We start from the raw sequence: 81802 nt of genomic DNA on the forward strand, positions 1-81802 counted from the left end.
ACCCTCCCCCGCAGAGGGGGGAGGGAAACGGCGGCGCGAATCTTCGAGGACTGTATCCATGACCCAGCCTGCGGCGGCGCCGACGGTGCGGACCACCTGCCCCTATTGCGGGGTCGGGTGCGGCGTGCTCGCGACCCCGGACGGGCAGGGCGGCGCCGCCATCGCGGGTGATTCCGAGCATCCGGCCAATTACGGCCGCCTGTGCTCGAAGGGCTCGGCGCTCGGCGAGACCCTGTCGCTGGAGAACCGCCTGCTCCACCCGCAGGTCGACGGCGGCCAGGTCTCGTGGGATGCGGCCCTCGACACGATCGTGGAAAAGCTCAGCGCGGTCGCCGAGGAGCACGGGCCGGAATCGATCGCCTTCTACCTCTCCGGGCAGCTCCTCACCGAGGATTATTACGTCGCCAACAAGCTCGCGAAGGGCTTCATCGGCACGCCGCACGTCGACACCAATTCGCGGCTGTGCATGTCGAGCGCGGTGGCGGCCCACCGCCGGGCCTTCGGCTCCGACACGGTGCCGGGCTGCTATGAGGATCTCGATGAGGCCGATTTGATCGTGCTGGTCGGCTCCAACACCGCGTGGTGCCACCCGATCCTGTTCCGCCGCATGGCCGATGCCAAGGAACGCCGCGGCACCAAGTTCGTCGTCATCGATCCGCGCCGGACCCAGACCGCGCAGGAATCCGACTTGTTCCTGGGCATCCGGCCGGGGACCGACACCGCGCTGTTCTCGGGCTTGCTGGTCTACCTCGCCGACAACGGATTCCGTGATCGCGCCTTCGTGGAGGCCCATACCGCCGGCCTCGATGCAGCCCTCGACCGCGCTCGCCAGATTGCGCCGGACGTCACCGCTGTGGCTGCCGCCACCGGCGTGGCGGAGGCCGAGATCGCGGCCTTCTACGCCCTGTTCGCCGGCACGCGCCGAGTGGTCACGGCCTTCTCGCAGGGGGTGAACCAATCGGCACAGGGGACCGACAAGGGCAACAGCATCATCAACTGCCACCTGATCACCGGCCGGATCGGGCAGCCCGGTGCCGGGCCGTTCTCGCTCACCGGCCAGCCCAACGCCATGGGTGGGCGCGAGGTCGGCGGACTCGCCAACATGCTGGCTGCCCACATGCACTTCGCCCCCGAGGAGGTCGACCGGGTGCGCCGCTATTGGGGCGCCCCGCGGATCATCACCGGCGAGGGCATGAAGGCGGTGGCGCTGTTCGAGGCGGTCGCGCGGGGCAAGATCAAGGCGCTGTGGGTGATGGGCACCAATCCGCTGGTCTCGATGCCGCGGGCCGACATGATCCGGGAAGCACTTCACGGCCTCGACCTGTACGTGGTCTCCGAGGCGGTGGCGGATTCGGACACTGCGCAGGGTCTCGGCAAGACCACCGTACTGCTCCCCGCACAGGCCTGGGGCGAGAAGGACGGCACGGTCACCAATTCCGAGCGCCGGATCTCGCGCCAGCGCCGGTTCCTGCAAAGCCCCGGCGAGGCCCGGCCCGACTGGGCGGTGCTGGCGCAGGTCGGCCGCCGGCTCGGCCACGGCCGGGCCTTCGCGTTCGACTCCGCTGCCGCGATCTTCCGCGAGCATGCCGGGCTCTCGGCCTACGAGAACAACGGCACCCGCGACTTCGACCTCGGCGCGCTCACAGACCTCAGCGACGCCGCCTACGACGTGAACCTGCCGGTGCAATGGCCGATCCCGAAGCGATCGGGACCGAGGGGCGCGCCGCAGGGCAAGGCGCGCCTGTTCGGTGACGGGCGGTTCTACACGTTCGACCAGCGCGCGCGCTTCGTCGCCGTGCAGCCTCCGGCCCTCGCGCTGGCGGTGTCGGAGGCATTCCCCTTCGTGCTCAACACCGGCCGGGTGCGCGATCACTGGCACACGATGACACGCACCGGGAAGAGCCAGCGCCTCTCTGCCCACCGCGCCGTCCCGTTCGTCGAGGTGCATCCGGACGACGCAGCCGCGTACGGGCTCACGGATGGCGGCATCGCGCGGCTCGCCAGCGAGCACGGCGAGGTTGAGCTGGAGGTGACGGTCACCGACACGGTGGTGCGGGGCAACCTATTTATGCCGATGCACTGGGGCGGCGCCTTCGCGTCGAAGGCCCGGGTCGGCGCCCTGGTACGCGGCATGCCGGATCCGGTTTCCGGCCAACCGGAGCTGAAGGCGACGCCGGCCCTGATTGCTCCGGTGGCCTATCGCGCCCGAGGCTTCCTGCTGTCCCGGGCGCAGGTGGCGCTGCCGGAGGGTTGGTGGTGGGCGCGGGCGGCGATCACCGGCGGCTGGGGTGTGCAGTTCGCCACCCAGGACAGCTCCCGGGCCGTCGCCATGATGGTGCGCGGGCTGATCCAGAGCGAAGCGCTGCGGGGCTGCGAGCTGGCTGAGTACGCCGACCACGCCCGCGACCGCTACCGCTGCGCGGTCTATGACGGCACGCGCCTCGTCGCCAGCCTTGCCTACGCGCCCGCCGGTGCGCGCCCCGACTGGGAGGCTGCCAAGGCCCTGTTCGCCGCAGAGGAGCCCGAGACGCCCGAGCGCCTCGCGCTGCTCTCGGGGCGTGCCGCCACCGCATCAGCGGGCCCGGTGGTCTGCGCCTGCCACGGCGTCGGCGCCGACGTGATCGCTGCCACCATCGCGGCGGGCGCCGGATCGGTGGAGGCGGTGGGTGCCGTCTGCAAGGCCGGAACGAATTGCGGGTCTTGCATACCGGAGATCCGCAAGATGCTGGCCGGGCAGACCGCCCGCGCGGCGTGATTGTCTGATACACTCCGGTGCGAGGACAGACCGGCCCGTCCAACCCGATCACCTCTTCCTGAGGTGTGGACGGGAGAGGCCGGTTCGAGACGATTCAGGACAGGCCCGTGACCGAGACCCCCCTGCGCGCGGCCCGCGCGCCCCGCGAGACCAAAGCCGCCGGTCTGGAGCCGCTGGCGGTGCTGCCCGTCTTCGTGCCCCTGCGCGGCAAGCGGGTCGTGCTCGCCGGCTCCTCCGGCGGCGCGCCCTGGAAGGTGAAGCTGCTCGCCGCCGCCGGCGCCCATGTCGACGTCTACGCCCCCGAGCCCAGCGAGGAGCTGCGCGCGGTCCCGGGTGAGATCGTCGACGGGCAGGTGGTGCTGCACGAACGTGCCTGGACCCCCGACGACCTGTGGGGCTCGGCCTTCTGCATCGGCGCGATGGAAGACGAGACAGAGTGCGTCGCCTTCGTGGCGGCCGCCCGCGGTACCGGCGCGATCGTGAATGCGGTCGACCGGCCGCATCTCTGTGACGTGAAGTTCGGCGCCATCGTCAATCGCTCACCGCTGGTGGTGGGCATCTCGACGGAGGGTGCCGCCCCGGTCTTCGGCCAGACCGTGCGCGCCCGAATCGAGGCGATGCTGCCCCGTGGATTCGCCCGCTGGATGGGCGCGGCCCGCGACTGGCGGGACGGCGTGACGGCGCGCTTCCATGGCTTTGCGGAGCGGCGCGTCTTCTGGGAGCGGTTCACCGACCGCGCCTTCGCAGAGCCCGACCGGGCGCCGACCGACGCGGACCTTACCGAGTTGCTCGGCGAAACCGAGGCCGCGCCGAAAGGCGGAGCGGTGACGCTGGTCGGCGCTGGCCCGGGTGACGCGGAGCTCCTGACCCTCAAGGCGCTGCGGGCCCTGCGCAACGCCGATGTGATCCTGTACGACGACCTCGTCGCCCCCGAGATCCTGGACTACGCCCGCCGCGAGGCCCGCACCATGCTGGTCGGCAAGACCGGCCACGGCCCGTCCTGCCGCCAGGACGACATCAACGCGCTGATGGTGCAGCTCGCCCGCTCGGGCAAGCAGGTGGTGCGTCTGAAATCCGGTGATCCGCTGGTCTTCGGCCGGGCCGGCGAGGAGATCGAGGCCTGCCGGGCTGCCGGCATTCCAGTCACGGTGGTGCCAGGCGTCTCGGCGGCGCAGGGCGCGGCGGCGGCTTTGGGCGTTTCGCTGACCCATCGCGACGCGGCCCGCCGCCTCCAGTTCGTGACCGGACACGACCGCCGCGGCGCCCTGCCGGACGACCTGAACTGGGGGGCGCTTGCCGATCCGAGCGTCACCACGGTGGTTTATATGCCCAAGCGCACGCTGCGGGCGCTGTTGGCCCGTGCGGTGGAGGAGGGGCTTGCTCCCGCAACTCCGGCGCTGCTGGTGTTCAACGCCACCCGCCCGAACCAGCAGGCCGTGCGCGGCACCGCCGCCGACCTCGCCGACCGGGTGGAGGCTTCGGGCGTCGATGGGCCGGCGCTGCTGATGGTGGGCGAGGCATTCTCCGAGATGCGGAGCGCGGTGTCGGCCAAGGCGGAGCAGAACCGCGTGGCGGTCTGAAACTGATTTCTCCGGCGGTACTACGCTCTGTTGTCTCGAGCGAAGCGATGTAACCCTGGGGGCATCGCGTCAGCCGTGCGCTTGGCGCTGGCAAACTGTGGGTCACGCTCGAAAATTCAGTATCACATTGAGTATCGTTCCTCGGGCCTGGATTCGATCCGATCGGCAGGCCGGAAGACATGCCCTATTCGTTATGGACCACCGCCGAGCCGATGAGACTGCAATCCAACGGCTCTGGGCCGTTCAGATTGAACTTTATCAACCCCGCGGACGATTCGAACCGGAGCGCTGGCCAGCCGGGTTGAGGCGCCTCTCAGGTCTTGCCGGCCACGAAGGCGCGCATCAGGTAGTGGGCGATCGCCATGGGCGGCGGGGCCTGAATGCCTTCCGGATGGGTACCGTCCAGCATGGCGGCGACATCGGAGCGGCTGAACCAGCGGGCGTCCTCCAGCTCGGCCGGATCGGTCACGATGGCCCCATCCAAGGCCTCTGCGGCGCAGCCCATCATCAGCGATGACGGGAACGGCCAGGGCTGCGAGGTCCGATAGGTCACCGCACCGACGCGGATATGCGTCTCCTCGAACACCTCGCGGCGTACGGCGTCCTCGATCGTCTCGCCGGGCTCCAGGAAACCCGCGAGGCAGGAATACATGTGCGGCCGGAAATGCGGGCCGCGGCCGAGCAGGCAGGCATCGCCCCGCCGCACCAGCATGATCACCACGGGATCGACCCGGGGGAAGTGATGGGCGGCGCAAGAGGGGCATTCCCGCCGGAAGCCGCCGGCCTTCGACTCCGTGGCGGTGCCGCAATTGGCGCAGAAACCGTGGCGGGCATGCCAGTCGAGCATCGACTTGGCGACCGCCAGCAGGCCCAGTTCCTCCGCCTCCACGGCGGAGTCGGTGGCAATGCTGCGCAAGTCGAGGGTGCGGGTGTCGTCCCCCGCGAAGCGCTCCGCGGCTTCTGCGGGCGCAGCCTGCGCGAAAACCGGCCGTCCGTCCCGATACCCGAGGAAGATCCGCGTGCCCGTGAGGAGGTCCGCTGCGATATCGGGTGCGATCAGCGTGGTGTCCCCGCGCAGCACGAACCGGTCGCCGCACAGCAGGACGAGGCGCGCATCGGGCGCATCGACGGCGGGCACCGCCTCTTCGGGCTGCTCGGCCGAATGACGGTCGAGGCGGTTCCGGACAAAGCCGAGGGTGTCGCGGGGATCGGTCATGCGCGAAGTCAGGCTGCGGAGAACAGGGCGCCGGCGCGCTCGATGAGCTGCGCGCGGGCATGGAGCGGGTAGGGCGTGCGCGTCCCGAACCCCCAGACCGGGCCGGGCCAGACTGGATCGGACCGGAAGCGGCCGACCACGTGAAAGTGGAGCTGCGCCACGACGTTGCCTAAAGCCGCGACATTCACCTTGTCGGGCTTGGCCAGGGCCTGCATCACACCCGTGGCGATGCGGATCTCCTGCCACAGGGTCGCGGCATCCGGCTCGGGCAGGTCGGTGATCTCTGTGAGGTCGGCGTGGCGCGGCACCAGGATCAGCCACGGGAACCGGGCATCGTCCATCAGCAACACCCGACACAGGGCGAGGTCACCGACCTCAACGGTGTCGGCGGCCAAGCGCGGATCGAGGGCGAAGGCGGAATCGGTCATCGCAAACCGATGTAGCGCAGCTTTGCATCCCGCGCGCGGTCCGAGCGCGGGAACGATGACGCGGCCCCTGCCGAAACTTCACAGGCCCGGGATGGCGCCCTGCCGGCCGACTGCGATCGTCCCGGCATCGAGGGCTCCGTCCGCGTCCGACCCGGCGAAGATCGTCACGGCCGCGCCGGGCTGGAGCAGGGCACGCTCGCCGGGTGAGAACTGGGTCACCGGCGTATCGTTCGGGATCTCGAACGCGGATTGCCCGCCTTCATAGGAGAGGGCCAGCCGCAGGGTCGAACCGCGCTGCAGGTCTGCGACCCTGCCGGCCGTCAGCGTCGCCCCGGGGGCCGTATCCCACGGCTGAGTCCCGGCCTCGAAACCGCGCTCGGAGGGCGAGTACAACGTCACAGCCGTGGCACGACGCGGGCCCGCGCCCGCGACGCCGATCACGCTGACATAGCTCTCGGGCTTGATCGCCCGCAGGTCCGACCCGTTCACCGCGTAGACCCGGGTTTTCGGATCCATGCGCAGGGTGAGGGTGCTGCCACTCGGCCGCCGGATCTGGATGCGGTCGGACTCGGCCCGCACCACCGTCCCCCGGAACCGGGCCACCATGGGCTCGGCCCGCGCGGCGGTGACGGACGCCGCCATCATCAGGGCGGCGAGGAGGCTGCGCTTTACGAGGCTCGTCACGGGTATCCTTGCGGGGTCTGGGCGGGCCGGAGCCGAACGCGAGGGGAATTGCCCCGGTTCCCGCCGGTGAATGTAGTCCGGCAGTTCAATGCGCCATCAGCACCGGCATGTCGGCATGGGCCAGCACGTGGCTGGTGACGCCGCCGAAGATCATCTGGCGCAGGCGGCTCTGGGTGTAGGCGCCCTTGATCAGCAGGTCGCAGCCGAAGGCCTTGGCCTCGGCCAGGAAGGTCTCGCCGGGCGCGCGCCGCCCCGCCGGCAGGGCGCGATGCCCGGCCTCGACCCCCTCGCAAGCCAGCGCCTGAGCGAGGTCCTGGGCGGTCGGGCCCGGGACCATGCCGCCCTCGACGCTCAGCACCAGCACCCGCTGGGCCTTGCGCAGAAGCGGCATCGCGAAGGCGACGGCGCGTGCGGTCTCGGTGGAGCCGTTCCAGGCGATCAGGATGGCGTCGCCCAGGCTCGCCGGTGGGGCGGGGGGCGCGAGCAGGATCGGCCGGCCGCTCTCGAATAGGGCGGTCTCGAAGGTGGTCATGCGCGGCGCGTTGTCGGTGGTGCCCGGGCGGCCCACCACCGTGGCGGAGAACAGCCGGGCGTACTGGCCGAGGAATGCATCGCCGGTCGGCACGTCCTGCCGCCAGCGGTAGCGCGGCCCGGCATCCGGCACCCGCTCCGGTATGCAGAGCCCGTCGCGGGCGTGGCGGGGGATGCCGGCTGCATCCATGAAGGCGACGAAGCGGCCACCCGCCTCCTCGGCCTCGGCCCGGTCGGCCTCCTCGTCCCGTAGCCACGTCATGCCGCCGACCATATCGACGGGGACGTATTCAGCGAGCGCCGGGCGCAGCGAAACCCCCTCGATCAGGCTGCCGAAGCGCGTCGCGGCGAGCCGCGTCGTCTCGAACACGGAGGGTAGGGCGTCGTGCATCGCGACGGGTACGAGCAGCGTCTTCATGGCTTCGTCCTCCTCGGGATCGAAGCTAATCCGGCAGGCGCCTGTGGGGAACCGGGTCCGCACCGGAGGGCACACCGATTTGCGCGGTCCCGGGGTCGAGGATCCGCCGAAACCGGCGGGTCAACGGCGTCTCGACGAACCGGTGGATCACGAGGGCGGCTGCGACGCTCGCCGCCAGCATCAGCACCATGCCGCCGTACGGGTGCAGCGCCTGCGCCGGGCCGATCCGCACCAGGATCTCGCGCACGAGGCGCAGGGCGAACGGATGCACGAGGTAGAGGGCGTAGGAGGCATCGCCGAGCGTCACCAGGGCGCGGATCGGGGCCGGCAGACGCGCAACCTGCGCCGCGTCGCGCCCCGGCCCCAGGGCGGATGTCACCAGCAGGGCGGCCGGCACGCCGACGAGGAGCGGGCGCACGAAGCCGTCGGCCTCGCCGAGATCGGCGAGCAGCCTGGCCGCCAGGATCAGGCCGAGGAGGCCGAGCCCCGCCAGGCCGGCACGAAGCGGAACGGGGGGTCGCACGCCGCTCCGATAGGCGAGGGCGAGCCCGGCCCCGGCAGCGAATTCGAGTACGATCGGGTTCGCCCAGAAGCGCAGCGGCAGGGGCAGGTCCGGCCGAACGGTCCCGGCGGTGACGAGGAGCACCAGGGCCGCGACGAGCCAGACCATCGCGCCGCGCCGCCCCAGGCCGAGCCCGGCGGCGAACAGCCCGTAGAAGAAGGCCTCGTAGTTCAGGGTCCAGCCGAGGCCGTAGAGCGGTTGGATCGTGCCGTCCGGTCGGGCAGCCGGCCAGAACAGGAAGCTCGCCAGCAGGGCGGCCGGATCGTGGACGAGGGCGGCAGCCTCCCCGAGGACGTCCGGACGGGCCAGGGCGAGGGCGAGATAGACCAAGCTCAGCAGCCAGTAGAGCGGCACCACCCGGGCGATCCGGTGCGCCAGGAAGCGGGCCCGGCCGCCAGGCACTCCGAACAGGGCTCCGCTCGCCAGGACGATGACGAAGCCGGAGATCACGAAGAACAGGTCGACACCGCCCCACCAGGGCAGGAGAGTGCCCGGATCGAAAGCCGGGCCGCCGCGCTGCGCCAGGAGTTCCACTTCGTGCCGCGTGTGGTGCCAGACCACCATCAGGGCGGCGCAGCCGCGCAGGATCTGGATCGGGACGAGGATCATCCGGCGCTCAGCAATCGGCGCGGGCGAGTCCTAGGTCCCGCCACCCGGCTCCCGGGGCAGCCGAAATCCGGGACGCCGGCGCAGGCGCGCCTGGGCCAAACCTCAACCACGGGCCGGATCCGGGGTGAAACCGGCAGGAACCATAGGTCGTTGGTCCCGTTGACAGAGTATATCGCGAACGCGCCGCGTGAGGTCTTCGATCTCCGCCGGATATCCCATCCCCGTTTGCACATCCATCTCGTAGCGAGGTTTCTGATGCTGAAGAATTACGCCGCCGCCTCCGCACTTGTTCTGGCTCTGTCGACGCCAGCGCTGGCGCAGAGCGCCAACGATTTCCGTCTGCAGTCGATGCAGTCGAACGCGTTCGAGATCCAGTCCTCGCAGATCGCCTTGTCCAAGTCGCGCAATCCGCGGATCCGGTCCTATGCCCAGGAGGCGCTCCGCGATCATCAGGCTGCTAACGTGGCGCTGGCCGGCGGGCAGCCCGGAGCAATGGCGGGGGGCGATCCGGGCCTCGGCGGACTGATCACGGCTCCGATCGCGGTGGCAGGAAGCGCCGTGGGCGCCGGCGTCGGTGCGGCGACCGGCGTGGTCGGCGGCACCCTGTCGGGCGGCCCGGGCGGCGGTCTCCAGGGTGCGGGCACGGGCGCGGCGAACGGTGCTGCGGCCGGCGGTCGTCTCGGCGGCGGTGACATGATGGCGACGGGGGCCTCCACCCTGGTGCAGCCGAGCCCGCAGCAGCAGGCGATGCTGTCCGAGCTGTCGGCAACCCCGCCCGGCCCGCGCTTCGACCGGCTCTACGCAACGCAGCAGATCGAGGCCCACCAGATGGCCATCGCGATGACCCAGGCCTACGCTCAGGGTGGCCCAAACCCGGCCCTGCGCAACTACGCCCAGCAGGCCCTTCCGGCCCTGCAGATGCACTACGACCACGCGCAGCGTCTGGCTGGCGCCCGGTAAGGTCCACTGCAATCGTGTCGGCCTGGCATGAGCTGGGCCGGCAGGACAGGCGGCTCGCACAGGCGAGCCGCCTTTTTTAGGTGTGCGCGGCGAAAGTTGCTGCGCCGCCACGATGTCAGTCACACGTGACGGCGGCAGCCGAGCGGACCTGCAGGCCGGCCGTGTCGAGCGGTGGCTGGAACGCCCCCGTCTTCGGATCGCGCACGACCAGGGACCCGGTCGACACGCCGAAATGTGCACCGTGGAGCTGGAGCCGGCCGTCATCGACCCGTTCCTTGACGAACGGGAAGGTCATCAGATTCTCGAGGCCCTGCGCCACCACGGCGTATTCGAGGCGCGTCAGGTAGTTCGGCGCCTCGGGATCGCCGGCCTTCGCCACCGCGGGTTCCACGAGCGAGACCCACTTGCCGATGAAGTTCCCCTCGGAGAGGGGCTTCGCCTTCTGGGCGTAGGCCTTCACGCCACCGCAGGTGGCATGGCCGAGCACGACGATATGCTTCACCTCCAGGGCCTGGACGGCGAATTCCAGCGCCGCAGAGGTGCCGTGGTAATTCTCGTCTGGCTGATAGGGCGGCACGAGGTTGGCGACGTTGCGGATCGTGAACAGCTCGCCCGGTCCGGCATCGAAGATCGCGCTCGGGGAGACCCGGCTGTCGCAGCAGCTGATGACGAGGATCTCCGGCTTCTGCGATTCGGCCAGTTGCGCGAAGCGGCGGCGTTCGGCCGGAAAGCGCTGCTCAAGGAACGATCGATACCCTTCAGTCAAATAGACAGGAAACATCAAAGCAGCTCCGTTGCGTTATCGATCGTGATACAGCTGAAATCAGGATCTTTGCCAAGTCAGAACGCGGGACTGGGCCGGGATAATCCCGCGGGCGAGATCGGCCGCGAGATCGGCGAGGCCGGCCGGTTCGACGCGTTCGCCGCTCGCGCGCAGTTCGGCGATCGGCCACCAGCGCGTGCCGAGCACGGGGTTGTCCTCGGTCTCGGCGAGGCGGCTGGTGTCGACCCGGTCGTCGGGCAGGCGGACGAGGAAGTAGCGCTCGCGGGCATCCCGGGGCTGGCGGAACAGATGGAACGGCCCGTCGCACGCAGCGACCTGCGGGCCGATCGCCGCGTCGGTGCGGCCGATCTCCTCTCCGAGTTCCCGGCGGCAGGCAGTGACGTGATCCTCGCCGGGCTCAAGGCCGCCGCCAGGCATGAACCAGAACCGCAGCGGCGACCCGTCCGCCCCCTTGGCGTGCACGGAGGCGTAAGCGATCAACAGGATCCGGTCCTGCGGATCGAGCACGATCGCCCGGGCGACGTGGCGAATGGCGAGAGTGGGCGCAGCTTTCATGGGGTCAAAGCTAGGGCGCAAGGATCGCGCCGGACATGGATGTATTCCCGTTTGCTGTATCGCTTCGGCCTCAAAGCGCCGCCGCGCCATCCGACGATCATGACACGTGGCCAGAGACGTCAGCTCCGACCGGCCGCGATGCGGAGCGCGGCTCCGGCCTCAACAGGAGCCCCAACCAGCCCTTCGATAACGCCCCGGTCACCACCGTGGAGACGGTGACGATGGACCGGGGGCAGGGCACGGTGAAAGGCACGGGCACGTTCAAGGTCGGGAAGGCGACGGTCGCGTTCGCGGGCCTGAAGGGCACCGGAGCGTTCATCACGGTCTTCGCGTCACCGACGAATCAGACCACCACTTGGAGCGGCGCGTTCACGCCGCCGCCGGCCCAGGCGGCGCGGCGCTGACGCACGCTCGTTTCACGGGATCGGCGTCTCCCGCCGGGCCGGTGCCCAGATCACCACGGGCAGGCCGTGCCCATCCCGCGCCGGCGGGTCGGGGAGCGGCCGGGCTCGGCCCAAAGCGATATCCTGCGCCACCACCAGCGCGGCCAGCGCATCGAGATGGTCGTCCTGCGGGACTCCCTTGGCCCGGGCGTCAAGCAGCGCGGCCGGCAGCCCCGCCGTGGACAGGAGTTCCCGCCGGCGATCGAGCCCCAGGCGGGCGTTGCGCCCCTTCTTCGGGAGGCCGAGGGGCCGGTCGCCGTTGAGGGCGTGGAATGCCACCTCCGGGTGAACCTCGTGGATCCGGTCGCGCAAGTCTGGCCGAGCCCGCAGGAGCGTGTCCACCGCGCGGACATAGCGGAAGATGTTGTAGCCCTGGATCGAGGGCGCGAAGGGCGGGTCGCTCGCCGCCCGGGACAGGGCTTTAGCGGTGTCGTAGTCGGCAGCGTAAATGGCCGCCCGCGGCGGCATTGGGAAGACCGACGACCGCGCCGGGCCGAGCTTGGCGCGCGCCGCCAGATCGGCCGCCCGGCCGCCATCGACGATCCGGTCCGGCAGGCCGATCGGCACGTCGATCCCGATCACCAGAGGCCGCTCCGGCGCGTCGAGGATCGCGGCCACGTCCGGGAACAGGGCGCAGCGGTGCCGGTCGGGGTCGTCGAGATCGAGCAGGGCCCCGGCCCAGGCACCGCGGCAACCATCGAGTCCTGCGATCCACCGCGCCATCGCGATCCTCCTGTGGCCCGCGCCGGAACCTGGCCGGGGCTGCGTTCTTGTCCGGGCTGGCGCGGACCGCTATCCGCATCGCTTGGCCGCCGCCGAATCGGGAGAAGCGTGATGAGCGAGATCCGTCCCCGCCGCAGCGTGCTGGCGATGCCCGGCTCCAACGCACGGGCGCTGGAAAAGGCGCGCACGCTGCCCGCCGACGTGATCCTGATCGATCTGGAGGACGGGACAGCTCCGGGGGCCAAGGAGGCAGCCCGCGCGCAGGTTGCCGCTGCGGTAGCCGCCCGGGGCTTTGGCCGCCGCGAGGTCGTGGTGCGGATCAATTCGCCGGAGACCGAAGACGGCGAGGCCGATCTCGAGGCCCTCGGCCCCGCCGCCCCGGACGCCATCCTGGTGCCGAAGGTACGCACCTCCGACGCGCTGATCGCCGTCGGCTCACGCCTGCGCCGGCTCGGCGCGCCGGCGGCAACCCGGGTCTGGGCGATGATCGAGACGCCGATGGCAGTGGTGAACGCCGCCGAGATCGCCGGGGCGGCGCGGGACGTCGACGGGCGGCTCGCCGCTCTGGTGATCGGCCCGAACGACCTGCTGAAGGCGGCGCGGATCCCACCGCCGGGGCGGGCTGCGCTCACGCACTGGCTGATGACGGTGCTCGCCGCCGCGCGGGCCTACGAGATCGAGGCGATCGACGGCGTCTTCACCGATCTGAACGATGCGACCGGCTTCGAGGCCGAATGCGCGCAGGGCCGCGCCCTTGGCTTCGACGGCAAGATGCTCATCCATCCGAGCCAGATCGGCCCGGCCAATACCGCCTTCGGGCCGGATGCCGCAACCGTTACAGGCGCGCGACGGATGCTCGACGTCTTCGAAGCACCGGAGAACCGCGATCGCGGAGTGGTTGCCGTGGACGGGAAGATGGTCGAGCGCCTGCACGTGGAGTCGGCCCGGCGCATTCTGGCGCTCGCCAACGCGATCGAACGGCTCGGCGGGTGAGCGCGCTGCCCGAAGTCGGACTGCGGATCCTCGACCCGCGCCTGACCGGCTGGGGCTTTCCGCGCTGGGGCTCGGCTGCAGCCGCCGGCCTCGATCTGCATGCCTGCCTGGACACCCCGCTGGAGCTTCTGCCGCGGGGGGCACCGATTCTGATCCCGGCCGGGTTCAGCGTGCTGATTCGCGATCCGGCGTGGTGCGGGTTGATCTTCCCGCGTTCCGGCCGCGGCCACCGGGAGGGGCTGGTGCTGGGCAACGGCACGGGGGTGATCGACGCCGATTACGAGGGACCGCTGATGGTCTCCGCCTGGAACCGTGCCGAGGCCGCCCCGATCCGGATCGAGCCCGGCGAGCGGATCGCCCAACTGGTGTTCACGCGCATCGCCCGGCCGGTCCTGACCGTGCTGGAGGGCGAGGCGGGCCCGGGCTCGGAGCGCGGCGCGAGCGGATTCGGGTCGAGCGGGCGCTGACTCCGCACCCGGCGCCGCGCGATCCGTTCGTTCCACCACCGGGGGCTTGAACAGCCAAGATGGATCCTGTCGCCCTGCCTGTAACGCTCCAAATTCGATGTGAGCGTATCTGCGCGCTGCGAGTAGAGTTCACGGCGCCATAAGCTTGGCTGATAGCTTTTGCGGAAGTCTTCGGACATTCAGCGCTGTCATATTATTTTATCATCGCTCCGGCGAAACAGAGCGCAAATCTCGTTTAGAATTCATTCTAAAACATAGCGCTTGATCAAGGGTTTTTCGCCCGATAACGGCTCAATCGACAAGATTTCTAACATAACACGTCCGCCTGACCTGACTGTTTCGGCAGATCAGATCGTGTCGCCGTGCCAGAATTAGCCGATATGCTCTCATCTTCGTCCGAACTCAAAAGAGCCCGGCTCGCGCGGCGGCTCGTTTTACTGATAACCCTACTTCCGGTCGCAACCACCGCGGCACGCGCCGAGGATGCACCCGACGCGTCCGTCCAGCTCGATACGCTCTCCGTGGAGTCGCACGGCCCGGCAGGGGCGGGCGGCCTTCCGCCGTCCTTCGCGGGTGGGCAGGTGGCCCGCGGCGGCCGGCTCGGCCTGCTCGGCAACCGGGACTACAAGCAAACACCGTTCAGCACGGCGAGCTACACCGAGAAGTCGATCCGCGACAGCCAAGTGATCAGCGTCGGCGATCTCCTGACCCGGACCGATCCGTCGGTGCGCGCCGCGATCGGCAGCGGCAACCGCTACGACGCCGTCGCGATTCGCGGCTTCCGCATCGAGAACCGGGAATTCGCGCTGAACGGGCTCTACGGCCTCGTGCCGGATTACAGGATCGACCCGGCCCCGCTGGAGCGGGTCGAGATCCTGAAGGGTCCGGCGGCCTTCCTGTTCGGGGTGCCGCTGAACGGGGGCATCGCCGGCACCGTGAACGTCGTCACCAAGCGCGCGGGCGACGAGCCTCTGAACCGGGTCACCGTGGATTATGCCTCCTCGACGCGCGGTGGAGCCGAGATCGACGTGGCCCGGCACTACGGCGACGCGAAGCAGGTCGGGGTGCGGATCAACGCCGCGGGCCTCGGTGGCGACACGCCGATCGACCGCACCGGCCAGCGCAACGCCGCCGGCTCGCTCGGCCTCGACTACGCTGGCGACCGGCTCCGGCTCTCGGCTGACGTGATCTATCAGCACGACGCCTACGACAGCCAGACGCGGGGCGGCCTCCCGGCCCCGGGCCTGCTCCGCATCCCCCGGGCGCCCGACCCGCGCCGGAACATGTCCCAGGCTTACGATTTCTCCCGCTCCGACAGCCTAACCGGCCTGGCCCGCGCGGAATACGACCTGACCTCCGACATCACGCTGATCGGTGCTCTGGGCGTCAACAGCTTCACCTACGCCAAGCGGGAAAACCCTTCCTTCTCACTGCTCGACGTGACCGGCCTCACGAAGTCGAACTCCGTGTTCCAGACCGGGGATACCGCGACGATCTCAGGCGAGGCGGGGGCGCGAGCCCGGTTCGAGACCGGCGAAATCCGCCACGAGGCGGTGTTCACCGCGACCGTCCTCGACCAGTCCCTGTCGCTGGGTCAGATCACCTATCCCGACTACCTGACCAACATCTACGCGCCGGTGCGGCGGCTCTCACCCGGTCAGCCGGTCCTGAAAACCTCGTTCCCCCGCGGCCGGTCGAGCTACAACCGGCTGACCAGCGTCGGCCTCGCCGATACGATGACCTTCGCCGATGGGCTGATCGAGCTGCTGGTCGGGGTCCGGCGGCAGGAGATCGACGCCGGCAACTACGCACCGGTGACGGGTCAGGTCAGTTCCGCCTACGACCGCAGCGCGACGACCCCGGCCTTCGGCATCGTTCTGCGGCCGACGCAGGTCCTGTCGCTCTACGCCAATACGGTCGAGGGGCTGACCGCGTTGCGGGCGCCGGGCACCGCGGCCAACGTGAACCAAGTGTTCGCCCCGGCCCGGACCCGGCAATACGAGATCGGCTCAAAACTCGATTTCCAGACCTTCGGCGTGACGCTGGCGGCCTTCGAGATCACCAACCCAACCGGCACCACCGACCCCACGACCAACCGGTTCGGCCCCGGCGGCAGCCAGCGCAATCGCGGCTTCGAGGGGAGCGTCTTCGGTGAGGTGCGGCCGGATCTGCGCGTCATCGCGGGTGCGACGCTCCTGGACGCCCGCTGGGCGAAGTCGCCGGGCGGCGCCTACGACGGCAGCCCGGCCACGGGCGCGCCGCGCTTCCAGGCGACCACCGGGCTCGAATGGGACGTGCCGTTCCTGCGCGGCCTGACGGGCACCGCGACGCTCGTCTATACCGGCGCCTCCTATGCCGGCAGCGCCGCCACGGGCCTGAAGAAGATCCCGGACTGGACCTCGGTCGATCTCGGCTTACGCTATGCCACGGCGATCGGCGGCAAGCCCGTCACGCTGAGGGCGAGTGTCAGCAACATCGCCGACAGCCACTCCTGGATCGCCAACCCGAACGGCGCCCTGATCCTCGGGGCACCGCGCACGGTCTGGCTGTCGGCCTCGGTGGATTACTGATCAATCCAGCGTCCTGCCGAGCCGCCCGGCGAGATCCTGGATGAACTGGAACGCGGTGCGCCCCGAGCGGGAGCCGCGGGTGGTGGCCCATTCGAGGGCGTCCGCCCGCAGCGTCTCGGGCGGCACGGCGAGATTGTAGCGCTCCGTGTAGGCGGTGATCATCGCCAGATACTCGTCCTGGGTGCACTTATGGAAGCCGAGCCAAAGCCCGAACCGATCCGAGAGCGAGACCTTCTCCTCTACGGCCTCGCCGGGGTTGATCGCGGTGGAGCGCTCGTTCTCCATCATGTCGCGGGCGAGCAGGTGTCGGCGGTTGGAGGTCGCGTAGAACAGCACGTTCCCGGGCCGCCCCTCGATACCGCCGTCGAGCGCCGTCTTGAGGGACTTGTACGAGGTGTCGTCGGCATCGAACGAGAGGTCGTCGCAGTAGACCAGCCAACGGTGCGGATCCGGCCTCAACAGCGCCATCAGGTCGGGCAGGGCCTCGATGTCCTCGCGGTGGATCTCCACGAGCTTCATCGGTCGCGATCCGGCGGGCCGGCGGGCGTTGATCTCCGCATGGGCCGCCTTCACCAGCGACGACTTGCCCATGCCGCGGGCGCCCCACAGCAGGGCGTTGTTGGCCGGCAGGCCGCGCGCGAAGCGCTCGGTGTTCTCCACCAGGGTGTCGCGGGCGCGATCGATGCCGGTGAGCAGCCGCATCTCGACGCGGGCCACCTCGGGCACCGGAGTGAGCCGGCGCTCCGGTCCCCACAGAAAGGCGTCGGCGGCGTTCGGGTCGAAGGCCGGCGGGGTCGGTGGCGCGGCCCGCTCCAGCGCGGTGGCGATGCGCTCCAGGAGCGGCATCAGGGTGTCGAGGGTCGGGGCGCTCGTCATCGGATCGGGGGGTTCGGGTTCACGGCGGTCAGGGGCCGGTTCTACGGGGAAGATCGGCGGAAAGCATCCGGTTGCGGATGCATGGCGCAACCATCCGAACGCGAACCGCGATCGGGCGTTGGAGACTTCGCGAGGATCGGAACGATAGGCCTCCGACCGGCCCTCGCGATGGCTTGAGGAGATCGATCGCGGGCCCCCTCTCCCGCACGGGAGAGGGGGCCCGTCGCATCACTCAGATCGTCGCTCGACTTGCCTGAACCGATGACGAGGACAGCGATGGACGCGGGACCGACGATCCGAATCACCCAGGTCGACGCTTACGTCTTCACCGTGGATTTCGGCGCCGCTCTGCCGGCGCTCGTCACCGACGAGGCCCCCCCGATCGGCGGCGGGACCGGGCCGTTCCCCGAGCAGATCCTGATCTCCGGCGTCGCGAACTGCCTCTGCGCCAGCTTGGTCTTCGCGCTGGGAAAGTTCCGGCAGGACGCGCGGGGCGTCGTCGCCGAGGCGCAATGCCGGATGGACCGCAACGCCGAGGGCCGCCTGCGCATCGCCGGAATCGACGTGCGGATTGGCCTGGGTGCAGTCGCCGCCGAGATGCCGCGGATCGACCGGGTGCTGGAGCAGTTCGAGCGGTTCTGCACCGTCTCGGAGAGCGTGAAAGACGGGATCCCAGTCTCCGTCTCGGTGACGGATCGCGACGGAAAGAGCCTGAAATGAGCCCGCCGGCGGAAAGATCCGCCGCACGGCGCATTCCCGCAACGCGAACCGGTCGGCCGAACCGGATGAGGAGACGCCATGTCGGAGACCCGTGAGCCCGCCCGCGCCCCCGAAACGCTGGCCGCCCTGTTCAACCAGCGCGCCAATGCGGGCGACGTGGATGGGCTCGTAGCCCTCTATGAGACCGACGCGGTGCTGGCAGCCGGCCGCGTGGTCGCCACCGGACACGCCGAGATCCGCAGTTTCTACACCGACCTGCTGGCGCGGAAATCCGACTTCCCGAGCCCGGAGACCCTGCCGCCCCTGCGCACCGGGGCGCTGGCCCTGACCTTCGCCCGGCTGCCCAAGGGCGCCTTCTCGGTGGAGGTCGCCCGCGAGCAGGCGGACGGGACGTGGCTCTGGGTGATCGACCAGCTCAAGCTCGCACCGCCGAAGGACTGACCGGCGCGCGCTTGTCCGACCGGACGCGATGCGGCAAAGCGAGGCCCGCGCGCCGACGCCGCGCGACAGACCCGAGCCGACTCGATGCACGACATCCGCGCCATCCGGGACAACCCGGACGCCTTCGACCGCGACCTCGCCCGCCGGGGCCTCGCGCCGCTCTCGGCCGACCTGATCGCGCTCGATGAGGCGCGGAAGGCGTCGGTTTCGGCCGCGCAGGCCAACCAGGAGCGGCGCAACGCGCTCGCCAAGGAGATCGGCGGCGCCAAGAAGGCCAAGGACGAGGATCACGCCGCTGCGTTGATGGCAGAGGTCGCAGAGTTGAAAGCGGCCGAGCCGGAGTTGAAGGTTGCGCAGGAGACGGCCGACAAGGCTCTGTTCGACCGGCTCGCCGCGATCCCGAACCGGCCGAAGGCCGATGTGCCGGAAGGCGCCGACGAGCACGGCAACGTCCTCTACCGCAGCCACGCCTCGACCCGCGAGCGGCTGACCGAGGGCAAGGAGCATTTCGAACTCGGCGAGGCTGCCGGGCTGATGGATTTCGAGGCCGCGGCCAAGCTGTCGGGCTCGCGCTTCGTGGTGCTTAAGGGCCAGCTTGCGCGGCTGGAGCGGGCGCTCGGCCAGTTCATGCTCGACCTGCACACGCAGGAGCACGGATATCTGGAAGTGACGCCGCCGGTGCTGGTGCGTGACGAAGCCATGTTCGGGACGGCGCAGCTACCGAAATTCGAGGACGATCAGTTTTTCGCCGCCAATGTTGGTGAGATTGATAGCGGAGTTTCTGACGCTATCGCTTATCTTGACTCCGTTGATCCGGTCGCAAAGTCGGAGAGCGAGGCGGCGGCGGCTGCAAAACAGAATGAGCTGCGCGGTATCCGAGAGATAGTATTGAAGCATTCTCGCCGATGGCTCGTTCCCACCGCCGAGGTGCCGCTTACGAACCTCGTCCGCGAGTCGATCCTCCGCGAGGAGGAACTCCCCCTGCGCTTCACCGCGCTCACCCCGTGCTTCAGGGCCGAGGCCGGAGCGGCGGGGCGGGACACCCGCGGCATGCTGCGCCAGCACCAGTTCAACAAGGTCGAGCTGGTCTCGATCACGACGCCGGACGAATCCGCCAACGAGCACGAGCGGATGCTCACCTGCGCGGAAGCGGTGCTGAAGAAGCTGGATCTGCCCTACCGGGTGATGACCCTCTGCACCGGCGACATGGGCTTCGCGAGCCAGAAGACCTACGACATCGAGGTCTGGGTTCCGGGCCAGCGCACCCACCGCGAGATTTCCTCGTGCTCGGTCTGCGGCGAGTTCCAGGCGCGGCGGATGAACGCCCGCTACCGGGGCAAGGACGGGAAGCCCGCCTATGTCCACACCCTCAACGGCTCGGGCGTCGCGGTCGGCCGCGCGCTCATCGCCGTGATGGAGAACTACCAGAACCCGGACGGGAGCATCACGATCCCGTCGGTGCTCCACCCCTACATGGGCGGGCTCAACCGGATCGAGGGCACCCGCTGATGCGCATCCTGGTCACCAACGACGACGGCATCCACGCGCCGGGACTCAGTACCCTGGAGGAGATCGCCCGCGAGTTGTCGGACGACGTCTGGGTGGTGGCGCCGGAGAGCGACCAGTCGGGCGTCTCGCACTCGCTCTCGCTCAACGATCCGCTGCGCCTGCGGCAGGTCTCGGAGCAGCGCTTCGCAGTGAAGGGCACGCCGTCGGACTGCGTGATCCTGGGCGTGCGCCACATCCTGGCCGATCACGGGCCGGACCTCGTCCTGTCAGGGGTGAACCGCGGCCAGAACGTCGCCGAGGACGTGACCTATTCCGGCACGATCGCGGCCGCCATGGAGGGGACGATCCTGAGCATCCGCTCGATCGCCCTGAGCCAAGCCTACGGGGCGGGCGGGCGCGGCGCGCTCAAATGGGATTGCGCGCGGACGCACGGGCCGAAGGTCATTCAGAAAATCCTCGAGACCGGGATCGAGCCCGGCATCCTGGTCAACGTGAATTTTCCGGATTGCGAGCCGGCCGACGTGCAGGGCATCGCGGTGGCGGCGCAGGGTTTCCGCAATCAGGCGCTGCTATCGATCGACGCCCGGGTCGACGGGCGCGGCAACCCGTATTTCTGGCTGGCCTTCGCCAAGGCCCGGTTCGAGCCGGGTCACGGCTCGGATCTGAAGGCCATCGCCGAGAAGCGGATCTCGGTGACGCCCCTGCGCCTCGACCTCACCGACGAGCCGACCCTGACGCGCTTTGCGCAGGCGTTTGCCGAGTGATCGAAAGGACGTCGATCGATCTCGGCAGCCTGGAGGCGGCTGCCGGAAACGCGGCCTTCGTGATGGCGCTCCGGGGCCGGGGCCTGCGCGACACCGCGGTGCTCCGGGCGATGGAGCAGGTGCCGCGGGAGGCTTTCGCGCCCCAGCAGTACCGGGAGCATGCCAGGCGGGACATCGCCCTGCCGCTGCCCTGCGGCGCCTCCATGACGGCGCCGTCCACGGTGGCGGTGATGCTGGCCCTGCTGCGCGTCGAGCCGGGCCAGCGCATGCTCGAGATCGGCACCGGCTCGGGCTACGTGACGGCACTGCTCGCTCGGCTCGGGGCCGGCGCGGTGCTGAGCCTGGAGCGCTCCGTGACGCTCGCGGTCGAGGCGACGCGGCGGCTGGCTGCGCTGCCGGAGGCGCATGTCGTCCGGGCGGACGGGCTCGCACAGGAGCTGCCGGATGGCGGCTTCGACCGGATCCTCGTGCATGGCAGCGTGGAAGCGATCCCGCCGCATTGGCGCGCGGCGCTCGAACCCGGCGGCCGGCTCGTGACCGGCCTGAGCGGCAATGGGATCTGTCGGGTGGCGGTCCTGGCATCGCCGGAGGCCGAGCCGGAGCCGGGTGCGCTGGTCCGACTGCCGGCGCTGATGCCGGGGCTGGCGCGGGTGCTCTGACAGGGTGGGCCTTGCATCGCGAACGCAGACCCCTCATCCTACCGGCATGACGGTCGATGCGCTTTACATTGTAAGACGCAATGAGCTGGGGTCGGATCTCCGGGATCTTGACCGCGTCGTGCTGACGGCTGCCGCGACGACGGATTACTGCGTCGCGATGGAAGCGGGCACCGAAGGAACTATCGTCGGCATCTGGCGTGACGGCGAAGCCTACGAGGTCGAGTTCGCACAGCCCAGTGGCGCGCTTGCCACCGTCGAGGCGAGAGATCTGCGCCTCGTGAAACGCGCCGCCCCTTGAGCCTGCCGAACTGGTCGTAAAACTAATTGCTCGATCCGCGCAAGATCGACGGCTATCTGCTGGACGAAACTCACATTGAAGGCGGCTCGAAAGCACGGTTCTTCAAGCGCTTCGGCTTCGGAATCGGCGACCCGCTGATCCTTTCCACGTCGCTGCTCGCTCATCCATCCGAAGATACGTTTGTCGGCAAAACGGTTTCCGCACGCGGGGACGTCAAAGTCATCTTCGAGGGACCCATCACGACGCCGGACGGCCGCAATCCCCATGTGCGGACGGTGTGGCGCATCGATGCCCGATGGAACGCCCATTTCGTCACGGCTGTCCCGATGACCGGATGACGGCGCGTACGGTTCGTACCGTTGCGCTGGGTCTACCGACGCTCAACGGTAGCTCAACCCACCCGCCGCGCCGCCCGCCACAGCCGCCACAGCCGGCGCCAGCGCGGGAGCTCGACGGGTGTGTTGAGCGGATCGTAGGACGCCCGTTCCATGGCGGCGAGATACGGCTCCACCAGGGCGACCGGCAGGAAAGCGGCTCCGGCCGAGGGCGCGATGGTCGGGCGCGCCGCTTCGAAGGCCTTGAGGTGCTGCCGGGCGAGGGCGCGGAGGTCAGCGCAGGCCCGGAGCAGGCCGGGACCACCACGGCCCGTGACGATGTCCTCGCGGGTGACGCCGTAGCGATCGAGGATCTCGGTCGGCAGGTAGACCTGCCCCGAACGGGCGTGCCAGGGCATGGCGCGCAGCAGGCCGGCGATGCCGTAGGCGACCCCGGCATGCCCGGCCGCCCCCGCGCCGCCCGGCTCGGTGCCGTTGCCGATCACGAGGCTCGCCAGCCGGAACAGCGCCGAGGCGGTCTCGCCGCAATAGCCCTCCAGGTCGTTCACCCGGGGCATCGGATCCTCGTAGAGGTCGAACACCCGGGCATCGATCAGGTCGACGAAGGGCTGGCGGCCGAGGCTGTTCACCCGGATCGCCTCTTCCAATGCAGCAGCAACCGGGTTGGCGCGGACGTCGCCCCGCGCCTCGCCCTGCAGGGCGTCGCGCCACCATTGCAGGCGGATCTCCCCGGCCATCGGGGCCGAGACGGCCTCGCGCACCCGCGCGATGGTCAGCGAGAAGGCGTAAAGCGCGAAGAGGTGGGGGCGGGCGGCGGCCGGCGCGAACAGGGTCGCATAATAGCGGTCCGGATCGCCGTCCCGCACGAGGCCCTCGCAGTGGGACTGCGCAAAGGCGAGCCCGGTCTCGGCTGTCTGGCCCTCCACCTCCGGCATCAGGCCACCGCGATCAGGGCGGCGGCAACCTTACGGTTCTCGGCCACCAGGATGTTGTAGGTCCGGGCGGCGGCCCCGGTCTGCATCACGTCGAGCCCGACGCCGAAATCCTTGAGCCAGCCGCGCAGGACCGGATCGATCGCCGCGATATCGAGGCCGGTGCCGACCAGCAGCAGCTCGATCCCCGCGGACTCGGCCTGGACCGGGCGGAGCGCCGTCCGGTCGATGCCCCGCGGCTCCGTCACGTCCCAGGCGCGCACGCCGGAGGGGAGCATCAGGATCGAGCCGCGATGCGACATCCCGGCGAAGCGGAAGCCGCCATTGCCGTAGGTGTCGATGATGTGGCGCCCCGGCACGAAGCCGGAGTCGAAGGTCTTCGGATTTGGCTGATCGGCCATCGCGGAAAAAAGACTACTCCGCCGGTTGCGGGACGCCGGAGCGCTCTGACGCCGCGCGGGCACCCGAGAGCATCAGCCCCAAATAGATCAACACCGGAGTCGAGATGAAGATCGCCGAGTAGGTGCAGATCAGCACGCCGCAGAGCATCACGGTGGCGAAGCCCTTGATCGCCTCGCCGCCGAACAGCACCAGCGCCAGCAGCGACAGGCCGGACGAGATCGAGGTCATCACCGTGCGCGACATGGTCGAGTTGATCGACAGGTTGAGCAGGTCGACCGTCGGGATGGTCTTGTACCGGCGCATGAGCTCGCGGGTCCGGTCGAACACCACCACCGTCTCGTTGAGCGAGTAGCCCACGATGGTGAGGATCGCCGCGATCGAGGTCATGTTGAACTCGATCCGGGTGATGATGAACACGCCGACCGTCAGCACGATATCGTGGAGCGTGCCGACGATGGCGCCGAGCGCCAATTCCCGCTCGAACCGGAACCAGAGGTAGAGCAGCACCGCCACGACGGAGAGTACGACGCCGAGCGTGCCGGACTGCACCAGCTCGCCGGAGACGCGCGGGCCGACGGTCTCGGTGCGGCGGAAATCGTAATCCTGGTCGAAGGCGGCATGCGCCTTGTTCATCACCGCGGTCTGGCCCTGCTCGCCGGGCTGGAGCGGCAGGCGGACCAGCACGGTGCCCTGGTTGCCGAGTTCCTGCACCTCCGGCTCGCCGAAGCCGAAGCCGGCGGCCGTATGGCGGATCCCCGCGACATCGGCGGTACCGGACTTCGCCTGCAGCTCGACCAGGGTGCCGCCCTTGAAGTCGATGCCGAAATTCAGCCCGACGGTCAGGAACAGCACCACCGTGGCGAGCGAGAGCAGCGCCGAGAGCGGGAAGGTGAAGCGCCGGAATCGCATGAAGTCGAAATGCGATTCATCGGGCCAGAGGCGGAGCAGGCGCATGGTCGTGTCTCTGTTCGCGGACAGTCGCGACGAAAGGTCGGCGAGGCGCGGGTCCCCTCTCCCGTTCGGGAGAGGGACAGGGTGGGGGTCGAGAACTCTCAGAATGAAGCGCCTCGTGGGCGCATCGATCCTGTGGCTCGATCCCGAGACTTCCGGTCCCTCACCCCAACCCTCTCCCGCACGGGAGAGGGGGTCCGTCGCGCCGTCCGCGCTTCCTGCGTCGACCCTCCAAAAAAATCAGAACGGCAGGGCCTTCGGTCGGAAGGTCTTGTACCACACCGCGATCATCATCCGTGTCAGCGTCACCGCCGTGATGACCGTGGTCAGGATGCCGAGGATGAAGACCACGGCAAACCCCTTCACCGGGCCCGAGCCGAGGAAGAACAGGATCAGGGCGGCGATCGCCATGGTCGAGTTCGAGTCGATGATGGTGGCGAAGGCCCGGTCGAAGCCAGCCTGGAGCGCCGAGATCAGCGAGCGTCCGGCCCTCTGCTCCTCGCGCATGCGCTCGTAGATCAGCACGTTGGAATCCACCGCGGTGCCGATGGTCAGCACGATCCCGGCGATGCCGGGCAGTGTCATCGTGGCTTCGAGCACCGACATCAGGCCCAGGATCAACCCGACGTGGACCATCAGGGCGATGTTGGCGATGAAGCCGAAGGTGCCGTAGGTCGCGAACATGAAGGCGACCACGAGGGCTGCCGCCACCAGGGTCGCGAGCTTGCCGGCCTGGATGGAGTCGCGGCCAAGGCCGGGCCCGACGACGCGGCGCTCGACCACGGTGAACTTCGCCGGCAGCGCACCGGCCCGGAGCAGGACCGACAGGTCGTTGGCCTGCTGGACCGTGAAGTTGCCGGTGATCTGGCCCGAGCCGCCGGTGATCGCCGAGCGGATCACGGGGGCCGACACCACCTCGTTGTCGAGCACGATCGCCATGCGCCGCCCGACATTCTCCGAGGTCGCCTGACCGAAGCGCTGGGCGCCCCGCAGGTTGAACTTGAAGCTCACCATCGGCTCGTGGGACTGCTGGTCGAAGGACGGCTGCGCGTCGGTCAACTCGCCGCCATCGGCCATGACCCGGCGCTCGACCGGGACCTTGGCGCCCTTTTCGTCCTTGGAGGGCAGCATGTCGACGTCGCCGGACGGACTGTCGGCCAGCATGCGGAATTCGAGCTTGGCGGTAGAGCCGAGAAGCTTTTCCAGGCGCTCGGGATTCTGCTCGCCGGGCACCTGGATCAGGATCCGATCAGCGCCCTGCTGCTGGATCGACGGCTCGGTGGTGCCGGTCGAATCCAGGCGGCGCCGGATGACTTCGATGCCCTGGCTGACGGCCCGCCGGGTGCGGTCGGTGATGCCGGCATCGGTGAGCGTCAGGCGGATCAGGCCGCCGGGCTGCTCGGTGACGTCGAGGGTGCGCGCGGCGGTCTGGCCGATCGACGTGGTGATCGGCAGCGACAGGTCCTGAAGCTTCGGCAGCACCTTGGCGCGGGCCGCGTCATCCGCGATCTTCACCTGCACGCCGCGCTGGAGCAGGCCGATGCCGCCATCGGCGCGAACGTTCTCCTGCTGGAGGGTGCGGCGCACGTCGTCGCGCAGCGCCTTGGCCTGGGAGGCGATCAACTCGTTCTGATCGACTTCGAGCAGGAGTTGCGAGCCGCCCTGCAGGTCGAGACCGAGCACGATGGCGCGCGTCGGCACGATCCAGGTGGGGAACCATGGCGGCAGGCTGGCGACGAAGCCCTTGCGCTGCTCGGGGGAGAAGAAGCTCGGCACGGCGAGCATCAGCCCCACCAGGATCAGACCCAGCGTCGCGATGATCTTCGCACGGGAGAAGCGCAGCATCGGTCGTCTTTTTCTCTTTTGGGCCGGCGCGTTACGCCGGCCGTTTCAATCGGGAAATCAGGCAGCCTTCACGGTACCCTTGGCGCGGACTTCGGAGATCATCGAACGGACGACCCGCACGCGGACGTTCGGGGCGATCTCCACCTCGATCTCGGGCTGGTCGTCCGACGCCTTGGTCACGCGTCCGATTAGACCGCCATTGGTCACGACCGTGTCGTCCCGGCGCACGGCCTTCAGCAGGGTCTGGTGGTCCTTGACCCGCTTCTGCTGCGGTCGCAGAATCAGGAAGTACATGATCACGAAGATCAGGACGAACGGGATCACCTGAAAGGCGATCTCCGCTCCGCCAGCGGCCGTAGTGGCCCCTTGCGCGAAGGCGGGGGTGATCAACGAGCGTCTCCTGCAAATGGCGATCGGGCCTGCCGCCGGTTTTCGGCGCTGACAGACCTATCGAAAAGCGCGCGGACTATAGCCAGGGGCTTCCCGAAAGCAACGTCGAAGCGACGGACCCCTGTGAGGCCGTCAGAGAAGAGCGCGCACTGCCGCCACGAAGGCGTCCGGCGCCTCCTGCGGAAAATTGTGGCCGACCCCCGCGACGATCTCACGCCGATAGGGGCCGATGAAGTGACGCGCATCGATGTCGGTCGCGGACGGCGGCCCGACGCCATCATCGGCGCCAAGCAGCGCGATCGACGGCACCGCGATCTCCGGCTGCGCCGCAAGCTGCGCGTCGATCGCGACCAATCCCGGATCACCTGGCACGAGGCCGAAGCGGTGGTGGTAGGAATGGACCACCACGTCCACGAAATCGGGATTGTCGAAGGACCGGGCGGTCTGCGCGAAGGTCTCGGCGTCAAAGGCCCAGCTTGGCGACCAGAGCTGCCAGAGCAGGCGGCAGAACGCTTCGCGGTTAGCCGCCAGCCCGGCGCGGCCGCGCTCGCCGTGGAGGTAATACTGATACCAGAGCCGATGCTCGGCCTCCGGCGCGACGGGCCGCCCGGCGGCCGGGATGTTCTGGATGTTGTAGCCGACGCCGCAACTCACCAAGCCCTTCGCCCGGTCCGGCCAGAGGGCCGAGACCACGCAGGCCGCCCGGCCGCCCCAATCGTAGCCGGCGAGCACGGCGTGGTCGATGCGGAGGGCGTCGAGGAAGGCGAGGAGATCCGCTCCGAGCGCAGCCTGTTCGCCCGAACGCGGCGTAGCGAGATCGAGAAATCGCGTCGGGCCGTAGCCGCGCAGGTACGGGATCAGGCAGCGCACTCCGGCAGCGGCGAGTTGCTCGGCGGCGACGTCGTAGGCGTGGACGTCGTACGGGAAGCCATGGAGCAGAACGGCAGCCGGTCCGTCCGGCGGTCCGGCTTCCCGATAGGCGACCTCCAGCACGCCGGCGCGCACACTTTTCATGACGAATCTCGCTGCTTCGCGCCGCGCAGCTTACGTGATCCGCCGTGGATTCGCTGCATGCGCTTGCCGGCAGCGTTTTGCGCCCGACCTTTCGACACGCAACGCAAGCGTGACGGGGGACGATGATGGGCCTGCTGGATGGTGCGAAGAACCTGATCGGCGATGTCGTGGCCGCAATGGACCGCGCCCTGGAGGATACCGGCAGCGGCAAGCTGACCTTGGCGCTGGCGAAATTCTATCCCGGCGGCCTCGTGGCCTTCCTCGATCGCCTGCGCGAGACCGGCCACGGCGGGGCAGTGGACTCCTGGCTGTCGGCGGGGGCGCTGCCCGAGGAACGGCAGGCCGTTCCGACCTCCGCCGTCGCGGCCTGCCTGCCCGACGCGGTCACCACGCGTCTCGCCTACGACCTCAGCATCCCCGAGGGGCGGGTGGCCACCGCCCTCGCGGAGTTCCTGCCGGCCGCGGTGGCGGCGCAGAGCGAGAACGGTGCGCTGAAGCCGCAGCCGAACTTCAGCACGCAGATCCGCTGAGCTACGGGACGGCGCATCGCATCAGGGGCGGGGCGGTCGCGCAGCTCAGGTAGCAGCTCTGCTTCTGGAAACAGAACCAGGACAGCTCGCCTCTCTTGAGGCAGGCGCCCCCGCAATGCCGGTAGGTGCCGTAAAGCGGGCGGACGAACACCGCGTCCGCTAGGGCGCGGTCCTGCGTTGCCGGCCCGGCGGTCTCGGCCGGCAACGCCAAAGCCGCACTTGCCCAGAGCGCGAGCAGCAGGGATGGGGCGAGAAATCTCATGACCGGGCGACCAGGGAGCGGGAACCGGGTCGGCATTCCGGGCCAAGCTGGCGGCGCTGTCGACTAAATTGCGGTTCACGCGGGGCCGGCCTCCCCCGGTCGGCAAAGTGCCCTAGACTGAGATTGGACTGATTGATCGACGGGGGACCCGTATGAGCTTGCTCGACTCACTTGGCGGCGCGTTTGGCGGCTCGCTGGGCCAGATGGCGCTGAAGGCCTTGCCCGGCATCATCCAGCAGGTACTGCCTGGCGGCCTCAACACGCTGCTCGATCAGTTGCGCCGATCCGGCTACGAGAGCCAGGTGAATTCCTGGCTCGGCCGCGGCCCGAACGAGCCGATCACCGCGGACGATCTGCACAAGGTCCTGGACAACGAGCAGGTTCGCCAGATGGCGCAGAAGCTCGGCATCCCGATGGATCAGCTTTTCCCGGCCCTGGCCGAGGCATTGCCGCAGGCCGTGGATCACCACAGCCCCGACGGAACCTTGCAGGAACCGAAGGCCTGAGCCTCCGGAAACGAAAACGGCGGTCCCTCGGGACCGCCGCTCGCTTTGATCGGAATGGACCGCTCAGTTGCTGGCGAGCTGGGACATCGGGTCGACCGGCGCGCCGCCCTTGCGGATCTCGAAGTGCAGCTGCGGCGAGGTTACGTTGCCCGATGCGCCGGACTTGGCGATCACCTGGCCGCGCTTGACCTTCTCGCCCGGCTTCACGTCGAGCTCGCCGTTATGGGCGTAGGCCGAGACGTAGCCGTTGGCGTGACGCACCAGCACCAGCTTTCCGTAGCCCTTCACGTCCGAGCCGGCATAGGCGACGGTGCCCTCCTCGGCGGCCTTGACGGGCGTCCCCTCCGGCACCGCAATGTTGATGCCCTCGTTGCCGGAGGTACCGTAGCCCGAGATCACCCGGCCCTTGGCGGGCCAGCGGAAGCTCTCGGAGGCGTCGGCGACCGAGCCGGTGGCGGCAGGCTCGGGCTTCGCCGGAGCGACGGGCGCGGCAGCCTTCGGCGCCTCCTTGGCGGCAACCTTCTCGACCTTCTCGGCGGCGGCGGCCTTCTGCGCCGCCTCCTTGGCGGCCTTGGCCTCGGCGAGCTTCTGGGTCGCCTCGGCCTTCGCGGCGGCCTTGGCTTCGGCCTTGGCCTCCATTGCCTTCGCTTCGGCCTTGGCCTTCGCCTCGGCCTTCGGGTCCGGCTTCTTCTCGTCGGCCTTGGCGAGCTGCCCCGGTCGGACATGACGCGGCTTGTCGTCCGCCTTCGCATCCATCTTCGCGGCTTCCTTCACGGTCTCCTTGCGGGACTTGGTGTCGGCAACCTTGCGGGCGGCAGCATCGCGCGCCAGCGCTTCCTTGCGCTCTGTCTCCTTGTCGGCGACCCGCTTGGCCGCTTCCTTGGCCGCTTCCTTGGCGGCCTCCTTGGCCTCCTCGCGCTTGGCCTCGTCACGCTTGGCCTCTTCGCGCTTCGCCTCTCGAGCGGCATCCTCGCGCTTGGCGGCCAGCTTGCCCTCGACCTGCTTGGAATCCTCGCGCTTCTCCTCCGCCGCCCGGGCCGGGCGGGCGGTCATCGGAGCGGCGGCCGGGTTCATGCCCGAGGCGTTGTAGACCGGAATCACGATCTGCCGCCCGGGGGTGATCTGGTTGGCACTGGTCAGGCCGTTGGCCGACAGGATCGCCGAGGCGGGAACGCCGTAGCGGGTCGACATCTGGTTCAGGCTGTCGTTCTGCGACACGGTGATCTGGGTGCCGCCCTGGGCGTTCCAGCCGACCTGCCCGGTCGACGCGACGCGGGTCGCGGGCGCCGACGCATGGGGCTGGATTGGGGCCGCAACGCTGGCGGTGCGCGATGCTCCGGGGGCGCTTAGCGCCTCCGACTGGATCCGGCCGGTGCGGACCGGAGGCACGGACTTGAGGCCGCCGTCCGGCAGGCTGCCGGTGGCGGCCGGCTCCGAATCGAATGGATTCGAGAACGGGTTGCTCAGGCGCGACGCGTCCGAGGAACAAGCGGCTGCCGCCCCACCGATGATACCGATGAGGGCGACCCGCGACAGCGTCCGCAACATCCGACCCTTACCGCGCACCCGCATCGACGCACCCGTTTGCCTGACGCAACTTGATGCCCCAATGAAGACGGATTCAGGTTAAGCAACCGTTCCCGTTCCGCACGACTGTGCCCCCCTCACCGAGGGCGGCGCTGTATTCGCGACCCATTTCAGGATGATCGCGGGGGGCCTGACCGTGCCTTTTCTGCACCGTCCGGCACCCCATCTCGGAGAGATGTTTACCATCCGCGCCGCCCGCGCCACCCTCAGCGACCTGCCCGGAATCGACACCGCGCGCCTGTCGATCGTGGCGCTGCAGCCTGAGGATGCCGACGCCGTGCGCCGGCTCACGGACGACCCGGCGATCACCGCCGCGGTGGATTTTCTGCCGACACCCTTCACGCTGCAGGACGCCCAGGATCTGATCCTGAGCGGGCGGCGGGGACAGGACCGCTTCCTGGGCGCCTGGATCCGCGGGACAGGCCCGGCAACGGGGACCTTCGGGGGTGACCTTGTCGGCGTCGTCGGCACGCATCTGCGCGGCGCCGGCGTGATCGAGATCGGCTACTGGATCGGCGGCGCCGCGCGCGGACGCGGCTTCGCGTTCGAGGCGGTTTCGGCGATCATCGACCTTCTCGTGAGACGCTTCCCGAGCCGCACCATCGTGGCGGAATGCCGCCCCGCCAACGTCGCGTCCTGGGGGCTTCTGGCGAAACTCGGGTTCCGCGACACGGGTGAGGAGGGCCACCGGCCCGGCCGGCGGTTGCTCCGGCGGACTTAGAGCGCTCTGCAGCGAAGGGGACATTGGTCCGGCGGAGAAGCGCGTCACATCGCAAATTGAGAGCCGTATGCGATCAAGCTTTGCTCTCGCATCCGGTCATGAGACCGGGCGCCTCGATGTGCGGGCCGCTCAAGCCGCGGCAGCGGCCTCGGGGACGGCCGATTCGACGGCCTGGCGCTGCTTCTTCTTCCGCCGCTTGCCGATCGTCATGGGCGGCTCGTCGGACGGTATCCGCTCGGCCAGGGCGAACTGGTGGAGCGCGTCCACGGCCTGATTGTCCTGGGACCGCGCCTCGATCAGCGCGTAGAACGCCGCGCGCACGATATCCTTCTTCGAAGCCTCGGGATGCTTTTCGCGGACGGCCGCGCGCAGCGCCTTCGGCGTCATGCCCGGCACCGCCAAGCTCCAAAGGGTGGCGGACAAAGCCTCCATCACGAACATCTCCAAGTTTCCCGATCTGGCCGCAGCCCGATAGCGAGGAGAAGTACATGACATTGGCATGGACATTCAAGTGATCATCCAAACATTGTTTCACTTACTAAGCACAAAATTGTAATAACGGACTACTTACATCAAACAATATATGCTGATACGGATTAAATATTCCGCATATTGGTATCCACACGCAGAGGCCTAAAAGAAATCGAAATAAAAAAAGCCCCCGTCTCGTGGACGGGGGCTTCTAGCGGCCGCCGATGCGGCCGGTCTGAGTTGCGGATCAGAAGGTGATGCCGGTCTCGACCATGTAGCGGTCTTGGGAGGTGCGGTTGCCGGTCCGGCCGAAGCCGGTGCCCAGGCTCCCCTCCGCGAGGTTGCCGCGGGTGATGTTGCCGAGTTCGACATGCGCGTACTCGACCCGGAAGAAGTACCGGTCGAACGTGAAGGTTGGCGTCACGGTTACCGAGAAGGCGTTGCTGCCGGCGCCGAAGCCCAGGAGGTTCGGGGTCGATCCACCCCGCACGCCGGTCTGCTCCGTGTACTCGACGCGGCCCGCCAGAGAGAAGTTGTCGGTGAACGAGTAGGCCGCCAGCAGGGCGCCGCCGTAGGTCGACGCGGAGGCGTTGATGCCCACGCGCGGATCGCGTTCGACGTTGGTGAACTGGAAGTACGGCGAGATGATCCACGGACCATTCGCGTAGGTGTAGTTGATGTCGAAGATGCCGCTGTTCTGCTGGAAGCCCGGCGTCGCGAACTGGTAGCGCGCGCTCCGGGCGAAGGAGTTCGTCCGGCCGAGGTTGAGGCCCCCGTTCACGCCGATCGTGTTGTAGTCGTCGAGCTTGTAGGCGACGTTTCCGGTGAACCACGTGATCTCGTTGGAGAAGAACCCATCCGTGCCGGCCAGCGACACCGACAGCGGGCCGCTGCTGTAGTTCACCTGAACGCCCTGGTTGATGAAGTTCTCCTGCACGAACAGGAGGCCGCGGTTGATGTTCAGGTTCTGGTAGGTGAACAGCAGTTCGCTACCGATCAGGGTGAACAGGCGGCCGCCCTGGATCGACCACTCGTCGTTGATCTGGATCTTGCCGAAGGCGACTGGGACCGGGCCGAACAGCAGGTCGGTCTGCGTGAAGGTGCCGAGGGTCGGGAAGCCGAGCTGCGGGATCGAGTAGCCGCCGGCCTGGATGTAGAACTGGAACGCGCCCTCGGGCTTCTGGATGACGCCCTGGATGTTCGAGAAGTCGAACCGCGCGGAGCGATCCCGATCATCGGGCGCCGCCGGCGTCGCGAACGACTTGAACGGATTGGTCTGCGTGTAGCCGTAACCCGTCACAGCGCCACCGACATAGAGGTCGCCCAGCGGGCCTGCGGCGAAGCAGGTCGGGTTCGGGTTCGCCTTGATCACGCCGCCGTAGGTCGGGCCGAGAAGCGTCGCCTTGCACGGCTCGGCCGGGGGCGCCACGGGCACGGGGGCCGGCGCAGCCAGATCGGCCGCCAGAAGGCTGGTCGAAGACAGCAGGACAGCGGCAAGGCCGGACAGGGTGGATCGGGTCAGCATGATGTCGCCGCTCGTTATGGTTCGTCTACGGTCAAGCTGACATCGACCAGCAAATGACACAAAATCAAACAAACGGCAGTTGCTTATTTTTTGAGCATTTTAGCATCACGGCTGACCGATGCTGCTCAAATGTGTCTTTGACGCAACTAAAACTGGATCGGCGGGTCGCTTAGCCTGCGGGTCCGGATCAGCACGTCATGAAAGTTGCGCGAATTCTGTGGGTTCAGCTCTGCGCGCCGATCGAATCACAGCGAAACCCTCCGAAGTCCTGTCGAGCCAGACGTTCGGCAAGGGCCGGCAGGAACAGCAGAGCCTCTTCGGCGAGGCGCCAGGGCGGGTTGACGACGATCAAGCCGCTGCCGGTGAGTCGGGTCGAATCGTCCGGCCGGTCGATCAGCAGGTCGAGGCGGAGCGCCGGGCGGGGCAGGGCGGGATCGAGCTCCCCGACCATACGGTCGAGCGCCGCGGTATCCTTGATCGGGTACCACGCCAGGAACACGCCGGTCGGCCACTTCGCCACCGCCCGGGCGAGGTGGGCACCGAGCCGCTCGATCTCGCCGGGCACCTCGTAGGGCGGGTCAATCAGCACGAGGCCGCGCCGCTCGGGAGGCGGGATCTGGGATTTGACCGCGGTCCAGCCGTCGAGGCTCATCACCTTCGTGCGCGGATCGCGCTCGTAGCGCGCCCGCAGGGTCGCGGCATCGGCCGGATGCAGTTCGACGAACACACCCTTGTCACCGGGCCTCAGGGCCTCGCGGATCACGGCGGGCGAGCCGGGATAGGCGGTTGTGCCGTGGCGCGCCTGCACTGCCGCCACCGCCGCCCTGTAGGGCGCGAGCAGCGCCTCGACGGCGGGCGGAAAGGGCTCTTCCATGCGGCCCCAGCCGTCCCGCCACTCGCCGGTGCGGGACGCCTCGTCGGCCGTGAGGTCGTAGACGCCGAGCCCCGCGAAGGCGTCGAGCGCCCGGAACGGTTTGTCCTTGAGACGCAGATGTTCGAGCACCCGCGCCAGGACGAGATGCTTGAGCACATCGGCATGGTTGCCGGCGTGGAAGGTGTGCCGATAATTCATGGGGTTGCGGTGAAGCGGATCCGGCGACCCGGGTCCAGCGCCTGCGGTCGAAAAAAAATCAGCGCGCTGCGTCTAGGGAGATCTCAGGCGCGCGGCAATTGCTGCGAGCGACCACGGGGCAGGGGGTGAACCCCTTCAGGTCCTTGCCGAAGCAGATCCGCACCTCCTGCAGCTGCCCCCGGGTACAGGTGACCGCCATCATGTCGGGGCGCAGGCCGCGATTGGCGGCGACGAACTGGCGGGCGATCTCGATCGGCGCCAGCGTCTGCGACGGGCCGCCGCCCTTGAGGCCATCCGGGATCGTCACGGCCAGCCGGGCGTCCCGGGCGGCGGCGAAGTAAGTCGCCGGATCGAGGCCCGAGCAGGTACCGTGCTTACGCCACTCGTAGCGGGCGAGGCCCTCGCTCGGGTAGACCTGCCCGGCCACCTCGATTGCCTGCCGGGTCGGTGCACGCACCACGGCGGAACAGTTCTCGGGGTAGCCCCGGCTGTATTGCGGCCACAACCCGTGGACCACAAAGCCGAGCCCGCGGCCCGGCGCGCATTGGACGTCGTCCCGGCGCTCGCCCGTGCCCGCGCAGTAGGTCGGGGACCACGATAGGGCCAGCACGTAGAAGTCGAATTCGCCGGGGCTGCCGCGTCGGGCGAAGCCGCCGTAATCCTGAGCGGTGGCCGGCCCGGCGATCAGCAGGCCGGCGAGGCAGGCTGCGAGCCCCCGCATGATCAGGGACGCGCCATCCGGCAGGCGGTGGCGTAGGCGTAGGCGAGTTCACGGTCCAGCCCGTGGACGCAGAACTCGACGCCCCAGGTCGCGCCGATGATCCCGAGGCTCTCGCGTACGGAGTAGTCGACCTTGCGGCGCATCCCGTCGGATGTCGTCACGGTGGCGGTGCAGAATCGGCGCGGATAGGTGTCGAGCCCCCAGGGGCGCCACGCGGTGCGCTCGATCGTGTCGAACGACAGGATCGTCATCGACGAGTTCCAGAACTTCGCCTCCTTCTCGGCGAAGTTTGTCGAGACCCGCTCCAGCACCGAAGGATCCTGACAGGCTGGGATCTGCGCATCGAACGGGAAGACCCGCTCCTCGGCGGGCTCGATATCCTCGCGCGCCGAGCGGGCAAGCGCCGGCTGCGCCAGCGCGACGAGGGCCAGCCCGAGGGCGAGGCCGTGACGGATCGAACGCATGGCGCGAGCCTCGGCGGATGTACGGTCCTGCATCCCAGGACGATGACTCGGCAGGCCCGCCAGTCAAGCTCTGGCCGCGCCTGAAAAGCCCTTTTGACGGCGGGTGCGGCGTCGCCGCTACAGTGATCGCCGGCTACGTCGACGATTCCACGCGCAGCGCGAAGTCGCCTCAGTAGATCGGCCCGGTTCCGGCCGTCGGCGCGCCGAGCTGGAGCGGCTCGTCGTAGGCCCCAGCGGGCTCCTCCGGAGAGGCGGTTGCGACACGCGGGGCGGATCGGACCGGCGGCGCCGACGTGTAGGCCGTCGCCGCCGGCAGGCGTGCCGGAGCGCGAGCGACCTGGGTCGGGCTCGCCGCCTTCGACATCGGCGCGACGCTGTAGGGATCGTCCTCCTCGACATCCACCGGGGCCTGCGGGGCGGCGGGCTGGTGCGGCGGTGGCACCGGGCGCGACAGGGGCCGCTCGACTCCAGTGCCGAGCTGCGGCGTGAACTTGATCAGCGGCTGGCAGATCCGCCTCAGGCCCCGCGGGTCGTGCCGGGCGAGGTCCACATGGATGTGGTCGTAGTGGAACACGTTCGAGCCGGGCGCCAGCACCGTCGAGAAGCGCTGGCAGGCGCCCAGGAAAATCTCGCGCAGGAAGCCCTGCTCGGCCTCCGTGCCGCGCCACCCGCCCTTGACGGTGATCACGTGCCCATCGGCGAGCTTGACCGACATGACGTCGATGGCGTTGCCGAACCCGTGCTCGGAGAGCTTGGCGCCGGGCTGATTGTTGCGGCCCCGGCAGGAATAGGAGCCCGCGTTGATCTCGGCCACCGGCACGCCGAAATAGAGGTTGGCGGCGGGCTGGATCGTGTCGGCGAGCCAAGCCTCGGCCTCAGCGAGCGCCGGGCAGCCGAGGGTCATGCGCTGCTTCATCAGCACGGAGCCGCCGCCGAGCCGCGTCACCCGGAACGGCTGCTGCATGCCGCAGGGGCCCGGACCGTCCATCGCCGCCACCGGCGTGATGAACTCGGTGGGCTCAACCAGCTTCTTGGCCAGGCAGACCTGCTCCGCCTGGTCGCGCCACGGCTCGCGCCGCTCGAAATGATTGATCGAGCACGCGGTGAGCCCTGCGCCGAACAGCGCCAGGGCCGAAATCAGGGATACGCCACGCCACATGACACGGACGATGCGCATGGTCGCGTAAAGCGTTCGTCAACGCCGTTTCCCGAATGCCCGGACCTGTGGCTGAGTTGACAGAGACCCCGTCCGGAGCACTGAATACAAAATGCTCTCGCTCCTCGATCTCCGCGCCCGCATCGCTGCCGGCACCCTGACGCCCACGGGCGCGATCGATCTCTGCCGGGCGGCGATCTCTGCCAGGGAGCCGACGTTGCGCGCCTTCGTCACCCTCGACGCGGCACCCACGATCGCGGAGACGGGGCCGCTCGCAGGGATCGCGGTGGGCGTGAAAGACATCATCGACAGCGCCGGCCTGCCGACCCAGATGGGCTCGCCGATCTACCAAAGCTGGCACCCGCGGGGGGACGCTGCCGTCGTAGCCCGCCTGAAGCGCCTCGGCGCGGTGGCGCTGGCCAAGACCACCACCACGGCCTTCGCCAGCAGCGATCCGACCGAGACGGTCAACCCGCACGATCCCGGCCACACGCCCGGGGGATCCTCGGCGGGGTCTGCCGCGGCGGTCGGCGCCGGGATGCTGCCGCTGGCGTTGGGCACACAGACGGCGGGTTCGGTGATCCGGCCCGCGAGCTATTGCGGCTGCGCGGCGGTGAAGCCCTCGTTCCGGTTGATCCCGACGGTTGGGGTGAAGACCTATTCCTGGGCGCTCGATACCGTCGGCCTGTTCGCCGCCGGCGTCGCGGATGTCGCGCACGCCCTGGCGTTGGTGACCGGCCGGCCGCAGATCGAAGGGGCGGAGACAGGATCCGCGCCGCGCATCGGCCTCGTCCGGCAGGATTTCGCCGAGGCGCCGGAGCCGGAGGCCGAGACCGCCCTGGCGCGGACCCGACTGGCGGCCGAGCGCGCGGGCGCGCAGGTGACCGACCTCATGCTGCCGCCAGAGCTGGCCGAGGCCTGGGAGCGCCATCGGATCATCCAGAACTACGAAGGTCGGCTGGCGCTGGCCTGGGAGTACGACACGCAGGCCGAAGCCCTACCGCCGCTCGTCCGGGCGCATCTCGATTCCGGCGCCGCGATCGCGCCGGCCGCGTACGACGATGCCCGCCGCCATGCCCACCGGGCCCGAAGGGTGCTGAAGGACCTGTTCGCGAATTACGACGCGATCCTGACCTTCTCGGCCCCGGGACCGGCCCCCGCGACGCTCGCAGCGACCGGCGATCCGCGCTTCAACCAGCTCTGGACGCTGATGGGCGTGCCCTGCGTGAACGTACCGGTACCGGGCGACCGGCTTCCGATCGGCGTCCAGGTCATTGGCCGCTTCGGCGACGACGGGCGCGCCCTGGCCGTGGCCCGGATGCTCGAGGACGCCCTGCGCTAGCGCGGCCCAGTCAGGGGTTCCCGAAGGGCGAGCCCTTTGGCGGGGTGTCGGGGCAGGCCCCCGACGATCGGGCTTTGCCCGAGCCCAGCAGAGCTTTGCCTTGCACCCACGAAAGGTCTCGACCTTTCGAAACCGGGACCTTCACGTGCTCGGCTGCTCGTGGAGGGTGTCCTCGACGTAGAGCTGCTCCAACAGGACCTTGATCACCGCCATCAGCGGCAGTGCCAGGGCGATGCCCCAGAGGCCGAAGATCACGCCGAGGATCAGCTGCCCGGCGAAGATCGTGGCTGGCGGGATGTCGAGGGCGCGCTTCTGGATGAACGGCGTCAGGCCATAGCTCTCCAGGCACTGCACGGCGAGGTAGACGCCGATCGCGCCGATGACCGCCTTGGTGCCGGAAGCCAGGGCGGCGAGCACGATCACGAGGCCAGCCACCAGTGGGCCGACCGTGGGCACGAAGGCGAGCAGGCCGGCCTGGAGGCCGAGGATCAGCGCACCGCCGATCCCCAGGAAGGCCAGCCCCGCCCAGGTGCACAGAAAAATCACCGCCATGATGATGAGCTGGCCGAACAGCCAGTGCCGCAGGGTCTCACCCGCCCCGTCGAGAACTTGGCTCGCCCGCCAGCGCTTCTGCGGCGGGACGAAGCGTACGACGCCGTCCCGGTAGGCCTTCGGATCGGCCGCGAAGGCGAGCCCCAGGAAGGCGATCACCAGGAGATTGCCCAGCGCGTCGAACAGCCCGAGGATCACCGCGGCTGCCGGCCCCAGCACGCTGCCGGCATCCGAGACGATCGAGCCGCTGCCCTTCAGGAGGCCGTTGGCGAGGCCGCCGAGTCCGCCCTCCCGCTGGCCGGATTCGGTCGAGCCGTCCTTGCCGCCGCCCTGCGGCGCGAAGGACGGCACATCGATGCCGCGCGCGGAGAGCCAACCGGTCACCGTTCCGGCCTGATCCTTGATCGTGGTGCCCAGGTCGCGCCCCTGCTGCACGATCGTGGCGCCGCCATAGGATCCGAAGGCCAGAACTGCGATCGCGACGGCGAGGCTGGCGATGGTCAGCCGCAGGCCACGGGGCAGGGGCAGGACATGGCCGAGCCCGCGCGTCAGACCGTCGAGGAAGACGCCCAACAGCACGCCGGCGAAAATCAGCAGCAGCGTACCCACCGACATCCAGGCCAGCGCCAGCGCCGCCGCGAAGCAGACGACCGCAATGCCCGAGGCGGCGAGCGGCGCCGCACCGCGCCACGGCCTGACCGGGCCCTCGACGTCCTGAAGCTTCCTGTCCAACATCATCGCTCCCGCAGTGCGGCTCCACGAACGCCGCGGTGCCACCCGGGGTCAAGTGCGCGCGGCGCGGTAAGTGCGATTCACGGACGCGCGTTTCCGCGCGGATGACAGACACCCGTAATCCCCAGACCGGGGACCGAAAGGTCGTTCGCGCGTTGGTTGCGGCCGCCCGACCGATCCCGACGGGGCACAAGCAGGAGACACGCGATGAGCGACCATTACGGCGAGACGCCGATCCGTTCCCTCGGCCCTGGCCACACGGTCGATTCCGCCGATCAGCTCAGCAGTGTTGTCCTGATGGGCATCGCCATCGCTGGGGGCGTCCTGGCCGTGCTGCTCAACGCGCTGATCGTGTAGGCCGGCTCAGCCCCAGCGCCCGGCCGCGGCGTCGTCCTGCGCGGTCGCCTCGACCCAGGCGCCGGTCGTGCCGTCTGCAAGGTGCTCGCGCTTCCAGAACGGCGCCCGGGTCTTGAGATAATCCATCAAAAAGCTCGCCGCTTCGAAGGCGGCGACCCGGTGGCTCGAAACCGCGATCACCAGAACGATTCCATCGCCCGGGCTCACACGTCCGTAGCGGTGGATCATCCGCACGGCCTGGAGCGGCCAGCGCGACGACGCCTCGGTGGCGACGCGCGACAACTCCGCCTCGGCCATGCCGGGGTAATGTTCGAGTTCCAGCGCCGCCAAGCGGCCGTCCTCGTCCCGGCACAAGCCCGAGAAGGTGACGACGGCGCCGGCTCGACCCCCGAGATCGGCGGTGATGCGGGCGATCTCGGCCGCGGTGTCGAAGGGCTCGGCCTGGATGGCGATGCTCGGGACGGGCGCGCTCATGCTCCGGTCCATAGGCGTCGGCGACGGCTCCTGCCAGCCCCCTGCCTGTCACACCGGTCGATGCCTCTATATGACACGGTCTGCCGCACCCTGCCGGCCCCGGGGAGCTTTGCCCCGGGCCGGCGGTGGAGAAGGATATCCACGTGACCCCCGAGCTCATCCTGCCCTACGACGGCGTCGTGCCGGACTTCGCGAGCCGGCCCGTCTGGTGCGGCCGCGGCAGCACGGTGATCGGCGCGGCCCGCATCGGCGCCCAGTCCTGGATCGGCGACGACGCCGTCATCCGCGCGGACGGGCAGAGCGTCATTCTAGGTGAGCGATTCTGGCTCGGACCGCGCTCCACCGTCCACATCGCCACCCAGGCGCGGGGCACGCAGGTCGGCGACCGCGTGACCGTCGGGCGCAACAGCGTCGTGCATGCCTGTACGGTCGGCTCGGATGTGGTGATCGAGGACGACGTGGTGATCCTCGACGGGGCGGAGATCGGCGACGGCGCCGTGATCGAGGCGGGCTCGACCGTCTTCCCGCGGGCGCAGCTGCCCGGCGGCTTCGCCTATGCGGGCAGCCCGGCACGGCCGAAGCAGCCGGTGAATGCCGAAGACGTCGCCGAGCGCGCCGAACGTCTGCGCGAGCGGATGGGCGAGGGGCCCACGCCGCCCGCCGGGGATCCCCCCGAGGTCGAGGCCAGCGTGTTCGTGGCCCGCACCGCGACCGTGCGCGGGCGGGTGAGCTTGGGCGCGGGATCGAGCGTGCTGTTCTGCTGCGACCTCAACGCAGAAGCCGGGCCGATCGTGATCGGCGCCGACACCAACATTCAGGACAACACCCTCATCCGGACCCGCGGCGAAGGCGTGGTGATCGGGCGCGACACAACGATCGCCCACAACGTACGGATCGCCGATAGCCGGATCGGCGCCCGGGCGCTTATCGGGATCGGCGCGGCGATCGCGCCCGGCACCCTGATCGCCGATGACGTGATGCTGGCGGCCGGCGCCACCACGGATCCCGGCCAGATCCTGGAGGCCGGCTATCTCTGGGGCGGCCGCCCGGCGCGGATTCTCGCACCGCTGGACGCCGAGAAGCGCGCCACGATGATCCGCATCGTCGAGGGCTATTGCCGGCACGGGCGGGAGTACCGCGTGGCGCAGGAAGCGCTGGGTTAGCAACCGTGCTTCCTGAGCCACCCACAACCGCATCCTGAGATGCAAGAGCAGCGTCCCTGGAAGAGACCTACGCTTCGATCCAGTGGATCAGGATGGTGGAGCGTTCGGGATCCTTCGCGTCACGTGTCTCGATCAGTGCTGCAGGATCTTCGACAGGAAGGTCTGCGCCCGCTCCGAACGGGGGCTGCCGAAGAAGTCCTCCTTCTTGGCGTCCTCGACGATCTCGCCGCGATCCATGAAGATCACCCGGTCGGCGACCTTGCGGGCGAAGCCCATCTCGTGGGTCACGACCATCATGGTCATGCCCTCACGCGCGAGTTCCACCATCACGTCGAGCACCTCGCCGACCATCTCGGGGTCGAGCGCCGAGGTCGGCTCGTCGAACAGCATGACGACCGGGTTCATTGCGAGGGCCCGAGCGATGGCCACGCGCTGCTGCTGGCCGCCCGAGAGCTGGCCCGGGAACTTGGTGGCTTGGGCACCCAGCCCGACCCGGGCGAGCAGGTCGAGCCCGCGCTTCTTGGCGTCCTCGGCGCTGCGGCCGAGCACCTTGCGCTGGGCGATGGTCAGGTTGTCGGTGATCGACAGGTGCGGGAACAGCTCGAAATGCTGGAACACCATGCCGACCCGCGAGCGGAGCTTGGGCAGGTTGGTCGCCTTGTCGACGACCTTGGTGCCCGCCACCGTGACCTGGCCCTTCTGGAAGGGCTCCAGGGCGTTGACGCACTTGATCAGGGTCGACTTGCCCGAACCCGAGGGGCCGCAGACCACCACGACCTCGCCCTTGGCGACCTTGGTCGTGCAATTGGTCAGCACTTGGAAGTCGCCGTACCATTTGCTAATGTTGTCGATGGCGATCATCGTCTCGCCGGGCGCCGCCACGGGGGCACCGGAGATCAGGTGGCCGGGCTGCAGGCCCGCATCCGTCGGCGCGTAGGCCGCCTCGGCGGCGGGTTCGGTGGCGTGCGGGGCCGGCATCGGGGACGAGGTCATCGGCGGTCTCCAGTGTCGGTCAGCGGATGATGGCCACGCGGCGCTGCAGGCGGCGCACCAGGAACGAGGCCGAGAAGCAGATCGCAAAGTAGACGACCGCCGCGAAGATATACATCTCGACGAGGCGGCCGTCGCGCTGGGCCACCTTCGAGGCGGCGCCCATGAAATCCGTGAGCGACAGAACGTAGACCAGCGACGTGTCCTGGAACAGCACGATGGTCTGGGTCAGCAGCAGCGGCAGCATGTTGCGGAAGGCCTGGGGCAGGATGACGTTGCCCATGGTCTGCCAGTAATTCATTCCCAAAGCCTGCGCGGCAGCGGTCTGGCCCTTGGGGATCGACTGGATGCCCGCCCGCATGATCTCCGAGAAATAGGCCGCCTCGAAGGCCATGAAGGTGATCAGCGCCGACGGGAAAGCGCCGACCTGGATCGGGGTCGAGCCCCCGGTCAGGTAGGCGCCGATATACGGCACCAGGAAGTAAAACCAGAAGATCACCAGCACCAGCGGCAGCGAGCGGCACAGCTCGACATAGCCCTTGGCCACTTGGGTGAGCCCCGGCACGCCCGACAGCCGGGCCATGGCCAGCAAGGTGCCGATGATCACGCCACCGACGGCCGCCATGGCGGTGAGCGTCACGGTGAAGACCATGCCCTGCCCGAACAGGTAGGGCAGGGAGGAGACGATGACGGAGAAGTCGAAATTCGAGAGCATCGGCGCCTGTTCGCGGTGGCCGTCGGGCGGGTGGTCGGGGGCGGGCTATCCTCAGCGCTGACCGGGGATGGCGAGCGCCTTTTCCAGGAAGGTCGCCGCCGTGACGACCACGAGGTTGATGATCACGTAGAGGATCGTGGCCGCCGTGAATGCTTCGAACACCTGGAAGGAGAATTCCTGCATCGAGCGGGCCCGGGCGGTGAGCTCCAAGAGACCGATGGTCAGCGCCACCGACGTGTTCTTCAGATTGTTGAGGAATTCCGAGGTCATCGGCGGCAGGATGATCCGGTAGGCGTTGGGCAGCAGCACGTAGCGGTAGGTCTGATAGGTGGTGAAGCCCATGGCGGTGCCGGCCATGCGCTGGCCCCGCGGCAGCGCCTGGATGCCGGCCCGGACCTGCTCGGCCACCCGCGAGGCGGTGAAGAAGCCGAGGCACACCACCGCGGTGTAGAACGGCGCGTCGGGCAATTGCTTGATCGCGTCGCCGATCCGGGTCGGCACGACCTCCGGCATCACGAAGTACCAGAGGAACATCTGCACCAGCAGCGGGATGTTGCGGAACAACTCGACATAGGCCGTGCCGATCGCGTTGGCGGGCTTCGATGGCAGGGTGCGCAGCACGCCGATCAGGGAGCCTAGGAAGAACGCGATGATCCACGAGCAGAGCGCGGTCGCGATCGTCCACAGAAGCCCCGACAAGAGCATGTCGAGGTAGGTGCCATTGCCCTCCGGCGAGGCATCGAAGAAGATTCGCCAGTTCCAGTTGTAGTTCATCGCGCCGCTTCTACTGTGAACTTCCAGAGGCGCGCCGCAGGCCCTCGCCCGCGGTGCGCATCGTCGTGCCGACCGGGTCTCAGTAGGCTGCCGGATCAGGGCTGGAGATCGGGGTCGTGAACTGCTTCTTCATCTCCGCGCTCATCGGCAGGTTGAGGTTGATGTTGCGCGGCGGGATCGGCTTCGTGAACCACGTGTCGTAGAGCGCCTTGCCCTCGGGGCTCGTGTAGAGCTTGGCGGTGGCCTCGTCCGCGACCTTCTTGAACTCCGTGTCGTCCTTGCGGAGCATGATGCCGTAGGGCTCAGGCTTCGACAGGGCCTCGGTGGAGATCTCGTAGGCCGACGGGTCCTTGGAGGAAGCGGCGAGCGAGGCGAGCAGCACGTCGTCCATCACGAAGGCGGCGGCGCGGCCGGTCTCGACCATCAGGAACGCCTCGGCGTGGTCCTTGGCCGGCAGGATCGTCAGGCCGAGCTTCCGCTCGGTGTTGGCCTCGTTGATCTGCTTGATGTTCGTGGTGCCCGAGGTCGACACGACGGTCTTGCCCTTCAGGTCCTCGATCGTGTGCAGGTTGGCCGACTTCTTCGAGACGTAGCGGGTGGCGGTCAGGAAGTGCGAATTGGTGAACCACACCTGCTTCTCGCGCTCGGCATTGTTGGTGGTCGAGCCGCACTCCAGGTCGATCGTGCCGTTCGCCATCAGCGGGATGCGGGTGGCGGAGGTGACCGGGTTGAGCTTCACCTCGAGGTTCGGGAGGTTGAGCTTGGTCTTCACGGCGTCGGCGATCTTGTTGCAGATCTCGAGCGCGTAGCCGACCGGCTTCTGGTCGCCGCCGAGATACGAGAACGGCACGGACGCGTCGCGGTAGCCGATGACGATGGCGTTGGAATCCTTGACCTTCTTGAGGGTGCCGGTCAGCTCCTCGGCCCGGAGACTCACGGGGGCGAGGGCGAGGGTCAGACCCAGCGCCGCGGCAACGCCGCGGCGAGCGATATCAGACTGCATCGGTACGGAACTCCTGGATCGGGCCGAACGGTGTCGGCAGGCGGCTGAGCCTACAGGCTCGCCCGCTCGGGCGACGCCTTTGCAATGATGGTGCCGGGAGGAGGATCGAGGCGCCGCGCGCGAACGCGGCTGAATGCGGATAGGGCGCGGCCAAGCTCGTATGCATACGCGCAGACGCGATACCAGCCCCCCTCATGAACTCCTCCGAAGCGCCGAGCCGGCCTGCCGCTCGTGCCGGCGGCATCATGCACACTTCTTAGGCGTACGCACGGGGGCTCGACGGCGTATCCGCCAACAAGACTGACGAATGCACCGCATCTCAAACGACGACGCCGCCCCGCGGACAGGGTGCGGAACGGCGTCGGACTGACTCACGGGATCGGAGAACCGACCGGTCTTACTTGGTCAGCTCATTGCCCGTGTAGTCGATCTTGCCGTCAGCGCCCTTCTTCCACTCGTACATGACGTAGTCGGGCCGCGTGATGTCGCCTTTCTTGTCGTAAGCGATCGGGCCGACGACGGTCTCCACCGCCTTGCCCTGGTGCAGCCAATCGGCGAGCTTCTTGCCGTCGCTGGAGCCGGTCTCGGCCATGGCCTTGGCTAGCACCTGAACGGCTGCATACGAGTAGAGGGTGTAGCCTTCGGGATCGATGTTCTTGGCCTTGAAGGCGGCGAGCGCCGCCTTGGCGTTCGGGTTCTTGCGGGCATCCGGCGGGAACGTGGTCAGCGTGCCCTCGGCGGCCGGGCCGGCGATCGACACCAGCTCGCGGTCGACCATGCCGTCGCCGCCCATCATCGGCGCCTTCAGGCCCTGGTCGCGCATCTGGCGCAGGATCAGGCCGGCCTCGGTGTAATAGCCGCCGTAATAGACGACATCGACATTGGCCGACTTCAGCTTGGACACGAGCGCCGAATAATCTTTCTCGCCCGGGTTGATGCCCTCGTACATCACGTCCTTGCCGCCCTTGGCCTTGAGCGCCTTCAGGGTCTCGTCGGCCAGACCCTTGCCGTAGGGGGTCTTGTCGTGGACGAAGGCGATCTTCTTGCCCTTGAAGTGGTCGGCCAGATAGGTGCCGGCCACCGCGCCCTGCTGGTCGTCGCGGCCGCAGGTGCGGAACGTGTTCCACATCCCGCGCTCGGTGAACTTCACGTTCGTGGAGGCGGGGGTGACCTGGATGATGCCGGCGTCGAGATAGACGTCGGAGGCCGGGATCGACACGCCCGAGTTGTAGTCGCCGACCACCACCTTCACGCCGTCGCTGGCGAACTTGTTGGCCACCGAGACGCCCTGCTTCGGGTCGGAGGCGTCGTCGCCGACCGTCACGGTCAGCGTCGTGCCCTTCAGGGTGCCGGCCTTGTTCAGGTCCTCCACCGCTTGGCTCGCGCCGTTCTTGAGCTGCGCGCCGATGGCGGCACTGTTGCCGGTGATCGGCGCGGCGATGCCGAGCTTGACCTCGGCGGCCTGCGCTCCGGCCATCATGGCGCCGAGGGCGAGCCCGGCCAGCAGAATCGATCTCATCGCGTACTTCCCCTTGATCGTCAGGACCGCACGTGCGGATCCGGCCGCACTCATCGGACCCCGCCCGCCTCCGGCGCCCGTTCGCGCCATGTCAGCGGTGAGGTCTTCTCGTAGAGCCAGCGGTACTGGCTCGTCATCTGGCGCGTCCGCGTGTAGCGGAAGCCCGCCGCGCCGATGATCATGACCACCACGGCGTCGATCGCATAGTAGTGCGGCGACAGCAGCGTGCCCGAAAACAGGGCATAGTGGATGAAGCGCACGGCGGCCGCCACGAGGAGCAGCGCCAGGGCGCATTGCCAGAACGGCCGCCAGCCCCGGGCGATGCCGCGCGCGGCCATCCAGCCGGCCCAGCCGCCCATCACCACGGTGACGAGCAGGAACAGCCAGGCCGATTCTTCCTCGAACAGGATCCCCTGCAGCATGGTCATGCCCCGACCGGGCCGGCATGGCCCCCCTCCAGATAGGCGGCCTGCACGTTCGGATCGTCGAGCAGCGCGCGGCCCGTGCCGCTCATCGTGACCCGGCCGTTGACCAGCACATAGCCGCGATGGGCGAGCTTGAGCGCGTGATAGGCGTTCTGCTCCACGAGGAAGATCGTCATGCCCTCCGTCCGGTTCAGCTCCCGGATCGCGTCGAAGATGCCCTTCACGACGAGCGGCGCCAGGCCGAGCGACGGCTCGTCGAGCAGCAGCAGGCGCGGGCGGCTCATCAGGGCGCGGGCGATGGCCAGCATCTGCTGCTCGCCGCCCGACATGGTGCCGGCGCGCTGGGTCAGGCGCTCCTTCACCCGCGGGAACAGGGTGCAGACCTTCTCCAGATCCTCGGCGAAGAAGCGCCCGTCATGGAGCGCCGCGCCCATCTGGAGGTTCTCGTAGACGCTCATGCGCGGGAAGACCCGCCGGCCCTCCGGCGACTGGGCGATGCCAAGCCGGGCGATGGCGTGGGTCGGCATCCGGGTGATGTCGCGCCCGTCATACGTGATCGTGCCCGAGCGCGCCTGGGGGCTGCCGAAGATCGTCATCATGAGGGTCGACTTGCCGGCGCCGTTGGCCCCGATCAACGTCACGATCTCACCCTCGGCGACATCGAGATCGACGCCCCGCAGGGCGGCGACGCTGCCGTAATAGGTCGAGACATCCCGGACCGCGAGGAGCGGCGGCTTCTGTCCTGCCTGGATCGCCCGGGTCTCCTCGACCAAGACGTTGATGCCGGCGACGCTCATGCCGATTGCCCCGTCTGAACGTCGTGCCCGTGCGGCACGCTGATCCCGACCTCGGCCTCCACGGACTCCACCTCTTCGTCCTCGACGCCGAGATAGGCGGCGATCACCTTCGGGTCGGAGCGCACCTCGGCGGGGGTGCCGTCGGCGATCTTCTGGCCGTAATCGAGCACGACCACGTGGTCGGAGATCTCCATCACGACCGACATGTCGTGCTCGATCAGCAGCACCGAGGTGTCGTGCGCGTCCCGGATGTGGCGCAGCAGCGTGTTCAGCTCGGCCGATTCGCGCGGGTTGAGGCCCGCCGCCGGCTCGTCCAGGCAGAGCAGCACCGGATCGGTGCACATCGCCCGGGCGATCTCCAGCCGACGCTGCGCGCCGTACGGCAGGGCGCCGGCCGGGTCGTCGGCCCGGTCCATCAGGTCGATGCGGGTGAGCCACGCCTTGGCGCGCTCGATCGCGGCGGCTTGCGCGTCCCGGTAGGTCTTGAGGCCGAGCAGGCCCAAAATTGTGTAGCCCGAGGCGCGCATCAGCGGCGCGTGCTGGGCGACCAGCAGGTTCTCCAGAACCGTCATGCCCTGAAACAGGCGGATGTTCTGGAAGGTACGCGCCACCCGGGCGGTGCGGTTGACCTGATGGTTCGGCAGCCGCTCCAGCAGATGCGTGGTGCCGTCCGCGTGCGCCAGGGTCAGCATGCCCTCGGTCGGTTTGTAGAAACCGGTAATGCAGTTGAACACGGTGGTCTTGCCGGCGCCGTTCGGGCCGATCAGCGCGGTGATGTCGCCGCGCCGAGCCTCGAAGGACAGATCGGAGACTGCGACCAGTCCGCCGAACCGCATGGTCAGGTGCTCGACCGCGAGCACCGGCGGGGCGGAGGACGCCCGGCTATCTGGAGGCGTCGCCATCAGCCGTGCCCCTCGCTCACATGCGCGCCCGAGACGGCGCGGCGCTTGCCCAGCGACACCGAGGGCAGGCGCTCCGAGATCAGCCCGCGCGGTCGCCAGACCATCATGGCCACCATGGCGAGCCCGAACAGCAACAGGCGGTACTCGTTCGGATCGAAGCCCTCGCCGAACACGGCCTTCAGGAAGCCGAGGTTGCGCAGCATCTCGGGCCCGCCGACCATCGCCACGGCCGCGATGGCGACGCCGACCTGGCTGCCCATGCCGCCGAGCACGACGATCGCCAGGATGATGGCGCTCTCCAGAAAGTTGAAGCTCTCAGGGCTGATGAAGCCCTGGCGCACGGCGAAGAACGATCCGGCGATACCCCCGAAGGCCGCGCCCAGCGCGAAGGCCGTGAGCTTGGTCGCCGTCGTGTCGATCCCGAGCGACCGGCAGGCGATCTCGTCCTCGCGCAGGGCCTCCCAGGCCCGCCCGATCGGCAGCCGGCGCAGGCGCAGGGTGACGAAGTTGGTGATCAGGGCGAGCCCCAGGATCAGGTAGTACAGGAACACGAGCCGGTGCATCGAATCAAACGGGATTCCAAAGGTCGCCGCGAATCCGTCATCGCCGGCCGTGAACGGGATCCCGAAGAAGGTCGCCCGGGGGATCGACGAGATGCCGGCGCCGCCGCCAGTTACGTCGGTCCAGTTGATCAGCACGAGACGGATGATCTCGCCGAACGCCAGGGTCACGATGGCAAGGTAATCGCCGCGCAGACGCAGGACGGGGAAGCCGAGGATCATCCCCCACAGGCCGGCGAACAGGCCGGCCAGCGGCAGGCAGATCCAGAACGACAGGCCGAAGGTTGTCGACAGAAGCGCGTAGGAATAGGCGCCGACTGCGTAGAAGGCGACGTAGCCGAGGTCGAGCAGCCCCGCGAGGCCGACCACGATGTTCAGGCCCCAGCCGAGCATGACGTAGGTCAAGATCAGGATGCCGAGATCGATCCAGTAGCGCGCCGAGGACAGGCCGCCGGTCGCCAGGGTGGAGAGGATCGGGAGGGTCAGCGCGACGGCGACGAACAGCCAGAGGCCGAGCTTCGAGTTCTTCTGGCCGGCGTCGGGCTCGCCGTGGACCGCCTCGGTCGCCTGGGTCGGGGCGGGGGTCAGAGCCCGCCGGGCATCCCGGCGCAGCAGCACGAGCCGCTGGACGAGGCGAAGCACGAAGACCGCCGCGCAGAGCGCCGCCACCAGACCCCAGCGCGGCACGAGTACCAGATCTGTCCCCGGCCCGGGATCGGTGCGGTAGGCGATGATCGGCACGCACAGGCCGAAGGCGACGAGGGCGTAGAGGGCGCAGTCGCGCAGGATGCCGGCCATGACGGAGCCGGGAAGGGCAGTCTGCGAGGCAGCCATCAGACCTTCTCGACCTCGGGCCGGCCCAGGATGCCCGAGGGCATGAAGATCAGCACGATCGCGAGGATCGAGAAGGCGGCCACGTCCTTGTACTCGATGGAGAAGTAGGCCGACCAGAAGGTCTCGATCAATCCGATGATCAGGCCGCCGAGCACGGCCCCGGGGAGCGAGCCGATCCCGCCCAGCACCGCCGCCGTGAACGCCTTCACGCCGGGCACGAACCCGTCGGAGAAGGACACGACGCCGTAGTACATCAGGTAGAGGACGCCCGCGACCGCCGCCAGGGCGGCGCCGAGCACGAAGGTCAGCGAGATCGTGCGGTCGACGTCGATGCCCAGGAGCGCCGCCATCTTGCGGTCCTGCTCGCAGGCGCGCTGCGCCCGGCCGAACGGCGTGCGCTGCACGAGATACCAGAAGCCGGTGAGCAGCACGGCGGTCACCGCCATGATCAGCACCTGCTTCCAGGCCAGGAACACCGCGTAGCCGTCGCGCTCGAACAGGGTGATGCCGCCCGAGAACATCGGCGGGGTTGGCTTGTTGCGTGCGCCCTGCACCACCTGCACGAAGTTCGACAGGAAGATCGACACGCCGATCGCCGAGATCAGCGGCGCCAGCCGGAACGAGCCGCGCAAGGGTCGGTAGGCGATGCGCTCGATCGCCCAGCCCCAGAGCGCGGTCAGTACCATGGCGACCACCAGCACTACCAGGAAGGCCAGCGCGATCGAGCTGATTCCGAGCCAAGTGGTCAGCAGCAGGAAGGTGATCAGCGCGATGAAGCACGAGACCATGAAGACGTCGCCATGGGCGAAGTTCACCATGCCGATGATGCCGAACACCATCGTGTAGCCGATGGCGATCAGGCCATAGATCGAGCCGAGCGTCAGCCCATTGATGAGCTGCTGTACGAAGACGTCCATGTACTCTCGCGCGCAGGTTCCGAACCGCCTGTTGAAACAGCAGGCAGCTTGGCAGGGCAAGTCCCGTACCGCAGCCGTAGCACGCGGGCCACTGGTTTCATCCCCGTGGAAGCGTCGCGTGAAAACAGTCGAAGACTCGAGTCACGCCCCCCGAATGGGCTTGCGCATGGCGCAATTCCTGCGTCACGTTAACGAACTTTAAGATGCGTTCATCCCGCGCCAAGGCGAGGAGCCGTCCGATGAAGGGTTCACGACTCACGACGATGATCTTCATCGGGATGCTCCTCGGGATCGCGGTGGGCTATGCCTGCAGCATCACCTGGCCAGATCCGCAGACGGCGAAGGAGATCGCCGGCTACATCGCGCTGATTTCCGACGTGTTCCTGCGGCTGATCAAGATGATCATCGCGCCGCTGGTGTTCTCGACGCTCGTGGTGGGGATCGCGCATCTCGGGGACACCGCCTCCGTGGGCCGGGTCGGCGGCAAGGCGCTGCTCTGGTTCGTCGGCGCCTCGTTCTGCTCGCTGATGCTGGGCCTGGTCCTGGTCAACCTCATGCAGCCGGGCGTGAACCTGAACCTGCCGCTGCCCGATGCCGGCGCCGGCACGGGCCTCAAAGCAGCCTCGCTCTCGCTCAAGGAATTCGTCACGCACCTCGTGCCGAAGAGCGCCGTCGAGGCGATGGCCAACAACGAGATCCTGCAGATCGTCGTCTTCTCGATCTTCTTCGGCGTGGGCCTCGCGGCGCTCGGCGAGAAGGGGCAACTCCTTGCGAAGGGCATCGAGGGCGTAGCCGACGTCATGCTGAAGGTGACGGGCTACGTGATGATGTTCGCCCCCGTGGCGGTATTCGCCGCCATCGCGGCGACGATCACCACGCAGGGTATCGGCGTGCTGGTGACCTACGGTAAGTTCCTGGTCGAGTTCTACATCGGCCTCGGCGTACTCTGGGCCCTGCTGATGGGCGTCGGCTTCCTGCTGCTCGGCGGCGGCGGCATCGTGCGCCTCTTCAACCTGATCAAGGAGCCCTTCGTGCTCGCCTTCTCGACCGCGTCGAGCGAGGCGGCTTACCCAAAGATGCTGACGAACCTCGAGACCTTCGGCGTCCCGAACCGCATCACCTCGTTCGTGCTGCCGATGGGCTACTCGTTCAACCTCGACGGCTCGATGATGTACTGCACCTTCGCGGTGATGTTCATCGCGCAGGCCTACAACATCCCGCTGACCTGGGGTCAGCAGCTGACGATGCTGCTGCTGTTGATGGTGACCTCCAAGGGCATGGCCGGCGTGCCGCGCGCCTCGCTGGTGGTGATCTCGGCGACGCTGTCGCACTTCAACATCCCGGAGGCGGGACTGCTGCTGATCATCGGCATCGACCAGTTCCTCGACATGGGACGCTCGGCCACCAACGTGCTCGGCAACAGCGTCGCCACGGTGGCGGTGGCCAAATGGGAGGGGCAGCTCACCGCCACGGATCAGCGGCTCGACCATATGGGGACCGTGCCGTCGCCGGCGGAGTAACGGGACAGGTCTCGTCGTGGAGCCTGATCCATAGGCTACGATGGTCCCTGATCGTCGGACGCGGCACGCTCTCCTCCCCACAAGGGGGAGGGAGAAGTCCTTCATACTGAGACGGGTCAGATTTCGCAGAGGGGACGGAGCGTGAGGTTGCCCCCAGCCCTCTTCGTCGACGATGTGTGAGCTTGCTGGCACCCCCAGGTGCGCCTCGAACGAGCGGATGATGACGATGCGTCTCGCGGCAGCGATTATCCTGGCGCTGGTGGGTGCATCCCCGGCTTCCGCCGTGGAGGTGCTCACCGGCACGCTCAAGAGCGTCGCCGAACGCGGCGAGATCGTGCTTGGCTATCGGGAAAGCTCGGTGCCGTTCTCCTTCGTGGCCGGCAGGAATCCGGACGGCAGCCCGAGGGCGATCGGCTACGCCCTCGATCTCTGCGGCGAGATCGCGGACGACGTCCAGACGGCGATCGGCCGGCCCGTGAAGATCCGCTATGCCCCGGTCAGCGCCGAGACCCGCATCGAGGCGGTGACCTCCGGCAAGATCGACCTCGAATGCGGCTCGACCACCGCCAATGCCGAGCGGCGCAAGCAGGTCGCCTTCTCGCCGGTGGACTACATCAGCGCCACGCAGCTCCTCGTGAAGCGGGGTTCCGGCATCGCCTCCTATCGCGACCTCGCCGGCAAGACCGTGGTGGTCACCGCGGGCACCACCAATGAGAAGGCCCTGCGCGACCAGCTCGCCCGGCTGAAGATCGCCGCGCAGGTGGTGACGGCTCCCGATCACGCCGCCTCCTACGCGATGGTGAAGGCCGGCAAGGCCGACGCCTTCGCGACCGACGATGTGCTGCTCTACGGGCTGATCGCCACCGACGCCCAGGACGGGGCGAACTACACGGTCCTGCCCGACAAGCTCTCCTACGAGCCCTACGGAATCATGTTCCGCAAGGACGATCCGGAACTCGCCGGGATCGTGCAGCAGACCTTCACGCGGCTCGCCGAGTCCCGGGCCCTGCGCTGGACCTACGAGCGCTGGTTCCTCAAGCGCCTGCCCAACGGCGAGCGCCTCGACATCCCGATGTCGAACGACCTGCGGGTGAGCTTCCAGCTCATGGGCCTGGACGCGGGCGAGTAGGCGCTGCGCCTCGCTTTCGCCCAACCGGGGCGACAGGAAGGAGCACCGGTTCCTCCTGTCGCGAGCGCCTCCCGTCCATGCCGATCGCCGCGCACTGCCAAAGCCTTCGCGCCGCCGCCCTGGCCGCCATCCTCGCCGCCATCCTCGCCTGCGCGGCCACCGAAGCGTCCGCGCACCCGCACGTCTGGGTGACCGCCAAGGCGCAGCTCGTCTACGAGAACGGCAAGCTCGTCGGCGTGCGCGACACGTGGAGCTTCGACCCCGAATACACCGCCTTTGTCACGCAGGGCCTCGACACCAACAAGGACGGCAAGCTCAGCCCCGACGAACTCGCCGGGCTCGCGGCCGAGAACACCGCCAACCTTGCCGAGTTCGGCTACTTCACGAAGCTGAAGGTCGGCGGCAAGGAGCAGGCCTTCGCCGATCCGAAGGAGCCGGCGGCCCGCATGGAGGACAAGGCGCTGGTCATGACCTTCCTGCTGCCGCTCAAGACCCCGGTCCAGCAGGGGCGGGGGGTTGCCGCCCTGGAGGTCTACGACCCGACCTACTTCGTCGCCTTCTCGTTCGCCGAAGGGTCCGAAGCCGCGACGCTGGCCGGCGCGCCGCAGGGCTGCGCCGCCACCGTCACCCGCCCAAAGACCGAGCAGCCGAAGACCGCCGAGGCCGGATCCCCGGGCATGACCGAGGCCTTCTTCGAGGCGTTGACCGCCGCCTCGACCTACGGCGTGCAGTACTCAAGCCGGGTGCTCGTCGCGTGTCCCTAAGCATCGGGATCGCCGCCCCCGCCGGGGCTGGACGGCTGGGCGTAAGGCTCGGCCTCATGGCGCTGGCCATCGGGCTCGCCGCGCTCCTGGCGGCTGGGACCGCATGGCTCGTGGCGCCCGGCCTCACCGGCGCGCCGCCGCGCTCGCCCTTCAGCATCGGCTTTCGCGAAGCGGCCCCAGCGGCGACCGGTCTCGGGGGGATAATCCTGGCGCTGCAGGCCAGCTTTTCGCGCAGCCTCAACGCGGCGGTCATGGCGCTGCGGGGCGGCGGCAGCTGGAGCCCGCTGGTCGGCCTCGCCTTCGCGTACGGCGTGTTCCACGCCGCCGGCCCGGGGCACGGCAAGGCGGTGATCGCCGGGTACATCCTGGCGGGCGAGCGGGCGTTCCGGCGCGGCTGCGCGCTGAGCCTCTGCGCGGCTTTGCTTCAGGCACTCGTGGCCGGGGCGATCGTGGGGATCGGCAGCCTGATCCTGAACGCCACGGCGGCCGGCATCACCCAGGCCGGCGCCGTGATCGAGACCGCGAGCTTCGCCCTCGTCGCCCTGATCGGGCTGGTGCTGACATGGCGCAAGGCCGGGCGCCTGGTCCATCTCGACGCCCGATGCGGGCCCGGCTGCAGCCACCTGCCCGGACCGGAAGCCCTTGAGACGATGGATACGTGGCGCGAGCGGGCCGGTGTCGTCCTGGCTGCTGGCTCGCGCCCTTGCGCGGGGGCGGTGCTGGTTCTGGTCTTCGCGGTGTCGCAGGGCGTCCCCGGGGCGGGCGTGCTGGCCGTGCTCGCCATGGCGCTGGGGACGGCGTTGACCACCACAGCGCTGGCCGGCTTCGCGGTCTTCGCCAAGCGGGCGGCCCTGCGCCTTGCGGGCGGGCGAGGGCGGGTCGGCCTTCTGGCGCTCGGCGGCCTCGAACTGGTGGCCGCCGCCTTCGTGCTGGTGCTCGGCACGGCGATGCTCTCGGGCCTCGCGCCGGCCTTGGGCGGCTGAGGGGCCTCGCCAACCATCCCTTTGCGTGCCACGCTGCGTGCCCGAGACGGAGAGCGCGCCGATGCATCCCGACTTCGAGACGATCCTGAACTGGCGCCTGCTTGCCGGATCGCACCCCTTCCCCGGCCCTGACGGCGGAACCTGCATCAACGAGGCGGCGATGGTGGCCGCGGGTCTGCCCTACCGGGCGATCCGCTCCAGCACGAATTGCCCGCCCTGCTTCTCGCGGCCGATCGCCGCCTACGCCCTCGGGCTGAACGACGCCATGCCGGACGGCGTGCGGACGCAGCTGCTGGCCTTCGTACTGCGCCTGTCCGGCAGCGCCGACGCACCGGAGATCGAGGCCGCGCGGACCCGGCGGGTGGCGCTCGAAAGCGTCCGGCGCATCCTGGCGCCGCTCTGCAGCCTCGCCGGGATGGCGGAGGACGCCGAGGCCTGCGCCGGGGCGCCGGACTGGCCGACGGCGTTCGCGGCGGCGCGCTCGGCCGCGTGGCGGGGCGGCGCACGCGCGCAGGCGGCGTCCCGGGCGCGGCGCTGGCGCGAGGGCGCCCTGACCGCGGCCGTCTCCCGCACGGCCACGGCCGCGCAACGGGCCGGGGAGGATGCGCGCTGCGCCGCCGAGGTCGCCGAAGGCGCGGCGCCCTTCGTCATCGGCACTTGGACCGAGGCCTGCGCGATCCTCGATAGGGCCCTGGCGATCGGCCGGCAGGCGCCCGAAATCGCCCTCGCGGGCGCCCGGGAGCGGCTGGATGCGGCGCGCGCGCGCCCCGGCTTGATCAGGCCGCGGCCGGCGCGGCGTCCAGGTCCAGCTCGATCGAGGCGCAGTTCTCCAGGAACGTGCCGGTGAGGTGATAGAAGAACGTGCCGTGCCCGACGACCGCGATGGTGCGCTCGGGTCGCGCCCGCAGCCACTCCCGGAACGCCGCGACCCGGGCGTCGAACAGAGGGCGCGGCTCGACCGGATAGCCGCCGACCTCGCAGCCCGGCTCGGCGTGCCACCACACCTCGGGGAGATGCCCGACATCGAGATGCGGGAACTCGGCCGCGATCTCCGAGGCCGCCCGGCCGACATCGCAGCTGCTCTCCTGGCATTCCCGGTGCAGAACCTCGACCAGCACGCGCGGCCGGCCCGGATGGTCGCCGAACAGGATCGCGGCGGTCTCGATCGCCCGGGTGAGCGGCGAGACCACCACGAGCTCGAACGGAATCGCCCGCAGCCGGTCCCGGGCGGCCCGGGCCTGGGCCTGACCCATCTCGGTCAGCCGGGCGTCCAAGAGGCCGGGATCGCCGCCCCCGTGCTTGTGGGCGGCGTTGAAGGTCGACTGCCCGTGGCGGATGCAGACGATACGGGTCTCGTGTCGAGTGTTGTTCGGCATGGATCTCGGCTGTGCATTCCGCGACGGGTTCGGTCTGTCTGATGCGGTCAGGCGAAGCGCCCGCCGCGCTGGATGACCTCGATCTTGTACCCGTCCGGATCCGTGGCGAAGAAGAACCGCGCCAGCACGTCCTCCGCGTGCTTGAGCGTCTTCAGGTCGGTCGCCGTAAAACCCTCGCGCTTGTGCCGCGCGTGCTCGGCCTCGACATCGTCGACCACGAAGGCGATGTGGCCGTAGCCGTCACCGAGGTCGTAGGGCTTGTCCCGCCCCTTGTTGACGGTGAGTTCCAGTTCGAACGGCGAGGCGGGGTCGCGCAGATAGATCAGGGTGAAGTCCGGGAAGTCGAAGCGGTCGGACACTTCGAGCCCGAAGGCACGGGCGTAATAGTCGCGCGCGCGCTCTTCTTCGAGGACGCGAATCATGGCGTGGACCGGCTTGGACATGCGTTGAGAGTTCCGTGCGCACGCGCGTTCTGCGTGCCGCCCCCTATGTGGCGCCCCGGCGTCCGCAAAAAAGACCGGCGCGCCATGGCGGAGACGTTCGGTCGCCGGCGGTGCCCGCCTTCGGCGCGGGATGTTGGCTGCACCAGTGAAGATGCTTTCCAATTGCATCCATTCGAAAATCAGTCTCAAATATATCAGACGAACACAAAAATTTCTCGGATTGTAATACTACATAAAGTGCAGGATATGTTTGCATTTATATTCAGCCGCAGCAGCAAATGACTGCTTATCACAATTAAGATCTCATACAAAATATTTCAGACTACGCCTTGACAAGAACTTTTTATTAAGATCTTTTTACTATCTGACGACGACGACGCGGCAGCCCCGCACCCGTCTGTCAACGAGGTCGATCGGAAGGTTGAAAGCTGTGTTACGCCTATCCAATATTAAGATCCTGCCCAAGATGGCAGCCGTCATCCTGCTGATCAGTCTGCTCGTCGGAAGCTGCGTCTGGTATGCCCAAGCGCAGATGACCAAGATCGACGACGGATACTCCCGCTTCATCAGCAACGAGGCGTCGGCCGTCGCGGAGGTGCGCCAGCTCAACCGCCTGATCGTTGAACTTAACTATTGGGTGTATCGCGTCATCGCGGAGACCGAGCCCGCCCAGATGCAGAACGCCAACCGGGGCTTCGAGGCCGCCCTGCCGAAGATGAAGGCGCTGCTCCCAACGCTGCGGTCGCATGCTGAGACCTTCGCGCCCCGAATCGACGCGCTGACGGTCGGCATCGAGCGTTACGTCACGGACGTGAGCGAGGTTCGCCGGCTCGGCACCAGCAACCAGAACGAGCAGGCCGTCGCGTTGATCCATACGGCGATCGATCCGAACTTCTCCAGCATGCTGGCGGAGGGCAACGCGCTCGCCGAGGCGATCGCCGCCTATATGCAGAAGGGCTCGGACGACCTGACCGACCAGACCAACGCCACCCGTCAGACCCTGATGGCCGTCAGCGGCCTCGGGATGCTGGCGGGCTTGCTGGCGGCGGTTTTCATCGCGGTGCTCGGCATCACCCGCCCGCTCGATAGCCTGGTCGAAGTCCTGCAGCGCATGGCGCAGGGCGAGATCGACGCCGAGATCAAGGAGGCCGCCCGCCGGGACGAGATTGGCGCGGTCGGCAAGGCGGTCGAGGGCATCAAGGCCCTGGTCGCCCGCAAGGCCGCCGAGGAGGCCGAGATCAAGCGCCTGGCCGACGAGGTGGCGGCCGCGGAGCGGCGGCGCACCATGCTGGAACTGGCCGATGGGTTCGAGCGCGCAGTCGGCGGCATCGTCGGAATGGTCTCGTCCTCGGCCACGGAGCTGCAAACCACGGCCCAGTCCATGACGGCCAGCGCCACCGAGACGGCAAGCCAGTCGACCACCGTCGCGGCGGCGGCCGAGGAGGCCTCCGCCAACGTCCAGACCGTGGCGTCCGCCGCCGAGGAACTGGGCTCCTCGGTTCAGGAGATCGGACGGCAGGTGCTCGGCTCGGCCAACCTCGCCCAGACCGCGGTGGGCGAGGCGGATCAGACCCAGCACCTCGTCCAGGACCTGAGCCAGGCGGCGAGCCGCATCGGCGAGGTGGTCGGGCTGATCTCCAACATCGCCGGCCAGACCAACCTTCTGGCGCTCAACGCCACGATCGAGGCGGCTCGCGCCGGCGAGGCCGGCCGTGGCTTCGCCGTGGTGGCGGCCGAGGTGAAGGAGCTGGCCAGCCAGACCGCCAAGGCCACCGAGGAGATCAGCCAGCAAATCAATCAGATCCAGGGGGTGACCGGGCAGGCGGTCTCGGCCATCGACACGATCGCGGCGCGCATCCGCGAGATCAACGGGGTCGCCACGACCATCGCGGCCGCCGTGGAAGAGCAGGGTGCGGCGACCCAGGAGATCGTCCGCAACGTCGCCCAGGCCGCCACCGGGACCGATCAGGTGACCAGCAACATTGTGGGCGTGGCCCAGGCCTCTGAGGCGACCGGTGCGGCCGCCTCCCAGGTTCTCGGCGCGGCCGGCGAGCTGTCCCGCCAGTCCGAGCACCTCGGCGCCGAGGTGTCCCGCTTCCTGAGCACGATCCGGGCGGCCTGAGGATCAGGCTCCGATTCGCAGCACCTCGGTCCGGTCGCCGGCCCGCGCGAAGGCGTCCGGGTCGGCGCCGGTCATCCAGACCTGACCCGGGAGCGCCTCCAGTGCCTCGAACAACCCGGCGCGGCGGCGCGGATCCAGATGCGCCGCCACCTCGTCGAGGAGGATCACGGGGGCGATGCCGCTCATGGCGCGCACCAAGCGCGCATGGGCCAGGACGAGGCCGATCAGCAGGGCCTTCTGCTCGCCGGTCGATGCGGTTCCCGCCGGCACGTCCTTCGGACCGTGGCGGACCACGAGGTCGCTCGTCTGCGGCCCCATCAGCGTACGGCCCGCCGCGCGGTCCCGGTTGCGGCCGTTGCGCAGGGCCAGGCGGAAGCGGTCCTCCGCCTCGATCGCCGGCCAGACCGCCACGAGGTCGTCGAGGTCGCCCTCCAGGCGGATCGAGGCCCAGGGGAAGGGCTGCGCGTCGTCCCGGGTCTCGGCGATCAGCCGGTCCAGCCGCTCCGCGGTCTCCCGGCGGGCCAGCGCCACTGCGACGCCGAGTTCGGCCACCTCCCGCTCCACCGCGTCGAGCCAGCGGTCGTCGTCGGGCCGGTCCTCCAGCAGGCGATTGCGCGAACGCAGGGCGCGCTCCATCGCGGAGACCCGCGCGCCGTGACCGGCATCGACCGCCAGCACGAGCCGGTCGAGGAACCGGCGCCGATCGCCGGCCGCGCCACGGAACAGGCCGTCGAGATCCGGCGTCAGCCAGACCACCCGGAGGAACTCGCTGAACGCGATGGGCGAGGAAGCGGCGGCGCCGTCGATCCGGCAGAGCCGGCTCGTGCGCCCGTCCGGGCCCGGCGGCTCCAGGCCGGTGCCGAGCCGGTGCTCGGCCCCGTCCCGGTCCAGGGTGAGGGACACGGCAAAGCCGCCCGGGCCCCCGGCACGCGCCATGGTGGCGAACTCGGCCCGGCGCAGGCCCCGGCCCGGCACGAACAGCGAGAGCGCTTCGAGCAGGTTGGTCTTGCCCGCCCCGTTCTCCCCGACCAGCGCGACGAAGCGGGCGGCAGGGTTCAGCTCGAGATCGGCGTGGTTGCGGAAATCGCGGGCGATCAGGCGCGTGACGCGCGCGCTGCCGGCCGTGTCGGAGTCACTCATTGGATGGCAAGGTGGAGCGATCACGGGCTGGATGCACGACGCGATCGATCGAAATCCGGTCGTCGAAGACGCGATAGAGGATGAGGAAAGACCGGAATACGAGGATCCGGACGTCTGGCGCAACCTCCGGCGCGAGTCTTCCCATCATGGGTTGCCTGCCGAGGGCCTGATACCGGGTGCGCAGGTCCGAGACGAAGCTGCGGGCGTGCGAGGGATTGTCGGCGGCGATGAAATCACCAATCCCCTCGCAGATCCGCCCGGGCTCGCCGCGCCACCACGACAGGCGTCAAGGATTGGCCTTTTCCATGGCGCCGTAGCGCGCTTCCAAGGCGTCCAACGTGGCATCGAGGGGTTGATAGTCGCCACTCTCGACGCCCTCGTGCCAAGACTCTTGGAGCGTCGCAAGATGGTCCTCATGCCGGAGCAGCAACGCGACACCGGCGGCGATCGCCTCTTCGGGCGAGCCATGACGCCCCGCCGCGATCAGGCGATCGAGCGAAGCCGCCTGCACCGAATCAAGGACGACGGTTCTCGGCATGGCAGCCGCTTTACACCCGCATCGGCATCAGCACGTAGAGCGCCGGGGCGCCCTCGCGGTCCTGGATCAGGGTCGGCGAGCCAGGGTCGGCGAGCTTGAACAGGGCGGTGTCGCCTTCGAGCTGCGCCGTGATGTCGAGCAGGTAGCGGGCGTTGAAGCCGATATCGAGGTTGGCGGCCTCGTAATCGACGTCGAGCTCCTCGGTGGCGCTGCCGGAATCCGGGTTATTCACTGACAGAGCGAGGCGGCCCTCGGCGAGGCCGAGCTTTACGGCCCGGCCGCGCTCCGAGGAGATCGTCGAGACCCGGTCCACCGCCTTGGCGAAGGTGTCGCGTTGAACGGTGAGCCGCTTGTCGTTGTTGGCCGGGATCACCCGCTGGTAATCCGGGAAGGTGCCGTCGATCAGCTTCGAGATCAGCGTCAGGCCACCCGCGAAGCGCAGGCGGATCTTGGCCGGCGACAGGTCGACCGCGACGGATTCGCCGCCGTCGTCCAGTAGCTTCTGGATCTCGGCCACCGCCTTGCGGGGCACGATCACGCCCGGCATGCCGACGCTGCCCTGGGGGGCGGGGATCTCGACCCGCGCGAGCCGGTGCCCGTCGGTCGCCACCGCCCGCATCACCGGGCCGTTCTCGGTCTCCAGCGTGTGCAGGTAGATGCCGTTCAGGTAGTAGCGCGTCTCCTCGGTGGAGATCGCGAACTGCGTCTTGTCGATCAGGCGCTTGAGGTCGGCGCTGGCGATCTCGAAGCCGTGGGGCATCTCGCCGGCGGCCAGATCCGGGAAGTCGCCCTCCGGCAGGGCGCCCAGCGCGAAGCGCGAGCGGCCGGAGCGGATCGTCATCTGGCCGGATTCGCCGCCGGTCTCCAGTGAGACCTGCGCGCCGTCGGGCAGCTTGCGCACGATGTCGTAGATCACGTGCGCCGGCACCGTGGTGGCGCCCGGATCGGCGACATCGGCCGGCACGCTCTCGGTGACCTCGATGTCGAGGTCGGTCGCCCGCAGCTGGAGACCGGACCCTTCCGAGCGCAGCAGCACGTTGGACAGGATCGGGATCGTGTTGCGGCGCTCGACGACCCGGTGCACGTGGCCGAGCGACCTGAGCAGGGCCGCGCGCTCGACAGTGACTCTCATCGCAAAACTCGACTGGTAGGGACGGCGCGGCGGCCGGCGTCCCGCGCGGATTAGGGCCGATCAGCTTGGCGAAGGGGGCCGGCGAACGCAAGGCCGGCGCCGGTGCATCGCACAGGCGACCTGCACCGGACGCGCTTTCGGGGTTCCCGCGGGCGCCGCCCCGTGCGAAAGCGCCGCAATCCTGTTTGCCGTCACGACAAATCGCCACGCCGCCATGCTTCAGACCGTCGAAAGCGCCGACGCGACCGCCACCCCGCCCAGCGCCGGGCGCATCCTGGCCGCGAGCTTCGTCGGCACGGCGATCGAGTTCTTCGATTTCTACATCTATGCCACCGCCGCCGCGCTCGTGATCGGCCCGGTCTTCTTTCCGGCCGGGGCCCCCGGCGTGCAGCAGCTCAGCGCCTTCGCGACCTTCGCGATCGCGTTCGTCGCCCGGCCGGTGGGCGCGGCCCTGTTCGGGCATTTCGGCGACCGGGTCGGCCGCAAGGCGACCCTGGTGGCCTCGCTCCTGATCATGGGGCTGTCCACGGTCCTGATCGGCTGCCTGCCGAGCTACGCCACCGCCGGCTGGTGGGCACCGGCGGCGCTCTGCATCCTGCGCTGCGGCCAGGGCATCGGGTTCGGCGGCGAATGGGGCGGCGCGGCCCTGTTGGCGGTCGAGAACGCGCCGCCCGGCCGGCGGGCCTGGTACGGGATTTTTCCGCAGCTCGGCGCCCCGGTCGGGTTCATCCTGGCCAATCTCGGCTTCCTGGCACTGAGCTTTGGCCTGACGCCCGAGAGCTTCCAGAGCTGGGGCTGGCGCCTGCCGTTCCTGGCCTCGGCGGCGCTCGTGGGCGTCGGGCTCTATGTCCGCCTGAAGCTCACCGAGACGCCGGCCTTCAAGGCTGCCCTGAGCCAGGCCCGGCCGGAGCGTGTGCCGTTCGCCACCATGCTGACGCAGCACGGGCGCGCGGTTCTCATGGGCACCTTCGCCATGGTGGCGGTCTACGCGGTGTTCTACCTCTCGACCGTATTCGCACTGGGCTATGGCACCGGCACGCTCGGCTACGCGCGGCCGACCTTCCTGCTGTTCGAGTGCATCGCGGTCTGCTTCATGGCGCTCGGCATCGTGGTCTCGGGCGCCGCCGCGGACCGGTTCGGCCGCCGGCCGGTGCTGCTGTCCGGGATGGCCGCGGTGTTCGCGCTCGGATTCCTGATGGGCCCGATGCTCGGCCATGCCGCCGGCACCGGCACGTGGCCGCCGGTCCTCGGCTTCCTGTGCCTCGCGCTTCTATCCATGGGCTGGGTGTTCGGCCCGATGGGCGCCGTGCTGCCCGAGCTGTTCCCGACCCGGGTCCGCTACACCGGCGCCTCGGTCACCTACAACCTGGCGGGAATCCTGGGCGCCTCCGGAGCGCCCTACATCGCCCAGGAACTCGTCAATATCGGCGGGATCGGCTTCGTCGGGATCTACCTGGGGGTCGCGGCGATCCTCAGCTTCCTCGCCGTGCTGGCGATGCCGGAGACGGCAGGCCGCTAGTGCATCGATCCAGACGGAGGCGTGAGCCGAGTCTGGAAAATTGATGCAAAACCAAAGAACTGGTGCTCACTCGCATGAACGAAGTGAATGCGTCAGAGCACTAGTTCCGTGCCGATCCGGCAGGCTCGAAGCGGCCGAGGAACCGCGTCCGCTCCCAGAGCTCGATCGTGTTGCGCTCAGCCATGGCACGCACCTGTCGCCGCGCGTGGCCATCGTCCTCGGCCGCAACGATCTCGGCCGAGGCGACGCGGCCGGCACGATCGAGCTTGAACGCGCGGTAGGCGCGGCTGCGGCGGGCGGTCTCGGCGTTGAGAGAGAGCATCGGGTCATCCTCCAGACCCGAGCGTTCCCGAAGAGGGTTAACGCCGCGTTACCGCCGTGTGGTCGCGGCCGAAGGGTCGGACCGGACGGCTCAGCTCCGCTTGTCGAGCGGACGTCCCAACAGCCGGGCGAATTCAGCCTCGATCTCCTCCACGGAGAAGGGATTTCCCGACGTCTTCGCGTCGGGGCGTGGCGCGGGTAAGGACGGCTCGGGCGGAGGCGGAGGCCGGAACGTGGGCGGCGCCTTCGGCTCGGGCCGGGCTACGGCCGGCGCAGGAGAAGGGGGTGCAGGTGAAGGCGGCGCAGGAGGAGGGGGTGCGGGAGCCTGAACCACCGAGACCGACGGAGCTGCAGCCACAATGCTCGGCGGGGCGGGCTCGTCGACAGGCATGTCGACGGCCGGGGGCAGCACCGGTTCGGGCGGCGTCGCGGAGACCGGCGGAGTGGTCGCCATCGCGGCGGCCATCGGATCGACACCGTCGTCCGGGGCCGAGGCCGCGTTGAGCAGCGGGGCCGGGGTCACCGCCGACGAGGGACGCGACAAAGCCGCCTGAAGCTGCCGCGCCATGTCCGAGAGGATCGCCGGATCGACGCTCCGGCGCTCGGACGGAACTGCGAGGCTTGGCGCCGGCCGGGCCGTCTGATCCACGGCGGGCGCCGGATCGGAGGCGCGCTCCGAGGCCGGGCCGGGCCGCGGATCGACCAGCGGCGGCGCAGTCCGGCTCAGGACCCGGCGCGGAGCGACCGGCTCGCGAACCGGCGCACGCAGGGGTTCGGGGAGTTTCTGAGGAGGCGCAGGCACCAGCGGCGACAGCGGTTCGGAGACGTCCTGCCCGGGCTCATCGCCGCCGAGCAGCGCTGGATCGAGCGGCAGACTCACGGTCGGCCCCGCCCCGGACCGCGGGATGGGCGAGGGCACGACCACGGGCATTTCGAAGCCCGGATCGAACAGCGGCTCGGCGGGCAGCCCGGACAACTCGGGCAGAGCGCGTGACGGCTCGGACAGGCGGCCGCCCTGGACCAGAGGATCCGACAGCGGTTCGTCGAGGGCGTCCGGCGCTGCGTCCGCCCTCAGGGACGCCTCCGTCAGGGGGCGCTGGCTGCGCTGGATGTTGCGCTCGACTACGACGTCGTTGGGCCCGCCCACGAGGAGCAGATGCTCGACATTGTCCCGACGCAGCAGGATCAGCTGGCGGGCGCGATCGAGCTCGTACACGTCGACGATGCCGAGCCGCGGCTGCCGCCCGCGGCCGCCGTTCCGCCCGGGCAGCGCCAGGGTCCGCCCCGTGAGCCGCCGCACCGTGAAGACGATCGCCGCCAGCGCCGTGAAGATGACGGCGAAGATCACGACATATTGAACGATGGGGGAGCCGTCAGAACCGAACACGGATTGCAGCCATCGCAAGGTTACGCACTCGCACGTTCCGGCCGCCGCTGGTCCGCGCCCGGCAAGGACGAGTCCATACCACGCCGGAGGGGCTGCAAGGCAAACGGCGTTAAGGGGTCGTTAACAGACCTTTTAAACCAACGCCATCAACACAATACGACGTGAATTGAAGCGCTCTGCCGCCGTATCGGCTCTGGAAGAACGGACTTCCCCGGGCCCGTCGCCGCGTCCCGACGCGTCGAATCCGGAATCCGGCGCGTCGACCGCAGCGGCATCGACCCTGGGTTTAACGCAGCGTTAACCATGCGCGCGGCAGTTTTTGCCGAGCCCGCTCGTTCCGGCGCGGCGATGCCCGACCGGAGGCGACCTTGGCCCTCACCGACCTGCCCGTGCTCGGCATGCTGCGCACCCGGATGCAATGGGCCCAGGCACGCCAGGGACTGATCTCGGAAAACGTGGCCAACGCCGACATGCCGGGGTTCAAGCCCCGCGACCTCGTCGAGCCGCGCTTCGATCGGACGACCGGCGCTCTGGCCTCCGGCTCGACCAGCTTGGCCCTGACGAGCCCGGCCCATCTGGCGCCCGCGGGGCAGGGCGGCGGCGCTGAGGCCAAGCGCGCCAAAGGGTTCGAGATCCGCCCGAGCGGCAACGGGGTCAATCTCGAGGACGAGATGATGAAGGCCGGCGACAACCAATCGGATTATCAGCTCGCCGCCTCGCTCTACCAGCACAGCCTGACCACCCTGAAGATCGCCATCGGCAAGAGCTGACGTCGGCCGCCCGGACGCGGCGAGAGGAGGGCGTTGAGCCATGGAATTCAGCAAGTCGATGGCGGTGGCGGCGGCCGGCCTCAAGGCTCAGTCGGGCCGGATGCGGATTATCGCCGAGAACATCGCCAACGCCGATTCCGCGCCGCCCTCGGTGGGGGCGGAACCCTATCGGCGCAAGATCCCGAGCTTCACCAGCCATCTCGACGACGAGACCGGCGCCCGGCTCGTGGAGGCGGGCCGCGTCCGGCGCGACCCGTCCGCCTTCCGGACCAAGTTCGAGCCCGGCAACCCGGCGGCCAACGCACGGGGCGAGGTGCAGATGCCCAACGTCAATGCGCTGGTCGAGAACATGGACCTGCGCGAGGCCCAGCGCTCCTACGAGGCGAACCTCAACATGATCACCGCCACGCGCAAGATGCTGTCCCAGACGCTCGGCATCCTGAAGTGATCGGGCAGGAGCGATAGCGATGGCTTCGAGCAACTTCGCGGCGGGCGCCTACGCCGCCGTCCAGGGCATCGCCTCAGGCCGGCCCGTTCCCAAGGTACAGTCGACCGCCGAGACCGGAACCGACTTCATGCAGTTCCTCGGCAAGACGCTGGAGAACGTCGGCGATGCCGGGCGTCGGGCCGATGCCCAGGCGGTCTCTGCCGCGTCCGGCAAGGCCAACGTCGTGGATGTGGTCACTGCGGTCGCCGAGAGCGAGACCGCCCTCCAGACCATGGTCGCCGTGCGCGACCGCATGATCTCCGCCTACGAGGAGATCATGCGGATGCAGATCTGACGTGGGATCCCAAAGGGCTACGCCCTTTGGCGGCGTATCGGGGCGGAGCCCTGCACCCGCAAAAGGTCGACGACCTTTTGAAACCGTCACCTGTCCTCCTTCGGATCCGTCCTCATCATGACCGGACTTGCCATCCTCGATGTCGCCCGCGACGGCATCTTCGTGTTCCTGAAGATCGCCGGACCGCTGATGCTCGTCTCCCTCGCGGTGGGCCTCGCGGTCTCGCTGGTCCAGGCCCTGACCCAGATCCAGGAGCAGACCCTGATCTACGTGCCCAAGGTCGTGGCGGTGTTCGCCGTGCTGCTCCTGATGCTGCCCTTCATCGGCGACGCCATGGCGGGCTACATGACCCGCATCGCCGCCCGCATCGCGACGGGCGGATGAGATCTGTCCAGGCCACGACAGCGGCGCAATCCGCGTGTCAGGGGGGCGGCGATGAACCTCCTCCTGCCCGGGATTGCCTCGGCCTTCCTGATCACCTTCGCCCGCGTCGGCACGCTGATCATGCTGATGCCCGGGATCGGCGAACAGTCGGTCTCGCCGCGCCTGCGGCTGGCCTTCGCGGTGCTCACCACCCTGGTGCTGTTCCCGACCGTGCGCCCGCTGCTCGGCGGCACGGAGGGTCTCGCCGGGCCGCGGCTGATCGGGCTCCTGTTCGGGGAGACGATTGTGGGGCTGGTCCTCGGCCTCTCGGTGCGGATGGTGCTGGCGGCCCTCCAGACGGCCGGGACGATCATCGCGGCGCAGATCGGCCTGTCCTACGCGATGACCGTGGATCCGAGCCAGGGCGGCCAGCAGGTGGCGATCGGCAACTTCCTGTCGCTGCTGGGCATCACGCTGATCTTCACCACCGATCTGCACCACCTCGCCATCGAGGGCTTGGCGCGGAGCTACGACGTGCTGCCCCCGGACGGGATCCCGGCCTTCTCGGACGCGCTCACGCTGGCGACCCGGGCGCTCGCCCGCGGCTTCACCCTGGCGATGCAGATCTCCGGGCCGTTCATCGCGTTCGGGATCCTGTTCAATCTGGGCCTCGGCGTGCTGTCGCGCCTGATGCCGCAATTGCAGGTGTTCGCCTTGGCGGTCCCGGCCTCGGTACTGGCGGGCGTCGTGATCCTGATGGGCTGCCTCGGCGTGATGATGGGCGTCTTCCTGGACGATATGGGCCGATACCTCGCCGAATCGATCGGGCGCTGAGGTAGCCGCGGGATGGCCGAGGGCGCGGACGACGAAGACAAGACCGAGGAGCCGTCCCAACGGCGCCTGGATCAGGCGATCGAGCGCGGCGACGTCGCGACCAGCACCGAGATCAACACCTTCGCGATCCTGGGGGCCTTCACCCTCGCGCTGATGCTGGCGGCACCCAGCATCGCGCAGAACTTGCTGTACGGACTTCGCGCCTACCTCGCCAACGCCCACACCCTGCCGGACGACGCCACCGCGATGCGGGCCGCGGCCGTGCGGGCGCTGTGGCTTTGGCTGCAGGCGGTGGCCATCCCGGTGGGCCTCGCCGTGGTCGCGGGGCTCGCCGCCGGGCTGCTCCAGCACCCGCTGGTGTTCACCGCCGAGACGCTGATGCCGAAATTCGAGCGGCTCTCGCCCATGGCCGGGATGAAGCGCCTGCTCGGCATCGAGGCGTGGTTCCAGTTCGGCAAGGGGCTGGCCAAGATCTGCACCGTCGGCGTGGTGGGCGGCGTGGTTTTGTGGAACGACCGCGACCGGCTGGAGGTGTTCGTCCAGCTCGACCCCGGTGCGGCCTTGCCGGCAATCCTCTCCTTGAGCTTGCGGCTGCTCGCCGGGATGCTGTGCGTGCATCTCGCGATCACCCTGGGCGACGCCCTCTACGCGCGGTTCCGCTGGCGCAAGCGCCACCGCATGTCGAAGGAGGAGATGAAGCAGGAGATGAAGGAGTCGGACGGCAACCCGGAGGTGAAGGGCCGCATGCGACAGCTGCGCATGGCCCGGGTGCGGAAGCGGATGATGGCCGCCGTGCCGACCGCCACCGTGGTGGTGACCAACCCGACCCACTACGCGGTCGCCCTGCGCTACGAGACCGGCATGGCGGCGCCGATCTGCGTCGCCAAGGGCGTCGACTCGCTGGCGCTGCGCATCCGCGCGATGGCGGCCGAGCATGGCGTCGCGGTGATCGAGAACCCGCCGCTGGCCCGGGCGCTCCACGCCACCGTGGAGATCGATGGCGAGATCCCCGCCGAGCATTTCCGCGCGGTGGCCGAGGTGATCGGCTTCGTGTTGCGGTTGCGGAGGCGCGCGGCCTAAGGCCAAGCCCGTCGACGGCCAGCGAGCGGACGTGCCGCCAAGGCGAGGGCGATCCCGATCAGGGAGGCCACGCCGAACACGGCCAGCATCGCCGTCCCGACCTGGGCCGGGCCGACCACGCGGTCGTTGATCACCCCGACGAGGGCCGGCCCCGCCCCGAAGGCGACGAGGGTCACCCCGGCCACGAAGGCGGCGCTCACACGGCCGCGGAGCGCCCGCGGCGTGAGGAGCTGGAGGCCCGCCAGGGCGGATGGGGAAGTGAAGCCCAGCACAGCCACGAGCCCTGCGAATGCTGTCAGCGACATCGCGCGGTCGGTCGTGAGGACCATCGCGGCCGTGCAGGCCGGTGCAGCCGCCAAGCCCAGGGCGAGCCCGTAGGAGGCGGCCCGCCGGGGCGCGAAGGCCCGCGCATGGTCGAGCCAACGCCCGCCCGCAAGGTGACCGACCGGCGCCGCGATGAGCACCACGAGGCCGAGCCGCAAGCCAGCCTCGGCCGGCGTCAGGCCGTGGACGCGCACATAGAAGGTCGGCGCCCAGGCGGTCAGGGTCTGCCCGATCAGCACGGCCGCTGCGGCGGCGCCGAAATGCGGTCCGTAGGCAGCGCGATGGCGGACAACCCAGGCGAGGGCCGGCCGCCCCTCGCCCTGCGGCGCCGCGGGCGGCTCGACCACCCGCCGGAGACCGATCAGGAGCGCGATGTTCGGCAGGCAGGCGAGCAGGAAGAGCGCCTGCCAGGGATGGAGCGGTCCGTAGCCGGGGAGATTCAAGTCGTGCGCCGCCGTCAGCCCGGCCAGCACCGCTCCGCCCGCCAGCAGGGCGAGACTGCGGCCGAGACTGGCCCCCGCGGTCAGGAGCGCCACCGAACGCCCCAGTCTGCGCCGCGGCAGGCGATGAGCCATCAGCGACAACGCCGCGGGCGCGACCGCGGCCTGCCCGAGCCCCAGGAAGGCCCGGGCGGCAAGCAGAACCGCGAAACTCGTTGTGAGCCCGCAGGCGAGGGTGGCGGCGCTCCAGGCCAGAACGCTGGCCATCAGCAGGATCCTCCGGTGCCCGGCATCCGCGACGCCCCCGGCCCACGGCATGGCGGCCGCGTTGAGGAGGGCGAAGGCCGATCCCTGCAGGATACCGAGCTGCGCGTCCGAGAGGGCGAGGTCCAGCTTCAGCGGCTGCGCCACCAGGGTGATCAGGAAGCGGTCGCTGAACGCCAGCAGCTGCGTCGCCGCGAGCAGGATCACCATCTGCCGCTCCGACAGGCCGAGCGGCGCGGAACGACGTTCCAGATCGGCCATCAATACAGTTCGCTCGTCCAGCGGACCATCACGGCGTCGGTCGGCCCATCTCCGGACCGGTCCTCTCGCGCGTCCCGCATGGCGGCGCGGTACCGGCCGGGGGGCATTCCGAAGGCGGCCCGAAACGCGCGGCTGAACCCGCTCTCGTCCGCGAAGCCGTGCGCGTGGGCGAGGGCCGAGACGGGCCGGCCGTCGTCGGAACGGCGCAGGGCGGCGCGCAGGCGTTCGAGCCGTCGCCTCTGGATGAAGCGGGCAATGCCACCCTCGTCAGCAAAGACCGCGTACAGGCTGCTCCGGGAGGCTCCGATCCCAGCCGCGATGGCCGAACTGTTCAGATTCGGGTCCGCCAAGTGCGCATCGATATAGGCTTCGGCCCGGATCCGACGCAGCGGCTGCGACGCCTCGGTCGAGAGGAGGCGGGCCAGCGGCGCGGCCGTCGCGACGCTCAAGCCGAGGCCAAGGAGTTCGGCCGCCGTGGCGGCTGCACGCTCCACCGCGACCGGGGGCAGATCGTCCGCCCGGCGGACCAGGGACGCGGTGAAGTCGGCCAGCAGTCCGGCAGCGGCCCCGGGCAGGACGATCCCGTGCACCGGTTCCAGATCGCTGACCGAGGCCTCGACCACCTCGCGGGCGAGCTGGACGGTGATCAGCCGGGCCCGTTCAACCCGCGTCCAGTGCGGTCGGCGCGTATCCACCACCATGATCTCGCCCGGCCGCAGGCGATGGCCGGCGCCGAGGGGGCCGCCGGTGAGATCGCCGGACAACAGGAGGTGCAGCGTGATGTGGTCGAAGCCGTCATGGCGCACGCGCCCGGGGCCCCGCATGTGCAGCAGGCCGCCGAGTTCCCGCTCGAACAGGATCATCCGCCGGAAACGCCGGATTCGAACCTCGGCGCGGAACGGCCCTTCGGCGGGCTCGACATCGGCGCCGATGCCGTAAAGGCGCCGGTAGCTCTCGAAGCCGGCGCCGTCCGTCCCCCGAGCCGCGAAGGAGAGTGTTTCCACGCGCGGAGTCAGGCGGCGACCGGTCCGGCAGCGCCACGTGATCGAGCCGGTTTGACGCGGCGGGCATACCCGCCGGGATTCAAACGGTTGGACGACCGTAGCCGCTTGGACATGGGTCTCGTCGGCATGAATGTCTCGAATATCAATTCGGACTGTAACGAAATGCGAGGTCCGAGCAGCCAGTCGATCACGCTTTCGTGATTAGGTCGCCAGCTTGTGCGTGCAGCGAAACGCGGCGTGCCTCGTCTGTCCGGCCGATCTACCCGACGCGCGAGGGCGAATACGGATGAGGCTCCTGGTCGAACGCAACGAACTCCGGCTCGGAGAAGTGCGCGTCGAGCCGTCCTCCTCCGAACTGGCCGGCGCGGCGACCGCGCCCTTGGATCTGTATCGTTTGACGATATCCGGCGTCGTGGCGCCACGCTCATCGGCGGCCGGACGAAGCCGCCGATCCCCGGATGGCATGCCGCCCGCGCGTGAAACCGCGCGAAAGCCACGCTTCGTCCACCTTTTTTCGCGAGGCTGAGCCGAGGCTTGGCGCGATGCGCGTGATGCCGCGCAGCCCTTGCCCTGATATGGCCGGCCGGCCTAACCGGGGGGAACGTTCTGGAAATGAAGCCGATGGCCGACGTGACTGGACCTCCGGCACCCGCCGCAGGCGCGCCGAATGCAGGATTGCCGGTCGCCGCCGCTCAGGGTGCGGGTTCGCAGCCGGCTGCGCCGCAGGCGACGGGCTCGATCGACCGCTCGGAGCAGCCGGGCCGGGTCGGGCTGCTGCTCGTGCTGGCGGGCCTGCTGGTCGGAGCCGCCATCGGCCTGTCCTTCGTGGCCAACGAGCAGGCCCAGTCGCTGATCGTGTGGCTGCTCGCCCTGCTCGCCATGGCGGGCGTGTTCTTCCTGTTCGCGCTGGCGATCGGTGCGCTTCAGCTCAGCGGCAGCGCCGCCCGGGACGATATCACCAAGGGCATCGTCGACGCCTCGCCGGACGGCGCGCTGGTGGTCGAGGATGGCGGCCGGCTGATCTACGCCAACGAGGCCTATCTGCGAATCGCCGGCGGCGACACCTTCTCGAACCTCGTGCCGGTGGAGCGCATTCTGGTCGGGCCGCCGGAGGTCTCCGAGGCGGTCTACCGTCTGTCGCAAGCCTCGCGCGACGCCCGGGCTCACACCGAAGAGGTGCGGATGTCGCCGCCGCTCGGCCCGATCGCCGGCGAGCGCAGCTTCGGATGGTACCGGGTCTCGGTCCGGCCCTTGGCCCGCGCGCGCCGCGCCGCCGCCCTCTGGACGGTCGCCGACATCACCGCCGAACGCGAGCGGCAGGAGAACGTTTTTCAGGAACTCCAGCACGCGATCGATTATCTCGACCACGCCCCGGCGGGCTTCCTGTCGATCGATCCGGCCGGCGCCATCGTGTACATGAACGCCACGCTGGCCGCTTGGCTCGGCTACGACCTCGCGAGCGTCGGCCCCGGCGGCCCGCACCTCACCGAGATCGCCCCCGAGGCCGACGTCCTCGTGCGCGCCGCCGGCATGCCCGGCGAGGTGCGCACCGACCGCTTCGACCTCGACCTGCGCCGCCGGAACGGCCACACCCTGCCGGTACGGCTCTACCACCGGATCGCCTTCGGCAAGGACGGCAAGCCCGGTTCCTCACGGACCTTCGTGATCAACCGCTCCGCCGGGGCCGAGACCGACGAGCCGCAGCGCGCTGCCGAGGTGCGCCTCGCCCGGTTCCTCAACAACTCGCCGATCGCCATCGCGACCCTCGACAGCACGGGGCGGATCGCCCGGGCCAACGCCTCCTTCACCCGGCTGTTCGGCACGGTGCCGCGGCAGGCCGAGGACGGCGCCATCGACGGCGACGGCACGCACCGGGCCGAGCCCAACGTCGGCGACTCTGTGACGGACCGCACCAGCCTCGAAGCCGGGCTCGCCCGGGCATCGCGCGGGATGACCGATCCCGAGCCGATCGAGGTTCAGCTGACCGGGCCCGGTGGCCGCTCCGCGCGGGTCTGGCTCAGCCCCGCCGACGGCGGCGATCCCGGACAGCAGACCGACGAGGCCGAGCGCGTCATCCTGTACGCCCTCGACACGACGGCGCAGCGCCAGCTGGAGCAGCAGGTCGCCCAAGCCCAGAAGATGAACGCCGTGGGTCAGCTCGCAGGCGGCATCGCGCACGACTTCAACAACGTGCTGCAGGCGATCATCGGCTACTCGGACCTGCTGCTCGCGAGCCACCGGCCGACCGATCCGGCCTTCCAAGACATCATGCAGATCAAGCAGAACGCCAACCGAGCGGCGGGCCTCGTCCGCCAGCTCCTGGCGTTCTCTCGCCGCCAGACCCTGCGGCCGGAGGTGATGAGTGTCGGCGAGGCTCTGTCCGAACTCACGCTCCTGCTGAAGCGGCTGCTCGGCGAGCGTGTCGCCCTGGAGCTGAAGCACGGCCGCGAGGTCTGGCCGGTGAAGGCCGACGTCAACCAGTTCGAGCAGGTGATCGTGAACCTCGCGGTCAACGCCCGCGACGCAATGCCGGAGGGCGGCAAGCTGGTGATCCGCACCGAGAACGTCACTGATCCCGGTCCAGCAGCGGCGGCCGAAGGGCGGGGCGGGGCGCCTGCGGGCGACCACGTGCTGATCGAGGTCCGCGACACCGGCCAGGGCATCCCGCCCGAGTTGATGGAGAAGATCTTCGAACCGTTCTTCACCACCAAGGAAATCGGCAAGGGCACGGGCCTCGGGCTCTCGACGGTGTTCGGCATCGTCAAGCAGTCCGGCGGCACGATCGACGTGCAGTCGACGGTCGGGGAGGGCACTGCCTTCCGGATCTACCTGCCGCGCCACATCCCCGTGGCGGAACCCGAAGAGGTGCCGCACCCGGCCCCCGCACCGGCCCTGCCGCGGACGGACGCCGCACGGTTGCCTGGCTCGAAAGCCGAGGGAACGATCGAACCCGTGGGGCCGGCGACCGCGGCCGAGCGGACGCCACCGCGCCAGCCCGCCGCCGACCATACCGGCCAGGGTACGATTCTGCTGGTGGAGGACGAGGATCCGGTGCGCGCGGTCAACAGCCGGGCCCTCTCGGCCCGCGGCTATACGGTCCTGGAGGCGGCCTCTGGCCTCGAAGCGCTGGCGATCGTGCGCGAGAACGCCCAGCCGATCGACCTCGTGGTCTCCGACGTCGTCATGCCCGAAATGGATGGCCCGACCCTGCTGCGGGAAGTGCGCAAGCACCAGCCGGACCTGAAGGTGATCTTCGTCTCGGGCTACGCCGAGGACGCCTTCCGCAAGAACCTGCCGGAGGGCGAGACCTTCAACTTCCTGCCAAAACCCTTCAGCCTGAAGCAGCTCGTCGAAACCGTAAAAAAGACGATGGCGAGCTGAGGGGCGGGGGGCCTCCCACCCCTCAGGCATTGGCCCCAACAGCCTCACCCCGGCACGCCGGAGGTGAGGGACGGTCAGGCCATCGCGCCACCGCCGCCTCCCGCAGCGTGAAACGGACCAGCCACGCTTCCGCAACGCGTGCAACGCGGATTGACGGGAACAACGCCCTGTCGGAACACCCATGAACCCTTGCCGCACGAGAACAAAACAGGTACACGAGACGGACGTTGACGCGCGTTGTGAACGGCGCTCAACCCCTTCATAAGGATCCCGCCAGATGGCCCAGCCCGCATTGAAAGTGGTCGACATGCCCCCCGCGGAGAAGGACAAGGACAAGTCCAAGGCCATTGACGCAGCCCTGGCCCAGATCGAGCGCGCCTTCGGCAAGGGCTCGATCATGCGGCTTGGCAAGAACGACAAAGTGCAGGAGGTCGAGACCATCTCCACCGGTTCGCTCGGCCTTGACATTGCCCTGGGTGTCGGCGGCCTGCCCCGCGGCCGGGTGATCGAGATCTACGGCCCCGAATCGTCCGGCAAGACGACGCTGGCGCTCCACACCATCGCGGAGGCCCAGAAGAAGGGCGGCGTCTGCGCCTTCGTGGATGCCGAGCATGCCCTGGACCCGGTCTATGCCCGCAAGCTCGGGGTCAATCTCGACGACCTGCTGATCTCACAGCCCGATACCGGAGAGCAGGCCCTGGAGATCACCGACACGCTGGTGCGCTCCGGCGCCATCGACGTTCTGGTGGTCGACTCGGTTGCCGCGCTGACCCCGCGGGCCGAGATCGAAGGCGAGATGGGCGAGAGCCAGCCCGGCCTCCAGGCCCGGCTGATGAGTCAGGCCCTTCGCAAGCTGACCGGCTCGATCTCGCGCTCGAACTGCATGGTCATCTTCATCAACCAGATCCGGATGAAGATCGGCGTGATGTACGGCAGCCCCGAGACCACCACGGGCGGCAACGCCCTGAAGTTCTACGCCTCGGTGCGCCTCGACATCCGCCGTATCTCGACCCTGAAGGATCGGGACGAGGCGATCGGCAATCAGGTCCGCGTCAAGGTGGTGAAGAACAAGGTCGCGCCGCCGTTCAAGCAGGTGGAATTCGACATCATGTTCGGCGAGGGCGTGTCGAAGGTCGGCGAGCTGATCGACCTCGGCGTGAAGGCCGGGATCGTCGAGAAGGCGGGCGCCTGGTTCTCGTACAACAGCCAGCGTCTCGGCCAGGGCCGCGAGAACTCGAAGGGCTTCCTGCGCGACAACCCGAAGATCGCCGCCGAAATCGAGGGCTCGATCCGGCAGAACTCGGGGCTCGTGGCGGAGAAGATTTTGGAGACCGCGACGCCGAGCGCGGACGATCTCGACGAGGGCGAGGCGTAAGCCTCACCGCCGTAGCCGAGACAGGCTTGCGGCTGGCTCATCGACGCGAGACACTTGGCGGCCCCGGAGCCTCTCCGGGGCCGTTGGCCGTTCAGGAGCCCTGCACGCTGTGACCGACCTGTTGGACAAAGCCGTCGAAGCCGTCCGCGGCATGCCTCCGGAGACTCAGGAGACGATCGCGCAGGCGATGCTCGACCTGATGAATCTCGGCGCGCCCAGCGAGATACCGGCGGACGACCTTCAGGACGTTCTGGCCGGACTCGACGAGATCGGCCGCGGTGAGCTCGCCACGAACGAGGAGATAAAGGCGGCCTTCCGCCGCTTCGAACGATGACGGTTCGCCTTTCGCGCCGGGCGGTCCACCGCCTGACCGAGATCGCCGATTACCTTCATGCCAGAAACCCGCGCGCCGCTCTGGAGGCGCGGACCGCGATACAGGACTGCTTCGACCTGTTGGAGCGCTATCCCCACCTCGGTCGCCCGCTCCGCTCGGACGATCAAACCATCGCGCTGCGCGTCATGGCCGTGCCGCGATGGCCCTATCTGATCTACTATCAGGTTGAGGCGACTGTCGAAGTCGTGACCATCGTCACGATCCGCCACGCGGCCCAACGGCGTCTATCTTGATCGCCAACAGCCCCGATTCTAGAACGCGAAAGCCCCGCGTCGCCGCGAGGCTCCCACACACGCTGAACTCTGAACCCGAACCATCGGCTCCAGGCGCTGGGACCGCAGCCCCGCCACGCCCACCCGCCGGAGATCAGACCGCTTCGCCGGCCTCAGCCTGGACCGCCGCTCCACCTTCGACCAGCTTCCAGGTCTTGGTCTTCGAGAACGGACGGCACTCCTCGATGAACACCGTCTGCCCGACCTTGGCGACATTCGCCTCGTCGTGCGCGTGGTAGTTCTTGGACCGGCGGACGGTCTTCTTCATCACCGGGTGCGTGAAGCGACGCTCCACCTTCACCACGATGGTCTTCTCACCCTTGTCGCTGACGACGGTGCCCTGCAGGATGCGCTTCGGCATGGTTGTCTCCTAAAACCCGCCTCAGCCCTTGGCCTGCTGCAGCGTCTTGGAACGCTGCAGAGTCCGGACACGGGCGATGTCGCGACGGACCTCACGGACACGGGCGACGTTCTCGAGCTGGCCGGTGGCCCCCTGGAAGCGCAGGTTGAACTGCTCTTTCTTGAGGTTCAGCAACTCGTCATTCAACTGATCCGGCGACAACGCCTTGAGATCAGACACTCTCTGGGTCGACTTCACGATAGCCTCCGTTCAGTCGGCGATGCGTTGGACGACCCGCGTACGGATCGGGAGCTTCGCGGCGCCGAGGCGGAGCGCCTCCTTGGCGATGGCCTCGGCAACGCCGTCGACCTCGAACATGATCCGGCCGGGATGCACGCGGGCAGCCCAGTAATCCGGAGCACCCTTACCGGAGCCCATGCGGACTTCGGTCGGCTTCGAGGAGACCGGCACGTCCGGGAACACCCGGATCCAGACGCGGCCCTGGCGCTTCATCTCGCGGGTGATCGCGCGGCGGGCCGCCTCGATCTGGCGGGCGGTGACGCGCTCGGGCTCCACCGCCTTCAGACCGAACTGGCCGAAGTTCAGCTCGAAGCCGCCCTTGGCCGCACCGTGGATGCGGCCCTTGAACTGCTTACGGAAGCGAGTCTTTTTCGGTTGCAGCATGGCTTCCTACCTTACGCGTGCTCGCGACGTCCGCGCTCGCGGCCGCCCTCGCCATCGCGCTCACGGCGCCCGCCGGAACGGCCGCCCTCTTCCTGGGCCTTCTTGTCCTGGGCCATCGGGTCATGCTCAAGGATCTCGCCCTTGAACACCCAAACCTTGATGCCGCAAGTACCGTAGGTCGTGAACGCCGTGGCGGTGCCGTAATCGACGTCGGCGCGCAGCGTGTGCAGCGGGACGCGTCCCTCCCGGTACCATTCCTGGCGGGCGATCTCGGCGCCGCCGAGACGGCCCGAGCAGTTGATCCGGATGCCCTCGGCGCCCAGACGCATGGCCGACTGAACGGCCCGCTTCATAGCGCGCCGGAAAGCGACACGGCGCTCGAGTTGCTGCGCGATCGAGTCTGCCACCAGGGTGGCGTCGATCTCGGGCTTGCGCACCTCGACGATGTTGATGGTCACGTCGGCCTTGGTCATGGTGCCGACGAGCTTGCGCAGCTTCTCGATATCCGCGCCCTTCTTGCCGATCACCACACCCGGACGGCCCGAGTGGATGGTGACGCGGCACTTCCGGTGCGGACGCTCGATGACGATCTTGGAGACCGCCGCCTGCTTGAGCTGCTTCATGAGGGCGGCGCGGATCGCGACGTCCTCGTGCATGAGCTTCGCATAGTCGCCCTTGTTGGCGAACCAGCGGGAATCCCAGGTCCGGTTGATGCCGAGCCGAAGACCGATCGGGTTGACTTTCTGGCCCATCAGTTCCTCCTCAAGCCGCTTCGGCCTGGCGGACTTCACGAACCACGATGGTGAGGTTCGAGAAGGGCTTCAGGATACGCGCGCCGCGGCCGCGGGCGCGGGCGTGGAAGCGCTTGAGAACCAGCGCCTTGCCCACGAAGGCCTCGGAAACGACGAGATCGTCGACATCCAGATCGTGGTTGTTCTCGGCGTTGGCAATGGCGCTCTCGAGGCACTTCTTGACCTCGGTCGAGATCCGCTTGCGCGAGAACTCGAGCTCGGCGAGGGCCGTGTCGACCTTCTTGCCGCGGATCATTTGCGCCACGAGGTTGAGCTTCTGCGGACTGACGCGCAGCATGCGCGCGACGGCCTTCGCCTCGTTCTCGGGGAGCGCGCGGGGGGTGGCTTGCTTGCCCATCTCAGCGCCTCTTCGCCTTCTTGTCGGCCGCATGGCCGGGGAAGGTGCGGGTCGGCGAGAACTCGCCGAACTTGTGGCCGACCATCTCCTCGGACACGTAGACCGGGATGTGCTTCTGCCCGTTGTGCACACCGAAGGTGAGCCCGACGAACTGCGGAAGGATCGTGGAGCGGCGGCTCCAGATCTTGATGACCTCGGAGCGCGAGGAACCCCGCGCCGCTTCGGCCTTCTTGAAGAGGTAGCCGTCGACGAACGGCCCCTTCCAGAGAGAGCGTGCCATAGCGATTACTTCTTGCGGTTGTGGCGGCTGGACAGGATGAACACGTCGGTCCGCTTGTTGGACCGGGTCTTCTTCCCCTTGGTGGGCACGCCCCAGGGCGTGACCGGGTTGCGGCCGCCCGAGGTACGACCCTCGCCGCCGCCGTGCGGATGGTCGACCGGGTTCATCGCCACGCCGCGAACGTGCGGGCGCTTGCCAAGCCAACGGTTGCGCCCGGCCTTGCCGAGCGAGATGTTCATGTGGTCCGGGTTCGAGACCGCACCGACGCTGGCAAAGCACTGACCATGGACGAGACGCTGCTCGCCCGAGTTCAGGCGGAGCGTTACGTAACCCTGGTCGCGGCCGACGATCTGCGCGTAGTTGCCAGCCGAGCGGGCGATCGCGCCGCCCTTGCCGATCTTCAGCTCGACGTTGTGGACGATCGTGCCCACCGGCATCGAACCGACCGGAGCGGCATTGCCCGGCTTGATGTCAACGCTCTCGCCGGCCACCACCTTGTCGCCCGGCTGAAGGCGCTGGGGAGCCAAGATGTAGCTCTGCTTCCCGTCGGGGAAGTTGATCAGCGCGATGAACGCCGTGCGGTTCGGATCATACTCGATCCGCTCCACGGTCGCGGACACGCCCAGCTGTTCGCGACGCTTGAAGTCGACATTGCGCAGGACGCGCTTGTGGCCGCCGCCGCGGAAGCGGACGGTGATGCGGCCAAGGTTGTTGCGGCCGCCGGAGGACGACTTGCCCTCCGTCAGCGCCTTCACCGGCTTGCCCTTGTAGAGCTCACGGCGGTCGACGAGTACGAGCTGGCGCAGGCTCGGCGTGACCGGTTTGAATGTCTTCAAGGCCATCGGCTTGGATCCCTAAAACCCGTCCTCAGAGCCCGGTCGTGACGTCGATCGAGTGGCCCTCGGCCAGGGTCACGATCGCCTTCTTCACGTCGGAGCGCTGTCCGCGGAGGCCGCGGAAAATCTTCTTCTTTCCCTTGGTGACAAGGGTGTTTACGGCCGTGACCTTCACGTCGAACAACTTCTCAACCGCCTCTTTGATCTGAGGCTTGGTCGCCTTGGGGGCGACGCGGAAGACAACCTTGTTCTGCTCGGTCAGGTTCGTCGCCTTCTCGGTGATCACCGGGGAGACAACGATGTCGTAGTGGCGCGGATCGGCACTCATTTGAAACGCTCCTCCAGCGCGTCGACGGCAGCCTTCGTCAGGACGAGCGTGTCGCGGCGCAGGATGTCGTAGACGTTGATGCCCTGCACGGGCAGCACGTCGATCTGCGGGATGGCGCGGGCGGCCCGGCCAAAATTCACGTCGACCTCGGCACCGCCGATGATCAGCGCGTTGGAGAGGCCCATCTTGCCGAAACGCTCGATGAGACCCTTGGTCTTGTGATCCTCGATCTTGATGTCGTCGACGACGATCAGGGTCGAGGCCTTGGCTTTCGCCGAGAGGGCATGGCGCAGGGCCAGCGCACGGACCTTCTTGGGCAGATCGTGGCTGTGGTCGCGCACCACCGGACCGAAGGCCCGGCCGCCGCCGCGGAACTGCGGCGCCGAGGCCGCGCCGTGGCGGGCGTTACCGGTGCCCTTCTGCTTGTACAGCTTCTTGCGGGTCCGGTTCACGTCGGAGCGGTTCTGTACGGCGTGGGTGCCTGCGCGCCGCTTGGCGAGCTGCCAGCGAACCATGCGCTGGAGCAGGTCTGCCCGAGGCTCCAGCCCGAAGATCTCTTCGTTCAGCTCAACCGAGCCGGCGCCGGCGCCGTCGAGGGTTTTGATATCGAGCTTCATCACGCGGTCTCCTCAGCCGCAGCGGCTTCGGGAGCCGGGATGGGCGCGCCGTTCTCACGGAACTTGCCCGGCAGCGGAACATCGGCGGGGAGCTTGCGCTTAACCGCGTCGCGGATCTGGATCCAGCCGCCAGCGACGCCCGGCACCGCGCCCTCGACCAGAATCAGGCCGCGCTCGGGATCGGTACGCACGACGCGTAGGTTCTGGGTGGTGACCCGCTCGACACCAAGGTGACCCGGCATCTTCTTGTTCTTGAAGGTCTTGCCCGGATCCTGACGGCCACCGGTCGAACCGATCGAACGATGCGAGATCGACACGCCGTGGGTGGCGCGCAGACCGCCAAAGTTCCAGCGCTTGATACCGCCAGCGAAGCCCTTACCGGTGGTGGTGCCGGTAACATCCACGAACTGGCCGGGGATGAAGTGGTCCGCGGTGATTTCAGCGCCGACCGGGATCAGCGCGTCCTCGGACACGCGGAACTCGGCGAGCTTCTTCTTCGGCTCGACCTTGGCGACCGCGAAGCGGCCACGCTCTGCGGCCGAGACGTTTTTGACCTTGGCCTTGCCGACGCCGACCTGCATCGCAACGTAGCCGTTCTTCTCGACGGTGCGGTGAGCAACCACCTGGCATTGATCGATCTTAAGCACTGTGACGGGGACATGCTCCCCCGCGTCCGTAAAGACGCGGGTCATGCCGACCTTCTGTGCGATGACGCCTGAGCGCATAGGTTCTCTCCCTCGCGCGATGAAACGGTAAGCTCTAAGTCCTCAGCGGACTCAGAGCTTGATCTCCACGTCCACGCCGGCGGCGAGGTCGAGCTTCATCAGCGCGTCCACGGTCTGCGGCGTCGGATCGACAATATCGAGCACCCGCTTATGCGTGCGCATCTCGAACTGCTCGCGCGACTTCTTGTCGATGTGCGGCGAGCGGTTGACGGTGAACTTCTCGATATGCGTCGGCAGCGGGATCGGACCCCGGATGGTCGCGCCGGTGCGCCGGGCCGTGGAGACGATCTCCTTGGTCGACGCATCGAGGATGCGGTGATCGAACGCCTTCAGGCGGATTCGGATGTTCTGACCGTTCATGTTCCTAGAACCTACAGAGGGACGGCGGGGTGTGCGGGGGCTTGACCCCGCCGCGCCCTGCTAAGGATGCTTGCTCGAGT

Annotated in this window: 92 protein-coding genes; 37 read left to right on the top strand and 55 right to left on the bottom strand. The window is 68.7% G+C overall.

The annotated features are described in order from the left end of the window. The first annotated feature begins 58 nt into the window (after positions 1–58). Together OXS49_RS07140 and cysG are read left to right on the top strand one after the other, a co-directional pair. On the top strand, positions 59–2755 hold the full coding sequence (locus tag OXS49_RS07140) for a nitrate reductase (protein WP_267422997.1): 2697 nt from the start codon (positions 59–61) through the stop codon (positions 2753–2755). A gap of 107 nt (positions 2756–2862) precedes the next feature. Then, the gene (gene cysG / locus OXS49_RS07145; protein ID WP_267423000.1) at positions 2863–4335 is read left to right on the top strand and encodes a siroheme synthase CysG; all 1473 of its coding nucleotides are present in this window, start codon (positions 2863–2865) and stop codon (positions 4333–4335) included. Between the two features lie 313 nt (positions 4336–4648). Here cysG and nudC read toward each other — a convergent pair whose 3' ends face one another. The 5 genes from nudC to OXS49_RS07170 form a co-directional block, all read right to left on the bottom strand. After that, complete coding sequence (gene nudC / locus OXS49_RS07150; RefSeq protein WP_244008357.1) at positions 4649–5551, bottom strand: NAD(+) diphosphatase; 903 nt, start codon at positions 5549–5551, stop codon at positions 4649–4651. Between the two features lie 8 nt (positions 5552–5559). Next, the gene (locus tag OXS49_RS07155) at positions 5560–5979 is read right to left on the bottom strand and encodes an HIT domain-containing protein (protein ID WP_267423005.1); all 420 of its coding nucleotides are present in this window, start codon (positions 5977–5979) and stop codon (positions 5560–5562) included. 78 nt (positions 5980–6057) lie between these two features. Then, positions 6058–6663: a hypothetical protein gene (locus OXS49_RS07160; RefSeq protein ID WP_267423007.1), complete on the bottom strand. Its 606-nt coding sequence runs from the start codon at positions 6661–6663 to the stop codon at positions 6058–6060. Positions 6664–6748: 85 nt separating this feature from the next. Further along, positions 6749–7612, bottom strand: coding sequence for a universal stress protein (locus OXS49_RS07165; RefSeq protein ID WP_244008354.1), 864 nt, complete (start codon positions 7610–7612; stop codon positions 6749–6751). 25 nt (positions 7613–7637) lie between these two features. Further along, positions 7638–8783: an acyltransferase gene (locus OXS49_RS07170; RefSeq protein WP_267423012.1), complete on the bottom strand. Its 1146-nt coding sequence runs from the start codon at positions 8781–8783 to the stop codon at positions 7638–7640. A 255-nt stretch (positions 8784–9038) separates the two neighbouring features. Between OXS49_RS07170 and OXS49_RS07175 the strand changes: the two genes are divergently transcribed. Further along, the gene (locus OXS49_RS07175; protein ID WP_267423015.1) at positions 9039–9743 is read left to right on the top strand and encodes a DUF4142 domain-containing protein; all 705 of its coding nucleotides are present in this window, start codon (positions 9039–9041) and stop codon (positions 9741–9743) included. Between the two features lie 115 nt (positions 9744–9858). Here OXS49_RS07175 and OXS49_RS07180 read toward each other — a convergent pair whose 3' ends face one another. Together OXS49_RS07180 and OXS49_RS07185 are read right to left on the bottom strand one after the other, a co-directional pair. Continuing rightward, complete coding sequence (locus OXS49_RS07180; RefSeq protein WP_244008351.1) at positions 9859–10524, bottom strand: carbonic anhydrase; 666 nt, start codon at positions 10522–10524, stop codon at positions 9859–9861. A gap of 42 nt (positions 10525–10566) precedes the next feature. Continuing rightward, positions 10567–11082 carry an NUDIX domain-containing protein gene (locus OXS49_RS07185; RefSeq protein ID WP_267423019.1) on the bottom strand — a complete coding sequence of 172 codons (516 nt, stop codon included), beginning with the start codon at positions 11080–11082 and terminating at the stop codon, positions 10567–10569. A 35-nt stretch (positions 11083–11117) separates the two neighbouring features. Here OXS49_RS07185 and OXS49_RS07190 point away from each other — a divergent pair, with 35 nt between their 5' ends. Then, the gene (locus OXS49_RS07190) at positions 11118–11486 is read left to right on the top strand and encodes a hypothetical protein (RefSeq protein ID WP_267423021.1); all 369 of its coding nucleotides are present in this window, start codon (positions 11118–11120) and stop codon (positions 11484–11486) included. A gap of 12 nt (positions 11487–11498) precedes the next feature. Here OXS49_RS07190 and OXS49_RS07195 read toward each other — a convergent pair whose 3' ends face one another. Continuing rightward, the gene (locus tag OXS49_RS07195) at positions 11499–12248 is read right to left on the bottom strand and encodes a DUF429 domain-containing protein (RefSeq protein ID WP_267423023.1); all 750 of its coding nucleotides are present in this window, start codon (positions 12246–12248) and stop codon (positions 11499–11501) included. Between the two features lie 111 nt (positions 12249–12359). Here OXS49_RS07195 and OXS49_RS07200 point away from each other — a divergent pair, with 111 nt between their 5' ends. The 3 genes from OXS49_RS07200 to OXS49_RS07210 all read left to right on the top strand — a co-directional run bounded on the left by OXS49_RS07200 (position 12360) and on the right by OXS49_RS07210 (position 16278). After that, positions 12360–13241 (top strand): CoA ester lyase, encoded by an 882-nt coding sequence (locus OXS49_RS07200; RefSeq protein ID WP_267423024.1) that lies wholly within the window; start codon positions 12360–12362, stop codon positions 13239–13241. After that, positions 13238–13708, top strand: a complete 471-nt coding sequence (dut, locus tag OXS49_RS07205) for a dUTP diphosphatase (protein ID WP_267423026.1) — start codon at positions 13238–13240, stop codon at positions 13706–13708. The genes OXS49_RS07200 and dut overlap by 4 nt, the downstream gene beginning before the upstream one ends. A gap of 521 nt (positions 13709–14229) precedes the next feature. Beyond that, on the top strand, positions 14230–16278 hold the full coding sequence (locus OXS49_RS07210; protein WP_267423028.1) for a TonB-dependent siderophore receptor: 2049 nt from the start codon (positions 14230–14232) through the stop codon (positions 16276–16278). Here OXS49_RS07210 and OXS49_RS07215 read toward each other — a convergent pair whose 3' ends face one another. Next, positions 16279–17154, bottom strand: a complete 876-nt coding sequence (locus OXS49_RS07215) for an ATP-binding protein (RefSeq protein WP_244008344.1) — start codon at positions 17152–17154, stop codon at positions 16279–16281. It lies immediately after the preceding gene. Between the two features lie 276 nt (positions 17155–17430). On the opposite strand from OXS49_RS07215, the gene OXS49_RS07220 reads away from it, so the two are divergent. The 7 genes from OXS49_RS07220 to OXS49_RS07250 all read left to right on the top strand — a co-directional run bounded on the left by OXS49_RS07220 (position 17431) and on the right by OXS49_RS07250 (position 21883). Next, positions 17431–17874 carry an OsmC family protein gene (locus OXS49_RS07220; protein WP_244008343.1) on the top strand — a complete coding sequence of 148 codons (444 nt, stop codon included), beginning with the start codon at positions 17431–17433 and terminating at the stop codon, positions 17872–17874. Between the two features lie 78 nt (positions 17875–17952). Next, entirely contained in the window at positions 17953–18315 is a 363-nt protein-coding gene (locus OXS49_RS07225) for a ketosteroid isomerase family protein (RefSeq protein ID WP_244008342.1), read from the top strand. An 84-nt stretch (positions 18316–18399) separates the two neighbouring features. Beyond that, positions 18400–19824, top strand: coding sequence for a serine--tRNA ligase (serS, locus tag OXS49_RS07230; RefSeq protein ID WP_267423038.1), 1425 nt, complete (start codon positions 18400–18402; stop codon positions 19822–19824). Then, positions 19824–20588 (top strand): 5'/3'-nucleotidase SurE, encoded by a 765-nt coding sequence (gene surE / locus OXS49_RS07235; protein ID WP_267423040.1) that lies wholly within the window; start codon positions 19824–19826, stop codon positions 20586–20588. The genes serS and surE overlap by 1 nt, the downstream gene beginning before the upstream one ends. A gap of 62 nt (positions 20589–20650) precedes the next feature. Then, complete coding sequence (locus OXS49_RS07240; protein WP_267423135.1) at positions 20651–21247, top strand: protein-L-isoaspartate O-methyltransferase; 597 nt, start codon at positions 20651–20653, stop codon at positions 21245–21247. A 46-nt stretch (positions 21248–21293) separates the two neighbouring features. Continuing rightward, positions 21294–21545: a DUF4926 domain-containing protein gene (locus OXS49_RS07245; RefSeq protein WP_267423042.1), complete on the top strand. Its 252-nt coding sequence runs from the start codon at positions 21294–21296 to the stop codon at positions 21543–21545. 26 nt (positions 21546–21571) lie between these two features. Further along, positions 21572–21883 carry a DUF6883 domain-containing protein gene (locus tag OXS49_RS07250; protein ID WP_244008338.1) on the top strand — a complete coding sequence of 104 codons (312 nt, stop codon included), beginning with the start codon at positions 21572–21574 and terminating at the stop codon, positions 21881–21883. Between the two features lie 53 nt (positions 21884–21936). Here OXS49_RS07250 and OXS49_RS07255 read toward each other — a convergent pair whose 3' ends face one another. From OXS49_RS07255 to OXS49_RS07280, 6 genes are all read right to left on the bottom strand, one after another. Beyond that, positions 21937–22815 carry a phytoene/squalene synthase family protein gene (locus OXS49_RS07255; RefSeq protein WP_267423044.1) on the bottom strand — a complete coding sequence of 293 codons (879 nt, stop codon included), beginning with the start codon at positions 22813–22815 and terminating at the stop codon, positions 21937–21939. Beyond that, complete coding sequence (locus OXS49_RS07260) at positions 22815–23213, bottom strand: MTH938/NDUFAF3 family protein (RefSeq protein ID WP_267423046.1); 399 nt, start codon at positions 23211–23213, stop codon at positions 22815–22817. Before OXS49_RS07260 ends, OXS49_RS07255 begins: the two co-directional genes overlap by 1 nt. Positions 23214–23226: 13 nt before the next feature. Then, positions 23227–24168, bottom strand: a complete 942-nt coding sequence (gene secF / locus OXS49_RS07265) for a protein translocase subunit SecF (RefSeq protein ID WP_244008335.1) — start codon at positions 24166–24168, stop codon at positions 23227–23229. A 237-nt stretch (positions 24169–24405) separates the two neighbouring features. Next, the gene (gene secD, locus OXS49_RS07270) at positions 24406–26010 is read right to left on the bottom strand and encodes a protein translocase subunit SecD (RefSeq protein ID WP_244008334.1); all 1605 of its coding nucleotides are present in this window, start codon (positions 26008–26010) and stop codon (positions 24406–24408) included. Between the two features lie 57 nt (positions 26011–26067). Further along, positions 26068–26400, bottom strand: coding sequence for a preprotein translocase subunit YajC (gene yajC / locus OXS49_RS07275; RefSeq protein WP_244008333.1), 333 nt, complete (start codon positions 26398–26400; stop codon positions 26068–26070). 132 nt (positions 26401–26532) lie between these two features. Beyond that, positions 26533–27414 carry an alpha/beta hydrolase gene (locus OXS49_RS07280; protein ID WP_267423051.1) on the bottom strand — a complete coding sequence of 294 codons (882 nt, stop codon included), beginning with the start codon at positions 27412–27414 and terminating at the stop codon, positions 26533–26535. 122 nt (positions 27415–27536) lie between these two features. Here OXS49_RS07280 and OXS49_RS07285 point away from each other — a divergent pair, with 122 nt between their 5' ends. Further along, positions 27537–27944: a YidB family protein gene (locus tag OXS49_RS07285; RefSeq protein ID WP_244008331.1), complete on the top strand. Its 408-nt coding sequence runs from the start codon at positions 27537–27539 to the stop codon at positions 27942–27944. Position 27945: 1 nt separating this feature from the next. On the opposite strand, the gene OXS49_RS07290 is transcribed toward OXS49_RS07285, so the two are convergent. Continuing rightward, the gene (locus OXS49_RS07290) at positions 27946–28206 is read right to left on the bottom strand and encodes a hypothetical protein (RefSeq protein WP_267423052.1); all 261 of its coding nucleotides are present in this window, start codon (positions 28204–28206) and stop codon (positions 27946–27948) included. Positions 28207–28358: 152 nt separating this feature from the next. Here OXS49_RS07290 and OXS49_RS07295 point away from each other — a divergent pair, with 152 nt between their 5' ends. Then, positions 28359–28712: a YidB family protein gene (locus OXS49_RS07295; RefSeq protein WP_267423054.1), complete on the top strand. Its 354-nt coding sequence runs from the start codon at positions 28359–28361 to the stop codon at positions 28710–28712. Positions 28713–28775: 63 nt separating this feature from the next. Here the strand turns inward: OXS49_RS07295 and OXS49_RS07300 are convergent, their stop codons facing one another. Next, a complete protein-coding gene (locus OXS49_RS07300; protein ID WP_267423056.1) occupies positions 28776–30284 on the bottom strand; it encodes a peptidoglycan DD-metalloendopeptidase family protein in 1509 nt (502 codons plus the stop codon). 190 nt (positions 30285–30474) lie between these two features. Here OXS49_RS07300 and OXS49_RS07305 point away from each other — a divergent pair, with 190 nt between their 5' ends. Further along, positions 30475–31020: a GNAT family N-acetyltransferase gene (locus tag OXS49_RS07305; protein WP_267423058.1), complete on the top strand. Its 546-nt coding sequence runs from the start codon at positions 30475–30477 to the stop codon at positions 31018–31020. 129 nt (positions 31021–31149) lie between these two features. Here the strand turns inward: OXS49_RS07305 and OXS49_RS07310 are convergent, their stop codons facing one another. The 6 genes from OXS49_RS07310 to OXS49_RS07335 all read right to left on the bottom strand — a co-directional run bounded on the left by OXS49_RS07310 (position 31150) and on the right by OXS49_RS07335 (position 36450). Beyond that, positions 31150–31452: a hypothetical protein gene (locus OXS49_RS07310; RefSeq protein WP_346016935.1), complete on the bottom strand. Its 303-nt coding sequence runs from the start codon at positions 31450–31452 to the stop codon at positions 31150–31152. Positions 31453–31738: 286 nt separating this feature from the next. After that, positions 31739–33016, bottom strand: coding sequence for a porin (locus tag OXS49_RS07315; RefSeq protein ID WP_243920413.1), 1278 nt, complete (start codon positions 33014–33016; stop codon positions 31739–31741). A gap of 223 nt (positions 33017–33239) precedes the next feature. After that, positions 33240–34088 (bottom strand): 23S rRNA (adenine(2030)-N(6))-methyltransferase RlmJ, encoded by an 849-nt coding sequence (rlmJ, locus tag OXS49_RS07320; protein ID WP_267423059.1) that lies wholly within the window; start codon positions 34086–34088, stop codon positions 33240–33242. A gap of 58 nt (positions 34089–34146) precedes the next feature. Then, entirely contained in the window at positions 34147–34809 is a 663-nt protein-coding gene (locus tag OXS49_RS07325; protein ID WP_267423061.1) for a ribonuclease T2, read from the bottom strand. A gap of 2 nt (positions 34810–34811) precedes the next feature. Further along, the gene (locus OXS49_RS07330; protein WP_244008322.1) at positions 34812–35273 is read right to left on the bottom strand and encodes a hypothetical protein; all 462 of its coding nucleotides are present in this window, start codon (positions 35271–35273) and stop codon (positions 34812–34814) included. Positions 35274–35442: 169 nt separating this feature from the next. After that, the gene (locus OXS49_RS07335) at positions 35443–36450 is read right to left on the bottom strand and encodes an extensin family protein (RefSeq protein ID WP_244008321.1); all 1008 of its coding nucleotides are present in this window, start codon (positions 36448–36450) and stop codon (positions 35443–35445) included. A 91-nt stretch (positions 36451–36541) separates the two neighbouring features. Between OXS49_RS07335 and OXS49_RS07340 the strand changes: the two genes are divergently transcribed. Continuing rightward, positions 36542–37771, top strand: coding sequence for an amidase (locus OXS49_RS07340; protein ID WP_267423063.1), 1230 nt, complete (start codon positions 36542–36544; stop codon positions 37769–37771). A gap of 141 nt (positions 37772–37912) precedes the next feature. Here OXS49_RS07340 and OXS49_RS07345 read toward each other — a convergent pair whose 3' ends face one another. Next, positions 37913–39058, bottom strand: coding sequence for an AI-2E family transporter (locus OXS49_RS07345; RefSeq protein ID WP_244008319.1), 1146 nt, complete (start codon positions 39056–39058; stop codon positions 37913–37915). A 204-nt stretch (positions 39059–39262) separates the two neighbouring features. On the opposite strand from OXS49_RS07345, the gene OXS49_RS07350 reads away from it, so the two are divergent. Continuing rightward, the gene (locus OXS49_RS07350; RefSeq protein WP_244008318.1) at positions 39263–39412 is read left to right on the top strand and encodes a hypothetical protein; all 150 of its coding nucleotides are present in this window, start codon (positions 39263–39265) and stop codon (positions 39410–39412) included. A gap of 6 nt (positions 39413–39418) precedes the next feature. On the opposite strand, the gene OXS49_RS07355 is transcribed toward OXS49_RS07350, so the two are convergent. Continuing rightward, on the bottom strand, positions 39419–39886 hold the full coding sequence (locus OXS49_RS07355; RefSeq protein WP_267423065.1) for a molybdenum cofactor biosynthesis protein MoaE: 468 nt from the start codon (positions 39884–39886) through the stop codon (positions 39419–39421). Positions 39887–40029: 143 nt separating this feature from the next. Here OXS49_RS07355 and OXS49_RS07360 point away from each other — a divergent pair, with 143 nt between their 5' ends. Next, positions 40030–41049: a gamma carbonic anhydrase family protein gene (locus tag OXS49_RS07360; RefSeq protein ID WP_244008316.1), complete on the top strand. Its 1020-nt coding sequence runs from the start codon at positions 40030–40032 to the stop codon at positions 41047–41049. 132 nt (positions 41050–41181) lie between these two features. Here OXS49_RS07360 and OXS49_RS07365 read toward each other — a convergent pair whose 3' ends face one another. The 10 genes from OXS49_RS07365 to OXS49_RS07410 form a co-directional block, all read right to left on the bottom strand. Beyond that, a complete protein-coding gene (locus OXS49_RS07365; RefSeq protein ID WP_244008360.1) occupies positions 41182–41910 on the bottom strand; it encodes an amino acid ABC transporter ATP-binding protein in 729 nt (242 codons plus the stop codon). Between the two features lie 151 nt (positions 41911–42061). Further along, on the bottom strand, positions 42062–42754 hold the full coding sequence (locus OXS49_RS07370; RefSeq protein ID WP_267423067.1) for an ABC transporter permease subunit: 693 nt from the start codon (positions 42752–42754) through the stop codon (positions 42062–42064). Between the two features lie 51 nt (positions 42755–42805). Next, positions 42806–43528: an amino acid ABC transporter permease gene (locus OXS49_RS07375; RefSeq protein ID WP_244008315.1), complete on the bottom strand. Its 723-nt coding sequence runs from the start codon at positions 43526–43528 to the stop codon at positions 42806–42808. Positions 43529–43607: 79 nt separating this feature from the next. Beyond that, positions 43608–44531: an amino acid ABC transporter substrate-binding protein gene (locus OXS49_RS07380; RefSeq protein ID WP_267423072.1), complete on the bottom strand. Its 924-nt coding sequence runs from the start codon at positions 44529–44531 to the stop codon at positions 43608–43610. A 397-nt stretch (positions 44532–44928) separates the two neighbouring features. Beyond that, positions 44929–46050: a branched-chain amino acid ABC transporter substrate-binding protein gene (locus OXS49_RS07385; RefSeq protein WP_267423075.1), complete on the bottom strand. Its 1122-nt coding sequence runs from the start codon at positions 46048–46050 to the stop codon at positions 44929–44931. A 50-nt stretch (positions 46051–46100) separates the two neighbouring features. Continuing rightward, entirely contained in the window at positions 46101–46469 is a 369-nt protein-coding gene (locus OXS49_RS07390) for a DUF6867 family protein (protein ID WP_243997776.1), read from the bottom strand. A gap of 5 nt (positions 46470–46474) precedes the next feature. Continuing rightward, positions 46475–47272: an ABC transporter ATP-binding protein gene (locus OXS49_RS07395; protein WP_267423078.1), complete on the bottom strand. Its 798-nt coding sequence runs from the start codon at positions 47270–47272 to the stop codon at positions 46475–46477. Next, positions 47269–48174, bottom strand: coding sequence for an ABC transporter ATP-binding protein (locus tag OXS49_RS07400; RefSeq protein WP_267423080.1), 906 nt, complete (start codon positions 48172–48174; stop codon positions 47269–47271). Before OXS49_RS07400 ends, OXS49_RS07395 begins: the two co-directional genes overlap by 4 nt. After that, complete coding sequence (livM, locus tag OXS49_RS07405; RefSeq protein ID WP_243997767.1) at positions 48174–49568, bottom strand: high-affinity branched-chain amino acid ABC transporter permease LivM; 1395 nt, start codon at positions 49566–49568, stop codon at positions 48174–48176. Before livM ends, OXS49_RS07400 begins: the two co-directional genes overlap by 1 nt. Then, positions 49568–50485, bottom strand: a complete 918-nt coding sequence (locus tag OXS49_RS07410) for a branched-chain amino acid ABC transporter permease LivH (protein ID WP_243920389.1) — start codon at positions 50483–50485, stop codon at positions 49568–49570. Before OXS49_RS07410 ends, livM begins: the two co-directional genes overlap by 1 nt. 239 nt (positions 50486–50724) lie before the next feature. On the opposite strand from OXS49_RS07410, the gene OXS49_RS07415 reads away from it, so the two are divergent. The 5 genes from OXS49_RS07415 to OXS49_RS07435 all read left to right on the top strand — a co-directional run bounded on the left by OXS49_RS07415 (position 50725) and on the right by OXS49_RS07435 (position 55728). After that, the gene (locus OXS49_RS07415) at positions 50725–52005 is read left to right on the top strand and encodes a dicarboxylate/amino acid:cation symporter (RefSeq protein WP_267423083.1); all 1281 of its coding nucleotides are present in this window, start codon (positions 50725–50727) and stop codon (positions 52003–52005) included. Positions 52006–52225: 220 nt separating this feature from the next. Continuing rightward, on the top strand, positions 52226–53134 hold the full coding sequence (locus OXS49_RS07420; protein ID WP_267423085.1) for an amino acid ABC transporter substrate-binding protein: 909 nt from the start codon (positions 52226–52228) through the stop codon (positions 53132–53134). A 77-nt stretch (positions 53135–53211) separates the two neighbouring features. After that, on the top strand, positions 53212–53898 hold the full coding sequence (locus tag OXS49_RS07425; protein WP_267423087.1) for a DUF1007 family protein: 687 nt from the start codon (positions 53212–53214) through the stop codon (positions 53896–53898). Beyond that, on the top strand, positions 53889–54881 hold the full coding sequence (locus OXS49_RS07430; protein WP_267423089.1) for a nickel/cobalt transporter: 993 nt from the start codon (positions 53889–53891) through the stop codon (positions 54879–54881). The genes OXS49_RS07425 and OXS49_RS07430 overlap by 10 nt, the downstream gene beginning before the upstream one ends. A gap of 61 nt (positions 54882–54942) precedes the next feature. Beyond that, positions 54943–55728: a hypothetical protein gene (locus OXS49_RS07435; protein ID WP_267423091.1), complete on the top strand. Its 786-nt coding sequence runs from the start codon at positions 54943–54945 to the stop codon at positions 55726–55728. Here OXS49_RS07435 and OXS49_RS07440 read toward each other — a convergent pair. Beyond that, positions 55658–56257 (bottom strand): histidine phosphatase family protein, encoded by a 600-nt coding sequence (locus tag OXS49_RS07440; RefSeq protein ID WP_243997753.1) that lies wholly within the window; start codon positions 56255–56257, stop codon positions 55658–55660. The genes OXS49_RS07435 and OXS49_RS07440 overlap by 71 nt on opposite strands. A 47-nt stretch (positions 56258–56304) precedes the next feature. Further along, a complete protein-coding gene (locus OXS49_RS07445) occupies positions 56305–56700 on the bottom strand; it encodes a VOC family protein (RefSeq protein ID WP_243997751.1) in 396 nt (131 codons plus the stop codon). A gap of 430 nt (positions 56701–57130) precedes the next feature. Between OXS49_RS07445 and OXS49_RS07450 the strand changes: the two genes are divergently transcribed. After that, a complete protein-coding gene (locus OXS49_RS07450) occupies positions 57131–58822 on the top strand; it encodes a methyl-accepting chemotaxis protein (RefSeq protein WP_243997749.1) in 1692 nt (563 codons plus the stop codon). A 3-nt stretch (positions 58823–58825) separates the two neighbouring features. Here OXS49_RS07450 and recF read toward each other — a convergent pair whose 3' ends face one another. From recF to dnaN, 3 genes are all read right to left on the bottom strand, one after another. Further along, positions 58826–59962, bottom strand: coding sequence for a DNA replication/repair protein RecF (gene recF / locus OXS49_RS07455; protein ID WP_243997746.1), 1137 nt, complete (start codon positions 59960–59962; stop codon positions 58826–58828). Positions 59963–60248: 286 nt separating this feature from the next. Then, positions 60249–60500, bottom strand: coding sequence for a type II toxin-antitoxin system ParD family antitoxin (locus OXS49_RS07460; protein WP_267423101.1), 252 nt, complete (start codon positions 60498–60500; stop codon positions 60249–60251). Between the two features lie 10 nt (positions 60501–60510). Then, positions 60511–61632: a DNA polymerase III subunit beta gene (dnaN, locus tag OXS49_RS07465; RefSeq protein WP_243997742.1), complete on the bottom strand. Its 1122-nt coding sequence runs from the start codon at positions 61630–61632 to the stop codon at positions 60511–60513. A gap of 214 nt (positions 61633–61846) precedes the next feature. On the opposite strand from dnaN, the gene OXS49_RS07470 reads away from it, so the two are divergent. After that, on the top strand, positions 61847–63151 hold the full coding sequence (locus OXS49_RS07470; RefSeq protein ID WP_267423103.1) for an MFS transporter: 1305 nt from the start codon (positions 61847–61849) through the stop codon (positions 63149–63151). A gap of 100 nt (positions 63152–63251) precedes the next feature. Here the strand turns inward: OXS49_RS07470 and OXS49_RS07475 are convergent, their stop codons facing one another. Next, positions 63252–63473 (bottom strand): hypothetical protein, encoded by a 222-nt coding sequence (locus tag OXS49_RS07475; RefSeq protein WP_243997738.1) that lies wholly within the window; start codon positions 63471–63473, stop codon positions 63252–63254. Positions 63474–63563: 90 nt separating this feature from the next. Beyond that, positions 63564–64859: a hypothetical protein gene (locus OXS49_RS07480; protein WP_267423105.1), complete on the bottom strand. Its 1296-nt coding sequence runs from the start codon at positions 64857–64859 to the stop codon at positions 63564–63566. A 368-nt stretch (positions 64860–65227) separates the two neighbouring features. Here OXS49_RS07480 and flgB point away from each other — a divergent pair, with 368 nt between their 5' ends. From flgB to flhB, 6 genes are all read left to right on the top strand, one after another. Then, positions 65228–65629 (top strand): flagellar basal body rod protein FlgB, encoded by a 402-nt coding sequence (gene flgB / locus OXS49_RS07485; RefSeq protein WP_243997734.1) that lies wholly within the window; start codon positions 65228–65230, stop codon positions 65627–65629. Between the two features lie 40 nt (positions 65630–65669). Continuing rightward, positions 65670–66077, top strand: coding sequence for a flagellar basal body rod protein FlgC (gene flgC, locus OXS49_RS07490; protein ID WP_243920366.1), 408 nt, complete (start codon positions 65670–65672; stop codon positions 66075–66077). Between the two features lie 19 nt (positions 66078–66096). After that, the gene (gene fliE, locus OXS49_RS07495; RefSeq protein ID WP_243920365.1) at positions 66097–66411 is read left to right on the top strand and encodes a flagellar hook-basal body complex protein FliE; all 315 of its coding nucleotides are present in this window, start codon (positions 66097–66099) and stop codon (positions 66409–66411) included. A 117-nt stretch (positions 66412–66528) separates the two neighbouring features. Further along, positions 66529–66795 carry a flagellar biosynthesis protein FliQ gene (fliQ, locus tag OXS49_RS07500; protein ID WP_243997732.1) on the top strand — a complete coding sequence of 89 codons (267 nt, stop codon included), beginning with the start codon at positions 66529–66531 and terminating at the stop codon, positions 66793–66795. A gap of 51 nt (positions 66796–66846) precedes the next feature. After that, complete coding sequence (gene fliR, locus OXS49_RS07505; protein ID WP_267423109.1) at positions 66847–67608, top strand: flagellar biosynthetic protein FliR; 762 nt, start codon at positions 66847–66849, stop codon at positions 67606–67608. A 12-nt stretch (positions 67609–67620) separates the two neighbouring features. Continuing rightward, complete coding sequence (gene flhB, locus OXS49_RS07510; RefSeq protein ID WP_243997728.1) at positions 67621–68688, top strand: flagellar biosynthesis protein FlhB; 1068 nt, start codon at positions 67621–67623, stop codon at positions 68686–68688. On the opposite strand, the gene OXS49_RS07515 is transcribed toward flhB, so the two are convergent. Together OXS49_RS07515 and OXS49_RS07520 are read right to left on the bottom strand one after the other, a co-directional pair. After that, the gene (locus tag OXS49_RS07515) at positions 68685–69977 is read right to left on the bottom strand and encodes an MFS transporter (RefSeq protein ID WP_267423113.1); all 1293 of its coding nucleotides are present in this window, start codon (positions 69975–69977) and stop codon (positions 68685–68687) included. The two genes, flhB and OXS49_RS07515, sit on opposite strands and share 4 nt — an antisense overlap. Beyond that, entirely contained in the window at positions 69977–70981 is a 1005-nt protein-coding gene (locus tag OXS49_RS07520) for a helix-turn-helix domain-containing protein (protein WP_243997723.1), read from the bottom strand. The genes OXS49_RS07515 and OXS49_RS07520 overlap by 1 nt, the downstream gene beginning before the upstream one ends. Positions 70982–71602: 621 nt before the next feature. Between OXS49_RS07520 and OXS49_RS07525 the strand changes: the two genes are divergently transcribed. The 4 genes from OXS49_RS07525 to OXS49_RS07540 all read left to right on the top strand — a co-directional run bounded on the left by OXS49_RS07525 (position 71603) and on the right by OXS49_RS07540 (position 76364). Continuing rightward, the gene (locus OXS49_RS07525) at positions 71603–74362 is read left to right on the top strand and encodes a PAS domain-containing sensor histidine kinase (RefSeq protein WP_243997721.1); all 2760 of its coding nucleotides are present in this window, start codon (positions 71603–71605) and stop codon (positions 74360–74362) included. Positions 74363–74639: 277 nt separating this feature from the next. Further along, positions 74640–75737, top strand: coding sequence for a recombinase RecA (gene recA / locus OXS49_RS07530; protein ID WP_267423116.1), 1098 nt, complete (start codon positions 74640–74642; stop codon positions 75735–75737). Positions 75738–75846: 109 nt separating this feature from the next. After that, on the top strand, positions 75847–76071 hold the full coding sequence (locus tag OXS49_RS07535; RefSeq protein WP_267423118.1) for a hypothetical protein: 225 nt from the start codon (positions 75847–75849) through the stop codon (positions 76069–76071). Then, positions 76068–76364 carry a type II toxin-antitoxin system RelE/ParE family toxin gene (locus OXS49_RS07540; RefSeq protein WP_267423120.1) on the top strand — a complete coding sequence of 99 codons (297 nt, stop codon included), beginning with the start codon at positions 76068–76070 and terminating at the stop codon, positions 76362–76364. Before OXS49_RS07535 ends, OXS49_RS07540 begins: the two co-directional genes overlap by 4 nt. Positions 76365–76497: 133 nt before the next feature. Here OXS49_RS07540 and rpsQ read toward each other — a convergent pair whose 3' ends face one another. Genes rpsQ through rpsJ form a run of 11 tightly spaced genes read right to left on the bottom strand, consistent with a single transcriptional unit; the run spans position 76498 to position 81722 of the window. Beyond that, entirely contained in the window at positions 76498–76764 is a 267-nt protein-coding gene (gene rpsQ / locus OXS49_RS07545) for a 30S ribosomal protein S17 (RefSeq protein WP_267423122.1), read from the bottom strand. Between the two features lie 21 nt (positions 76765–76785). Beyond that, positions 76786–77001, bottom strand: coding sequence for a 50S ribosomal protein L29 (gene rpmC, locus OXS49_RS07550; RefSeq protein ID WP_243905825.1), 216 nt, complete (start codon positions 76999–77001; stop codon positions 76786–76788). Positions 77002–77013: 12 nt separating this feature from the next. Then, positions 77014–77427 (bottom strand): 50S ribosomal protein L16, encoded by a 414-nt coding sequence (gene rplP / locus OXS49_RS07555; RefSeq protein WP_091719330.1) that lies wholly within the window; start codon positions 77425–77427, stop codon positions 77014–77016. Between the two features lie 11 nt (positions 77428–77438). Continuing rightward, the gene (gene rpsC, locus OXS49_RS07560; protein ID WP_243920342.1) at positions 77439–78179 is read right to left on the bottom strand and encodes a 30S ribosomal protein S3; all 741 of its coding nucleotides are present in this window, start codon (positions 78177–78179) and stop codon (positions 77439–77441) included. 10 nt (positions 78180–78189) lie between these two features. Next, positions 78190–78576: a 50S ribosomal protein L22 gene (rplV, locus tag OXS49_RS07565; protein WP_243920340.1), complete on the bottom strand. Its 387-nt coding sequence runs from the start codon at positions 78574–78576 to the stop codon at positions 78190–78192. Between the two features lies 1 nt (position 78577). Further along, positions 78578–78856 (bottom strand): 30S ribosomal protein S19, encoded by a 279-nt coding sequence (rpsS, locus tag OXS49_RS07570; protein ID WP_192708807.1) that lies wholly within the window; start codon positions 78854–78856, stop codon positions 78578–78580. A 5-nt stretch (positions 78857–78861) separates the two neighbouring features. After that, on the bottom strand, positions 78862–79698 hold the full coding sequence (gene rplB, locus OXS49_RS07575; RefSeq protein WP_243920338.1) for a 50S ribosomal protein L2: 837 nt from the start codon (positions 79696–79698) through the stop codon (positions 78862–78864). 25 nt (positions 79699–79723) lie between these two features. Next, positions 79724–80020 (bottom strand): 50S ribosomal protein L23, encoded by a 297-nt coding sequence (locus tag OXS49_RS07580; RefSeq protein ID WP_020094257.1) that lies wholly within the window; start codon positions 80018–80020, stop codon positions 79724–79726. Continuing rightward, a complete protein-coding gene (gene rplD, locus OXS49_RS07585; RefSeq protein ID WP_243997711.1) occupies positions 80017–80637 on the bottom strand; it encodes a 50S ribosomal protein L4 in 621 nt (206 codons plus the stop codon). Before rplD ends, OXS49_RS07580 begins: the two co-directional genes overlap by 4 nt. After that, complete coding sequence (rplC, locus tag OXS49_RS07590) at positions 80637–81362, bottom strand: 50S ribosomal protein L3 (RefSeq protein WP_267423132.1); 726 nt, start codon at positions 81360–81362, stop codon at positions 80637–80639. The genes rplD and rplC overlap by 1 nt, the downstream gene beginning before the upstream one ends. Before the next feature lie 51 nt (positions 81363–81413). Further along, positions 81414–81722, bottom strand: a complete 309-nt coding sequence (gene rpsJ / locus OXS49_RS07595) for a 30S ribosomal protein S10 (RefSeq protein WP_043351245.1) — start codon at positions 81720–81722, stop codon at positions 81414–81416. Positions 81723–81802: the final 80 nt, after the last annotated feature.

This window comes from Methylobacterium sp. GC_Met_2, from assembly GCF_026540795.1.
In the GTDB taxonomy this organism is placed as follows: Bacteria; Pseudomonadota; Alphaproteobacteria; order Rhizobiales; family Beijerinckiaceae; genus Methylobacterium.

Bases quoted from the DNA above. Each gene is read 5' to 3' on its own strand.
- OXS49_RS07255 (WP_267423044.1), bottom strand. From the start codon at position 22,815: ATGCCGGAGGTGGAGGGCCAGACAGCCGAGACCGGGCTCGCCTTTGCG.
- OXS49_RS07215 (WP_244008344.1), bottom strand. From the start codon at position 17,154: ATGACGAGCGCCCCGACCCTCGACACCCTGATGCCGCTCCTGGAGCGC.
- OXS49_RS07155 (WP_267423005.1), bottom strand. From the start codon at position 5,979: ATGACCGATTCCGCCTTCGCCCTCGATCCGCGCTTGGCCGCCGACACC.
- OXS49_RS07440 (WP_243997753.1), bottom strand. From the start codon at position 56,257: ATGCCGAACAACACTCGACACGAGACCCGTATCGTCTGCATCCGCCAC.
- OXS49_RS07470 (WP_267423103.1), top strand. From the start codon at position 61,847: ATGCTTCAGACCGTCGAAAGCGCCGACGCGACCGCCACCCCGCCCAGC.
- rplC (WP_267423132.1), bottom strand. From the start codon at position 81,362: ATGCGCTCAGGCGTCATCGCACAGAAGGTCGGCATGACCCGCGTCTTT.
- rlmJ (WP_267423059.1), bottom strand. From the start codon at position 34,088: ATGAATTATCGGCACACCTTCCACGCCGGCAACCATGCCGATGTGCTC.
- OXS49_RS07400 (WP_267423080.1), bottom strand. From the start codon at position 48,174: ATGGCGACGCCTCCAGATAGCCGGGCGTCCTCCGCCCCGCCGGTGCTC.
- OXS49_RS07260 (WP_267423046.1), bottom strand. From the start codon at position 23,213: ATGGCCGATCAGCCAAATCCGAAGACCTTCGACTCCGGCTTCGTGCCG.
- rplP (WP_091719330.1), bottom strand. From the start codon at position 77,427: ATGCTGCAACCGAAAAAGACTCGCTTCCGTAAGCAGTTCAAGGGCCGC.
- OXS49_RS07380 (WP_267423072.1), bottom strand. From the start codon at position 44,531: ATGCAGTCTGATATCGCTCGCCGCGGCGTTGCCGCGGCGCTGGGTCTG.
- OXS49_RS07190 (WP_267423021.1), top strand. From the start codon at position 11,118: ATGGATGTATTCCCGTTTGCTGTATCGCTTCGGCCTCAAAGCGCCGCC.
- OXS49_RS07335 (WP_244008321.1), bottom strand. From the start codon at position 36,450: ATGCGCATCGTCCGTGTCATGTGGCGTGGCGTATCCCTGATTTCGGCC.
- OXS49_RS07425 (WP_267423087.1), top strand. From the start codon at position 53,212: ATGCCGATCGCCGCGCACTGCCAAAGCCTTCGCGCCGCCGCCCTGGCC.
- OXS49_RS07315 (WP_243920413.1), bottom strand. From the start codon at position 33,016: ATGCTGACCCGATCCACCCTGTCCGGCCTTGCCGCTGTCCTGCTGTCT.
- OXS49_RS07385 (WP_267423075.1), bottom strand. From the start codon at position 46,050: ATGAGATCGATTCTGCTGGCCGGGCTCGCCCTCGGCGCCATGATGGCC.
- OXS49_RS07185 (WP_267423019.1), bottom strand. From the start codon at position 11,082: ATGAAAGCTGCGCCCACTCTCGCCATTCGCCACGTCGCCCGGGCGATC.
- OXS49_RS07580 (WP_020094257.1), bottom strand. From the start codon at position 80,020: ATGAGTGCCGATCCGCGCCACTACGACATCGTTGTCTCCCCGGTGATC.
- OXS49_RS07325 (WP_267423061.1), bottom strand. From the start codon at position 34,809: ATGCGGGGGCTCGCAGCCTGCCTCGCCGGCCTGCTGATCGCCGGGCCG.
- OXS49_RS07375 (WP_244008315.1), bottom strand. From the start codon at position 43,528: ATGAACTACAACTGGAACTGGCGAATCTTCTTCGATGCCTCGCCGGAG.
- fliR (WP_267423109.1), top strand. From the start codon at position 66,847: ATGAACCTCCTCCTGCCCGGGATTGCCTCGGCCTTCCTGATCACCTTC.
- OXS49_RS07170 (WP_267423012.1), bottom strand. From the start codon at position 8,783: ATGATCCTCGTCCCGATCCAGATCCTGCGCGGCTGCGCCGCCCTGATG.
- OXS49_RS07220 (WP_244008343.1), top strand. From the start codon at position 17,431: ATGGACGCGGGACCGACGATCCGAATCACCCAGGTCGACGCTTACGTC.
- OXS49_RS07345 (WP_244008319.1), bottom strand. From the start codon at position 39,058: ATGTTGGACAGGAAGCTTCAGGACGTCGAGGGCCCGGTCAGGCCGTGG.
- OXS49_RS07140 (WP_267422997.1), top strand. From the start codon at position 59: ATGACCCAGCCTGCGGCGGCGCCGACGGTGCGGACCACCTGCCCCTAT.
- livM (WP_243997767.1), bottom strand. From the start codon at position 49,568: ATGGCTGCCTCGCAGACTGCCCTTCCCGGCTCCGTCATGGCCGGCATC.
- OXS49_RS07445 (WP_243997751.1), bottom strand. From the start codon at position 56,700: ATGTCCAAGCCGGTCCACGCCATGATTCGCGTCCTCGAAGAAGAGCGC.
- OXS49_RS07415 (WP_267423083.1), top strand. From the start codon at position 50,725: ATGAAGGGTTCACGACTCACGACGATGATCTTCATCGGGATGCTCCTC.
- OXS49_RS07195 (WP_267423023.1), bottom strand. From the start codon at position 12,248: ATGGCGCGGTGGATCGCAGGACTCGATGGTTGCCGCGGTGCCTGGGCC.
- OXS49_RS07370 (WP_267423067.1), bottom strand. From the start codon at position 42,754: ATGCTCTCGAATTTCGACTTCTCCGTCATCGTCTCCTCCCTGCCCTAC.
- OXS49_RS07225 (WP_244008342.1), top strand. From the start codon at position 17,953: ATGTCGGAGACCCGTGAGCCCGCCCGCGCCCCCGAAACGCTGGCCGCC.
- recF (WP_243997746.1), bottom strand. From the start codon at position 59,962: ATGAGTGACTCCGACACGGCCGGCAGCGCGCGCGTCACGCGCCTGATC.
- OXS49_RS07300 (WP_267423056.1), bottom strand. From the start codon at position 30,284: ATGCGGGTGCGCGGTAAGGGTCGGATGTTGCGGACGCTGTCGCGGGTC.
- dnaN (WP_243997742.1), bottom strand. From the start codon at position 61,632: ATGAGAGTCACTGTCGAGCGCGCGGCCCTGCTCAGGTCGCTCGGCCAC.
- OXS49_RS07460 (WP_267423101.1), bottom strand. From the start codon at position 60,500: ATGCCGAGAACCGTCGTCCTTGATTCGGTGCAGGCGGCTTCGCTCGAT.
- OXS49_RS07305 (WP_267423058.1), top strand. From the start codon at position 30,475: ATGTTTACCATCCGCGCCGCCCGCGCCACCCTCAGCGACCTGCCCGGA.
- OXS49_RS07165 (WP_244008354.1), bottom strand. From the start codon at position 7,612: ATGAAGACGCTGCTCGTACCCGTCGCGATGCACGACGCCCTACCCTCC.
- secD (WP_244008334.1), bottom strand. From the start codon at position 26,010: ATGCTGCGCTTCTCCCGTGCGAAGATCATCGCGACGCTGGGTCTGATC.
- OXS49_RS07355 (WP_267423065.1), bottom strand. From the start codon at position 39,886: ATGAGCGCGCCCGTCCCGAGCATCGCCATCCAGGCCGAGCCCTTCGAC.
- OXS49_RS07515 (WP_267423113.1), bottom strand. From the start codon at position 69,977: ATGGCCGATCTGGAACGTCGTTCCGCGCCGCTCGGCCTGTCGGAGCGG.
- OXS49_RS07295 (WP_267423054.1), top strand. From the start codon at position 28,359: ATGAGCTTGCTCGACTCACTTGGCGGCGCGTTTGGCGGCTCGCTGGGC.
- flgC (WP_243920366.1), top strand. From the start codon at position 65,670: ATGGAATTCAGCAAGTCGATGGCGGTGGCGGCGGCCGGCCTCAAGGCT.
- nudC (WP_244008357.1), bottom strand. From the start codon at position 5,551: ATGACCGATCCCCGCGACACCCTCGGCTTTGTCCGGAACCGCCTCGAC.
- recA (WP_267423116.1), top strand. From the start codon at position 74,640: ATGGCCCAGCCCGCATTGAAAGTGGTCGACATGCCCCCCGCGGAGAAG.
- OXS49_RS07395 (WP_267423078.1), bottom strand. From the start codon at position 47,272: ATGAGCGTCGCCGGCATCAACGTCTTGGTCGAGGAGACCCGGGCGATC.
- rpsJ (WP_043351245.1), bottom strand. From the start codon at position 81,722: ATGAACGGTCAGAACATCCGAATCCGCCTGAAGGCGTTCGATCACCGC.
- OXS49_RS07285 (WP_244008331.1), top strand. From the start codon at position 27,537: ATGATGGGCCTGCTGGATGGTGCGAAGAACCTGATCGGCGATGTCGTG.
- serS (WP_267423038.1), top strand. From the start codon at position 18,400: ATGCACGACATCCGCGCCATCCGGGACAACCCGGACGCCTTCGACCGC.
- OXS49_RS07310 (WP_346016935.1), bottom strand. From the start codon at position 31,452: ATGGAGGCTTTGTCCGCCACCCTTTGGAGCTTGGCGGTGCCGGGCATG.
- OXS49_RS07175 (WP_267423015.1), top strand. From the start codon at position 9,039: ATGCTGAAGAATTACGCCGCCGCCTCCGCACTTGTTCTGGCTCTGTCG.
- rpsC (WP_243920342.1), bottom strand. From the start codon at position 78,179: ATGGGCCAGAAAGTCAACCCGATCGGTCTTCGGCTCGGCATCAACCGG.
- OXS49_RS07420 (WP_267423085.1), top strand. From the start codon at position 52,226: ATGACGATGCGTCTCGCGGCAGCGATTATCCTGGCGCTGGTGGGTGCA.
- OXS49_RS07340 (WP_267423063.1), top strand. From the start codon at position 36,542: ATGCTCTCGCTCCTCGATCTCCGCGCCCGCATCGCTGCCGGCACCCTG.
- fliQ (WP_243997732.1), top strand. From the start codon at position 66,529: ATGACCGGACTTGCCATCCTCGATGTCGCCCGCGACGGCATCTTCGTG.
- OXS49_RS07435 (WP_267423091.1), top strand. From the start codon at position 54,943: ATGCATCCCGACTTCGAGACGATCCTGAACTGGCGCCTGCTTGCCGGA.
- secF (WP_244008335.1), bottom strand. From the start codon at position 24,168: ATGCGCCTGCTCCGCCTCTGGCCCGATGAATCGCATTTCGACTTCATG.
- rplB (WP_243920338.1), bottom strand. From the start codon at position 79,698: ATGGCCTTGAAGACATTCAAACCGGTCACGCCGAGCCTGCGCCAGCTC.
- surE (WP_267423040.1), top strand. From the start codon at position 19,824: ATGCGCATCCTGGTCACCAACGACGACGGCATCCACGCGCCGGGACTC.
- OXS49_RS07540 (WP_267423120.1), top strand. From the start codon at position 76,068: ATGACGGTTCGCCTTTCGCGCCGGGCGGTCCACCGCCTGACCGAGATC.
- OXS49_RS07280 (WP_267423051.1), bottom strand. From the start codon at position 27,414: ATGAAAAGTGTGCGCGCCGGCGTGCTGGAGGTCGCCTATCGGGAAGCC.
- OXS49_RS07240 (WP_267423135.1), top strand. From the start codon at position 20,651: ATGGCGCTCCGGGGCCGGGGCCTGCGCGACACCGCGGTGCTCCGGGCG.
- flhB (WP_243997728.1), top strand. From the start codon at position 67,621: ATGGCCGAGGGCGCGGACGACGAAGACAAGACCGAGGAGCCGTCCCAA.
- rplD (WP_243997711.1), bottom strand. From the start codon at position 80,637: ATGAAGCTCGATATCAAAACCCTCGACGGCGCCGGCGCCGGCTCGGTT.
- OXS49_RS07200 (WP_267423024.1), top strand. From the start codon at position 12,360: ATGAGCGAGATCCGTCCCCGCCGCAGCGTGCTGGCGATGCCCGGCTCC.
- rplV (WP_243920340.1), bottom strand. From the start codon at position 78,576: ATGGGCAAGCAAGCCACCCCCCGCGCGCTCCCCGAGAACGAGGCGAAG.
- OXS49_RS07350 (WP_244008318.1), top strand. From the start codon at position 39,263: ATGAGCGACCATTACGGCGAGACGCCGATCCGTTCCCTCGGCCCTGGC.
- OXS49_RS07475 (WP_243997738.1), bottom strand. From the start codon at position 63,473: ATGCTCTCTCTCAACGCCGAGACCGCCCGCCGCAGCCGCGCCTACCGC.
- rpsS (WP_192708807.1), bottom strand. From the start codon at position 78,856: ATGGCACGCTCTCTCTGGAAGGGGCCGTTCGTCGACGGCTACCTCTTC.
- OXS49_RS07330 (WP_244008322.1), bottom strand. From the start codon at position 35,273: ATGCGTTCGATCCGTCACGGCCTCGCCCTCGGGCTGGCCCTCGTCGCG.
- rpsQ (WP_267423122.1), bottom strand. From the start codon at position 76,764: ATGCCGAAGCGCATCCTGCAGGGCACCGTCGTCAGCGACAAGGGTGAG.
- OXS49_RS07525 (WP_243997721.1), top strand. From the start codon at position 71,603: ATGGCCGACGTGACTGGACCTCCGGCACCCGCCGCAGGCGCGCCGAAT.
- OXS49_RS07410 (WP_243920389.1), bottom strand. From the start codon at position 50,485: ATGGACGTCTTCGTACAGCAGCTCATCAATGGGCTGACGCTCGGCTCG.
- fliE (WP_243920365.1), top strand. From the start codon at position 66,097: ATGGCTTCGAGCAACTTCGCGGCGGGCGCCTACGCCGCCGTCCAGGGC.
- OXS49_RS07365 (WP_244008360.1), bottom strand. From the start codon at position 41,910: ATGATCGCCATCGACAACATTAGCAAATGGTACGGCGACTTCCAAGTG.
- OXS49_RS07290 (WP_267423052.1), bottom strand. From the start codon at position 28,206: ATGAGATTTCTCGCCCCATCCCTGCTGCTCGCGCTCTGGGCAAGTGCG.
- OXS49_RS07180 (WP_244008351.1), bottom strand. From the start codon at position 10,524: ATGTTTCCTGTCTATTTGACTGAAGGGTATCGATCGTTCCTTGAGCAG.
- OXS49_RS07245 (WP_267423042.1), top strand. From the start codon at position 21,294: ATGACGGTCGATGCGCTTTACATTGTAAGACGCAATGAGCTGGGGTCG.